Source organism: Acetobacteroides hydrogenigenes (genome assembly GCF_004340205.1).
GTDB lineage: Bacteria > Bacteroidota > Bacteroidia > Bacteroidales > ZOR0009 > Acetobacteroides > Acetobacteroides hydrogenigenes.
Window position 1 is genome coordinate 1 of sequence record NZ_SLWB01000008.1, and the last position, 115,343, is coordinate 115,343.

General features: G+C 45.1%; 98 protein-coding genes and 1 riboswitch. Of the genes, 55 read left to right on the forward strand and 43 right to left on the reverse strand.

The window, feature by feature from the left end:
• Window positions 1–243 precede the first annotated feature (243 nt).
• The 8 genes from CLV25_RS09230 to murB all read left to right on the forward strand — a co-directional run bounded on the left by CLV25_RS09230 (window position 244) and on the right by murB (window position 8,312).
• Window positions 244–1,509 carry a carboxypeptidase-like regulatory domain-containing protein gene (locus tag CLV25_RS09230; RefSeq protein WP_165877049.1) on the forward strand — a complete coding sequence of 422 codons (1,266 nt, stop codon included), beginning with the start codon at window positions 244–246 and terminating at the stop codon, window positions 1,507–1,509.
• Between the two features lie 84 nt (window positions 1,510–1,593).
• On the forward strand, window positions 1,594–2,151 hold the full coding sequence (locus tag CLV25_RS09235; protein WP_165877050.1) for an RNA polymerase sigma-70 factor: 558 nt from the start codon (window positions 1,594–1,596) through the stop codon (window positions 2,149–2,151).
• 20 nt (window positions 2,152–2,171) lie between these two features.
• Window positions 2,172–3,194, forward strand: coding sequence for a FecR family protein (locus CLV25_RS09240; RefSeq protein WP_131839366.1), 1,023 nt, complete (start codon window positions 2,172–2,174; stop codon window positions 3,192–3,194).
• 64 nt (window positions 3,195–3,258) lie between these two features.
• Window positions 3,259–4,770: a carboxypeptidase-like regulatory domain-containing protein gene (locus tag CLV25_RS09245; RefSeq protein WP_165877051.1), complete on the forward strand. Its 1,512-nt coding sequence runs from the start codon at window positions 3,259–3,261 to the stop codon at window positions 4,768–4,770.
• 351 nt (window positions 4,771–5,121) lie between these two features.
• Complete coding sequence (locus CLV25_RS09250; RefSeq protein WP_131839368.1) at window positions 5,122–6,057, forward strand: NYN domain-containing protein; 936 nt, start codon at window positions 5,122–5,124, stop codon at window positions 6,055–6,057.
• A gap of 104 nt (window positions 6,058–6,161) precedes the next feature.
• Entirely contained in the window at window positions 6,162–6,749 is a 588-nt protein-coding gene (locus CLV25_RS09255) for a 3'-5' exonuclease (protein ID WP_131839369.1), read from the forward strand.
• Window positions 6,750–6,753: 4 nt separating this feature from the next.
• Window positions 6,754–7,233, forward strand: a complete 480-nt coding sequence (locus tag CLV25_RS09260) for a hypothetical protein (protein WP_131839370.1) — start codon at window positions 6,754–6,756, stop codon at window positions 7,231–7,233.
• Between the two features lie 74 nt (window positions 7,234–7,307).
• A complete protein-coding gene (murB, locus tag CLV25_RS09265) occupies window positions 7,308–8,312 on the forward strand; it encodes a UDP-N-acetylmuramate dehydrogenase (protein ID WP_131839371.1) in 1,005 nt (334 codons plus the stop codon).
• 54 nt (window positions 8,313–8,366) lie between these two features.
• On the opposite strand, the gene mltG is transcribed toward murB, so the two are convergent.
• Window positions 8,367–9,428: an endolytic transglycosylase MltG gene (gene mltG, locus CLV25_RS09270; RefSeq protein WP_131839372.1), complete on the reverse strand. Its 1,062-nt coding sequence runs from the start codon at window positions 9,426–9,428 to the stop codon at window positions 8,367–8,369.
• A 118-nt stretch (window positions 9,429–9,546) separates the two neighbouring features.
• Between mltG and CLV25_RS09275 the strand changes: the two genes are divergently transcribed.
• On the forward strand, window positions 9,547–10,056 hold the full coding sequence (locus CLV25_RS09275; RefSeq protein ID WP_131839373.1) for a DUF7935 family protein: 510 nt from the start codon (window positions 9,547–9,549) through the stop codon (window positions 10,054–10,056).
• Window positions 10,057–10,161: 105 nt separating this feature from the next.
• Here CLV25_RS09275 and CLV25_RS09280 read toward each other — a convergent pair whose 3' ends face one another.
• Window positions 10,162–10,734, reverse strand: coding sequence for an RNA polymerase sigma factor (locus CLV25_RS09280; protein WP_131839374.1), 573 nt, complete (start codon window positions 10,732–10,734; stop codon window positions 10,162–10,164).
• 342 nt (window positions 10,735–11,076) lie between these two features.
• Window positions 11,077–11,841, reverse strand: coding sequence for a 23S rRNA (guanosine(2251)-2'-O)-methyltransferase RlmB (gene rlmB, locus CLV25_RS09285; protein WP_131839375.1), 765 nt, complete (start codon window positions 11,839–11,841; stop codon window positions 11,077–11,079).
• A 367-nt stretch (window positions 11,842–12,208) separates the two neighbouring features.
• Here rlmB and CLV25_RS09290 point away from each other — a divergent pair, with 367 nt between their 5' ends.
• Both CLV25_RS09290 and CLV25_RS09295 read left to right on the forward strand, forming a co-directional pair.
• Window positions 12,209–12,943 carry a hypothetical protein gene (locus CLV25_RS09290; protein ID WP_131839376.1) on the forward strand — a complete coding sequence of 245 codons (735 nt, stop codon included), beginning with the start codon at window positions 12,209–12,211 and terminating at the stop codon, window positions 12,941–12,943.
• A 123-nt stretch (window positions 12,944–13,066) separates the two neighbouring features.
• Window positions 13,067–13,411 carry a hypothetical protein gene (locus CLV25_RS09295; protein WP_131839377.1) on the forward strand — a complete coding sequence of 115 codons (345 nt, stop codon included), beginning with the start codon at window positions 13,067–13,069 and terminating at the stop codon, window positions 13,409–13,411.
• A 114-nt stretch (window positions 13,412–13,525) separates the two neighbouring features.
• Here the strand turns inward: CLV25_RS09295 and CLV25_RS09300 are convergent, their stop codons facing one another.
• Window positions 13,526–15,196 carry a hypothetical protein gene (locus CLV25_RS09300; protein WP_131839378.1) on the reverse strand — a complete coding sequence of 557 codons (1,671 nt, stop codon included), beginning with the start codon at window positions 15,194–15,196 and terminating at the stop codon, window positions 13,526–13,528.
• Window positions 15,197–15,693: 497 nt separating this feature from the next.
• Between CLV25_RS09300 and CLV25_RS09305 the strand changes: the two genes are divergently transcribed.
• Window positions 15,694–16,227, forward strand: coding sequence for a hypothetical protein (locus tag CLV25_RS09305; RefSeq protein WP_131839379.1), 534 nt, complete (start codon window positions 15,694–15,696; stop codon window positions 16,225–16,227).
• A 95-nt stretch (window positions 16,228–16,322) separates the two neighbouring features.
• On the opposite strand, the gene CLV25_RS09310 is transcribed toward CLV25_RS09305, so the two are convergent.
• A complete protein-coding gene (locus CLV25_RS09310; protein ID WP_131839380.1) occupies window positions 16,323–18,233 on the reverse strand; it encodes an AMP-dependent synthetase/ligase in 1,911 nt (636 codons plus the stop codon).
• 354 nt (window positions 18,234–18,587) lie between these two features.
• Here CLV25_RS09310 and CLV25_RS09315 point away from each other — a divergent pair, with 354 nt between their 5' ends.
• From CLV25_RS09315 to lepB, 7 genes are all read left to right on the forward strand, one after another.
• Window positions 18,588–18,935, forward strand: a complete 348-nt coding sequence (locus CLV25_RS09315) for a hypothetical protein (RefSeq protein WP_131839381.1) — start codon at window positions 18,588–18,590, stop codon at window positions 18,933–18,935.
• A 148-nt stretch (window positions 18,936–19,083) separates the two neighbouring features.
• Window positions 19,084–21,021: a threonine--tRNA ligase gene (gene thrS / locus CLV25_RS09320; protein WP_131839382.1), complete on the forward strand. Its 1,938-nt coding sequence runs from the start codon at window positions 19,084–19,086 to the stop codon at window positions 21,019–21,021.
• A 28-nt stretch (window positions 21,022–21,049) separates the two neighbouring features.
• Window positions 21,050–21,625, forward strand: a complete 576-nt coding sequence (gene infC / locus CLV25_RS09325) for a translation initiation factor IF-3 (protein ID WP_131839383.1) — start codon at window positions 21,050–21,052, stop codon at window positions 21,623–21,625.
• A 30-nt stretch (window positions 21,626–21,655) separates the two neighbouring features.
• Entirely contained in the window at window positions 21,656–21,850 is a 195-nt protein-coding gene (gene rpmI / locus CLV25_RS09330) for a 50S ribosomal protein L35 (protein ID WP_131839384.1), read from the forward strand.
• 88 nt (window positions 21,851–21,938) lie between these two features.
• A complete protein-coding gene (rplT, locus tag CLV25_RS09335) occupies window positions 21,939–22,283 on the forward strand; it encodes a 50S ribosomal protein L20 (RefSeq protein WP_131839385.1) in 345 nt (114 codons plus the stop codon).
• A gap of 179 nt (window positions 22,284–22,462) precedes the next feature.
• Window positions 22,463–23,179 (forward strand): 4-hydroxy-tetrahydrodipicolinate reductase, encoded by a 717-nt coding sequence (gene dapB / locus CLV25_RS09340; protein WP_131839386.1) that lies wholly within the window; start codon window positions 22,463–22,465, stop codon window positions 23,177–23,179.
• A 26-nt stretch (window positions 23,180–23,205) separates the two neighbouring features.
• Complete coding sequence (gene lepB, locus CLV25_RS09345; protein ID WP_131839387.1) at window positions 23,206–24,558, forward strand: signal peptidase I; 1,353 nt, start codon at window positions 23,206–23,208, stop codon at window positions 24,556–24,558.
• Between the two features lie 76 nt (window positions 24,559–24,634).
• Here lepB and CLV25_RS09350 read toward each other — a convergent pair whose 3' ends face one another.
• From CLV25_RS09350 to nusB, 7 genes are all read right to left on the reverse strand, one after another.
• Window positions 24,635–25,060, reverse strand: coding sequence for a DUF5606 family protein (locus tag CLV25_RS09350; RefSeq protein WP_131839388.1), 426 nt, complete (start codon window positions 25,058–25,060; stop codon window positions 24,635–24,637).
• A 43-nt stretch (window positions 25,061–25,103) separates the two neighbouring features.
• Window positions 25,104–25,817, reverse strand: a complete 714-nt coding sequence (locus CLV25_RS09355; protein ID WP_131839389.1) for a TerB family tellurite resistance protein — start codon at window positions 25,815–25,817, stop codon at window positions 25,104–25,106.
• 9 nt (window positions 25,818–25,826) lie between these two features.
• Entirely contained in the window at window positions 25,827–26,408 is a 582-nt protein-coding gene (gene coaE, locus CLV25_RS09360; RefSeq protein WP_131839390.1) for a dephospho-CoA kinase, read from the reverse strand.
• Complete coding sequence (locus tag CLV25_RS09365) at window positions 26,405–27,400, reverse strand: YbbR-like domain-containing protein (RefSeq protein WP_131839391.1); 996 nt, start codon at window positions 27,398–27,400, stop codon at window positions 26,405–26,407. The genes coaE and CLV25_RS09365 overlap by 4 nt, the downstream gene beginning before the upstream one ends.
• 154 nt (window positions 27,401–27,554) lie before the next feature.
• Window positions 27,555–27,872 carry a preprotein translocase subunit YajC gene (gene yajC / locus CLV25_RS09370; protein WP_131839392.1) on the reverse strand — a complete coding sequence of 106 codons (318 nt, stop codon included), beginning with the start codon at window positions 27,870–27,872 and terminating at the stop codon, window positions 27,555–27,557.
• A gap of 13 nt (window positions 27,873–27,885) precedes the next feature.
• Complete coding sequence (locus tag CLV25_RS09375; protein WP_131839393.1) at window positions 27,886–28,305, reverse strand: DUF1573 domain-containing protein; 420 nt, start codon at window positions 28,303–28,305, stop codon at window positions 27,886–27,888.
• 5 nt (window positions 28,306–28,310) lie between these two features.
• Complete coding sequence (gene nusB, locus CLV25_RS09380) at window positions 28,311–29,279, reverse strand: transcription antitermination factor NusB (protein WP_131839394.1); 969 nt, start codon at window positions 29,277–29,279, stop codon at window positions 28,311–28,313.
• Between the two features lie 213 nt (window positions 29,280–29,492).
• Here nusB and CLV25_RS09385 point away from each other — a divergent pair, with 213 nt between their 5' ends.
• Entirely contained in the window at window positions 29,493–29,873 is a 381-nt protein-coding gene (locus CLV25_RS09385) for a DUF3276 family protein (RefSeq protein WP_243649619.1), read from the forward strand.
• Window positions 29,874–30,025: 152 nt separating this feature from the next.
• Here the strand turns inward: CLV25_RS09385 and CLV25_RS09390 are convergent, their stop codons facing one another.
• The 7 genes from CLV25_RS09390 to panB form a co-directional block, all read right to left on the reverse strand.
• Window positions 30,026–31,606, reverse strand: a complete 1,581-nt coding sequence (locus CLV25_RS09390; RefSeq protein WP_131839395.1) for a SusD/RagB family nutrient-binding outer membrane lipoprotein — start codon at window positions 31,604–31,606, stop codon at window positions 30,026–30,028.
• A gap of 16 nt (window positions 31,607–31,622) precedes the next feature.
• Window positions 31,623–34,961 (reverse strand): SusC/RagA family TonB-linked outer membrane protein, encoded by a 3,339-nt coding sequence (locus CLV25_RS09395; RefSeq protein WP_131839396.1) that lies wholly within the window; start codon window positions 34,959–34,961, stop codon window positions 31,623–31,625.
• 211 nt (window positions 34,962–35,172) lie between these two features.
• On the reverse strand, window positions 35,173–36,861 hold the full coding sequence (ftcD, locus tag CLV25_RS09400) for a glutamate formimidoyltransferase (protein WP_131839397.1): 1,689 nt from the start codon (window positions 36,859–36,861) through the stop codon (window positions 35,173–35,175).
• Window positions 36,862–36,881: 20 nt separating this feature from the next.
• Window positions 36,882–37,754 (reverse strand): DUF4197 domain-containing protein, encoded by an 873-nt coding sequence (locus CLV25_RS09405; RefSeq protein ID WP_131839398.1) that lies wholly within the window; start codon window positions 37,752–37,754, stop codon window positions 36,882–36,884.
• Between the two features lie 2 nt (window positions 37,755–37,756).
• Entirely contained in the window at window positions 37,757–38,992 is a 1,236-nt protein-coding gene (gene hutI, locus CLV25_RS09410) for an imidazolonepropionase (protein ID WP_131839399.1), read from the reverse strand.
• 773 nt (window positions 38,993–39,765) lie between these two features.
• Window positions 39,766–40,467, reverse strand: coding sequence for an RluA family pseudouridine synthase (locus CLV25_RS09415; RefSeq protein WP_131839400.1), 702 nt, complete (start codon window positions 40,465–40,467; stop codon window positions 39,766–39,768).
• A gap of 3 nt (window positions 40,468–40,470) precedes the next feature.
• The gene (gene panB / locus CLV25_RS09420; protein WP_131839401.1) at window positions 40,471–41,286 is read right to left on the reverse strand and encodes a 3-methyl-2-oxobutanoate hydroxymethyltransferase; all 816 of its coding nucleotides are present in this window, start codon (window positions 41,284–41,286) and stop codon (window positions 40,471–40,473) included.
• Between the two features lie 280 nt (window positions 41,287–41,566).
• Between panB and CLV25_RS09425 the strand changes: the two genes are divergently transcribed.
• Window positions 41,567–42,028 carry a hypothetical protein gene (locus CLV25_RS09425; protein ID WP_131839402.1) on the forward strand — a complete coding sequence of 154 codons (462 nt, stop codon included), beginning with the start codon at window positions 41,567–41,569 and terminating at the stop codon, window positions 42,026–42,028.
• 70 nt (window positions 42,029–42,098) lie between these two features.
• Here CLV25_RS09425 and CLV25_RS09430 read toward each other — a convergent pair whose 3' ends face one another.
• From CLV25_RS09430 to trxA, 5 genes are all read right to left on the reverse strand, one after another.
• Window positions 42,099–42,737, reverse strand: a complete 639-nt coding sequence (locus CLV25_RS09430; protein ID WP_131839403.1) for a thiamine diphosphokinase — start codon at window positions 42,735–42,737, stop codon at window positions 42,099–42,101.
• Window positions 42,724–43,329 (reverse strand): nicotinamide riboside transporter PnuC, encoded by a 606-nt coding sequence (pnuC, locus tag CLV25_RS09435; protein WP_131839404.1) that lies wholly within the window; start codon window positions 43,327–43,329, stop codon window positions 42,724–42,726. Before pnuC ends, CLV25_RS09430 begins: the two co-directional genes overlap by 14 nt.
• A gap of 96 nt (window positions 43,330–43,425) precedes the next feature.
• Complete coding sequence (locus CLV25_RS09440; RefSeq protein ID WP_131839405.1) at window positions 43,426–45,867, reverse strand: TonB-dependent receptor; 2,442 nt, start codon at window positions 45,865–45,867, stop codon at window positions 43,426–43,428.
• 77 nt (window positions 45,868–45,944) lie between these two features.
• Window positions 45,945–46,040: riboswitch (TPP riboswitch) on the reverse strand.
• A 216-nt stretch (window positions 46,041–46,256) separates the two neighbouring features.
• Window positions 46,257–47,807 (reverse strand): glycosyltransferase family 39 protein, encoded by a 1,551-nt coding sequence (locus CLV25_RS09445; protein WP_131839406.1) that lies wholly within the window; start codon window positions 47,805–47,807, stop codon window positions 46,257–46,259.
• Between the two features lie 121 nt (window positions 47,808–47,928).
• Window positions 47,929–48,282, reverse strand: coding sequence for a thioredoxin (trxA, locus tag CLV25_RS09450; protein WP_131839407.1), 354 nt, complete (start codon window positions 48,280–48,282; stop codon window positions 47,929–47,931).
• Between the two features lie 132 nt (window positions 48,283–48,414).
• Between trxA and CLV25_RS09455 the strand changes: the two genes are divergently transcribed.
• The gene (locus CLV25_RS09455; RefSeq protein ID WP_131839408.1) at window positions 48,415–49,848 is read left to right on the forward strand and encodes a CCA tRNA nucleotidyltransferase; all 1,434 of its coding nucleotides are present in this window, start codon (window positions 48,415–48,417) and stop codon (window positions 49,846–49,848) included.
• Window positions 49,849–49,950: 102 nt separating this feature from the next.
• Here CLV25_RS09455 and CLV25_RS09460 read toward each other — a convergent pair whose 3' ends face one another.
• Entirely contained in the window at window positions 49,951–50,745 is a 795-nt protein-coding gene (locus CLV25_RS09460) for a DUF4382 domain-containing protein (RefSeq protein ID WP_131839409.1), read from the reverse strand.
• 126 nt (window positions 50,746–50,871) lie between these two features.
• Between CLV25_RS09460 and CLV25_RS09465 the strand changes: the two genes are divergently transcribed.
• A complete protein-coding gene (locus tag CLV25_RS09465) occupies window positions 50,872–51,222 on the forward strand; it encodes a hypothetical protein (protein ID WP_131839410.1) in 351 nt (116 codons plus the stop codon).
• Window positions 51,223–51,229: 7 nt separating this feature from the next.
• Here CLV25_RS09465 and CLV25_RS09470 read toward each other — a convergent pair whose 3' ends face one another.
• The 7 genes from CLV25_RS09470 to CLV25_RS09500 all read right to left on the reverse strand — a co-directional run bounded on the left by CLV25_RS09470 (window position 51,230) and on the right by CLV25_RS09500 (window position 58,869).
• Window positions 51,230–52,504, reverse strand: coding sequence for a nucleotide sugar dehydrogenase (locus tag CLV25_RS09470; RefSeq protein WP_131839411.1), 1,275 nt, complete (start codon window positions 52,502–52,504; stop codon window positions 51,230–51,232).
• A 144-nt stretch (window positions 52,505–52,648) separates the two neighbouring features.
• Entirely contained in the window at window positions 52,649–53,014 is a 366-nt protein-coding gene (locus tag CLV25_RS09475) for a four helix bundle protein (protein WP_317129318.1), read from the reverse strand.
• A gap of 91 nt (window positions 53,015–53,105) precedes the next feature.
• Window positions 53,106–54,041 (reverse strand): Gfo/Idh/MocA family oxidoreductase, encoded by a 936-nt coding sequence (locus CLV25_RS09480; RefSeq protein WP_131839412.1) that lies wholly within the window; start codon window positions 54,039–54,041, stop codon window positions 53,106–53,108.
• 68 nt (window positions 54,042–54,109) lie between these two features.
• The gene (locus tag CLV25_RS09485) at window positions 54,110–54,685 is read right to left on the reverse strand and encodes an acyltransferase (RefSeq protein WP_131839413.1); all 576 of its coding nucleotides are present in this window, start codon (window positions 54,683–54,685) and stop codon (window positions 54,110–54,112) included.
• A gap of 65 nt (window positions 54,686–54,750) precedes the next feature.
• Entirely contained in the window at window positions 54,751–55,887 is a 1,137-nt protein-coding gene (locus CLV25_RS09490) for a DegT/DnrJ/EryC1/StrS family aminotransferase (RefSeq protein ID WP_131839498.1), read from the reverse strand.
• A 590-nt stretch (window positions 55,888–56,477) separates the two neighbouring features.
• Window positions 56,478–57,572 carry a methylmalonyl Co-A mutase-associated GTPase MeaB gene (meaB, locus tag CLV25_RS09495; RefSeq protein WP_131839414.1) on the reverse strand — a complete coding sequence of 365 codons (1,095 nt, stop codon included), beginning with the start codon at window positions 57,570–57,572 and terminating at the stop codon, window positions 56,478–56,480.
• A 208-nt stretch (window positions 57,573–57,780) separates the two neighbouring features.
• Window positions 57,781–58,869: a DUF1573 domain-containing protein gene (locus tag CLV25_RS09500; protein ID WP_131839415.1), complete on the reverse strand. Its 1,089-nt coding sequence runs from the start codon at window positions 58,867–58,869 to the stop codon at window positions 57,781–57,783.
• A 183-nt stretch (window positions 58,870–59,052) separates the two neighbouring features.
• Here CLV25_RS09500 and CLV25_RS09505 point away from each other — a divergent pair, with 183 nt between their 5' ends.
• The 8 genes from CLV25_RS09505 to CLV25_RS09540 all read left to right on the forward strand — a co-directional run bounded on the left by CLV25_RS09505 (window position 59,053) and on the right by CLV25_RS09540 (window position 66,425).
• A complete protein-coding gene (locus CLV25_RS09505; protein ID WP_131839416.1) occupies window positions 59,053–60,246 on the forward strand; it encodes a M20 metallopeptidase family protein in 1,194 nt (397 codons plus the stop codon).
• Between the two features lie 200 nt (window positions 60,247–60,446).
• Complete coding sequence (locus CLV25_RS09510) at window positions 60,447–60,614, forward strand: DUF362 domain-containing protein (RefSeq protein WP_131839417.1); 168 nt, start codon at window positions 60,447–60,449, stop codon at window positions 60,612–60,614.
• 229 nt (window positions 60,615–60,843) lie between these two features.
• The gene (locus tag CLV25_RS09515) at window positions 60,844–61,491 is read left to right on the forward strand and encodes a hypothetical protein (RefSeq protein WP_131839418.1); all 648 of its coding nucleotides are present in this window, start codon (window positions 60,844–60,846) and stop codon (window positions 61,489–61,491) included.
• Window positions 61,492–61,495: 4 nt separating this feature from the next.
• Window positions 61,496–61,750, forward strand: coding sequence for a (2Fe-2S) ferredoxin domain-containing protein (locus tag CLV25_RS09520; protein WP_131839419.1), 255 nt, complete (start codon window positions 61,496–61,498; stop codon window positions 61,748–61,750).
• Entirely contained in the window at window positions 61,747–63,480 is a 1,734-nt protein-coding gene (locus CLV25_RS09525) for a [Fe-Fe] hydrogenase large subunit C-terminal domain-containing protein (RefSeq protein ID WP_131839420.1), read from the forward strand. The genes CLV25_RS09520 and CLV25_RS09525 overlap by 4 nt, the downstream gene beginning before the upstream one ends.
• The gene (locus tag CLV25_RS09530; RefSeq protein ID WP_207895618.1) at window positions 63,470–64,657 is read left to right on the forward strand and encodes a SpoIIE family protein phosphatase; all 1,188 of its coding nucleotides are present in this window, start codon (window positions 63,470–63,472) and stop codon (window positions 64,655–64,657) included. The genes CLV25_RS09525 and CLV25_RS09530 overlap by 11 nt, the downstream gene beginning before the upstream one ends.
• A gap of 86 nt (window positions 64,658–64,743) precedes the next feature.
• Window positions 64,744–64,995: an NAD(P)H-dependent oxidoreductase subunit E gene (locus CLV25_RS09535; RefSeq protein ID WP_165877052.1), complete on the forward strand. Its 252-nt coding sequence runs from the start codon at window positions 64,744–64,746 to the stop codon at window positions 64,993–64,995.
• The gene (locus tag CLV25_RS09540) at window positions 64,995–66,425 is read left to right on the forward strand and encodes a monomeric [FeFe] hydrogenase (protein WP_131839423.1); all 1,431 of its coding nucleotides are present in this window, start codon (window positions 64,995–64,997) and stop codon (window positions 66,423–66,425) included. The genes CLV25_RS09535 and CLV25_RS09540 overlap by 1 nt, the downstream gene beginning before the upstream one ends.
• A gap of 154 nt (window positions 66,426–66,579) precedes the next feature.
• On the opposite strand, the gene CLV25_RS09545 is transcribed toward CLV25_RS09540, so the two are convergent.
• A complete protein-coding gene (locus CLV25_RS09545) occupies window positions 66,580–66,786 on the reverse strand; it encodes a hypothetical protein (protein ID WP_131839424.1) in 207 nt (68 codons plus the stop codon).
• Window positions 66,787–66,828: 42 nt separating this feature from the next.
• Complete coding sequence (locus CLV25_RS09550) at window positions 66,829–67,317, reverse strand: DUF4199 domain-containing protein (protein WP_131839425.1); 489 nt, start codon at window positions 67,315–67,317, stop codon at window positions 66,829–66,831.
• A 491-nt stretch (window positions 67,318–67,808) separates the two neighbouring features.
• Here CLV25_RS09550 and CLV25_RS09555 point away from each other — a divergent pair, with 491 nt between their 5' ends.
• The 6 genes from CLV25_RS09555 to CLV25_RS09580 all read left to right on the forward strand — a co-directional run bounded on the left by CLV25_RS09555 (window position 67,809) and on the right by CLV25_RS09580 (window position 75,633).
• Entirely contained in the window at window positions 67,809–68,168 is a 360-nt protein-coding gene (locus tag CLV25_RS09555; RefSeq protein ID WP_131839426.1) for a helix-turn-helix domain-containing protein, read from the forward strand.
• Between the two features lie 293 nt (window positions 68,169–68,461).
• Window positions 68,462–70,219: a serine hydrolase gene (locus CLV25_RS09560; RefSeq protein ID WP_131839427.1), complete on the forward strand. Its 1,758-nt coding sequence runs from the start codon at window positions 68,462–68,464 to the stop codon at window positions 70,217–70,219.
• A 422-nt stretch (window positions 70,220–70,641) separates the two neighbouring features.
• Window positions 70,642–72,048, forward strand: a complete 1,407-nt coding sequence (locus tag CLV25_RS09565; protein ID WP_131839428.1) for an NYN domain-containing protein — start codon at window positions 70,642–70,644, stop codon at window positions 72,046–72,048.
• A gap of 818 nt (window positions 72,049–72,866) precedes the next feature.
• Window positions 72,867–74,150 carry a polyamine aminopropyltransferase gene (gene speE / locus CLV25_RS09570; RefSeq protein ID WP_131839429.1) on the forward strand — a complete coding sequence of 428 codons (1,284 nt, stop codon included), beginning with the start codon at window positions 72,867–72,869 and terminating at the stop codon, window positions 74,148–74,150.
• Window position 74,151: 1 nt separating this feature from the next.
• Window positions 74,152–75,180 carry an agmatinase family protein gene (locus tag CLV25_RS09575; RefSeq protein WP_131839430.1) on the forward strand — a complete coding sequence of 343 codons (1,029 nt, stop codon included), beginning with the start codon at window positions 74,152–74,154 and terminating at the stop codon, window positions 75,178–75,180.
• An 81-nt stretch (window positions 75,181–75,261) separates the two neighbouring features.
• Window positions 75,262–75,633 carry a sulfite exporter TauE/SafE family protein gene (locus tag CLV25_RS09580; RefSeq protein ID WP_165877053.1) on the forward strand — a complete coding sequence of 124 codons (372 nt, stop codon included), beginning with the start codon at window positions 75,262–75,264 and terminating at the stop codon, window positions 75,631–75,633.
• A gap of 120 nt (window positions 75,634–75,753) precedes the next feature.
• On the opposite strand, the gene CLV25_RS09585 is transcribed toward CLV25_RS09580, so the two are convergent.
• Together CLV25_RS09585 and CLV25_RS09590 are read right to left on the reverse strand one after the other, a co-directional pair.
• Window positions 75,754–76,848: a hypothetical protein gene (locus tag CLV25_RS09585; RefSeq protein ID WP_131839432.1), complete on the reverse strand. Its 1,095-nt coding sequence runs from the start codon at window positions 76,846–76,848 to the stop codon at window positions 75,754–75,756.
• A gap of 281 nt (window positions 76,849–77,129) precedes the next feature.
• A complete protein-coding gene (locus CLV25_RS09590; RefSeq protein ID WP_131839433.1) occupies window positions 77,130–77,726 on the reverse strand; it encodes a hypothetical protein in 597 nt (198 codons plus the stop codon).
• 541 nt (window positions 77,727–78,267) lie between these two features.
• Here CLV25_RS09590 and CLV25_RS09595 point away from each other — a divergent pair.
• The gene (locus CLV25_RS09595) at window positions 78,268–79,212 is read left to right on the forward strand and encodes an AraC family transcriptional regulator (protein ID WP_131839434.1); all 945 of its coding nucleotides are present in this window, start codon (window positions 78,268–78,270) and stop codon (window positions 79,210–79,212) included.
• Window positions 79,213–79,849: 637 nt separating this feature from the next.
• Window positions 79,850–80,473 (forward strand): hypothetical protein, encoded by a 624-nt coding sequence (locus CLV25_RS09600; protein WP_131839435.1) that lies wholly within the window; start codon window positions 79,850–79,852, stop codon window positions 80,471–80,473.
• 94 nt (window positions 80,474–80,567) lie between these two features.
• Here the strand turns inward: CLV25_RS09600 and CLV25_RS09605 are convergent, their stop codons facing one another.
• The gene (locus CLV25_RS09605) at window positions 80,568–82,604 is read right to left on the reverse strand and encodes a hypothetical protein (RefSeq protein ID WP_243649621.1); all 2,037 of its coding nucleotides are present in this window, start codon (window positions 82,602–82,604) and stop codon (window positions 80,568–80,570) included.
• 684 nt (window positions 82,605–83,288) lie between these two features.
• Here CLV25_RS09605 and CLV25_RS09610 point away from each other — a divergent pair.
• The 5 genes from CLV25_RS09610 to hemG all read left to right on the forward strand — a co-directional run bounded on the left by CLV25_RS09610 (window position 83,289) and on the right by hemG (window position 90,038).
• Window positions 83,289–83,639 (forward strand): hypothetical protein, encoded by a 351-nt coding sequence (locus CLV25_RS09610; RefSeq protein WP_131839436.1) that lies wholly within the window; start codon window positions 83,289–83,291, stop codon window positions 83,637–83,639.
• A 128-nt stretch (window positions 83,640–83,767) separates the two neighbouring features.
• On the forward strand, window positions 83,768–85,894 hold the full coding sequence (locus CLV25_RS09615; RefSeq protein WP_131839437.1) for a TonB-dependent receptor: 2,127 nt from the start codon (window positions 83,768–83,770) through the stop codon (window positions 85,892–85,894).
• Window positions 85,895–86,079: 185 nt separating this feature from the next.
• Window positions 86,080–87,288: an MFS transporter gene (locus tag CLV25_RS09620; protein ID WP_131839438.1), complete on the forward strand. Its 1,209-nt coding sequence runs from the start codon at window positions 86,080–86,082 to the stop codon at window positions 87,286–87,288.
• A complete protein-coding gene (hemN, locus tag CLV25_RS09625; RefSeq protein WP_131839500.1) occupies window positions 87,281–88,654 on the forward strand; it encodes an oxygen-independent coproporphyrinogen III oxidase in 1,374 nt (457 codons plus the stop codon). Before CLV25_RS09620 ends, hemN begins: the two co-directional genes overlap by 8 nt.
• Before the next feature lies 1 nt (window position 88,655).
• The gene (gene hemG, locus CLV25_RS09630; protein ID WP_131839439.1) at window positions 88,656–90,038 is read left to right on the forward strand and encodes a protoporphyrinogen oxidase; all 1,383 of its coding nucleotides are present in this window, start codon (window positions 88,656–88,658) and stop codon (window positions 90,036–90,038) included.
• A 559-nt stretch (window positions 90,039–90,597) separates the two neighbouring features.
• On the opposite strand, the gene CLV25_RS09635 is transcribed toward hemG, so the two are convergent.
• The 3 genes from CLV25_RS09635 to CLV25_RS09645 are packed head-to-tail and all read right to left on the reverse strand — an operon-like array spanning window position 90,598 to window position 92,982.
• Entirely contained in the window at window positions 90,598–91,785 is a 1,188-nt protein-coding gene (locus tag CLV25_RS09635) for a class I SAM-dependent rRNA methyltransferase (protein ID WP_131839440.1), read from the reverse strand.
• A gap of 1 nt (window position 91,786) precedes the next feature.
• Window positions 91,787–92,377: a 3'-5' exonuclease gene (locus CLV25_RS09640; RefSeq protein ID WP_131839441.1), complete on the reverse strand. Its 591-nt coding sequence runs from the start codon at window positions 92,375–92,377 to the stop codon at window positions 91,787–91,789.
• 2 nt (window positions 92,378–92,379) lie between these two features.
• Window positions 92,380–92,982 carry a DUF5063 domain-containing protein gene (locus CLV25_RS09645; RefSeq protein ID WP_131839442.1) on the reverse strand — a complete coding sequence of 201 codons (603 nt, stop codon included), beginning with the start codon at window positions 92,980–92,982 and terminating at the stop codon, window positions 92,380–92,382.
• 164 nt (window positions 92,983–93,146) lie between these two features.
• Here CLV25_RS09645 and CLV25_RS09650 point away from each other — a divergent pair, with 164 nt between their 5' ends.
• From CLV25_RS09650 to CLV25_RS09665, 4 genes are all read left to right on the forward strand, one after another.
• Window positions 93,147–93,899 carry a sulfite exporter TauE/SafE family protein gene (locus CLV25_RS09650; protein WP_165877054.1) on the forward strand — a complete coding sequence of 251 codons (753 nt, stop codon included), beginning with the start codon at window positions 93,147–93,149 and terminating at the stop codon, window positions 93,897–93,899.
• Window positions 93,900–93,902: 3 nt separating this feature from the next.
• Window positions 93,903–94,889: an endonuclease/exonuclease/phosphatase family protein gene (locus CLV25_RS09655; protein ID WP_131839444.1), complete on the forward strand. Its 987-nt coding sequence runs from the start codon at window positions 93,903–93,905 to the stop codon at window positions 94,887–94,889.
• A 150-nt stretch (window positions 94,890–95,039) separates the two neighbouring features.
• Window positions 95,040–95,807 carry a glycerophosphodiester phosphodiesterase gene (locus CLV25_RS09660; protein WP_207895620.1) on the forward strand — a complete coding sequence of 256 codons (768 nt, stop codon included), beginning with the start codon at window positions 95,040–95,042 and terminating at the stop codon, window positions 95,805–95,807.
• A 410-nt stretch (window positions 95,808–96,217) separates the two neighbouring features.
• On the forward strand, window positions 96,218–98,674 hold the full coding sequence (locus tag CLV25_RS09665) for an outer membrane beta-barrel protein (protein WP_131839445.1): 2,457 nt from the start codon (window positions 96,218–96,220) through the stop codon (window positions 98,672–98,674).
• Between the two features lie 667 nt (window positions 98,675–99,341).
• On the opposite strand, the gene yaaA is transcribed toward CLV25_RS09665, so the two are convergent.
• Both yaaA and tsaD read right to left on the reverse strand, forming a co-directional pair.
• Window positions 99,342–100,106, reverse strand: coding sequence for a peroxide stress protein YaaA (gene yaaA, locus CLV25_RS09670; protein ID WP_131839446.1), 765 nt, complete (start codon window positions 100,104–100,106; stop codon window positions 99,342–99,344).
• Window positions 100,107–100,232: 126 nt separating this feature from the next.
• Window positions 100,233–101,252: a tRNA (adenosine(37)-N6)-threonylcarbamoyltransferase complex transferase subunit TsaD gene (tsaD, locus tag CLV25_RS09675; RefSeq protein ID WP_131839447.1), complete on the reverse strand. Its 1,020-nt coding sequence runs from the start codon at window positions 101,250–101,252 to the stop codon at window positions 100,233–100,235.
• 48 nt (window positions 101,253–101,300) lie between these two features.
• Here tsaD and CLV25_RS09680 point away from each other — a divergent pair, with 48 nt between their 5' ends.
• From CLV25_RS09680 to pgeF, 5 genes are all read left to right on the forward strand, one after another.
• On the forward strand, window positions 101,301–105,866 hold the full coding sequence (locus CLV25_RS09680; protein ID WP_131839448.1) for a translocation/assembly module TamB domain-containing protein: 4,566 nt from the start codon (window positions 101,301–101,303) through the stop codon (window positions 105,864–105,866).
• Between the two features lie 137 nt (window positions 105,867–106,003).
• Entirely contained in the window at window positions 106,004–106,705 is a 702-nt protein-coding gene (locus tag CLV25_RS09685; RefSeq protein WP_131839449.1) for a MotA/TolQ/ExbB proton channel family protein, read from the forward strand.
• A 23-nt stretch (window positions 106,706–106,728) separates the two neighbouring features.
• The gene (locus CLV25_RS09690; RefSeq protein WP_131839450.1) at window positions 106,729–107,130 is read left to right on the forward strand and encodes an ExbD/TolR family protein; all 402 of its coding nucleotides are present in this window, start codon (window positions 106,729–106,731) and stop codon (window positions 107,128–107,130) included.
• 3 nt (window positions 107,131–107,133) lie between these two features.
• Window positions 107,134–107,934: a TonB family protein gene (locus CLV25_RS09695; RefSeq protein ID WP_131839451.1), complete on the forward strand. Its 801-nt coding sequence runs from the start codon at window positions 107,134–107,136 to the stop codon at window positions 107,932–107,934.
• A gap of 38 nt (window positions 107,935–107,972) precedes the next feature.
• Entirely contained in the window at window positions 107,973–108,776 is an 804-nt protein-coding gene (gene pgeF, locus CLV25_RS09700) for a peptidoglycan editing factor PgeF (RefSeq protein ID WP_131839452.1), read from the forward strand.
• A gap of 73 nt (window positions 108,777–108,849) precedes the next feature.
• On the opposite strand, the gene CLV25_RS09705 is transcribed toward pgeF, so the two are convergent.
• Complete coding sequence (locus CLV25_RS09705) at window positions 108,850–109,971, reverse strand: pyridoxal phosphate-dependent aminotransferase (RefSeq protein WP_131839453.1); 1,122 nt, start codon at window positions 109,969–109,971, stop codon at window positions 108,850–108,852.
• A gap of 1,161 nt (window positions 109,972–111,132) precedes the next feature.
• On the opposite strand from CLV25_RS09705, the gene CLV25_RS09710 reads away from it, so the two are divergent.
• On the forward strand, window positions 111,133–112,263 hold the full coding sequence (locus CLV25_RS09710; RefSeq protein ID WP_131839454.1) for a hypothetical protein: 1,131 nt from the start codon (window positions 111,133–111,135) through the stop codon (window positions 112,261–112,263).
• An 823-nt stretch (window positions 112,264–113,086) separates the two neighbouring features.
• On the forward strand, window positions 113,087–114,613 hold the full coding sequence (locus CLV25_RS09715; protein ID WP_131839455.1) for a hypothetical protein: 1,527 nt from the start codon (window positions 113,087–113,089) through the stop codon (window positions 114,611–114,613).
• The last annotated feature ends 730 nt before the right edge of the window (window positions 114,614–115,343 follow it).

Below are 115,343 nucleotides of genomic sequence, written 5' to 3' on the forward strand. Positions count from 1 at the left end.
ATCCTCGTAGCTGAAGCTCGCTGCTTTTTCTTTCTCTTCCATTGTCTGCAAAGTTAACGTTATCATTTTGCAGACACAGTTGCATGAACAGTCTCGAATAGCCCTGAGGAGACGTTGACCCAACGTCTCTTTTTTTTTAAAAGGACAAAAAAAAGTCAACTTTTCTATAGGGGATTCTCCTAGTTGTACATCATAAGAGTGTAAACAACAAACAAAATGTCGAACGCTCTAAATATAGCAGCCATGAGAAACCTAGTAAAAAGAATGCTACAAATTGGCATGACAATCGTGTTAGTAGCTAGTTTCGGAATTGCCTTCGCTCAAAACGGAAACTACACAACCGTGTATGGAATTGTTAAGGATGTAAATACTCGACAAGCCGTTGCATTTGCAAATATTAGCATTCCAAACGGGAATATTGGAACCGTAACCAACTCCGAGGGGGAATTCATAATAAAGATACCCAAATCGCTCAACGCAACGGAGCTCGAAATCTCGCACGTTGGCTACAAGAATAGCAAACTAAAGATTGAAGAAAGCAACGGAAAACCAGGCGTATACTATGTTGAGGCACATACACTGTCGCTGCAAGAAATCATAATCCGTCCAGAATCGCCTGACATGCTCGTTCGAATGGCCATATCGGACGTTGCCCAAAACTACTCGACAGTCCCTGCTATGATGGAAGGATTTTACAGGGAAATAATCAAACAAAAACGAGACTATCTCTCTATTTCGGAAGCCGTAGTAGATATTTACAAGGCATCGTACACCAGCTTCGAGAACGACAGAGTAAGAGTTGAAAAAGGCCGCAAAGGAACCAATATCAAAAAAGCGGACACCCTTTTGGTTAAGCTCCAAGGCGGTCCTACGGTAGCCCTACTCCTTGATGTTGTTAAGAACCCAGAATACCTGTTCTCGCTCGAAGCTCTTCGCGACTATAAGTACGAAATGAAAGGTGTTGTAAACATCAACAACAAGCTAAACTACATCATCAGCTTCAGCCCTGCATTCGAACAGCCATATCCTCTATTCTACGGCAAATTCTATATCAACCAAGAAACGCTAGCGCTCACTATGGCTGAATTCAGCATGGATATCAGCGACAAAGCAAAAGCCGAATCGTTCTTCATCAAGAAGAAACCAATTGGCCTAAAAATGACGCCAACCTCAACCAGCTACTTGGTTTCGTACAAAACAGGCCCCGATGGCAAGTACTACGTAAACTATGTGCGCAACGAGATGAAGTTTAAAGCAGACTGGAAAAAGAGATGGTTTAACAGCTACTATACCGTAATGTCGGAAATGGCTGTCACCAATATCTCTAAGAAAAATGTTGCCAAAATTCCAAACGACGAAACGTTTAAAACATCGATGGTCCTTAACGATCGGTTACAAGACCTACAAGATCAGAACTTCTGGGGAGAAAGCAACATTATAGAACCAGAGCAATCAATAGAAAATGCCATCAAAAAGATTGCAAAGTACATGGAAAAGACTAACAACTAGAAAATTTAAATATAAAGATAATCTCCCTGTATGGGAGATTATCTTTTAACCCGAAAATGTATCTTTATCCATAAAAACAGCAGCATGGGACTTGCCGAAATCTCCATACAACGAAAGATTCAGGAAGGTGACATCAAAGAGTTTGAGCAGCTCTTCAAAAAATACTACGAGCCGCTTTGCCTCTATGCCAATGGAATAGTCAGAGACATGGATGTTGCAGAAGAAATCGTTCAAGATCTGTTTTATAGCTACTGGAAAAATAGAGCTTCGCTATCCATTCAGCTATCGCTAAACGCCTACCTCTACCGATCTATAAAAAACAACTCCCTCTCCTACCTACGGCAGCAATCGGTACGCCAACGGTACGCAGAAAGAAGTAAAAGCGAATTCGTTGAGGTAGAATCGACAACCGTAGAGGACGAAATGGTAGCCAAAGAACTAAACAAAGTTATTACCGATACGCTAAATCAGCTTCCAGAAAGGTGCTCAAAGGTATTTCAGATGAACCGATTTGAAGGTAAAAAGTATCAAGAAATTGCTGAAAAACTCGCCATTTCCATAAAAACGGTAGAAGCAGATATGGGGAAAGCCCTCCATCTTTTCAGAGAAAACCTCAAACGGTTTAACCGAGTAGCCATGTAACAACACTAACTTTTACAGCCATGAAGCTAAGCGAAAACAACATAGAGCATTTAGAATTAATAGCCAAATATTTGGCCAACGAGATGGAAGAAAACGAAAGGGCAAACTTTGAGATTGATATTGCCCTAGAGCCAAATAATGCTCTGCTTATAAATGAAATAAAAAGGGAGTGGAAAATGTTAGATAGCCACAACAGCAATAAAAGAGTTAACACTAACGATGCATGGGATAAGCTAAACACCCGTTTAGAAGAGGAAAACCTAATCCCAAAAGCAAAATCGACCAAGCACAGCATAGTTCCACGAAAAATGTTACAATATGCTGCCGTAGTAGCAGGGATAGCTGTTTTAGGGGTAACAACTTTTTGGGCAACCACAAAGATAAATAAACAACAGATGGTTAGCGTGCTTAACCAACAAGATCAAAGCACTATCGTAAAAACCCTTGCTGATGGATCAATTGTATACATTGCCCAAAACACCAACTTCGAGTATCCCATCAAATTTTCGAAGAAAGAACGCAAAGTTGCTCTAAACGGACAGGCATACTTCGACATTGCAAGAAATCCCGATAAGCCTTTTGTCATTGAAACAGAAAATGCCTACATTCAAGTTCTAGGAACAGCCTTTAACGTAAAATCATACGAATCAAAAACGTTTGAACTGGTTGTTGAACGAGGCAAGGTTAAGGTTTCTCTTAAAAAAAACCCCAGCATTAGCCAAGTTGTGGTAGCAGGCGAAAAAATAGTACTCGGCAAGAACAATCTTGAAAAAAGCGCATGGGACGACGATGGATCACTAGCTTGGAGGTTAGGCAAGATGCAGTTTAAAGATGAAACGCTGCAAAATATTGTCAGAGTAATAAACAGAAACTATCAATCGAATATAGCAATTGCAGACGAGCAAACTGCTAATCGTCGACTTACGGTTACCTTTAACGAAAACTCATTAAGCACTATAACAGAATTAATATGCATTACATTAAACCTAGAGAGCACAAAAAAGGATAACCAAATAATTCTAAGCCCTACAAATGCAAAGTAGCCAACAAACTGCTATACGTTTCACCAATCACACATCAGCACAATTATTTAAAAGATTGTTGCTGATGTGCTCTCTTCTTACAATAGCCCTAATAGAGGCAAACGCACAAAACAGCATACTAGAAAATCGATACTCGTTTGACACCAAAAAAGTATCTCTTTACGATGCGCTAAACATCGTAAGCCAAAAAACAGGATACTTTTTTATATACGACAGCCGTATACTCGAAAACGAGAGAAGGGTTAAGCTTGAGGCAAGAGGCGAAAAACTGGAAAGCATTATAAAGGGGCTTCTTAACAATCCAAAACTTGATTTACGGGTCCTATCCAAGCATATACTCATATATGAAAAGAAGGAAACTACAGCTACCCCAAAAAGCGAACAGAACAGGCACGATAGTACTATAATAATTTCAATAAAAGGAACCGTTTACGACAACCAAACGCGCAAAGCACTTCAGTATGTATCAGTAGCCATAGAAGGCACTTCTAGCGGAACCATTACCAATGGCGAAGGTTTTTTTATTCTAAAGCTACCTCAGAGCAACGAGCAGCTCAATATTCGAATTTCACATATTGGCTACAAACCCTACACTTTGCCAGTAATGCTTGTTCGTGATCAAAAAATTGACATTTACCTTAAACCAGATATAGTTTCGCTACAAGAAGTTGTAATACGCAGAGTTGACCCAACTGAAATTATAACAAGCACAATCAAGAACCTCAAAACTAATTACTCTCCAATCCCTTTCTATCTCACAACATTCTACCGCGAAGGCGTTCTTAAAAACAGCACTTACCTTAGTTACGCCGAAGCCATCCTAAAGATATACAAACCTACTATAAATCAATTTTTAGGAACAGAGCAAGTTAAAGAAATTAAATCGAGAAAAATAATAAACGCCGATCAGACAGACACCCTTTTGATGAAGCTAAAAGGGGGCGTATCGGCCTGTCTTAGCCTAGACATTGCGAAAAACATACCCGACTTTTTAGAACTTTCAGAAGTTGATAAATACCGATACACCCTTTCCGATATAATCTCTTACGAATCGCATAACGCCTACGCCATAGGTTTCGTACAAAAAGAGTCTATAGAAGAGCCCCTATTTACAGGTACTATATACATAGACACAGATAGTCTAGCCATCCTTGGTGCCGATTTTGAGATTAACCCGTCATTCATATCTAAAGCATCCGACTACCTTATCTCTCAAAACAGGAGAACGCATATAGTAAAACCCGAACGCTTTGCATATAGCCTTACATACCGAAAAATTGGGAATCATTACTTTACCAATCATGCGAAGTGCGACATACAGCTCAAGGTCAGAAAGAAAGGACGCTTTTTCAGCAATAACTATACCGCTTTCCTAGAAATGGCAACCTGCGACGTAGATACTAAAAACGTCATCAAGTTCGACAAACAAGAAACCATACGCCCTCAGGTTGTATTCCTTGATATACCTTACAATTACGATCCCGATTTTTGGGGAGACTTTAACTACATTGTGCCAGAAGAAAAAATAAACGAAGCGTTAAAACGGATAAATTCAAAAATTGGGAAGGTTGAATAGCAACCTAGCTGATAATACACCAATCCCTCTAATAGAATTTTCAAACAGCAACTTGCAAAAGCAATTTTCCGCAAGTATTACCTTTACCTCGTAACTAAAAAATCAGCAGATTAACTACGGAGGAACTTTTAAACAATACTTAATTATCAACATATTAAAAATGTGTTAATATTTCTTTTTTTTAATTCAATCAGTCATTTTCGTGAAAAACATAATGTTTTTTTTAAAAAATGGTAGTAATTTTACTTTGGTTTTAGTTCAAATATAAAACTGCCCTAATATGCAACAGTGAAGTGTATCAACACGGCCTGTATCATAAATTTTATAGTAAATTTTAATAACAGTACAATTATGAACAACGGATGTGCCTCTTCTCTAAAAAGAATCGGTGTTTTTTACGACGGTAACTATTTCCTTCAAGTAAGCAACTACTACAATTACGTTCACCCACGCAAAAGACGCCTAAGCATCTCTGGTCTTCACTACTACATCCGCCACTTAGTAGCAAAAGAAGAAAACGTAGACATTAAGCTTTGTAAAATTGCCGATGCCCACTACTTTAGATGTAGGTATAGCGCACAAGATGCAAGCCAGCGCGGAAATCAACTCTACTACGATCGCGTATTTGACGACATTCTAATGTCAGAAGGCGTAATTACGCACTATCTTCCATTCAAAAATAACTTTGGGAAGAAAGAGGAAAGGGGAATTGATGTATGGTTAGCACTTGAAGCTTTTGAACTAGCTATTTACAAGCAATTTGACATCGTAGTATTAATTGCTTCTAATGGCGATTACGTACCACTCGTACGCAAGCTCAACACTCTTGGAACCCGCGTAATGGTGCTTGGTTGGGAGTTTGAATACACCAACGACGAAGGACAAAAAGTAGTAACCAAAACCTCTCAGGACTTACTCGAGGAGGTTAGCTATCCTGTCCCAATGCACACAGAAATCGATGAAAACGAAGAAGATTCTGAGATCGTAGACAATCTTTTTGTTAGCAACGAGAGCACTCCAAAACCAGTAATTGCAACAAACATTACTGCAGCTGCCCCAAAATCAAAGGTTTCTATCGCAAGCGAAGACTACCAAGAAGGAGAAATCCTAAGTTTAAAGAATGGTTATGGGTTTATTAAACATCCAAACAACAACCTATTCTTCCACTACCTAGACCTTCAGGACGTCGACTTTAACGATCTTATGCCTGGGGATCCTGTTGAGTTCACCATTGAACAAAACATACATGGGCAAGATGTTGCCAAGAACGTACGTAAAATAGAGTAAGCAATACCTCCACCAAAAAAGGCCATCCGCTAGATGGTCTTTTTTTTTACTAATAATGTTAATTATTCATTTGAATTAATAAATTTGGGCAATGCATTTTTCTTATGGCTAATCTAGTTTTGGATTTGGAATTAAGCGGTATTGAACCAGGATGGCATGAGATCATCCAATTAGGAGCTGCTCTTTACGACAAAGAATGGAACCTTAAAAGCACCTATATTTCAAACGTATATCCAGAAAACAGAGAAAGTTTTTCGTTGTCGTCCCAAAAGATCCATCAGCTTAGCCTAGAAGAACTGGAGGATGCTCCTATGCTACATGAAGTTCTTGAAGATTTCGAAGAATGGCTTACTAAATATCTTAAGCACAACTCGCTCCGAAGCTTAAACATCTGCGGACAAAGCGTAATGTACGACATCGTTTTTTTAAAAGCTGCTTACCGCCAAGAAAAAAAGGAATGGCCTTTCTCAAATATGCTGATCGATCTTCACAACATTGCCTTCTACCTTTTTGAAGTGCTGGCTAAAAACGGTATAAAAACACCTCGATCACTAAGCCTAAACGCAATAGCCGATTTTTTCGATCTTAAAAGAGAAGGCCTAGAGCACAACGCTCTCGAAGATGCCCTCATAACAGGAGAATGCCTAAGAGAATGTATGAACTACACAAACATCCTAAAACTTAAAGCCTAGTGCTATGACATTTCAAAATGAACTAATCGACAAAACATCAGCTACTCTTTCTAGAATAAACTGGAGCTGTATTGGAGCAATGATTATACTTCTGCTAATTACATCTTTTGCTCAAAAAAACATCCCGATTGCGGTGACCGCAGAAACGGCAGCAAAGCTATACTTGACTGCAATTGTAATTGCTATTATTTTCATCCCTCTATCAAATTGGCTTTTCAACAAGAGAATTAAGCGAATAAGCAGTAACGAACCCACCGAGTTAAGCCTTAGAATTTACAGGGTAGCCTTTTACTCAAGACTTGTACTTGTTTGTTCGGCATTTGTTGTAAACCTATTGCTATACTTCTTTTCGAGCAACACCCATCTTCTCATAATTGGAGCAATATTTATTGTCTACCAAATGATCGCTATTCCGAGCAAGGATAGCTTATTCGAAATTATAGGCATAGAAGCCAACGAAAAAGAAGCAGATCAAACTCTTTAACAGAAGAAGTATGCCCTTATGAATCGTATATCGAATATGCGATTTGTATCTTTGCGCAACCAAACAACAGCCCAATGATCGTATACGAAAACTTCCCATTAAAGGAAATCACCACCTTTGGAATTGACGCGAAAGCAAAAAAGTTAGTCCAAACCGCTACTAATGATGAACTAGTTACCTTTCTAAAATCGAATAAATCGGCACCAATTTTTGTGCTGGGAGGTGGAAGCAACATTATATTCACATCAGACTTTGAAGGAGTAATTCTTCAACCTTCAGATAAGAGCATACAAATAGTTGCCGAAGATGCCAATAGCACAACAATAAAGGTAGGTGCAGGCATGGAATGGGACGATCTAGTTAAGCTAACCGTTGAACAAGGTTGGGGAGGACTAGAAAATTTATCGCTTATACCAGGGCACGTAGGTGCTTGTCCTGTACAGAATATAGGTGCTTATGGTGTTGAAGTTAAAGATGTCATAACAGCAGTAGAGGGCTTTTACCTAGATAATGCTGAGCATTTTTGCTTCAACAACGATTTTTGCCAGTTTGGCTATCGTGATAGCATATTCAAAAAAGATCTAAAGGGGAAAACGGCAATTACCCATGTCACGTTTACCCTTAGCAAAAAGCCTATGCTCAAAACTCACTACGGCAATATAGAGGAAGAGCTAAAGAATTACAGCGAAAGAAATATCCAAACTGTAAGAGATGCCGTTATCTCTATCCGCGAACGTAAGCTCCCATCGCCCAAGTTGATGGGTAACTGTGGAAGCTTTTTCAAAAATCCTACAATCCCCAATGTAGAATTTGAATCTATAAGAGCAAAATATCCAAACGTACCAAACTACCCTGCCAACAACGGGCTTACAAAGATTCCTGCCGCCTGGCTCATTGAAACCTGTGGTTATAAGGGTATAAAAAGAGGGAATGTAGGCATCCACAGCCAGCAAGCACTTGTGCTAGTAAACCTAGGAAATGCCACCGGAAAGGAGGTTATCGAATTAGCCGACGAGATAATCGGAACCGTATCCAAAGAATTTGGAATTACCCTAGAGAAAGAGGTAAACATTCTATAATAGAATCCATATCTTACGAAAAATAAAAAGCCGCTTTAGAGCGGCTTTTTATTTTTACTTCTTTATGTTTCGCTTATTAAGTGCAGCCTGATAAAGCTTAGCATTTTTCTCGTGCTCCTCTTTTGTAACCGCAAAAGCATGCGCCCCCGAAAAATCGGCCTTTGCACAAAAGTAGAGGTAAGGTGTATTTGCTCTGTTCAGCACCGCATCAATGGCCTCTATTGAAGGTAGAGCAATAGGGCCTGGGGGCAATCCCTGATACATGTAGGTGTTATACGGAGAATCGAAGGTTAGATGCTTATTAAGAATACGACGTATTGTAGGATCTCCAATTGCAAACTTTACGGTAGGATCGGCCTGCAGCAGCATTCCCTTCTTGAGGCGATTAAGGTAAACGCCTGCTATCGTATTCATCTCGGGAGTATAGTTTGTTTCCTCGTCGACAATTGAGGCAACAGTTATTACCTGCTCGCGAGTTAAGCCCAACGAATCGGCCTTTTGCTGACGCTGATTCTTGCTCCAAAAGCCATCGTACTCCTTCTTCATTCTCGAAAGAATTTCGCTTGGAGTAACATTCCAGTAGAACTCATAGGTATTGGGGATGAAAAGGCTAATAATAGTTTCGGGAGTCATCCCTATAGACTGAGCAACGGAGTCGCTGTTTAGCATTGTTACAATAGCCAGCGAATCGGGCTCCAGCTGCTTACCTAGTACCGAAGCCAGCTTCTCCTTTGTCCTAATATTGTTGATGTATACTCGAGCAGGATCCTGGCTTCCAGATATCAGCATGTTAAGCATCCTACGGTTGCTCATTCCGCTTATCAGCTTATACCTACCCGGCTTAACCTTTTTATCATATCCCTTTTCTTCGGCATACTTTTGGAACCTTTCTAGGTTCTTTATGTATCCTTTTTCCTTAAGGATTGCAATAACATCATCGTAGCTGCTTCCTGTGGGGATCAGGATATGGGCATGCTTCTCCCCTTTCAGATCGACATTTGGCATAAACATGTTGGTGTATAGCCTTAGTCCAAAAAACATAGCAACGCCAAATAGTGCGACGGCTACGATTACAGCAATTTTCTTAACAGATCTCTTTTGTTTTACAGAACCCATTATCAACTAATTTTTATGCAAAATAAACGTTTTAAGTATAAAGTTGACCTTGCCGCTTAGCTTTTAAGGTTTCAATCTCATATCTTTTAGGTAAATTTGATAAATTTTTTTTCAGACTATGATTGAGATAGTGTTTGCCGTATCAGTACTTTGTATTGCAGCAGTAGCAATTGTGGCGATTACGCTTACGTTGCGCCATCAGAAATCGTTTCAAAATATAGAAAAACAGATTGCGAGCAACAAGGTTACCCTCCCTCTCCGGCTTCAAGCCTACGAAAGGTGCATCGTATTTCTGGAACGAATTAGCCCCGACTCGCTGGTGGTGAGGGTCAACAAAAGTGAGGATACGGTTGCAAGCCTACAAGCCAAGCTGCTTAGCGCAATCCGTTCCGAGTTTGAGCACAACATCTCGCAGCAGCTGTACGTTAGCCCGGAAACTTGGTCGTACGTGGTAAACGCCAAGAACAACATTATTGGCTTAATCAACACGTGCAGCGGCAGGCTTCACCCCGAGATGAGGGCCATTGAGCTATCGAAGCTCATTATCGAAACCTACGCCAACATTGATATCGCGCCAACAGCAACGGCAAAGCAAAAAATAAAGCAAGAGGTAGCCCTACTCTACTAAAGGGAAACTCCGCGACAAGCACCGTAAGCATAACGACTATAAGCAAAAAGGGCCCTTGGGGCCCTTTTTGACTTAACAAACAAACTGCTAAAAACACAAATGAGGTTAGAATCGCTCTAAAACATTTGCTCTCTTCTTTAAATTTATGATGGCGTATCTCATTCGTCCAAGTGCGGTATTTACGCTTACATCGGTAAAATCGGCGATTTCCTTAAAGCTTAAGCCTATATAATACCTCAGTATTACTACCTCGCGCTGCTCCTTTGGAAGCTCATCAACCAACATCCTTAGGCACCTATCCTGCTGCTTCCGAATTATAGCCTTTTCTGGAGAATCGTCGGTAGACATGCCGCGCAGCTTTACCTCTATTGCGCTATTCTCTTCAATGGAAATTGGAAGATCCTTACGGTAGTAGTCTATAACCATGTTACGGGCAATCCGCATTAGCCAAGGGACAAACTTTCCGGAATCGTGGTAAGCCCCTTCTACAAGCGATCGGTAGGCCTTTACGAAAACATCTTGTGCTATATCTTCGGCCACATCCTGCCTCCTAATAAACATACAAATGTAGCCTAGAACTTTTTTTCGATACCGATTATGCAATATTGCAAACGAAGCATCGCTGCCCTTGGCAACTCGCTCTACCAATTCGTTATCTGCAAGCAAAGGAGTTTTCAATGTTTGGATATTTTGATGGTTTTTACTGCGTTGTTCAATTACAGGTGCAAAATATCCATTATGCCGATCTTGCTCACTTAAAATCCTCCACAAAACGGTTAAGGCTTTGTTAATTTTTTAAGCTAACGCCCCTACAAAAACATAGCTATATCAATATATATCAGCATTATACAAAATAAACATTTTGTTAACTCGACGGCAAAACCGCCTTTGGCAAGGCTAAAAAAAGCCCCCAACTTGACCTCAATCGCCCTTGGTTTTACCAAAAAACAAGGGCAAACTCCACCTTTGGCGGAATGCTTGCCCTTTTGTTCTATGATGCTATCCTAAAACGGAATCTGCCTAATCTTCGTACATGGCATCAAAAATACGCTGACGAACGGCCTCGAACATAACCAACGCTGCGGCAACGCCCACGTTAAGAGAGTCGATCTGACCGCTTAGGGGTACCTTCACCATCTCGTCAACAAACTTGAGGTTGTCGGACGATATCCCCTTATCCTCCGATCCCATAATGATAGCCGTAGGTGGGGTCATATCTACCTTATACATCATATCCTTTGCCTTTTCGGACGAGGCAACAATCTTGATGCCGCTATCCCTTAGGTAGAAAATGGCCGATCGTAGGCTGGGAACCTTTACGATAGGTATAAAGTGAAGCGCTCCTGCCGAAGACTTAATGGCATCGGAGTTGATTTGGGCCGATCCCTTGGCCGGAATGATGATGGCATTAGCCCCGGCGCATTCGGCCGAGCGCGCTATGGCGCCAAAGTTTCTGACATCGGTAACCCCATCGAGAACGAGAAATAGCGGAACCTTTTTCTCGTCGGCAAGAGCAGCGGTTACCACCTCTTCGAGCTCGTAGTACTCAACCTGAGCGGCAAATGCAATTACGCCTTGGTGGTTTTGGCTGGTTATTCCGTTAAGCTTTTCGGCAGGAACGTACTGGGCAAATATCCTTTTCCTACGGAGTAGGTCCTTTAGCTCCTGAATCAGCTCGCCCTCAAGACCGTTTTTAATCATTACCTTATCCAGCTGCTTACCAGCATTTATAGCCTCTATCACAGGGCGAATTCCAAATATTGCATTTTGGTTGCTTGCGCTCATAGTTGTCGTATTTGGCGCAAAGATACAAAAACTCCCCATAGTACCCCGATAGGGTCGGCTCTACCACAGCGATTTCGCGGTTAAAAATACTGGCTCAGCATTTGGCCGAGGCTAGGAGCTTATAAAGAAAAGACGCTTCCCTTCTCTGTTCTTTTTTGCCTTTAAAAAAGAGCAGAACAGGTTACGCTTGCCGATGGTATGCCAACAAAAGCGCCCCCTCATGTCGCTCTGCGCTATCAATAAAGTACCCCCTAAGTACAAGAGCTAATTTTTACAGCCAAAAAGCTTTAATTCATCAATAAAATTTTATACATTTCGTTCGTTCTGAGAAAATAAAGTTTAAACAACGCTTAATAATTTTAAAACCATGAGTAGTATTTCAGAAACAGGCCACGCCAAAAACGTGGACAACTTGGGCAACCTCATAGCAGGTATCGCCACCTACGGAGCCAAGTACAATCCCGCCAACCCGCTAATTGTAGCCACAGCGCTTAAAGCAAAGGAGGCTTCGGCCCGTGCCTCCATCGACACCCTCAATACGGCCGCCATTCGGTACGCCAACGCCAGCAACAAGCGCGAAAGCACATTCATGCCGCTCAACTCGTTGGTAACCCGTGCGCTCAACGTTCTACGCTCGTCGGCATCGGCCGACAACACCGATGCCACCGTAGCCTCCATTGCCCGAAAGATAACCAGCACACGGACGGCCGCCAAGAAAGAGGCTACCGCCACAGCTGCAGATGTTAAGGTGGCCACCATATCGACATCGCAGCGCAGCTTCGACAGCCTAGCCGATAACTTCGACCGCTTTGTGGAGGCGCTCGCCAACATCGCCGAGTACAAGCCCAACGAGGAGGAGCTTAAGGTGGAAGCGCTCAAGGCCTTTGCCGCCGAGCTGCGCAGCTGCAACAACGAGTGCAATGCGGCCAGCTTTGCCCTCGACAGCGCCCGCGATGCCCGCAACGCCGAGCTCTACACGCCCAACACCGGACTGGTTGATGTTGCCCTTAGCGCAAAGACCTACGTGAAGGCCCTCTTTGGCGTTAACAGCACCGAGTACAAGCGCATTGCCTCGATAGAGTTCCGCAACAAAAAGCTTTAGCCCCTAAGCATAAGCTCCACCTCCAACCTAGCAAGGCTGAAGCATTCCATACCAACGGAGGTATCCATACAGGCTACCTCCGTTTTTTCCTGCAACGGCTCCGCCATCGGCCGCCATCGAACGATGGACCAACAATTGCAGAACCACCCGCTACAAAGGATCACTACCGATCAGCACAGCATCCTGCTCCCGCTACACAATGGGGCGGCGGTCGTGCACAATCGCTTGGTTGCTCAGCACAATGGCTTGGAGGTTTTACACAATGGCTCGGAGGCTGAGCACAACGGCTCGGAGGTTTTACACAATGGCTTGGAGGCTGAGCACAATCACTTGGTAGTTTTACACAATGGCTTGGAGGCTGAGCACAACGGCTTGGTAGTTCTACACAATGGCTCGGAGGCTGAGCACAACGGCTTGGTTGCCGGCACAAATAGCGGCTACCGCCTACGCGCAACCAGCAGCCCATAGCCCATCCGCTCCCCACCAAGCGCATCCACAAAAAAGCCCCCGGCCGCTGCCCGCGCATGCGTACAGCCAAGGCCGAAGGCTCGCTCTAGAGCGCTGCTCCAGCAGCAGCAATAGCTACTTCCTTATAATAATGATGTCTTCGCCAACAATGTCGGTTCCATCCAGCAGCTTTCCGGTAACGGATAGCTTCACAACGTCTCCTACGGCATTACCGGCCAGCAACGAGGCGATGTCCTGAAGGTTAAACTTGAGCGTTAGATCGGCATAGCCATCGGGGCCAAGCGTGTTGCAGGATGTTGCGCTAAGCTTCTTGCCAACATAAGGCAAGTATGGGGTCGAAACATCTTCGATGCTCCACCTAACGGGAACAGCAACCCCGTTGATCAGGATGGATGCAGGATCGATCTGGGTTACATCAAGCCCAGCCGAGCCGAGAATGGCCGCAGGCATAACCCCGTTGCCCGTTCGGTTGATTGGGTTTGGACATGAGGTTGGGTGAACGTCGAAGCCCACCTCTACGGCATTCTTAACGGTTATCTTAACGTGCTGCTTGCCGTAAACAACGCCATCGCCAACTAGGCAAACGTCAAACTCGTAAACGCCATCGGGAGTTCCGGCAGGTACGGTAATCGCGATGTCGAAGTCGTAGGTTAAAGGATCTTCACCAAGTACGATATCGGTATACGAGGCAGGGGTTACGCTGGTTAACCAGCCGGCATAACCGGGCGTGCAAACCTCTAAGGTCAGCTTATCAATCTTAGACACCTCGCTCTGAATGATACCGGCGATAAACGTTGCGATATCAGATCCACCGGGGATGGTACCATCGCTGTTTATTTGGAATGCATCGCCTCCTGTTTTGGCAGCGTATGCCTTCCACAAGTCGAGGTTACCGCCGCTATGCAGTACAATTAGGGTGATGTTTTGGGCGGCCATCTGGTCGAGCACAGGAAGAATGGCCAAATCGTCGGGAGTACCAGCAACGCCATCTCTACCCGGATCGGGACCGGTAGATCCGCTTCCGCCTAGAATACCAAATACGTTACAATCGTGAGGGATAGCATCGAGCCAGGCAACCACAATTTTCTTTGCCCCGCTTCGCCATCCTATTGATGCATCAGCAGTAGTCTCGTAAAGAACGCGGGTATAATCTTCTGGACCATCGTCGCCATATCCCAAGTTAAGGCCGCTGATAGCACCAGCAACAACCGTATTAGATGAAGTCAAGCTTTGATTAAGCGCGTAGGGGTAGTCGGGACCGCTTCCGTAAGATGCACTGTAGCCGCACCCCGAGAAGTAGCCCTTGTAGTCCATGTGCGAGATAACGCCAAACTTGGAGTCGGCAATTATCATCCGAATTTGGTTCATGATGTTAACGGAGTTAACCTTAACATTTTCGAGTTCGCCCCCCATACTTCCGGTTAAGTCGATGGTAAACATAACATCGCCAATTGGAGGAGCACCGGTTAGATGGGCTGTTTTCTTTTCGGTAACGCTTTGTCCGGTCTTAAGCGTTTTTTCTAGCGATGCAGGCTCAAGCCACGAAGAGCCCGAAGTTGCAGCTTTTAGCCTAGACTGAGGAGGGAATGATAGCAGCTGTACGGTAGCAGCGGGGATCTTGCCAAGCTGATCAGGAGAGGGATTGGAAGGCAGGTTAAGCAAACGAGCCTGGGTTGTCTGGTCAATTGGAGTTTCTTCATCGTACGCCTGGTTACATCCAGTAATCAGGAATAGAGCCATCGCCGTCATGGCTACGGCACCTAGTAGTAAACGGTTCCTTTTCATAGTACTTTAAGATTTGAGCTTGACACATAAAATGAAGTTGAATTACATGGACAATTCGAACCTAACCGAGAGAGGTCGGCGTGTCCACTTCGCCGCTCGCCCGTTTCCATTTAATTCGCAAAGCCAACAGAAACTTTTCCAAACAGTCAAAGAGCTCACTTCATTTACAACAAGGCTCAAGCATCATACCGAAGGCCGTTTTACCCTTAGTGGCACACCCTTTAAGTACGACGATAGCAGCTAAATGTTATTCAAGCAGTACGAAAGAAACCTTACAAGGCACAAAGAAGGCTAAAGCAAGCTTATGCCCCCCACCCCGCTGCTGCTGCCACGCACAAAAGCAACCGCAAAAAGACAGAAACCAAGCATAACGTAAAGCGCTAAAAGTAGCACCATGTGCTATCGCACGAATACGCCAACATCCAAGTTGGGTTAGCCCAAAGGAGGAATTGCAAACCCGCCTCAAAGCGCTACCTTTGCAGCATAATTATGTCTTTATGATGAAACACACCGAACTGGTTGATAAGTACGATGCCCAGGTTGATGCACTAGAGGTGCAATTTCGCGACAGAGGCTTAACCGAAGAGCAAACCGAGCCCTTCTTCTTCCAGCTGCGCACGCAAACCTTCTTCTTTGCCCGCCTCGACGACCTATCAATTGATGCAGCCGTTCAGGACGAGCTGTACGATCACTACAACCAGCGCCAAACCACCATCGAACGATGGATAGAGGACATGACCTACGCGCTCAAGTACGGCTACATACTCGAAGAGGCCGGATTGGAAGCGACAGAGGCCCCTCACGAAATAGCCTACCTAAAGGTAACGATGAACGATGACGACATTGCAGCAATCTACAACAACCTCACAGAAGCATTAGAAATGCTAATGCAAAGCACCGACAACGAAGTGCTTGCTGGTAAGCTCGAGCGCTTTAGGGAGCGAATGCTCTCCACCAACGACACCACCCGTGAGGCCATTATGCCCGTTCTTAAAAGGGTAGAGAAATTGATCGAAAAAGAGGACGAATAACCCATAAAAACAAGAGCCGCGTTTGAAACGCGGCTCTTGTTTTTTTATAGCCAAATAGAGATGAGCTTAAAACGCAGCTCTACGACACTACGATTTTACGATAACGATTTTATGTTATAATCGCCATAGATGTGCTTGCCGTTATTCTTGTACAGATTCTCGATGACATCCTTGTAGGCAGCCTCCACCTTTCCACGAACAATCTTCATGGTGCTATTCATCATTCCATTTTGCTCGGTAAACCCTTCGGGAAGAATGGCAAACGTAGCAGGCAACCAGCGTTCGGGAAACATTCCGGCAAGGTGTCCACCCTTACGGAACTGAGCAATCTCCTTATTTAGCTCCTCAATAGCATGCTTCTTACCCTCTACGGTATCCCACCCCTGATGATGGTGCTGATGAGCATTGGCATAACGCTTCATAGCCTCCTTATTTGGAACAATCAGCGCAATAGTGTAGGCATTTTGAGAGTTGTATAGGATTACCTGATCGATCATCTTACAGTGGGCTACAAGCGCCTCCTCTATTCCTTCAGGACTATACTTTTCGCCATCCGAACCTATCAGCAAGCTCTTAAAACGCCCCATAACGTATAGAAATCCATCCTTATCCATGTAGCCCATATCGCCAGTATGCAGCCACCCGTCAATAACGGTTTCGGCAGTAGCCTTTTCGTTACGCCAGTAGCCATGCATCACATTTCCTCCTTTAATAACAATCTCGCCCTTCTCCCCTACGGGCAAAGCGTTACCGCTATCGTCCATAATCTTTAGTTCCATTGGCCTTACAAGGAAACCTGAAGAGCCCAGCTTATGCTTTTTTGCAGCATTAGAAGATATAATAGGAGTTGCCTCCGATAAGCCGTACCCCTGATACATAGGGATACCAATAGCGTAGTAGAATCGTTGAAGTTCGATATCGAGCAGCGCTCCTCCTCCAATAAAGAAGTCGAGTTCACCGCCAAAAACATCGCGGAGCTTCGTAAAGATAATCCTATCGAAAAGCGACACCAATGGCTTAAGCATGAAGCTTAGCCCTGTACCCTTGTTAAAACCTTCCTTATTGTAGGCGTAGGCAACCTTTAATCCTGCATTAAACAGCATCTCGGTTACTTTTCCCTTTGCCCTTATACCGTTTTCAATATTCTTCTTGAAGTTTTTAGCCAAAGCAGGTACGCTCAGCAGCAAGTTTGGCTTAAACTCCTTAATATTTATAGGGATATTCTTGAGCGTCTCCATTGGCGTACGCCCCACCTGAACCGTTCCTATGCTAGCTCCACAAGCCATAAAGCTGTACATCCCGGCCACATGTGCAAAGCAATGATCAAGAGGAAGAATAAGCAGCGTTTTGTAGCCAACAGGAATATCCATGAGCGAAAGAGCCTGCTCTACGTTAGAAGAGTAGTTACTGTGCGTAAGAACAATACCTTTAGGATCGGCAGTAGTCCCCGATGTATAGGTTATATTGGCAAAGCTCGTTGGTTTAACCGAAGCGATACGTTCGTTGAGCAGCTCGCAATTAGCAGCATCTGACAAGAATTCATCGCCCAACCTTTTAACATCATCCCACAGAATTTCATTTTCGGCAAGATCGTTAATAGTACCAGCAACAATCACCTTCTGTACGTTGGGTAGATTTCCAACAATCTTTCTGATTTTGGGCAGCTGATTTCCAGAAACAACAATAAATCTAGACTCCGAATGCACCAACCGGAACATAAGATCGCTAGCTTCCTCCAGCTTTATCGAAAGAGGAACATCTACAGCTGCGGCATAAAAAATCCCAAGTTCCGATATCATCCAGGCATTGCACCCCTCTGCAAGGATCGCAACCTTATCCTCTTTTTCAACTCCAATAGCAATAAGTCCAGCAGCAAAACTTCTAACCAGTTCCTTAGTTTGCGAGTACGAAGTAGGCTTAAAGGCCCCGTTTGTTTTTTCCCAGAGATATGGAAGGTCAGGATATTTCCGTACGCTTTCTTCAAAAAGATCAATAATTGTCTTCATATGCAGTTACATGCGATGTTAATTGTGCTAATTGCAAGCATTCCATTAATGCGACGCCAAAAGTAATTGGTAAAAATAATTTTAATTTGCATTTTTAGCTATCCTTAGAAATAAAAAGAAGCGTATCAAACCGCATCTTTAAACTACTGATCAACAATGCGACTAAAACCTTTACTATATATAACAGTAGGCTTCCTAGTGCTTGCCATTTGCGGAGCTATCTTAAAATACACACTTTTTCTCCCTATAGGGAGCACCATCTTTAACTTTGGCATGTCCTGCACTCAAGTGCTCGGACTGATACTTATAGTTATTAATGGCACGCTCGTAACCAACAGTAAAATGGTTCGGCAAATGGGGCTCCTTGCCCTGCTTCCTCTAGCGGGCTACTTTATACAATGGTATAGCAACTCGATTGGGACATCGTTGCAGCTGCTAGGCCTTCTACTCATCCTTGCAGTCTATGCCAAAACGTTCCTCTCGAAACCAACAAAAGAGGTACTCGACTACCTAAAATTGATATGGATTTCATCAAAAGTTACTACATCATTTCTCATGGTAACCCTATTTAGCGCAGCTGCCATTGTTGGCCAAATAGCCAACATCCTATTCTACACCATGCTTATCTACTTTATTTGGATTTCTTTATCCGAAAAAACTTCAGAGGATACTCCAAACAACGAGCAAGAGGCAATAAGCTAACACCCGCGCGCACTCCCTTGTGGCAATTTCTTTTAAGGCAAATTATGAAGGTATTGCATGGCAACACCTCAATTAAATGGGCATTCCCCTTTCTACAAGGTAAAAATCAAATATATTTGTAGGTTCAAAGTGTAAATGTTAAAAGAGTATGATAAAAATTACCTTTCCTGACAACACTGTCAAGGAATATCCTGTTGGAAGTACCAGCTTGGATATAGCAAAATCGATCAGCCCACGCTTGGCTCAAGATGTACTAGCGGCAACCGTTAATGGACAAGTTTGGGATCTGACGCGCCCAATAACGACCGACTCTACATTGAAGCTTCACAAGTGGGATGATGCTGAAGGTAAACATGCCTTTTGGCATTCATCGGCACACCTTATGGCCGAAGCACTCGAGGCCATTTACCCAGGCATCAAACTAGCCATTGGACCTAGCATCGAGAACGGCTTCTACTACGATGTTGACCTTGAAGGACATCAAATCATTGAGGCTGAACTAGCGAAGATCGAAGAGAAAATGCTCGAGTTGGCCAGAACCAAATCGCCATTCGTGCGCACCGAAGTTTCGAAAGACGAAGCACTAAAAACATATACCGAAAAGGGCGACCCTTACAAGGTTGAACTTATTCAGGATCTTACCGATGGAACGATCACGTTCTACACTCAAGGTAATTTTACCGACCTTTGCCGTGGACCACACCTTCCCGACACAAGCTCAATTAAGGCCGTAAAGCTTACCAATATTGCAGGAGCCTACTGGCGCGGAAACGAGAAGAACAAGATGCTTACCCGCATCTACGGCATCACCTTCCCTCAAAAGAAGCTGCTTGACGAGTATCTAGTAATGCTCGAAGAGGCTAAGAAGCGCGACCACCGTAAGCTTGGTAAAGAGTTAGAACTATTTACCTTCTCGCAACGCGTGGGCCAAGGGTTACCTCTATGGCTTCCAAAGGGTGCAGAGCTACGCTCTCGTCTTGAGGACTTCCTTAAAAAAATACAGAAAAAGTATGGTTACCAGCAGGTAATCACCCCACATATCGGACAAAAGGATCTTTACGTAACCTCAGGACACTACGCTAAGTATGGCAAGGACTCGTTCCAGCCTATTCACACTCCCGATGAGACTGAAGAATTCCTACTTAAGCCAATGAACTGTCCTCACCACTGTGAAATTTACAAGGCTAAACCACGTTCGTACAAGGATCTTCCTCTACGCTTGGCTGAGTTTGGAACCGTTTACCGCTACGAGCAAAGCGGCGAACTTCATGGATTGACAAGGGTAAGAGGCTTTACCCAAGACGACGCTCACCTTTTCTGCCGTCCCGACCAGCTGAAGGATGAGTTTATGAAGGTTATCGACATCGTACTTTACATCTTCAAAACCCTTGACTTTAAAGATTACACTGCTCAAATTTCGCTTCGCGACAAGGTAAACCGCGAGAAGTATATCGGAACGGAAGAGAACTGGGAAAAGGCAGAACAAGCCATTATTGAAGCAGCCGCAGAAAAAGGGCTTAATACTGTAGTAGAATATGGTGAGGCTGCTTTCTACGGCCCAAAACTCGACTTCATGGTTAAGGATGCTATTGGCCGCAAGTGGCAGCTAGGAACCATTCAGGTAGACTACAACCTTCCTGAGCGTTTCGACCTCGAGTATATTGGAAGCGATGATAAGCGCCACCGCCCAATCATGATTCATCGTGCACCATTTGGTTCGATGGAACGTTTTGTGGCAGTATTACTTGAACATACTAGCGGAAAATTCCCTCTTTGGCTTACCCCAGAGCAGGTGGTAATACTTCCAATCAGCGAAAAGTATAACGAATACGCGGAAAATGTTTTAAATTTGCTGAATAATTCCGATATTCGTGCCGTTTTAGACGACCGTAACGAAAAGATTGGCAAGAAGATTCGCGACAACGAGTTGAAAAGAATCCCATACCTTTTGGTCGTGGGAGAAAAAGAAGCAGAAACCCAAACCGTTGCAGTACGCAAGCAAGGCGAAGGCGACAAGGGTTCTATGACAATCGAACAATTCGCATCGCTTATTAAAGCGGAAGTTGAGAATCAAATTGCCGGTTAATTAAGAACCAATAATAGGAGATTAAACTATTAGCGCACTACAAAGACCAGGAAAAGTCCCCTTCAAGTCACAAGGCAAAGATAAAGAAGAGGGCCACAAGATCAACGAAGCGATTACTGCAAGGCAGGTTCGTCTCGTTGGCGACAACATTGAAAATCCAGGGGTCTTCTCTATAGCCGACGCTCGCAAATTGGCTAACGAGTTAGATCTTGATTTGGTTGAGATTTCGCCTAACGCAGATCCACCGGTGTGTCGCATTATCGACTACCAAAAGTTTTTGTACCAACAAAAGAAAAAACAGAAGGAGATCAAGGCAAAAGCAGCCAAGGTTGTTGTTAAAGAAATCCGATTCGGTCCAAACACCGATGACCACGACTTTAACTTTAAACTTAAGCATGCCGAAAACTTCCTAAAGGAAGGCTCGAAGGTTAAAGCTTTTGTATTCTTCAAAGGACGCTCTATCCTGTTCAAGGAACAGGGTGAAATTTTACTCCTTCGTTTTGCGCAAGAATTGGAAGAGGTTGGCAAAGTTGAGCAAATGCCAAAGCTCGAAGGTAAGCGTATGATTATGTTTATCGCTCCTAAGGTTGCCAAGAAAAAGTAATTAGTTTTAACCCTTAAATAGTTAGTTCTCATGCCAAAGATGAAAACAAACGCTGGTGCTAAGAAGAGATTTCAACTCACCGGCACCGGAAAAATCAAAAGAAAGCACGCTTTCAAACGTCACATCCTTACCAAGAAGGACACTAAGCGTAAGCGCAATCTTACACACATCGGTTTGGTTCACCCAGCTGATATGAACAACATCAAGCTTCTGCTTGTACTTTAATTGTAAGATTTTTTATTAACAAACCGAATGAATTAGCACCTAAAGTGTCGTTGAATCGGCCGCTATCAATTCGTAAACATTTACTACTATGCCAAGATCAGTCAATTCAGTAGCTTCAAGAGCTAGAAGAAAGAAAATCTTAAAGCGTACCAAAGGTCAATTTGGTGCAAGAAAAAATGTTTGGACAGTTGCGAAAAACTCGTGGGAAAAGGGTCAAACCTATGCATACCGCGACCGTAAGGCTAAAAAACGCAGCTTCCGCGCACTTTGGATCGTGAGAATTAACGCAGCAGCTCGTATGCACGGATTCAGCTACTCTGAGTTCATGGGCAAAATTAAGAAGAGCGGTGTTGCTCTAAACCGTAAGGTTTTAGCAGACCTAGCTCTAAATCACCCAACTGCTTTCGATGCTATCGTTGCAACATTGAAGTAGAGTTAAAACTAAGATAGGAGAAGGAGGCTTAATAGCCTCCTTTCTCTTTTTAGGCCTTGTAAATTATCGTAATAATAAAGATGGATTTAGCTATTGTATCCAAAACTAAGCGCCAGTTTAGTATATTTGAGCAATAATAATATTCGCATTGCGTTAACAGTTATATCAACAAAGAAACCATGAGAATCGCTCTTGTCGGATACGGAAAGATGGGCAAGGAAATCGAGAAAATTGCCAAAGAAAGAGGTCATTGTATTTCTATTATCATAGATCAGGACAATTCGGAGGATATGAACTCCACCTCTTTTAAACAGGCCGATGTTGCAATCGAATTTACCAATCCATACTCCGCGCTCAACAATATTAATTGCTGTATCAACTCAGGGGTTCCTGTCGTTTGTGGATCCACAGGGTGGCTAGATCATCTCCCCGAAATATCGGAATACGTAAAAGCCCAAAACGGAGCGCTTTTCTATGCTTCAAACTTTAGCCTAGGCGTGAACATTTTTTTCAAAGTAAACCAACATCTAGCCTCAATAATGTCGAAGTTTAACGACTACTCCGTAGAAGTTGAAGAGTGGCATCACAACCAAAAGTTGGACTCACCTAGCGGAACTGCAATTACAGCCGCCGAAGGTATACTAGAAAGCTACACTAACAAAAACGGCTGGATAAACCAATCGGTAAACGACAGCAACAAGCTAGGCATTATTTCGATCCGAAAAGGAGAAATACCAGGTACGCACACGGTGACCTACGATTCTCCTGTTGATAAAATAGTACTAACCCACGAAGCAAAGAGTCGTGAAGGTTTTGCCCTAGGAGCAGTTCTTGCCGCAGAATTCTTAGCTGGCAAAACTGGTGTATATACTATGAGCGATCTACTTGCCTTATAAGAGAAACAACACAAATCACCCATTATATGAAGAAAATAAAAGAATTTTTCTCGAACAAATGGTTTAAATTTGGATACATCACCACAGCCTATCTCCTTTTTACTATTTGGCTAAAAAACCCTTGGCTCATACTAGGCGTTATTGTTATCTACGATATGTATATTTCTAAAAAGGTTAACTGGACCTTTTGGAAGCCTAGAAATTACAAGCAAAGTGGGAAAAGAAATGCCCTAATAGAATGGATTGATGCTATTGTTTTTGCAGTAATTGCAGCCTCAATAATTCGCATCTTTTTTATCGAGGCATACGTCATTCCATCTCCATCTATGGAAAAAACATTGCTTGTAGGCGATTACCTTTTCGTGAGCAAGACAGCCTATGGGCCTAGAGTCCCAAATACACCCTTGTCTTTTCCATTTGTCCACCACTCGCTCCCATTTTCAAACAACCAGACGAAGTCTTTCTTAACATGGATACAGTGGCCCTACAAACGTCTAGCCGGCTTCGGAGATGTTAAACGAAACGATGTCGTTGTTTTCAACTTTCCAGAAGGAGACACCGTCATTCTTCAGAATCAAGAGAACAGCTACTACAGGATAGTCAGAGAACAAGGTCGTGATTTTGTGTGGAACAACAACGATATAACCGTTCGCCCCATAGACAAAAAAGAAAACTACATAAAAAGATGTGTTGCTATTGGTGGTGACTACCTTCAGGTAAAAAGTGGCCAACTTTTCATAAATGGAAAACCATCTGAACTGTTTAAGGGACAGCAAAGCTCGTTTATAGTTCAAACAAACGGGAGCCCTATAAATCCATCTGTTTTCGAAAATTTAGGCATAGGATCAGAAGACTACCAATACATTCCTGAACAAACGGCCTACTACATTAGAACAACTCTCGAAAACATCAATAAAATTAAAGCAGTAGAAAATATCGTTTTTGTAACAGAGACAATTAATACAGATTACAATCAGTCTCAAATAGACATATTCCCCCACCACAAGTCATTTAAGTGGACAGAAGACAACTTCGGTCCGCTTTGGGTGCCTAAGAAAGGCGCAACCATAAAACTTTCTATTGAAAACATCCCATTGTACCAGCGCGTTATTGCTGTTTACGAGAATAACAAGCTAGAAGTAAAAAGCGATTCAATCATATATATAAACGGAAAGTTAAGTAAAACCTACACCTTCAAAATGAACTACTACTTCATGATGGGGGATAACAGGCACAACTCTGCAGACTCACGTTACTGGGGCTTTGTTCCAGAAGATCATATTGTAGGAAAAGCATCGTTTATATGGTTCTCCGTTGATGGACAGAAAGGAATACTTAGCGGTATCAGATGGAGTCGTCTATTTAGAGGAATTCACTGACATTAAAAGAGAAATAAAAAAAGAAAGGCTGTTAACATTAACAGCCTTTCTTTTTTCTTACAGGACGATATTGTAATTACGCCTTATCATCTGCTGCCTCTTCGGTCTCTTCAGGATCAAACTCTAGCATGTCATTCTTTTGAAGAATATTGTACCAAGAGAAGAGTTTTTTCATATCAGAAGCATAAACACGATCTCGATCATAGTTTGGAAGAACCTCTTCCATTGCCTTTTTAAGCTGATCGTTAGTAGCCTTTTTAGCATCAAGGGTGGGACCGCCACTCATCTTCTCCTTAATATTAAGAAGAACCTGACGAAGTGCAACCTCTTCATCATCTGTATAAATAGCAATTTCGCCCAAAGCGCTCACCTTTGCTGAAGCAGGAATGTTTGCACGTTTCTTATCTTCAAGCGACTCTACGATAATTCCATTTCTACCTTGAGCGACATACTGATAAAGTCCTGGATATCCGGCTATTGCCAAAATCTTCCTTAAATCCATATTGCTTATTGTTTGTTATCTGAACTCGTGCAAATATAAGAAATTATGCCATACCTCTGACTTTCTTTATCTTGTCATACGACTCATTAACCTGCTTTATCCGTTCGGTTGCAGACTTCTGCACATCAGCACCTAAGTGGGCTACCTTATCAGGATGGTACTTTATAGCAGCCGCCCTATAAGCGCGCTTAACCTCCTCGTCTGACACCGTTGGTAAAACTTCAAGCACAGCGTAGGCAGAGTTGATATCTTCGTAGTACATTCCCTTGGTCGAAGCCATATCTACACCAGAAATCCCCATTGCATATGCAATCTGCTCTATTACTACAAGTTCTTTCTCATCCAAAACACCATCGGCCTTCCCTATTCCATAAAGGAAATGCAGAAGCTGTAAGCGCGTATTATAGTCTAGATTATCACCTATTTGACGTCCAACCTCATTTAGCGGTATTTCCTTTTGCAGAATATCCCTTAAGAGCAGCATGGCATCCTTGGTCGCTTCAACACCAAAATTTTTTACAAAAAAATCTTTCACATAATCAAGTTCTGATTTTTTCACTGTTCCATCAGCCTTCATAACTGCACCTACTAGCACAATTAGGGCAACCCTAAATCCCTCCTGTGGATTTTGAGTTCGAGACGGAGATATTACATCTCCCTTTTCAATTAAAGTACCAACGGCATAGCCTATTATTGCGCCAATTGGGCCTCCCAGCCAAAAACCTAAGCCTCCGGCAATCCATCTTCCGTAACGCATATAAACCTCCTAAATATTCATCAACTTATTATTAAGCATAATAATCTGAGGGATAATAGCACAATTCCCGTCGTTACAAATCGTCCAATTCGCAAGATTGGAACGTTCATCATCGCTCATTTGATTATTAACTCTGCTTAGAACATCCATTTTATTAATACCATCTCGAGCAACAACGCGCTGAATACGAATATCCAAAGGTGCATTAACATTTATGGAAAAATCAACCTGCTCGTAAAGGCCACTTTCAAAAAGTATGGCCGACTCGTTAATCACGTAGTGATAGTTTATTTTTTGCTTTTTCCAGTTCTCGAATCGGGAACGAATTGCAGGGTGAACTATCTCATTTAACTTCACAAGTTCATCTGGTTTTTCAAAAACAATAGCAGCAAGTCTTTTTCTATCAATCTTACCATCTGCTATAATGCTATTTCCAAACGTGTTGACAACCTTTTCAACAACATCTGGTTCTTCTAACAACAAACGACCTTCCTTATCCGATTCAAAAACAGGCACGCCTAGCACCTCAAATATTTTAGAAGCGGTTGATTTCCCTGATCCTATACCACCTGTTAGTCCAACGATAATCATTGCTTTTGCCTATATATTTCGATATACTCAGGTTCAATTCTGACATGACTCACAAACGAAGGAAATGAATCTAACTTCACTTTTACATGATTCGAAAATGAAGATCTTTCGTCAAAACGAGTACTAAGCTTAAAAAGAGATGGCTGAATTTTTCCATAATCCCTTAAAGCGACTCTAAATGACACTTCAGCATGAGAAGGGATTAGAAGAATAGAGGTAGAATCTTCATTGTTAATGGTAATAGGAAGTTTTAGCGTACGCTCCGTAAACTTTGCTACATCAACAGTGTAAATTACCTCTCTTTGATCTGTTACAACATTTTTTTCTTCTAACAATGCCACAACACCTCTTGTTGACTCATTTAATGCATCTCCAACAATTGTAGCAGTACGCACATATTTTTTATTTCTAATAACACTCTCAGGACCACTTACAAGCACGCTATCTGGTGTCAATTTTATTCCACCAATCTGCATATACTGCTCTTCAAAAGTAAACTTAGAACTTGCAACTACGGGAACTCTTTTGGTATAAGGTGTAGAAAAATGAAAGAATAGAGTATCTGGAATAATATTCTCTATCTTCATATTAGTAGGCAGTTGTGTTGAAAGGTTTGATTTAAGGGAGTTTGTAAGAATGAAGTAATTTCCTTTGGATCCATAGTAACGATGCAAACGATACGACGAAATATCAACTGTAAAAGGAGAAAACGTTGACCCCAACTTATATCGTAGAATAGTATACCCCTTAGTCTTAACCTGAATCTTAAGAACAGGAGTTCCTTCGTCAACCAGCATCTTATCCGTTTCGTTATATACTACTTTTGCAGGCATTTTAAGATCAATAAGGTAATCCCCCCCAAGCTTATTAAAGTACCAAATAATGCTAGAGAACAAGAGAAAGAAGCAGAAAAGAACGACTTTCCCATTAATACGAATTCTTCGCTTCCATCCAACTATATCAGAAAAACCTTCAAAAAAATGAGTTTTCATCAAAACAAGAATGCTTAATTGGCAAAACGTTACCGTCAAACAACCTTAACACCTGCACTCATCGGCGAATTGTAGATATCATACACCTATAAGCAAAAAGGCTTTCTTTTTCATCGGGAATGAAATTCGAAAGCCTTTTAATTTAAGCTAATAACTAGCGTGTTTGAGCGTCGCTCATATCCTTAAGGATAGCCGATTTATCCATTTTAATGCGAACATCGCCACCTACATCAACAGTAACATACTGTTCAGTAATGTCTACTATTTTTCCGTAAATACCTCCAATTGTAACAATTTTATCACCCTTTTGGAGATTGCTGCGAAACTTAGCGAGCTCCTTTTGCTTTTTTTGCTGAGGGCGAATCATAAAAAAGTACATCACAACAATGATGAGAACCATCATTATAAGCATGCTCAAACCGCCACCTTGAGGCTGAGCCGCTTGTAAAAGAACAGTTGAAAAGTTTGTCATTCCTGGGTTTTATTTATTTAAAATTATCCACAATTCCAGTAAGCGTAACCGTTACATAATCGGGTACTCCATTTGTTTTAAACGTAATCGATTTTTGCTGGGTTCCATTCCATCCCTCAGAATCAAAGGTAACCTCAACAGTTCGTTTCTCTCCAGGTTTCACCGGCGTATTATCATACTTTGGCGTTGCACATCCGCACGATGGCAGTGCTTCGTAAATAACCAAATCGGCACTTCCTGCATTTTCAAAGGTATAAAAAAGCACGACTTTTTCGCCTTGTTTTACCACCCCAAAATCTACCGATTCTTCAGCAAAACGCATAACTGGCTGTTTTTTAACACCAGACATTTGTCGCCCATCTTTGCTTTTATCAGCAGCACCACAACCGCACAAAACAAATAATCCCAAAATAATTGGTAACAAACGCTTCATTCGATCTATTCTTCCGGAATAATACTTAGAGGATCAATTAGCCCTAGACCTTTCTTCTCAATAACCTTCTTCTCTGTAAGGTCTTTCACTATTTTATCAAGAACCCCATTTATAAAAACACTACTATTAGGGGTACTGTAGTACTTTGCGATATCAATATACTCGTTCAAGGTTATATTAACTGGAATGTCTTTAAAATCAATCAATTCAGCAATAGCCTCAACAAGTATTAGAATGTCCATGTAAGCAATTCGATCAACGTCCCAGTTTTTGGTATACTCGTCAACAATTTCGCGATATTGAACATGATTAACAGTAGCCTTTCTAAACAAACGTTTGGCAAATTCAACATCCGACTCATCTTTATACAAAGGAAGCAATCCTTTATACGAAGGCTGATCTTCTCTAAACTTAGCAATAGTTCTCACAATCATACCAAGCACAAACTCCACCTCATCGATCCAATAGATGCTCTGATCTTCAACAATTTGATACAAATCATCAAAATCCTCGATCTCATTGGTGAAAAAGTTGATAGCCAAAGACTGATCCTGCTCAAAAGATCGACCAGCATCATTCATATAGTCAATATAATACTGGCTTGACACTAACCGAGTATACAACTTCTTTACCAGTTCAGGGTAGCACTCCCAAGAAAGCTTATTTTGATAAAGTCGCTTAGCAAGCTGTTCGTTTTTTCGTAAAATATCAACGACTTTATTGTCAACAAACTTTGTATTGGGCTTTTTTTCTTCAGGAGTCGGCCTAAATTTTTGTTTTCCAATTTCAATTCGATTCTGGGCAAAATCTGCTACTTCTACAAAAAGCTGCATCAAAAAGTGGTAAAGATCATAGGTTTTCTCAATACTCAGGAAAAGTTCCTTTTCCGATCCACTAATTGTTTTGTCTCCACCCTTAAAATGACCATAAAGAGCTTTTAAAACCTTAATTCGAAGTAGTCTTCTGCTTACCATAATAATAAAGAACGTTGTATTTGAATTTGGCGTAAAGGTATGGTTTTGATAACGGTTTAACAAACCTCTTTAAAAAAAATAAGGGAACAAGATTCTAAGCAACACAATAGAGGAATAAAGACCAAAAATAACACGAATCTCAGCATTAACCTGTTTTAACATACATTATTTTTGCTAAATTTGTCTTGTGTTGAATTAAAAAATGAGGGAATCATGATGGAGTACGATTTGCAAGAGAAAGAACACCCTATAGGTAAAGCAGAAGAGATTTATTCAGACTCGTTTAGAGCTGGCAAGCGCACCTACTTCTTTGATGTTAAAGCCACGAAGTATTCAGAATACTATATAACAATAACCGAAAGTAAAAGAAAACTCCAAAAAAACGGGAAATCCCTATACGAGAAACACCAAATTTATCTTTTCAAAGAAGATTTTGAAAAATTCACACACGCATTAAATTGTGCATTAAGCCATATCAAGCAAAACCAACCTGAAATAAGTACATTAAGACCATCAACACATAAAGAAGAATACAATGATGGAATTAACGAGTTATTAGTCCCTGTTTTAGACTTTGAAGACTTGGATAAATAAAAAGAATTACACAGGCTGCTTTTACCATTTCTCAAATTAAAATACAAAAGCAATGGCGATTAGATTAATCGCCATTGCTTTTTATCAACAACTAGAGAGGCCGACCTCACGGCCTGCCCCTCTTTAAACAAACTGCTATACGAAACTAAACATTACTGCTTGCCACCTCCGGCCCACCAAACTTTTACGGATAGTGCATCACCACCCATAGATGTTGCCGCAGCTTTCACATTTTCTTTATTTAAAGTATATTCAGAAATAGCGTATGAAAAACGAGCGACAATATCATTACCCGACTCAAAACCAGGAATAGGTTCAAAAGTTATGTCTCCATAGGTTTTTTCACCAGGCTTTACAAGAGATTTAGGATACCCAGTTCTACGATATTCAGCCCATGCTTCATAAGCCTGAGAGTACAAGTGAATATACTTAGACGTAATAAGCATTTCTTTTTTCTTATCGGCTGCTGCTGCATTCCACTTTGCTGTTATTGCCGCTACATATGCATTCTTATCAGTAGCATTAACTTTCCACATATCTAACGAAGCATCTACCCCTTTAAGGAATGACACTGCATCATTATCTTTTACTTCACTAATCATAAAGCAAACGGTTGGATAATCAAGCAATACAGAACCAAATTCAGGCTGCAAATTAACAGGAGATAGCAAAGGTTTCTTCCCATCTGGTTTTAAATTAATAACATTTGCATTTGCAGAAACAAACGCTGCTGTTTCTGTATCATCCATGCCATATGGAACTCCGATGGTATTATTATCCATTGTTGGCCCTCTATAAATAGCCAATCGAGGATCTATAATCCCGTTAAATGGATTTACAAAACCCTTATCGCTATCATCCATTCCTTTAAGTAAGTTTACAAACTGCTTTGTTAGCGTAAAGTCATTTCTATTATCGGTAAAGAAACCAAAATAGATTGGAGCTTCATTTGGAGATCCAGAGCCAATAAAACTAAATACTGCATTGTCATCATTAGATTCAAAAACGCCATCTTCTATTGCGTTTTTAGCTTCTGCTAAATAGGCATTATCAACTTTTGAAGCACGAAGAGCAACACGTAGACGAAGTGAATTAGCAAACTTAATCCACTTATCAATATCACCTCCATAGATAATATCACCTGAAGTCCATCCGTTAGAGCAAGTCTTAAGATCTGCCGCAGCTTGCTTTAATTTAGCAACCATTCCTTTATATATATCAGATTGCTTGTCATACTTTGGTTTTGGATATTTCACAGGATCAAAAGCCTGACTATAAGGAATATCTCCAAATGAATCAGTAAGTAGTTGAAAAATCCATGTTTCCATGATATCGCATGTTGCGATCTGCATTTTATTATCTCCATAAGCAGACATACTACCCTTAGTCGCAGGATCGGTATTCAACTCCTTTATTTTTTCAAAGTTTAACATCCAAATGTATGAATTACGGAAAAATCCATTCATAACATTATCTCTAAACTGATACCGATCCTCTGAAGTATAGTTTATTTGGCACCATTGTTGACATGCAACTGCAGACTGTCGTCCAGTGTACCAAACATCGTAAAAGTTATATGCAAACTGACGAGTAGCATAGGTAAAGATGTATGGAGTTGGCGATGCATCAGACCTATTGGGGTTTGTGTTTATCTCTTCAAAGTTTGTATCGCAACCACCTATGAGAAGCGCACCCAAACTTAAAATCAGACTATATTTTAGTAACTTTTTCATATTCTCTCAATTTTAATTAAAAGTTAAAGTTTACTCCAACACCATACGTTGCAACAGATGGAAGGTAACCACCTTCTACTCCTTGTGCATTTGATCCAGCCATTTGCAGGTATTCTGGATCAAAGTGTTGTTGATCAGCAAACCAAGTTTTCAGATTTCTTCCAAAGAAAGAAACTCTCAAACCTGAGACTGGACCAGTCCACTTCTTTGGGATTGTTACACCAAAACGAACTTCACGAAGTTTCAAATAATCCGTTTTAAATATATTCTGAGTATCAGGACCAGAGTAGTGATCTCGGCTATAACGAGAACCTGCAATTGCTTTTGTGTTTTTTACAGCAACCTGAGAAGTAGTACCATCTGCATTTAGGTAAGTAATTGAACCGTCTAGTGCGTTATACTTTCCATAAACACCATCGAGAACAAGACCTCCTCCTATACTTTTTGCCCCATCTTTCCAAGTCGTCCCCTCTGTTCCATCACTATATTTATATTTAATTGCGTCACGAATATTAAACCCGTTCTCATTTATAGATGCAGACTCTGCCAGAATACCAGAATACATACCCCACATATAAGACGTATAATACATGTGACCTCCCTTCTGCATATCAAGAAGAATATTTGCATCAATTTGAATTCCATTATTAAACTTGTAGTTGAAAGAGTTGGTAACTCCTCCTGTAAAATCAGGATTAACATTTGCCAAAGGCTTAACAGCAGAAGGTAGATATCTTCCAGTTGCACTCAACACTTTTTTACCATCCTTGTCATAAACAAAATCAGTACCATATATTACAGGATAAGCCATTCCTTTGTAAGCCCCAACTTGAACTTTAAAAGGAGCATTACCAAGATTTAGATAGTCAAGTCCCTCTGCTATATCAACAACCTTATTGTCAAGTGTTGAAAGATTTACAGTAACATCCCAAGAGAAATTCTTAGTCTTTAAAGGTGTTCCACTAACCTGAAACTCCCAACCACTATTCTCCATTTTACCTGCGTTAATCCATAAACTAGCCCAACCAGTTGCTCCCGAAACCTGAATAGGAACAATCTGATTTTTTGTATCTTTCGTAAAATAAGAAACATCTACTCCAAATCTGCTCTTAAACAACTTCGCCTCAAAGCCTACTTCCCAAGACTTTGTCTCTTCAGGCTTTAGTTTTGCATTTGCGAGTTGAGTAGGTAAAGAATATCGAGGATCTGAACCAAATGGAGTTTCTGCGGCAAAGTAATTTGACAAATTGTAAGCATCAGTATCGTTTCCAACCTGAGCATATCCACCACGTAACTTTGCATAATCAATAAAACCAAAGGACTTAAAAACTTCCAATTCGCTAAGTACAAGACTTAGGTTTACAGACGGATAAAAATAACTATTGCTTCCACTTGGAAGAGTTGAAGACCAGTCATTTCTAGCTGTTAAATCAAGGTAGACAAAACGATTATAATCTAGCGTTATGTTTCCATACAAACTATTTATCCTTTTATGGTTTTTAGTGTCCCTAGAAGTTGCCTTAGATACAGAATTGGTTAAGTTATAAACTTCAGGTATAACTAAACCACCAACAGTTGTACCACCTGTAATATCATACTTACGATCATTTACAGAGGCTCCCAAAATTGAACTTAAACCTATTTTATCCTCAAGAAAACGCTTATTAATGCTAAAGAATGCTTCGCCATTTACATCATAGTTAGAACGAACATAAAGATCATAAGAAGATAAAGATTGTGAGCCTATTGCTGTACGCTCTTCTTGTTTAAGCGTATAAAAATCAACACCTAGGCGACCTGTTAGTTTTAACCATGGAGTAAAAGTAAGTGTCAAGCCCGTATTTCCGAATAGACGATCTCTACGGTCATTCTGATAGTTCATATACCTCGACCAATATGGGTTATCAGTATACTCTGGACCTGGATTATCCCAAGAACTTCTATTCCAAGAGCGTTGAGTTCCATCAGGATTTCTCCAGTTGCTCAACTCTTTATAATCCACAGAAGTATGAATCCACTGCCACATCTTTTGAACAGGATTTCGATCTCCATAACCTGTTTCTGGACGACCTGTTGCAGTATTTACAACATATGTAGCAGTTGCCCAACCTTCCAAATATTTAGAAAAATTATAACTGCCATTAAAATTAATTGTATTGCGCTTTAATTCACTATTAGGATAAATACCAGCAACGTTCATATTGGTGTATGAAATTCTAGTTGATCCCTTATCTGTAGCACCAGTAAGTTGAACGTTGTTCGTATAAGTCACTCCTGTCCTAAAGAAATATTTGTAGTCATTCTTTGGATAAACCCAAGGCTTTTCTACAAGATAGTTTTTAGTATCCCACTTATCAAAAGCATTCCAGTTAAGAACCTTAACACTTGGATCATATTTTGGCCCCCAACTCTCATCTGTAGAGTATTGAACAACCTTGTACTCTTTCCCCTCTATCTCTTCTGTTAGGAATCCGTTCTTACCCCCTTGTGCATCAGAAAAGGTAGAACCACCACCATACAACTTTTGATAAACTGGAATAATACTTGCTTTATCCCAAGTTATACTCGAATTAACAGCACCCCCCCAGTTTTGAGCGCCAGCTTTTGCCTTTTTAGTAGTAACCATAACGACACCATTAGCAGCTCGTGAACCATAAAGAGCAGTTGCAGAAGCACCCTTTAAAATAGAAATAGACTCTATGTCGTCAGAATTTAGATCTGACCCCATATTACCGTAATCGTAGCCCCCACCACCAGTAGCACCGTACGAAAAGTCTGAGTTATCGAGAGGAATACCATCAACAACAAACAAAGGTTGATTGTTTTGTGTAAGAGATGTCACTCCGCGAACTTGAATCCGTGATCCTCCACCCATTTGACCAGAAGCACCAGTAATCTGCACACCTGAAACACGCCCTGATAGTGAACTCACCACATTCTGGCTTCTTGCTTTAGCAAGTTCGTCCCCTTTTACATCAGAAACAGCATAACCTAATGCTTGCTTCGATCGAGTAATACCTAATGCAGTTACCACAACTTCGTCAATTCGCTTAGTTTCTGCAACTAACACGACATTTATAGACGTTTTACCTTCAAGCAAAACCTCTTGTGTTTTAAAGCCCACGTAACTAAACACAAGAACCTTACCAGAGGTAGGAACACTAAGAGTGTACTTCCCTTCAATATTAGTGGAAGTGCCTACACCTGATAAACCTTTAACGATTATAGTCACACCAGGAATTGGTTGACCATCTTCAGAACTTGTTACTAGACCTGAAACTTTTGTTTGCGCTAGGGCATTGGATATACCAAAGCAAACAAAAGCTGACAGCAGTAGCAGCTTTATTCGTTTCATATATTAGAATATTGGTTATACAGACGCAATATAAACATTTAATTATATTTTTATAACAAATCAAAAAAATATTTTCAGTCCACGACTCACTTTTTTTTACCAGTTACATGATTCTTGTCTTTAAATCAAAAAAATAACTACTACAACAAAAAAAAGAGACATCCTTTATCTGGATGCCTCTATTATATTGGGGGTAGTTGTGAAAAACCGGCTATTTGCTAATAACAGCCATTACCCTATTAAGAATTTCAGATTCTAACTCTAAAGCTTTTCTTAATAAAACGTTAGCTCTATTTTCTAAATCCTTCGCAAATTCGAGATCTTCAATACCTTTTGCGTTTATACAAACATTGAGGTAAGCTCCGTATACCCCCCCACGAGCAGCAATAGCGCCAACACCTGCGTCAGATACTGAATTTGGGTTACCCTTTTCTGCCATTTCGAGCATAACCTCCATCGAATTGTAGCACAACTCCATTGTTTTTAAAGGTACTTCAGCAGCATACTTGGTTGCATCCTGTATAGCCTTCTTACGCGCAGCCTTATCCTCATCTGTCTTTTTAGGAAGAGACAGTGCGTCCATAATGCGATTAAAGGCATTGGTGTCTTCATCAACCATTTTTAACAGCTGATCCATATACGCTTTACCCTTTTCTGCCACATCAGAAAACTCTTTCCATCTGTCGTCCCAACCTGGTTTATGGGCAGATAGGTTTGCAACCATTGTACCAAGGGCAGCACCCAAAGCACCCATATAAGCAGCAATAGATCCTCCACCAGGAGCCGGTGACTCTGACGCAGTTTCGTTGGCAAAGCCGGTAACGGTCATATCAACAAGCTGCTTCTTTTGATCCTTTACCATAAGCTCGATGATTTTCTTTTGCGGATCAAAAGGATAAAGCTCATCGAGCCCCATTGACTTAACGGCAATCTTGATAATTTCTTCGTCTGCGATACCGGCAGAACGCTGCTGCTTAGCAAGGAAGTACTTACCAGCATCCATGATTACGCTTGCTGGCACTAGGCCTACGATTTCGGTTCCTGTCACACGCAAGCCTCGCTCGTCGGCCCTTTTCTTTACCTCTTCGAAAGCAAGGTGAAGCGGAGTTTGGTTGATGTCAGTAATGTTCATCGATACCTGAGCAATTCCATACTCGTCGATAAACCAACCGATGGCCTTGGTACCCTTTAGGGTGCCCGGAGTCCATATTTCCTTACCGTTTTCGTCTAACTTCTTTTTCCCTGTAATAGGATTGCCCTCACGGACTGGGCGCCCTTTTTCGCGAACGTCAAACGCAATGGCATTAGCACGACGTGTAGAGGTTGTATTCAGATTAAAGTTAACGGCGATTAGGAAGTTACGTGCTCCAACTGCAGTTGCTCCTGTTTGAGGAACAAACGTTGCTGGCCCAAAATCAGGCTTCCACTCCGGTTTCGTCATCTTTTCAGGAAGAGCCTCGTACTCGCCGCTGCGACAAAAAGCCAGGTTTTGGCGTTTTGGCTCGAATGCAGCACTTTCGTAGCAGTAAATGGGGTATTGCAGCTCATCGCCCATGCGCTTGGCCAGCTTACGGGCATACTCTACAACTTCTTCCATAGTTATGTTGGCCACAGGAATAAGCGGAAGCACGTCGGTTGCACCAAAACGTGGGTGAGCGCCCTGATGCTTGCTCATATCAATAAGCTCCTTTGCCCTTTTTGCAGCCCTAAATGCGGCTTCGCAAACCTCATCGGGTGTTCCTACAAAGGTTACTACCGTACGGTTGGTGGCCTTCCCAGGGTCAACGTCAAGCAGCTTAACGCCTTCTACAGATTCAATTTCGTCGGTGATCTGCTTAATTATGCCCATATCGTTCCCCTCGGAGAAGTTGGGAACGCACTCAATCAGCTTTAGGTTCATATTCTAATCCTTTAATAGGTTTATTTAGTAGTTCCAAAAATCTTTTTCACCAAATCGGAGCCATACTTAGCAGGCTCTTGACGGATTTTGCCCTCCTCTTTTTCGACCAAGATAAAGAGCCCATCGACAGCCTTGTTGGTTACGTACTGTTCAAGATCAGCATTAACCTGCTCCTTTGCCAAAAATGGCGCCACCTTGTTGTACTTGTCGACAAGCGGCTTCCAGTACTTTGTGATGGCAACCTGCGATAGGGCATCGGCTACTACTGGCTTAAACTGGTTGGCCAGCTCAGCCCCAGCGGTGTTGCGCAGGTAAAGGGTTGCGGCATTCTTATCGCCTGTAACAATCTTTGCCGCATCGGCAAACGACATGTTGACTATTGCAGCCAAGAAAATTGGAGCAGCCTTTTTGGCCGCTTCTTCGGCAGCACGATTAAGCTTTTCCTCGAAAATATCGACCTGGTACTGCAGCCCCAATTTTACGGCATATTCTTTTACAGCAATGGCCTCCTTGGGGAAGGGAATGCGAATATCGAGATTCTTATTGAAGCCGTCGAGCATTGATGCCGACTCGGCAGATTTTGAGGCGGCAATTTTCAGCGCATCCTTAAGTCCATTCGAGTAATCGGAATTCGACAAGGAAAGTATTGACGACAATCCCGTAGCCAGCGTACTTTTGGATGTAGCGGTGGTTGATGTTGACGCCGATGTAGGCGCAGTGGTTCCGGTAGCAGCACCTGCGGGTGCAGCTGTTGATGTGCTGCTTTTGGTGGTTGTTGTAGCCTTCGTGGTTTTTACCACCTTCCGTGTTTTCTTTTTCGATGTTTGTGCATCAACATCTTGTGCCGACACAAGCAGTGCAGCCACAGCAATAATCGTCAGTGCTCTCTTCATGGTTATATCCTTTTACCGTTTAAAAATACCCTATCGACCAGCTTCTGGGTATACGCATAGGGCATATACTCGTACGATGGGATTGGTTTTGTGATAAAGAAGTTGGCAATCTTTCCTCTAGAGATCGATCCATGCGTACCGCTTAGCCCCATTGCGTAGGCCGAGTTGATGGTGGCTGCGTTGATCGCCTCTTCGGGAACCATCCGCATCTTTACACATGCCAAACTTAAGATAAATTTCATATCTCCCGAAGGCGATGAACCAGGATTGTAGTCGGAAGCAAGAGCTACGGGCAGCCCTGCATCTATCATCTTACGGGCAGGTGGATAGTCCATCCCCAAGAAGAAGGCGGCACCCGGTAGTAGTGTAGCCATAGTTGTTGAATCGAGCAGCGAGGCAATCTCCTCCTCACCGGTAAACTCGAGGTGATCAACCGAGAGGGCCGAATGCTTTACGCCCAGCTGTATGCCGCCCGAAAGCGCCAGCTCGTTGGCGTGTATTTTAGGTCGAAGGCCGTACTTTGCGGCAGCCTCGAGCATGCGCTCGGTTTCTTCGACAGTAAAGAAGCCCTTATCGCAGAATACATCGATGTAGTCGGCCAGGTTCTCGGCGGCAACCTGCGGAATCATCTCCTTAACGATCAGATCGACGTACTCCGACTGGCGACCACGGTACTCCATTGGCACCGCATGGGCGCCTAGGAAGGTTGACTTAACCGTAATGGGAGATTCGGAACGTATACGGCGGATTACGCGAAGCATCTTTAGCTCCGATTCGGTTGAGAGGCCGTAGCCGCTCTTCACCTCTACCGCTCCGGTACCCAACGAAACGATTTCGTTGATGCGCTCCATGGCCGATTCAAAAAGCTCATCCTCCGATGCGGCACGAAGGCGCTCGGCAGAGTTCAGGATACCGCCTCCCCGCTTGGCGATCTCCTCGTACGAGAGCCCGCGAATCTTATCGACGTACTCTATCTCGCGGCTTCCGGCGTACACCAGGTGGGTGTGCGAGTCGCAGAACGAAGGGAACACCATGCAGCCCGTGGCATCGACCACCTCGGCATCGGGATGATCGGGACAGCTGCTCATCGGCCCGAAATCGGCAAAAAGGCCATCGTATATATATAGGTATGCATCATCTATAGAGGGAAGCTCCTTCATATCGCTTCCGGCCACCCAAGTTTTGGGCATATCCTCTATCTGAACCAGCTTTTTTATGTTCTTTACTAACAGTTTCATAGCATTTATTATTTACAAAGCTTCAAACAGAAACTTTACCAGGGTAAAATTATAAAAAAACAGAACCTAGCGAGCGTTTATTGGATATTTAAAGAAAAGGCTGCAACGAAGACGATAAACCTTTCGAGCCGTGAGGACGAAAGGAAATCTCCGTATAAAAAACGTGCACCTCCACCCCCATCTGGCAACATCCTATCGGAAAATCGGGCTCCTCCACACCGTTGCAACAATTGCCGAGAGGAAATTTGCATTCGCCTCTTTGGAATGAAAAATGCGTAGAAGAAAATCGCGCTTGGCGCTCCCAAATGAAAAAAGCGTGGAAGAAATTTGCACTTGACGCTCCCGAATGAAAAACTCGTGGAAGAAATTTGCACTTGGCGCTCCCGAATGAAAAAAGCGTGGAAGAAATTTGCACTTGGCGCTCCCGAATGAAAAATGCGTAGAAGAAATTTGCACTTGGCGCTCCCAAATGAAAAACTCGTGGAAGAAATTTGCACTTGGCGCTCCCGAATGAAAAAAGCGTGGAAGAAATTTGCACTTGGCGCTCCCGAATGAAAAAAGCGTAGAAGAAATTTGCACTTGGCGCTCCCAGATGAAAAACTCGTGGAAGAAATTTCCATTTGGCGCTCCCAAATGAAAAACTCGTGGAAGAAATTTGCACTTGGCGCTCCCAGATGAAAAACGCGCAGAGGAAGCGGTATCTCAGCCGCATGCCCCCTCCTCTTCAAAAAGGAAATCCCGGCAACAGGTTGCTCTTGCCGGGACTTATAGGGTTAAACGCCTTTTTCTACTGCTTTTGCGAAGAACTGCCACAGCGCATCGTCGGGGACGGGGGCAACGATGGTGATCTTCTCCTTCTTTACTGGATGGAGGAACTCCACCTTACGGGCATGCAGGCAGATACCGCCATCGGGGTTCGAGCGGGGAAAGCCGTACTTCAGATCGCCCTTGATGGGCGAGCCGATGCTGGAGAGCTGAGCGCGAATCTGGTGGTGACGCCCCGTTAGGAGCTCCACCTCAACCAACGAGTAGTTGTCGCTCTTGCAGATAACCTTGTACCGCAGCTTGGCCTCCTTGGTGGTAGACTTGGGCGCGTCGAAAACGTAGCTCTTGTTCTGCTTCTCGTTGCGCGAGAGGTGGTGCACCAGCATATTCTCATCCTTTTCGGGAGCCTTCTTAACGATAGCCCAGTAGGTTTTATCGACGCCGCCATCGCGGAACAGCGCATTCATACGCTCTAGCGCTTTGCTGGTTTTGGCAAAGATTACCACCCCGGTGGTTGGCCTGTCGATGCGGTGCGTTACGCCAAGAAATACGTTGCCGGGCTTGGCATCGCGCTCCTTAATGTAGGCCTTTACAACCTCGGAGAGCGGCATGTCGCCCGTTTTATCGCCCTGTACGATATCGCCCACCTGCTTGTTGTACACCAGCAGGTGGTTATCCTCGTAAATAATATTTTCGGGTTTAACCGCCATCTGCTAGTACTGCTCGTTTTCGTTAGGAAAATCGCGGCTCTTTACGTCCTTGATGTAGGCCTCGGTGGCCTCCTTCATCTCCTCGAAAAGGTTCAGGTAGCGGCGAAGGAATCGGGGCGAGAACTCGTGGGTGATGCCCATCATATCGTGCGACACCAGCACCTGCCCATCGACGCCGTTACCGGCTCCAATGCCGATGATCGGAATCTTCAGCTCGCTGGCAACCTGGGTGGCAAGAGCCGCAGGAATCTTTTCCAGCACAACCGAGAAGCATCCGGCAACCTCCAACAGGTGGGCATCCTGGATTAGCTTATCGGCCTCTTCCTTCTCCCTGGCACGAACGGTGTAGGTGCCAAACTTATGGATGGACTGAGGGGTAAGGCCAAGGTGCCCCATTACGGGGATTCCGGCCGAAAGGATACGCTGAACCGATTCTATAACCTCGGCGCCACCCTCCATCTTAACGGCATCGGCCTCGCTCTCCTTCATAATGCGAATGGCAGAGGCCAGCGCCTCCTTCGAGTTACCCTGGTAGGTTCCGAAAGGGAGGTCAACCACTACAAGGGCACGCTTTACGGCACGAACAACCGACTGCGCATGGTATATCATTTGATCGAGCGTAATGGGTACGGTGGATTTGTGACCAGCCATTACGTTCGATGCCGAATCTCCAACGAGAAGAACATCGATGCCGGCAGCATCAAGGATTCGGGCCATAGAGTAGTCGTAGGCGGTAAGCATTGCGATCTTCTCTCCCTTTGCCTTCATCTCCATAAGACGATGGGTGGTTACCACCCTTACGTTGCTTTCTACTGACATGGTTTTGGTTTTTAGGTAAACCGAATACATTAGATTTATTCGGCAAATCTACTAAGTTCAATTCAGATTATGGGGTTTTGTGGCTATTAATAACACTTAGCAACATTCGAACGAATGTTTTCGCCAGCTAATAATGCAGCCGTCATAGCAATAGGCACGGCTTGACAAAAAATGAATTGTTAAAATTGCAGCGCCAACATGGGGTCTTCGCATTATTTTCTACATTTACGGGCGTTGGATTATGGGAATGTTTTAGTTTAAATCAACAAACACGTGCAAAATGCTTATTTACAACTTTGACAGCCTAACGGGGCGCGAGGTTCAGGTTCTCCGTGGGTACATTAAAGGTTTGACTAAGCGATATTGGATTTATGCTGGCTCTACTGCACTACTCATTATCGCTCTTTCGTTCGTAGGACTTGGGGTTGGGGGAATCGTAATTGGGTTACCGCTTAACTTTATTGGCTGGGGAGTCCTTTTCACCTACAAGTTTGTAGCAATCCTTAGAGACATTAAGGAACGAATAAAGGTTGTTGGAACAGGGATTATTAAGGAAAAAATTTCGTTTAGAAAGAAGAGAAACCTCGTAATGGAGATTAACGGAACCAAAGTATTCAACAACATGTGCTTCCGACTTCTAAACGAGGAATCGTGGAACCACTTCAATCCAGGCGATCAGGTTTACGTAGAGTACGCTCGCCACTCGAAGCTGATTCTAAACTACAACAAGCACTCGGCTTAGGCTACAACACCAAAAGACATTAAAAAGGGAGCATCAATCGGCTCCCTTTTGTATTTTGATATACTAAGCATCAAACCTTCTGCATGTACGCCTGATACACCAGCACCCTTCCTCCTTCGAAAATTACGGTGAAGCTATCGCCTAACGCCTCGTTAAGCGTCCCCTCCCACCACGAGAGCAGCGGCCGCTCCGTGATATCCCACTTTAGCCCCTTATAGCTTATAGGAGTATTGGGGGTTAGCGAAAACAGCGACACCTGTTGCCCTTTATGGCTGGGAATGGTTGTCGTTTCATATATCGCCATAAAGCGGCCGTAGTCGGTGTACATGAGCACGTCGGCATTTTCGGCATACCGCGAAAGCAGCGAGATATTCCCTAGGGTATGGTCCTCGCGAAGCCCTGTTGCACCTAGGATAACGATCTTCTCAGAATTCATCGACAGTGCAAGTTCAAAGGCCTTGGTCAAATCGTTCGATTCCTGCGATTCTATTCTTACAACCTTATCGCCCAGCCTATCGAGCAGCTCCATATTAAGCGAGTCGAGATCGCCAACGACATAGTCGGGCATTCGAATGCCGCTTCCTATGAGCTTTTGGGCTGCACCATCGCAGCAGATAACCATCCGCGCTCTACGAAGAATCGCCAAAGGTATAGGATGGGCAGGAAATTGACCATCGGCAAGGATTACGGTTACATCAGATTCTATCATATGCTACTTGTTGCTCGGCAAGCCTTTTCCTCCACGAGTAGTAGCCAACAACTGACATCACGGTGTAGAAGAAAAACAGGACCACCGATGGGTAAAGCCCCTTCCAGTAGTAGAGGCATAGCGATACAAAGTTAGCAATTACCCAAATCCACCACATATCGATGATCTTTTTTGCCAGCATCCAGGTAGCTACTATGCCCAACGAGGTGGTAAACGAATCCCAGTAAGGCACGGGAGAGTCGGTATAACGCTTAAGGATTTCGGCGATGCCAAAAAAGAGCAGCGTAGCTATCAGAGATAGCGCAACCGCCAAACGACCGTTAAGCCGAACTATAGGTAAATTGTCCGGCTCGCCCTCGCCCGATCCTCGCCACCACCTGTACCATCCATAAATGCTAATAAGCACATAGTACAGCTGCAAGCCCATATCGGCATAGAACTTTGCAGAGAAAAATATCGCCACATAGAACGCCGACGAGAGCAACCCTACGGGCCATAGCCATACGTTTTCCTTAATCTCGAGGTAAAGAAATAATAGGCCTAAAGTGGCTCCTATCAGCTCTACATAGTTGGCGATTATCCAAGCGAGCATATCATCATATTTTATGTAGAGACGCACTGTAGTGCGTCTTTTTACCAACATAGAGACGCCCTAATAGGGCGTCTCTACAAATATTATTAAACAAATTTAGAACCTCAACGCCAAACGGCACCAGTAGTTACGGGTTGCCTGAGGGAACAGACCATCCTCGATATACTCTGAGTTGTCCTGAAACTCGGCCCTGTAAATCCAAGCATTGGCGATATACTTCTCGTTGAAGAGGTTGTTTACGCCTACCTGCAAGATAATATTCTTAAGTCCAACGATCGAAAAATCGTATCCTGCACGTAAACTGTTTACAAGGTAAGCGTTCAACTTTCTTTTCTCGCTCTGCGAGTTGTCGTAGTACTGCTCGCCTACGTACTTGGTGGTTAAATCAACCCGAAAGCCCTTTAGCGGCTCGAAGGTAAACATGCTCGATCCAATTACATTTGGAGAGAACGAGATGCTGGTTGTTCCTAGGTTGTACTCATTCATCTTTACGAAATTCCAATCGTTTTGGTTGTCGTACAGCTCCACCGAGTAGGTAAAGTTCTTAATCTTGTTCTGGCTCAGCGTTAGGTTTCCCTCCCACTTTAGGTTATCAAGAATCTTAACTGCAGCCATAAGTTCCACACCCGTACGGTAGCTCTTTGGAGCATTCTCGCGAATTGGGTAGCCTACATTGTTAAGCTTTCCGGTAAGCACAAGCTGATCCTTATACTGCATGTAGTAGAGGTTTGCTCCGAGGCTTAGCCCACTACCTGCATACTTATAGCCCAGCTCATAGTCGATCAAACGCTCGGGGGTTAAACCCTTATCCGACTTAATACCATCGGTATAGTCGCTGCGGGTAGGCTCGCGATGGGCAACCGACACCGATGCAAAAAGGCTATTCTGATCGTTGAGGGTGTAGTATGCACCAAACTTAGGATTCCAGAAGTCGAAGCGGTGATTCTGCGAAATATTGGTCATGTCATCGTCTAAGCCCTTCATTCTATAGTTCACGTAGCGGTACTGAACATCGCCAAAGAAGCTGAGCTGGCTTGTAGCCTGCCAGGTTGCCTTCAGGTAGGTGTTGGCATCATCCTTAGTAGACTTGCTACGGTACCACTCGTAGTCGGCAGGAATACCATGGTTGAACTCCGCCCACTTAATCTTCCCAAAGTGATCGTTGGTAAAGCGGCTTACCGAGCCACCAAGCGTAAAGCATAGCGATTCTACCGGAGCATATACAAACGAGTAGGTCGATCCGACGTTGTCGTTGTCCAGCCACTTCTGCACGATGAAGTCGCTCTTCTTGCGGAGCACGTTATCTACCGTAATGGTTGGCAAACCGTACTTCGAGAACTTGGCATCATCCTTATAGTTGTCGTAGTACCCCTCGCCGTGGGTAAAGAAGAAGCCAAGGTTGAGCGTCATCTTTTCGGTTAGCTTGTTGGTATAGTTTACCAAATAGTGCGTCTGCTTGTAGTTATCGGTTTGGTTATCGTATATGCGGCGAACGCCCTTGCTATCGTAGTAGATACCCTCGGGGTTGTAGGTACGGTTGGTGTCGATAACGCTGCTGGGCACGCCAGTCCAGCTGATACCGGTATGCTCCTCACCATAAATCACGCTTGCCTTCAGGGTACTTCTATCGCCATAGTAGGTACCCGAAACCTGTGCCGACTTGTGATCGGAGGTAGCCCTATCCATGTAGCCATCGCTCTTGGCGCGCGAGATGCGCGCATCGAAGCTGAAACGGTTGTTGATGATGCCTGTTCCAAGCAGGGCATTGCTTCGCCACGAGCTATACGATCCCAAATAGTTGTTAAGCTCAGCATAAGGCTCGCTGCTTAGCGCCCCGGTTTGGAAGTTAACCGTTGCACCAAAGGCTCCCGATCCATTGGTAGATGTTCCCACGCCGCGCTGTATCTGCACGCTGCTGGCCGACGAGGTAATGTCGGGCATGTTTACGAAGAAGACCTGCTGCGACTCGGGGTCGTTAATAGGGAAACCATCTACGGTGATGTTGATGCGCGAAGCATCGGTACCGCGGATGCTGAAGGCGGTGTTGCCAATGCCGATACCGCTCTCGGTGGTGGCCACGAACGATGGCGTTAGCTCGAAGATCTGCGCCACATCGCCCCCAGTGTTCTGCTTCTTGATTTCGTATGCCTTAAGATCGGTAAAGGCCATTGGGGTACGCTTCGATGCGCGGATGGCCGATACCACCACCTCGCTGCCCAGCACGCTTTGGGCTTCGAGCGTAATGTTTAGCGTTACGTTATCCTTAACATCAACCTTTACCTCCTTGGTCTTATAGCCGATATAGCTTGCCCTTAAGGTGTACGCCCCGTCGCGGATACCCGTTAACCTGTAAAAACCCTTTTCGTTGGTGGTAGTTCCCCTACCCGACCCAACAAGGGTGATGGTTGAACCTACAAGCGGAGCCCCATCGACTCCCTGAACGGTTCCAGAAATAGTTTTTCCTCCTCCGCCGTTAGCCCACGAGAATAGGGCGCTAACCACAAAGAGCACTACTAAAAACACGCTTAGCTTGCGCATGACTGAATCTTTTAATAATTAAACATTGGGCGCTAGTGAGACGCCAATACCAAAAATTAAAAGGGGGAAATGTTTTAACAAGAAATCGCTTTACTCCCTACGCCAGCACTACCTGGATCAGGTTAAAGGGTATAATCTCAGCCCGTACTATTAGGGCACCCCCGTTAGACGTGGCAAAGATAAAGCAAAAAAAATGGGAAATTGGGGCTTTTTTGAAAAATTCTTCGTCATCCAACGCGGAGGCGCTAAGGTACAGAGCCCACTGAATTCTCTTTTTCCTATAAATGATGATAGTTTAACCTATCAACGACGATAGTCAACCTATCGGGAATAGCAGTAGGGGCGCAGCATTTTGCGCCCCTACCTAACCTATTATTCGAATAGCTGATCTAAAATATATCAAACGTCTTGATACGCCTATCCGCCATTGCGTAAAACGCCTGCGTAAACTGGGCATTGGCGCCAGTCAGCAGGTAGATGCCGGTTCCCTTCTCGCGCGCAAACCTACTATCAACCTCTCCAACACACTTCACCTCCCGAAACATCGCGGCCACCTCCGCACTTGGCTGATTCCCCACCAAAACAATGTTTTTTATGGTATCAAGGCGTGGCAGCCAGAAGATGTAGTCGGCATTAAAGGCGTAGGCCTCTGCCATCGCACCCCTATTGTAGTAGTTTAGCGCACCAGTTTGCCCGTAGTTGTCGCAAAAGACAAGGGTATTCCGCCTCTCCCCTTCGGGAATCATCCGGTAGGCCTTTAGCGACTTATCGGCCATCTCGCGCCAACCAACCATATCGGCAAAATCTTGGGGCAGCTCATGGTTCTTGCCATCCTCCCAGCGGAGCATGCCCATCTTTTCGAAGGCTGTCGGATTTTGGGATATCGCCAATGGTGTTGATATAGGATAGATAAGTTCAGCGGTCAAAATAAAAACAGCAAGATTGCAGCCAGCCAGCAATGGGATAACAATCCGATTCCATTTTAGCGATAGGATACGCTCCAGATAAACGCTGCCGAAAGCCAGCAGCACCGGATACAATCCAACGGCGTAGTACCCTTTTGCTTTTAGGATGGCATAGAGCGAGAGAATCACAACAATGCTAATCCCAACAAACCGATACGGCTTAAATGGCTTAAAGCAGGCAAACGCAACCAACCCAGCAACCGCCAAAGCCAACGAGCCAGACAGGTACATCAGCTGCTCCTTTAAAAAACTCAAGGACGAGTTATTGTCGAGTTGGGTAGATTTCAGCGCCTTCATATGCTCGACGGCGGGGAAATGATGGGCAACCTGCCAAAGAATGTTGGGCAGCAAAAGAACCACCAGGAGCCCAATAGCCTTCCATACCGAAGCGCCTACCAACAACCTTCGCTGTTCGGTTAGCAGAATGGCAACAGCTAGCCCAAAAAGCAGGAATACGAGGGTGTACTTATTGTAAATCCCCAGTGCAATAACGGCTGATAGGCCGTAAATCCACTTCGACTTATCGGTTTTAACGTACTTAATAAGAAAATAGAAGGCCATTGTCCATGCCAAAATATCGAAAGCATTAGGCTGGAACAGGATATTCAGCCGTACCAAAACCGAGAAGAGTATGGCGCATCCCGCAAGAATCCGCGACAATAGGCTTCCGCCTATCGCCTCAACAATAAGCCAGGTAAAGACGATGGTTAGCGCACCAAAGAGCGATGGAACGAAGCGCACCCAAAACAGGCCTCCGCCAAACAAGTAAATAATGGAAGAAAACAACGACGTAAGCGGGGGAACGCAGATAAACCCAAAATCGAGGTGCTTGGCTTGATCGAGGTACAAGAACTCATCGCGATGTAGCTCGTAAACCTGATTAACCAGCGTAAATTGCAGAACAAACTTTATCGAAACCAGCAGCAGCAATATCCAGTATTGACTAGTAAAGTTCTTGATCTTTGATGAAATCATTTTAGTACATATTTTTTGCGCTATGACGATCTAATAGTGCAATAAGTTACAGCCTATAAAAATAAAAAGAAGGGATAAACTGTAGTCTATTCCTTCTTTATAAAATGCAATACAAGACCTATCACACCCCTAGGACCTCTTTAAAGGCATCAATAAAGGCATGCTTGGGTAGCGCTCCTGCTGCCATTTGAGGTTCTCCATCGGCAGGAATAAAGAGAAGGCTCGGCACGCTACGAATACCGAAAGCCGCTGAGAGCTCCATTTCGGCATCAGTATCCACCTTATAGAAGTCGATCTTGCCCTGATAATCCTTCGATAGTTCTTCGAGCACGGGTGCAACCGCCTTGCATGGACCGCACCAGGTAGCGTAAAAGTCGATAATGGCAGGCTTTGTGCCCTTGTATTTCCAGTTCTTTTCGGTTGCGTAGTCAAAAATCTTTTCCTTGAAAGATTGCGTTGTTAAAACTTCTACCATAATAAACGTTTTAGAATAGTACCTTTGCAGCCCCGATGGGGCTTTTCTCCATCAAACATATACGCCATTGTTTTGTTCGATACTAGCTGTAATTGGCGTATTTTTGCAACGACAAATAGGATTATCAGACTAATGCGCAAATATTTCAAACACCCCATTTTTAAGCTTATTGCAGAAGTAGTAGAAGAGCTACAGGTGGAAGCCTATGTAATTGGCGGCTTTGTACGCGATCGGCTACTGCACCGCGAGTCGAAGGATATCGATATTGTGGTGGTAGGTAGCGGCATCGAGCTGGCCGAACGGGTAGCCCTACGCCTAGGCCATCGGGCAAAGGTGAGCGTCTTCAAGAACTTTGGGACGGCCATGGTAAAGTATAAAAATCTAGAACTCGAGTTTGTTGGGGCCCGCAAGGAAAGCTACCGCAGCGATTCGCGCAAGCCTATTGTCGAAAACGGTACACTTGAGGATGATCAAAAGCGCCGCGACTTTACCATCAACGCCCTAGCGATGGGACTTAACCAACATAACTACGGTGAGCTGGTAGATCCGTTCAACGGCGTAGAGGACCTAGAGAACTACATCATCCGCACACCACTTGATCCCGACACCACTTTCTCGGACGATCCGCTGCGCATGATCCGCGCCATCCGCTTTGCCACGCAGCTGGGCTTTACCATCGAGCCTGAAACACTCGAATCGATTGCACGGAACCGCGAACGCATCGCCATTGTATCGAAGGAGCGCATCAATGACGAGCTGAATAAGATCTTGCTCTCCCCCATTCCATCCATAGGCTTTCTGCTGTTCGACGAAACGGGACTGCTGGAGTTCATCTTCCCGCAGCTGCACAAGCTGAAGGGGGTGGAACAGGTTGGCAACCGGGCCCACAAGGACAACTTCTACCATACGCTAAAGGTGCTCGACAACATCGCCCGCAACACCGACAACCTTTGGCTGCGCTGGGCGGCGCTCCTGCACGATATTGCCAAGCCTGCCACCAAGGCGTACAACCCGCAGCAGGGTTGGACCTTCCACGGACACGAGTTTCTTGGAGCAAAAATGGTCCCCAACATCTTTAAGGCAATGAAGATGCCACTCAACGAGAAGATGAAGTACGTGCAGAAGTTGGTGCTGCTGCACCTCCGCCCCATCGTCCTCTCGCAGGAGATTGTTACCGATTCGGCCGTACGCCGCCTCCTATTCGATGCCGGCGACGATATCGACGATTTGATGACCCTCTGCGAGGCCGACATCACCTCAGCCAACGACAAGATCGTGGAAAAGCACCTGAAAAACTTTCAGATGGTTCGCCAGAAGCTGAAGGAGATCGAGGAGAAGGATGCAGTCCGCAACTTCCAACCGCCGGTTACAGGCGAGATGATAATGGAGACCTTCGGGCTGACCCCCTGCAAGGCCGTTGGCGACCTAAAGACCATCCTCAAGGACGCCATTCTCGACGGCATAATCCACAATAGCTACGAGGAGGCCTACGCCCTGATGCTCGAAAAGGGCAAGGAGATGGGGCTGACACCTGTGAGTGAACAGGGAGTAGGGAATAGGGAGTAGCGTGCGTGCAGTTTGTCTTGATACGTAATACGCATATCGTGATACTAAAAGAGGGAGCAACCCAAAAGTTGCTCCCTCTCTTTTTCGCAAATCCTTGATGGGTTACTGGAAAGCAACCACGCCAAGATCAAAGATATTTCCAATTGTTACGTTAGCATTCAAATCCTTTGGCTGAAACTTGTAGGTTGGAGCAACCCTTACGGTATACCCACCCTCGGCAACGCCACCAATTAGGAAGCTACCTGCCTTTGCAATTGTGGTGGCAACTGTATCGTTCTTTTGGGTAACCGAGTTCAGCTTAAGCAGGTATACGGTTGTCGAAAGCGTATCAGGAGTAACTTTTCCGGCAATTGCACCACTTGCAGCAGTACGGTAGGCTCTTAGAACTGGCTTCAACGAGTACTTGCCGTTTCCATGTTCCACTATCGACTTTGCTGCATCAAAATCAACTGTCAATACGTAGGCAAGACCAGCCTCCAGCTCGGCATGAAGGTTTAGCTTAAGACCAGACTCTGCTCCACTTGGCACCTTTAGGCTAATGGTTTCTCCATTCTTAAGTACGATGCTATTATTATGACCTAGCTTTAGCCTAATCTGGCTAATCTTTCCGGCAGCAATTTCCTCGCCTGCAAGAATGGTATCAACCCCATTACGGAAATTCAACAGGTTGTAAACGCCTGTTCTTTTCAAAGGAAGCGACTTCCAACCGCCATCGGTTCCATTCACATTATACTCTACTCCCTGAATATCTACCAATACCTTTGCATAGTCGGCTGGCGCATCGGTTAAGCGCACCTCAAAGCGGCTGGTTGTTGTTACGTCCTTATCGGTGCATGATGCTAAACCTCCAAATCCAACAAGCCCTGCTATCAAACCAAAAATTATATTCTTTCTCATACGCTATCCTTTTTGTGATTTAAAAACACATATAGTACAACAAAGAGCTGCATTACCCTACCCTTGCCTTCAAAAATCTCGGGAACGAGCTTTCATGTTTGCGAGAAGGTTCCCGACCCCTCGGGAATGAACTTTCACATCTGCGAGAAGGTTCCCGGAACCTCGGGAATGAACTTTCACATCTGCGAGAAGGTTCCCGACCCCTCAGGAATGAGCTTTCACGTCTGCGAGGAGGTTCACGGAGCCTCGGGAATGAGCTTTCACGGTTGCGAGAGGGTTCACGGGGCCTCGGGAACGAGCTTTCACATCTGCGAGAAGGTTCCCGACCCCTCAGGAATGAGTTTTCACGTCTGCGAGGAGGTTCACGGAGCCTCGGGAATGAGCTTTCACGGTTGCGAGAAGGTTCACGGGGTGTCCTTCAATATGCATCAACTAAAAAACCAACGCTTTAGGGCGCTGGCTTTCAGTATCGGGTAGTCTCTAGCTACAAGCTCCAGTAGGTAAAGGTCTCCCTCATCTCGCGGAAGATGCCCTTTACGTCAACAAAGACGCAGCCCTCGTTGGCTATTGAGCGGAAGTAGTCGCGGTGCGATACGGCCACGATGATGGCGTCGTACCTATCGGTGATCTTACTATCGGCAAGGTGGAAGCCGTACTCGTGGTGCACCTCGTCCGACGAGGCGTAGGGGTCAACCACATCAATCTGATGGATGCCGTACGACTTGAGCTCGTTGTAGATGTCCACCACCTTCGAGTTGCGGATGTCGGCCACATCCTCCTTAAAGGTAACGCCCATGATCAGGATCTTGGCCTTCTTCACCTCCTTGTCGGCGGCAATCACCTTCTTCACCACCTGCTTGGCGATGTACCCGCCCATCGAGTCGTTGATGAAGCGGCCCGAGTTGATGATCTGCGCGTGGTAGCCCAGCGCCTTGGCCTTGTACGATAGGTAGTAGGGGTCTACGCCGATGCAGTGACCGCCCACTAGCCCAGGGAAGAACTTCAGGAAGTTCCACTTCGTACCGGCCGCCTCCAGCACCTCGTAGGTGTTGATGCCCATACGGCTAAAGATGATGGAAAGCTCGTTCATGAAGGCGATGTTGATGTCGCGCTGGGTATTCTCGATGATCTTGGCGGCCTCGGCCACCTTGATGCACGATGCACGGTGTACGCCCGGCTTGATGACGATCTCGTAGGTCTTGGCAATCTCCTCGGCCGATTCGGCATCGCCACCCGAGGTAATCTTTACCACGCTGGTAAGCGTATGCACCTTGTCGCCGGGGTTGATGCGCTCGGGCGAGAAGCCCACCTTAAAGTCTTGGTTAAACTTTAGGCCCGACAGCTTTTCGAGCAGCGGGATGCAGTCCTCCTCGGTGCAGCCAGGGTATACGGTCGACTCGTACACCACGTAGTCGCCCTTCTTCAGCACCTGCCCAATGGTGCGAGTTGCGCCCAAGAGCGGCTTCAGGTCAGGGAGATTATGGTCGTCGATGGGAGTTGGCACAGCCACAATATAGAAGTTGACCTTTCTTAGCTCCTCGATATCCGAGGTGAAAAGAATATCAACACCCTCAAAGGCCTCGTGCTCGAGCTCCTTGCTAGGGTCAATGCCCTGGCGCATCAGCTCCACACGTGCCTCGTTGATGTCGAAACCAACCACCTTAAGCTTGCGGGCAAACTCTAGCGCAATAGGCAACCCCACGTAACCCAATCCGATTACGCCTAGCGTTGCCTTCTTATTTATTAGTTCTTCGTACATATTTTAGTGAGTAGGGAGAAGGGAGTAGGGAGTAGTGGGCTTTCGCACGCACTTACAACCAGCATCCGAGCTCCTATTTGTATTCTTTAGGGAGAAGGGAGTAGAGAGTAGTGGGCTTTCGCACAACCAATCTCCATCCAAACTCTATGTTAGCTTACTATGTAACGATTTAATGAGCGAAACAAGCATCTTCTTTACCTGAAGAAGATGGTCTTCAATATCCGGTTCTGCTTTCGCATAACCCAACCTCTTGGCAATTTCGAGCTGCGTATCTATTTCAGAAACGGAGCCCATTGCAACATATAGGAACTGAATGTACTCCTTTGTGTTCTTTCGAGTAGCACCTTCGGCAATGTTCGAAGGAATAGAGACCGCAGCGCGTCTGATTTGAGATGTTAAGCCGAACTGCTCCGTTTTGGGGAAGTTCTCCGTCATCCGATACAGCTCCACGACCAGTTCGACAGCCATCTGCCAAACCTTCAAGTCGCGATGAGTGGTTATGATATCCATTTATAAACAAGATTGAGTTTAAACATCAAGCTACAAATCATCAACAGACCCTCACACTATTCCCTACTCCCTTCTCACTACTCCCTATTCGCTATTTCACAAAAGGATGGTAGTCGCCTACCTTACCAATGGGTTTTGAGTTACGAATGTCGTACACCGTTTGGATAGATTGACGGGCACACTCCAACCCGAAGCCCTTACCCTCTAGGATATGGCGGTAGCTGGCGGTATGCAAATCGGTAAAACCATCGCTAAACTCAATCTCGCGCCCCTCTACGGTAATCGAACGGAAGGTACGTGCCCCACGCTCGCGAACATCCTGTGGTATGTCGTTATAGTCGATGCTTAGGAACCAGCGTACGCGGGCGTTCTTCAGCTGCAAGAAACCGGCAGCCTTGTTAGCCTCCAACACGTGAACGGTATTCTGCTGCACCTCGCCAAAAATCCAGGTAAGCATATCGTAGAAGTGTACGCCAATATTGGTAGCAATGCCACCCGACTTATTCACATCGCCCTTCCACGAGGTGTAGTACCAGTTGCCGCGGCTGGTGATGTAGGTAAGGTCGATATCGTAAATTTTGTCCTTCGGCCCATTCTCAATCTCCTCCTTTAGCGCAATAATGGTAGGATGAAGGCGCAGCTGAAGGATGTTGTTAATCTTATGTCCTGTCTCCTTTTCGATAACGCCAAGCGCATCGATATTCCAAGGATTAAGCACAAGCGGTTTCTCGCAAATGGCATCGGCCCCCTGGCGAAGCGCAAAGCGGATATGCGAATCGTGAAGGTAGTTGGGCGTACAGATACTTACGTAGTCAATCTTCTGTCCTTGGCGCTTAAGCTTATCAAAATGGCGGTCGAAGCGCTCGAACTCCACAAAAAAGTCGGCATTGGGAAAGTAACTATCCATGATGCCAACGCTATCAAACTTATCCAGCGCAGCCAAAAGATTGTTGCCAGTCTCCTTAATTGCTCTTAGGTGGCGAACCGCAATAAAACCGGCAGCACCTATCAATCCGAAATTTTTCATCCTTGAAATATTTTTTGCTCTACTAGTATCACGTATTTCGACACAAGTATCACGAATTCTTCACTTCCTTATGCAATCTTTCTTACTTCACCATTCTCTAGCAGGTAACGCTCTCCGCTTTCTGAGCAAACGGCTATTCCCTCGCTATTAAACTTCAGTTGATGACCGTACTCGCTCATCCAACCCATCTGACGGGCAGGATTGCCTACCACCAAGGCGTAAGGCTTCACGGTTTTTGTTACCACAGCACCAGCACCAATAAAGGCGTATGCACCAATATCGTGACCACAAACGATTGTGGCATTAGCACCAATGGTTGCCCCCTTACCTACAACCGTCTTGCGGTATTCGCTCTTGCGGTTAACGGCGCTTCGTGGATTGGTTACGTTGGTAAACACCATCGATGGCCCCAGAAAAACATCATCCTCGCAAATTACGCCGGTATATATCGAGACATTATTCTGAACCTTGCAACCATTCCCTAACACAACATCGGGCGAAATCACAACATTCTGACCGATGTTGCATCCTTCACCAATAGTACATCCGCTCATGATGTGCGAGAAGTGCCATATTTTAGTTCCGGCGCCTATTTGGCAACCTTCATCAACAACTGCCGTTTCGTGGGCAAAGTAGTTTGCCATTTATGTTAGATTTTAGACGTTAGTAACAAGTAGTAATATTTTAACGAAGAGATAGCCCCTATTCACTACCTGTTGGCCAAAAACTCAACTACCGAGTTGGAGATATAGCCCAGTTGCTCCTCGGTTAACTCGGTATGCATAGGCAGCGAAAGCACCCTGTTACAAAGCATTTCTGTAACCGGAAAGTCTACATCGTTTCCTCGAGCATCGCCCAGCGCCTCCTGACGGTGGAGCGGAATCGGATAGTATATCATCGAAGGAATTCCCTTTTGCTGAAGGTAGTTCATCAACGCAGATCGGTCTACATCCTCGTCGAGAACCACGGTATACTGATGGAATATGTGAGAAGAATTATCGGCTCTAAACGGGATCATTAAGCCCGGAACACCTTCGAATGCAGAATCGTAGTACTCGGCTGCCGATTGACGTGCCCTATTATAGTTATCTAGATACTTTAGCTTAACGTCCAACACAGCTGCCTGAAGCGTGTCTAAGCGCGAGTTAACGCCAATCATCTCGTGATGGTATCTTACACGCATCCCGTGGTTGGCAACCATTCGTATCTTGTCGGCAATGGCATCATCATTGGTAAAAAGCGCTCCTCCATCACCATAGCAGCCTAAGTTTTTTGAAGGAAAGAAGGATGTTGTCCCAATGTGCCCCATCGTTCCTGCATGCTTTACCGTACCATCTGCAAAGGTATAGGTGGCACCCGTTGCCTGGGCGGAATCTTCAATAACAAAAAGGTGATGCTTTTGCGCAAGAAGCAGAATAGGCTCCATATCGGCACATTGCCCAAAAAGGTGAACTGGAATTATTGCCTTTGTACGGCGCGTAATTGCCTTTTCCAACTTTTCGATGTCAATGGTATAGGTGTCCGGATCAACATCCACCAATACCGGCTTTAGGCCAAGCAGCGCAATAACCTCAACGGTGGCAATAAAGGTAAAATCGGCAGTAATAACCTCGTCGCCGGGCTTAAGGCCAAGCGCCATAAGCGCAATCTGAAGCGCATCGGTACCATTACCGCATCCAATAACATGATTGACGCCTAAATAACGCGAAAGATGATCCTCGAACAGCTTTACCTGCGGTCCCTTTATAAATGCCGCCGTACCGACCACCTCCTGCATCCTACCATCAATTTCGTCTTTTATACGATTATACTGACCTTTAAGGTCAACCATGCTAATACCTGTCATCATTATTCTCCTATTTATACACAAGCCTACAAATGTACTATTTCTAGCAGAACGAGGAAAAACTACAGCCTTTAAAGAAGCCTAACGGCTGCTTTTTGCATTATTTAAGCACCATCAAGCAAGGCATCCCATTTTCCTAAAGAACGGCGCAGCAGGTTGCCTCGCCCCTACCGACATACTAAGCGTGCCACCCGACTTCGTCATTTCGATTCCACTATTCAAAACACTCTACCGAATTTTGATGATTTTATTCCGATATATGAATAATTCCAATGTTGTTTGACACTCAAATCCGCTGTGCAAAAAACTACAACGTAGGCTGATAATTATTCTCGCTGTATGAAAAACCACATCGTTGATTCGTACTTTTATTCCATTTTATAGAAAACCACGCTGTAGAATAACACTTATTTATCGTTTTACGAAAAACTACAGCGTCGTTTGGCACTTTTGTACGATAAATAGAAAACTTCCCCGCCGTTGGACATTTTATTTCCGCCACGCATCCCTTTGGGACTAAACGAGGAAAGGACGCGAATAAGCTTGCTTAGCTCATCGCGTCCTTTCCTGATATCCTATGGTACGAAGCGCTAGTGCTTCTCCGAATTGTAGTAAATCGACAGCAGCTTGCTTGCTGCAGCAAACGAGCTGATCTTATCGTCAAGCACCTGCTGCTCCAGCAGTTCGAGGTTGGCCTTCACCTCTCTGCTGTTGTAGAAGTTGCGCATCAATCGGCTGTTGATAGCCTCGATCATCCAGTAGCGGGCCTGATCCTTACGTCGGTTGTGGAAGTATCCGTTCTCCTGGGTTAGGGCCACGTAGCTCTCTATGTTCTCCCAGATATTCATAATGCCAGCGTTATCCAACGAGGAGCAGGTCTCCACCTTGGGGCTCCAGCCAGACTCGGTGGCGGGGAAAAGCATCAGCGCACTTTGGTATTCTATCTTTGCCGACTTTGCCTTAGTAGCGTTTACGCCATCAGCCTTGGTAATGGCTATAAGATCTGCCATCTCCATGATACCACGCTTGATACCCTGCAACTCGTCGCCAGCACCGGCAAGCATCAGCAGCAGGAAGAAATCGACCATCGAATGAACGGCGGTTTCCGACTGTCCCACACCAACTGTTTCGATGAATATCACATCAAAACCAGCGGCTTCGCAAAGTATAATGGTTTCGCGGGTCTTACGGGCAACGCCACCCAGCGAGCCCGACGATGGGCTAGGGCGAATAAACGCTTTTGGATCGGCGCAAAGCGTTTCCATGCGGGTTTTATCGCCAAGGATGCTGCCCTTCGAGCGCTCGGAGCTGGGGTCGATGGCAAGAACAGCCAGTTGATGCCCTAAAGCCGTAATCTGACCTCCAATTGCCTCAATAAACGTGCTCTTTCCTACTCCAGGAACGCCGGTAATGCCCAGCCTTACCGACTTACCGCTATACGGCAAGCACTTCTCTATAATTTGTTGAGCAAGTTCGCTATGTTCGGGCAACGAGCTCTCAAGTAGGGTTATTGCTTGGCTAAGTATAGTTCTATTCCCCGCCAATATTCCCTCAACATAGTCGTCGAGAGTTAAAGGCTTACGCTTTTTCCTTTTGATTTGAGCCAAGGCATTTGGGTTAACAATAGGAGGTTGTTCCACCCCGCTGTTAACGCTTAATGCGCTTTTGCTTTCGTTATCTTCCATAAATGTTATCTTTGGGATACTTCATGTTTGCACGCAAAATTATAACAATATAAATTAGAAACCAGAATAAAACATTCTTATAAATTCGCCACAAACAACCTCTCGTAAAAGCTCCGTACTTAATCGTCACAACATCTGACTTTAGCACAAAAAAGGCCCGTCAAGCTAGCTGACGGGCCACTTATAAGATTGCGTTTGATTCTACATTCTACTTCGACTTAACATTTCCAGTCAAGCGAAGAATGATCGAAGGATTTTTCGGATCGTTAGTCACCACTGTTATCGTTTTCCCTTGACGGTTGCTATAACCTGAAGTACCAAAGCTTACCTTAATGCTCCCCGATTCTCCAGGTTTGATTACAGTTCCGCTAGGCGTACCTGTAGTACAGCCGCAGCTAGTACCAATCTTACGAATAATCAAATCCTTCTTCCCTAGATTACTAAAGGTATACTCGTACACAACCGTTTTTCCTTCAGAGACCTCACCAAAATCGTAGGTTGTTCTATCAAACTTAACTGTCGGCATAGCGGCCATTTCGGCAGGCGTCATTTTAGAGTAGTCCTCCTCAATAGTAGCACTAACCGTAAATCGGCAGTCATCGTAAGCCTTATCATCTACGAGAACAGACATATTGTCAACAACAAAGCCCCAGTCATTCTTTTTCTTAGCATCATAGGTAACCATGATGGCTCCTTTCTCGTTGGGCTTCAAAGTCGATGGTTTTACCTCAACCTTTAGATGCGCAGGAATACCCGAAAGCCTTACGCTTATAGGATTGGAACTTGTATTAACGACTCCTACCTTATTAGTAACAACAGCATCAGGATCTATGCGCGTAAAAGCAAGATGCGAGGTTTGCATGCGCAACTCTCCAATTTTACGCGGGTATAAATCGGAAACATCCTTAACCTTTTCCTTTACGAAACCACCAAGGGTTAGAACAACCAGCGGCTTCGTTGCATTCGACGATACCGTAATGCTTTTATCTATAGGCCCTGGACGATTTATAGGGTCAAAAGTAACCTTTATCACCCCTTTTTTCCCAGGAAGAATGGGGGCCTTAGGCCACTCCGGCGTGGTGCAGCCACACGAAGAAACCACATTGGTAAGAATTAAAGGGACTCTCCCAGTATTCGTAAAGGTAAAAGAATGCGATACAGGGCCTCCCTTTTCCTCTATTTGTCCAAAATCATGTGTGGTTTTTGGGAAGTTAATAACAGGCTTTACCGCCTGTCCCAAGGCTACGCCTACTAATACAGGAAGCAATCCCAATAACGATAAGATCTTTTTTTTCATCCTTTGCTATTTTAGTCTCTAACAATTAACTGTCGTTTATGGCAAACGTTCTACTGCAAAAATCTATTGTACAGTATTTGTTTAATGATTGACTTTTTGTCTTACAAAAATTATTCCCCAACTTTAAAAGTTGGTAGATTTGCTTCAAATTTAGCAGCAAAATAAAACTTTCAAAGGCTTACAATGATAAATCTTGACCAAATAAAGCAGCAGATAGCAGAAAACTACAGTTGGGGAACCACAGTATTTAGGCACCTGCACCAACATCCTGAGCTTTCGTTCGAAGAATACGAGACCTCTAAATACATTTCCAACAAGCTACAAGAAATCGGCATTACCGACATAACGAGCATCGCGGATACTGGCATACTGGCTACTATTAAAGGTGCTAAAAGGGGAAAATCAATCGGTCTCAGAGCAGACATCGACGCTCTTCCCATTGAAGAAGAAACAAACCTACCCTACACATCAGCCAACAGAGGCATAATGCATGCCTGTGGTCACGACATGCACTCGGCAGCCCTTCTTTGCGCAGCAAAAGTACTTTGGAAAAATCGACAGAGTATAAAAGGAACCATCTATTTACTATTCCAACCCGGCGAAGAAATGTTCCCAGGTGGCGCCAAAAAAGTGCTTGAATCAGGAATACTCGACGACAAAGATATCGAGGCATTCGTGGCTCTTCACGTATCCCCCGAAATAGAAACAGGCAAAATAGGTATTCGCCCTGGAATGTACATGGCCTCTGGCGATGAAATACACATAGAGGTAAAAGGGAAAGGAGGCCATGCTGCCCTTCCGCATACGCTGGACGATACCGTTCTGGCTGCTTCGAGCATTGTTGTCAGCCTACAGCAGGTAGCCAGCAGAATTGGAGATGCTCGCATCCCAACCGTATTATCCATTGGCAAGTTTACCGCCAATGGAGCTACTAACATCATCCCTTCGTCAGTAAAGTTAGAAGGCACGTTTCGAACTATGAACGAAGAGTGGAGAGCAATAGCGCATGAGCGTATCAAAGAAATTGCAGAGAGTACCGCAAAAGCCCACCACACAGAAGCGGTCGTTGATATAAAAAAGGGTTACCCGTGCCTAACCAACAATCCTCAAATAACAGATAAAGCAAGAACAGCATTTATCGAAAACTTCGGCTCTGGAAATGTCATTGATTTAGACATACGAATGACAACGGAAGATTTTGGATTCATCAGCAATCGTTACCCTTCTGTTTTCTTCCGACTGGGCGTGGGTGGCATCGAAGGTTCTTCGGGAATGCTTCACAACGGAAGATTTATTGCTAATGAGAACGCTCTAAAAACTGGAACCTTTGCACTTACAATCCTAGTCAAGACCTTGCTAGAGCAACAAGGAACCTAACACAAGAGTTCCATAAAGAGAAATAGCAAAAGACAGAACAATGCTTATAACGAACTCTAGCAAAAGGTAGAAGGCTCTAGCATCACCAAAAAAACAACACATCGCCATTTTTTTGCCGAATAAACTTTCTCTTTATAATAATTCGGCTTAAATTTGTCGAAAGCAAACCTTTTACAAGTTTAACCAAATACTAATAAGTAATGGCTTACAAAATTAGTGACGATTGCACCGCTTGCGGTACATGTATTGACGAATGCCCAGTTGAGGCAATTTCTGCTGGCGATATTTACAAAATCGATCCAGAAGTATGCACCGATTGTGGAACTTGCGCCGATGTTTGCCCAGTAGAAGCAATTCATCCTGCTTAGTCAAACCACTTCAAGAGAATAAAATAGGCTTCGGCCTATTTTTTTTATCAAGCATTGTCCTATTTTAAATCAATGATTTATTTTATTACACTTTTATTTAACCAAACCGTCCTATAAAACAACAATTAGATGTTACTGTTATAACAATATCAAAGACAAACATATCGTTAAATACTGTATTACTGATTATTATATTTTATGGCACACATATTGCCATCCACGTAAGCAGATGAATGAAAAAGGATACATACTAACCGAAGAGTTCAGGAAACGAGCATTGCGCTACCTTACCTATTTGAAGTTTCAAAAGGTAAAAGGTCGTAATATTTTCGATATTAACGAAATATCTTCAGAATTAGGATACAACAAAGCATCAGTATCTAACGACCTTCATCTGTTGGGCATCTACCATTTAAACAATTCAATTCCAATAGGCATTGGCATTGATGCCTTTGAGTCATTTTTGGTTGTCAATCGCCTAAGCGAGGCATTTTTGATATGTAACAGTAAACAAGCAAAGAAGATAATCCATGCTAAGGAATTAGCCCAGCAAGGTATAAAAGTAGTTGCAGCGTTCGATCCTTCTCCCAATCTTGAGCCTTACGAGATTGATGCCATAAAGGTTCTAAGTGCCGATAGGATAGACAGCCTTTCTGACCGAATGCATATTCAGTTTATGATTATTGCTACGGAGAAAGAACAGGCACAGCACGCAGCAAATATTGCAGCAAATGCTGGCGCAAAAGCCATAATAAACATGTCAGGAGTTGAGCTTGTCTTTCCTGATGGTATTGCCGGCATCAATACAAATGGGATCGAAAAGCTAGAGGAAGACATCGCTAAAATACAAGCCTTAATGGCATCAAATACGCGTTGAGGATATGCAGAAAAAAGTTGAAGTTTTAATTTGCCTTGGCAGCTCTTGCTTTTCCAGAGGAAACAGAGAAATGCTAGAAGCCATAAAAAAGCACCTCAAAGAAAACGATCTTGAAGAGAAGGTAAACTTTAAGGGGAAACTCTGCTCAAACATATGCAGTAGCGGACCTACAATTACCATAGATGGAGTTGTATACAAAGAAGTGCGCTTCAACACTGCAATAACACATATCGAAAACGCCCTTAAACAGCAGCAATGAACTTAGCGAATCCCATATACACCGAGATAAACAACTGCCAGGATTGCTACAAGTGCATCCGTCACTGTCCTGTTAAGGGGATAAACGTAGGCCAAGGTAGCGCATCGATTGATGGGGAACGCTGTATATTTTGCGGCAACTGCGTTACCATTTGCCCTGCAAACGCAAAGAAAATTCGCAACGACATCAAGGTCGCTCGCAATGTCATAAACAACTCTAGCGTAGTGGTAGCCTCTATCGCTCCATCTTACACTACCGAGTTTCCAAACGTTTCCATCTCTAAAATAACGCGTGCGCTTAAAATGCTCGGATTTAGCGCAGTTTCGGAAACGGCACTTGGAGCAGAGGTAGTATCGAAAGAGACGGCCCATTACATATCGGAGCACGATAAGGGTATTTTTATCTCATCGGCATGTCCTTCGGTAGTTGAGCTAATTTGCAAGTACTACCCATCTATCAGCGACTCGATAGTGCCAATACATTCGCCGATGGTTACGCACGGTTTGATGATTAAGGAATGGTTTGGCAAGGATGCAAAAACCATCTTCTTTGGACCATGTATCTCAAAAAAACGCGAAGCCGACAACTTCAAAAATATTATTGACGTAGCACTTACATTCAACGATCTGCGAGAGTGGATGAACGATGAAGGCATAGACTTTGACCTAATTCCTGAAAACGAGGATACGTTTGAGCCATACACCTCGAATATGGGTTCTATTTACCCTCTTGATGGAGGAATGGTGGCTGGAGTATCGGCGGATTTGGAGAAGAACAGCACCATATATATGAACTTCTCGGGAACCGACGCTATACGGCAAACGCTTAACAGCATCGACAACTGGGACTCGAGCCAAAAGCTATTTTTAGAACTGCTTTCGTGTACCGGAGGCTGCATTCATGGTCCAGGGACAGTAACTAAAAATTCAACTGCAGTAAAACGATATAAGATACAATCGGAACTTTTCCGAAAAAACAAAAGTGACGCCAAAGCTGCTGCCTACGCTCCAAGTATAAGCATTAGTCGTAGTTTCAGTAACATTTATCCAGTCCAAAAAAGGCAGCATGCTGAGGCCGATCTTTTCGGATCGTTGAGCGCTATCGGAAAGCTATCTGAAAAAGATGAAATAAACTGCGGAGGCTGCGGATACGACAGCTGTCGAGACTTTGCCGCAGCGCTAATCGACGGACAAGCAGAGCGCAACATGTGCGTATCGTACATGCGCAAGGTTGCCAACGATAAAGCAACAGTACTACTTCAGAAGATGCCCTCGGGAGTCTTGCTCGTAGACGAGGACATGAAGGTTATAGAATCGAACAAGAGCTTTGCCAAGATGATGGGGCCCGAGATCGAGATGATCAACGAAACAAACCCAGGACTTGCCGGGGCTAACGTTGCAAAGCTAGTTTCGTTTCATAAGCTTTTCTCGTCGGTGCTTAGCACGGGCAAAGACATCATGGAGCGCGATGTAAGGTTCAACGATAAGCTTTTTAAGGTATCAATATTTACCGTACTTAAGCATAAGATTGTTTGCGCCATAATGCGCGATCTCATTGTTCCTGAAGTTCGCAACGATGAGATTGTAAAGAGAACACAAAAGGTTATCCAAGAAAACCTGGAAACCGTACAAAAAATAGCCTACCTACTTGGTGAGAATGCATCACGTACCGAAACTATGCTCAACACCATTCTGGAGGCATACCAAATTGACGAAAGCAGTGAAAGATAACCCATTTTTCATAGAAGTTGACATGTGGCAGCAAAACTGCAAGGGCCGACCAGTATGCGGCGATGTCTTCCTCTCGAAAAAGATAAAGGAGGAGAATCGCCTAGTTATGGTGCTCTCCGACGGTTTGGGTAGCGGCATCAAAGCCAACGTACTGGCATCTCTTACTGCATCAATGGCGGTAAACTATACGCTTTTGAAAGAGCCTATCGACCGAATAGCCCATACCGTAATGAAAACGCTGCCGGTTGATAGCGAACGAAAAATTAGCTATGCCACCTTCACCATTGTAGATATTGAGTCGGACGGAGAAACAAACGTGGTGGAGTACGACAACCCATCGTTCGTACTTATCCGCAACGGCAAGGTAATTACGCCCGAAAAGGAAAGCATTACGCTTGAGGAGAGCAGCATCCGCAAAAAGGTAATGTACCGCTCACACTTCATAGCTCAAAAGGAAGACCGCATGATACTCTTCTCCGATGGGGTTACCCAATCGGGAATGGGCACGCTGCAGATGCCTTTTGGCTGGGGCGACGAGGCGGTACAGAAGTACATCATAAAGGAGCTAAAGAGCAAGCCCAACAAATCGGCCACGGCTCTTGCAAAAAAAATTGTACAACAATCGCAAAAGAACGACATCTACCTTTCTAAAGACGACACTACATGTGCCGTAGTTTACTTTAGAGAGCCACGCCGACTCCTTATCTGCACTGGGCCTCCTTTCCACGAGCAGAAGGACAAGCACCTAGCCTCCATCGTAAAATCGTTCCCCGGCAAGAAGATCATCTGCGGAGGAACCACCGCCCAAATTCTTTCGCGCGAGTTTGGTAAGGAGATCGAGGTTGGCTTCGATGTCGGAAAATCGGGGCTCCCCCCTACCTCGTCAATGGAGGGTGTAGACCTGATTACAGAAGGAATCCTTACCATTGGGAAAGTGGCGCAGCTGCTCGACGAGCACACAACAGGAGAAGTAGAGGGCGATGGTCCAGCTATTGAGATAGTAAAGATGCTGCTACAAAACGACATCATCGACTTTGTGGTAGGTACAAAAATCAACATAGCCCACCAAGACCCCAACCTTCCGGTAGAGCTCGAGATTCGGAGAAATGTAGTAAAACGAATCGTAAGGCTACTCGAAGAAAAGTTTTTGAAAGAGGTAAGGCTACAGTTTATTTAGACGGAAGTTACAGACGCTAGAGAAGTTCCCCAATGGGTACTCTTCCAGTTAAAACACATAAAAAAACGAAGCTAACAACTAACCTTATGACAACTGTAAAAATATGTTCCGGCACGCTCTGCTACGTAATGGGCGGATCGGAGCTTTGGACACTACCAGAGGCTCTTCCTGCAGAGCTAAAAGACAGAGTTACCGTTAAAGGATCGCCATGCTTGGGATACTGCAACAACGAAAAGCCGGTTAAGGCACCATACGTAGAGGTAAACGGGAAGGTGATCCGAGAAGCATCGGTATCAAAAATAATAGAGGTAATAAAGGACGAAATAGGAGGAAAGTAATGGCTGTAACCAACAACGCAATGCTAATTCGCCGCGAGCTAATGACCAGGCTCGCGAAAATGCTCAACGAAGGTACTATCGAGAAGGAAATTGATCGAATTCCTATCGAAATGCGACCACGGCATAGCGAAACATCGCGCTGCTGCATTCACAAAGATCGTGCAGTTATCAAGTATAAGCTAATGGCGCTGCTCGGGTTTAACATCGAAGACGAAGAGGACGAGCTTACTCCGCTCTCGGAATACGCCCGAATGGCCCTTGAACGTGAGAAACTTACCGACACCATGCTTACGGTAGTTGACGAGGCGTGCAGCTCGTGCGTAAAGGCAAACTACGTGGTTACGAACATGTGCCGTGGCTGCGTTGCCCGACCATGTACGATGAACTGTAACAAGGACGCCATCGTGTTTGTCAACGGACAGGCGGTTATCGAATCGAGCAAGTGCGTAAACTGCGGACTATGCCAAAAGGTATGCCCATTCCACGCCATCATATACCAGCCCGTTCCCTGCGAGGAATCGTGCCCCGTTGGAGCCACCTCGAAGGACGAGCACGGCATAGAGCATATCAACAAGGAGAAGTGCATCAACTGCGGGAAATGCGTGGTGGCGTGCCCATTTGGAGCGGTGATGGAAAAGACCCACTTTGCCGAGCTGTACCAGGGATTCAAGTCGGACAAGAAGGTGGTGGCGATGGTAGCACCCGCAATTGCCGGGCAGTTTAAGGTGCCGATGGAAAAGATTGTAGGCGCCCTAAAGGAGATCGGGTTTGACGATGTGGTAGAGGTTGCCCTTGGCGCCGACATCACCACCCAAAACGAATCGGCCGAGTTTTTGGAGCGCATGGACGAAGGGGCTCCTTTCATGACCACCTCATGCTGCCCATCTTACGTCAACCTGGTAGACAAGCACATTCCGGAACTCAAGCCATTCGTCTCGCACACCAAATCGCCCATGTACTACACCGCCGAGGTAGCCCGCCAAAAGTATCCTAACGGCGTTCTAGTTATGGTTGCCCCATGTACGGGCAAGCGCCACGAGGCCTTCTACGACCCCAACGTAGACCTAGTGCTGAGCTTCGAAGAGTTTGGCGCACTAATGGTGGCTCATGGCGTAGAGATCACCAGCACAGAGCCCGAAAGCATCAACATGGAGATTACCAACGTAGCCCGCGGATTCGGCTATTCGGGTGGCGTTACCAACGCCGTAAAGGCCTACGCTCCTACCGCCAACATCGAGCCGCTGGTGGTTAACGGAATTGATAAGGCGCAGATTCGCGCCCTTAAACAGCTCCCAAAATCGTGCTCCGGCAACTTTGTCGAGGTGATGAGCTGCGAAGGTGGCTGCGTAGGCGGCTGCAACGTTATAGCCAACCCCAAGATTGCCCTTCGACAGATTGATGAGCTGATGAAGCGAAGCAAAGTAAAATAAACTCCTTGGTAAGATTCTTACTGGTTTACTTATAGGAGAGATTAGGTTGTGATTTAGGTTTGGCCGTGGGGTGGTGCCCACGGCCTTTTTTTATCTTGGCCTTAACAAACCAGGCGGGTTCTCGGATACCTTTCGTGAAGATTGACTACAACCACTAATTCTTTGCCTTCCTCCCATTTTCGAGATATACACCTATTGCTACCCCAAAGGCAACTCCAGCGCCTACGCCTACCGAAAGCCAAAGGGCAATATCGCCCGAAACCTCGCCAACAACAACGCCCAGCGCTGCTCCTATGGCGAATCCAAGGGCAACGCCTACGCCCATTGAGTACGTCTTCTCGTTCGTATTACGCTCTACCATACTTAAAAATTATTTAAGACCTGTTGCTGACTGCATGCTGCACTAGTACCTTTTCCTGCTTCGGACAAAGATGGCAACAACTGCCGAAGTGGCAACTCCCATAGCCAGCGACCACACTACGCTTTGGATGGCAAAGTTGCTGTAGCTAAAGTACGCCTGAGCCTCCTCTACGGTTTTGAAGTAACCCGTTTTTAAAGAGTACTCTATAACGTTTGGAAAGTACTCGGGCGTAATCACGTACGAAATCACCCACTGCGAAAGCGGGCTTAAAACGGTAACAATAACGGTAACGATTACCCCCGATACGAATCCCTGCATATAGGTCATTTCTCCGCCATAGAAGCGTCTCTTCTTATCCCGAAGGGCAAGTACGTAAACCAGAATAGCGGGTAGCATAAACAGCATTGTAAGGTACTGCTGCTTGTCGATATGGGTGCTATGTAGCCCTGTAAGCTTTTCTAGAAGCATCCAAGCCAGCATGGTGACAATAAAGATTGCCGCCCACTTTACTTCAACGATCCTGCTCTTCATAGTCTTAGATATTGAAAGTTAATAATGATTCCCAGTATGCTGGAGCCCGATCTGAACTACCCGTTGCGTGCTGTTTCTACAAAACAGGCACATTCTCATAAAGTTCACGGCTGGGGTGGGCCTCGTTTGTCAAAGACTCGGGCTCCAATAGTCTTAAGCTTTGAACAAAGCTCTAATCGTGACACGGCAATGTCTGCTCATGGATTCAAAAGTTCCAATGCTGGCACGCCATTCTCCTACGTTGAAAGGGTAAATTCTAACAGTGGTATGGTAGATTCAAAACCTAGCATGATATACTCCAGATATAGAAAGCTAAGCTCTTCTAATAGCATCATAAGTTCGTAGTGTGGCACGGTAAACTCCAAGTCTGATCCCAAAAGTTCCAAGAGTGGTAATAAAAACTCTAATCGTGGCAGCAAAAACTCCTTTCGAAGAACAGAATATATATTTTTTCGCTACCTTAAGGGCTTACTAACCAACACCAACAACCAATGCTACAGCTAAGCTTACAGCGCATCCTATTGCAAAAAGGAGTAAAGGAGCCTGCCGTGTACTTGCAGAAAAGGGGCTACGGGAAGAAAAAGGCAAACTGGTTAGCCTTCGGAAAAAATCGCACGATTAGCCTAGACGAACTGGAGCAGTTCTGCGTAGAATTCGGCTGCACGCCTAATGAGCTGCTCACCTGGACACCTTTGCGCAACGAAGAGGACACCCCAGACCATCCGCTACGTCCACTTCGCCACACAGACGAAGTCCTTCCTGTAATTGAGCTAATGAAGGATATCTCCAACGAGGGGATCGCACAGCTAGAGCGCTACATAAAGGAACGCAAGAGCGTCCAGCAAAAGTAGCAGCAGGCAACGGGCTTCACGAGAATTTTTCCAACGGTCGCCAAGTTAAGGCCATTCATCCCGTTGGGAGCATACCCTCCCATTTTTCGCGCAAAATTGGCGGGGACAGTACTCTTTTTGTACCAAAAGAGCATTCATTTGATAAATTTGTGCCACCCTAAACGGAGCAAGGGCAAACGCCCCCGCAGCAAAGAGCCCTTGGGTTCCCCCACATTTAGGAAACCAGCAGCAGGCAGCCGCCAGCAACAGCCGCCAGCAGAATGCACCCGACCAACCGTTAAAACACAGGATATATGAAACTTTTACTAGTAGCAGCCGCCTCGTTGCTAATTGCGCTACAGGCCGCCTCGCAACCGCTGCAACGGGTAATGCCCGAGCAGGTGGGCATGGATTCGCAAAAGCTGCGCTACGCCGACGAGGCCATCAACAGGGCCATCGACAGCAAGCAAATCCCAGGAGCCGTTTTGGCCGTTGTTCGGCAAGGGAAGATGGCCTACCTAAAGGCCTACGGCAGCAAGCAGGTGTACCCAACCGTGGAACCCATGACGGTTAACACGGTATTCGACATGGCATCGTGCACCAAGCCCGTCTCCACTGCAATATCAGCCATGATACTCGTAGAGCAGGGCAAGATTCGGCTGCTCGACAAGGTTAGCCTTTACATTCCATCGTTCACCGACAACATTCGGATTATCGACCTTCTTACGCATACTTCGGGTCTACCTGCCTATGCGCCAATATCCGAGATTAAGGCTAAGCACGCCGCTCCAAGCCCCAGTACCCTAATAGAGTACATTGCCACCTGCAAGCGCGACACCACCCCCGAAACTTCGTTTAAGTACAGCTGCTTAAACTTCATTACCTTGCAGAAGATTGTAGAGGAAGTTAGCGGTAAAAGCCTAAGAGACTTCGCCAAGGAAAATATTTTTGATTTACTGGGGATGCGCCATACCGACTACAACCCAACAGGGGAGATGCTGGAGCTATGTGCTCCTACCGAGAAGCAAAAGGACGGAACGGTTCTTAAGGGGATCGTCCACGACCCGCTGGCACGAGAGATGAATGGGGGAATATCAGGCAATGCTGGATTATTCTCCTGCGCCGAAGACCTAGCCATGCTATCGGCAGCACTTCTTGGTAACGGAGAGTATAACGGCAAGCGAATTCTCAGCCCTATGGGCGTTCAGGCGCTAACCCATGTGCCGCAGAGCATGAGTTCATTTGGTCGATCGCTGGGCTGGGATGTGTCATCGGCATTCGCCTCCAACAAGGGCGACCTGTTCGGGCCAAACGCCTACGGGCATACTGGCTACACCGGCACCTCAATCGTAGTAGACCCCGACAGCCAAACGGCGGTTATCCTCTTAACCAACCGCGTTCATCCTCAGGATAAGGGAGAAGTAACCCGTCTACGCTCGCTTGTTGCCAACGCGGTTGCCGCCTCGATATATCCCCCTGCTCGCAAGTATACCGATCACTACTACAAGCGGATGCTCGAGTTCGAAAAGGAGCCTCCTGTAACCGATAACGAAATTGTAATGTTAGGCGACAGCATGACTGAAAATGGTGGCGATTGGGCATCGTTGCTAAACGCCAAGCATGTGCGCAACCGCGGTATTATTGGCGACGAAGCCATGGGCGTGTACGATCGCCTGTACCAGATTCTACCCGGTAAGCCTAAAAAAATATACCTGATGCTTGGAGTAAACGACGTATCGCACAACCTTTCGGCCGACAGCGTGGTTGCGCTGCTCACCAAGGTTATCGACCGGATTCAAACCGAATCACCCAAGACTAAGCTGTACCTACAAAGCTTACTGCCCATCAACGAATCAGTTGGGCGCTATAAGTCACTAATAGGCAAAACCGATTTAATTCCGCGGATTAACCAAAAGTTGGAAGCCGTAGCTGCTCAACGTAAGATCCCATTCCTCAACCTATTCCCTTATTTTACAGAGAATGGCACCAATACGCTGCGCAAGGAGCTAACAAACGACGGCCTACACCTTACCAGAGAAGGATACGAGATTTGGAGTAAACAATTGAAGTAGGGGATAGCTGCGAAGGTTTAAGTCACCGCCCCTGTAGAGATCAACTAAAAGAACTATAAAGCGAGAGGTAAGAGAAATCGTCTACCTCTCGCTTTTATTTTATGTGCAGGCTTCCATCAAACCGAATTATTCTAGAAGCCCATGTGGACTTCAAAACGAATGGTCAGGGATATGCAAAGCAACCCTACAATGGTTGAATTGTAGAATAAAAGAACATCATAACATGTTTTGCCTCTCTCACATTCAAAACAGAGCACAGAAATGAGCCATCTGATTTTTTTTCGTCAAACGTACCTACTATTATATAACTTTTTTTAACTTTATAATCGCGACAGATAGCCGCAACACCCGAATAGGAGCATACCAACGCCCTATTAGGCCAAGCTAACAGCCCTAAATTATTAACCTAAAAATGCCTAACAATGAATGCAACAACAGACGTAAATGCGCCCTACAACACCGCCATCTTCTACGATGTCGAAAACCTGATTAAGGGTTACGGGTTCAGCAAGAAGATAGTCCAAGGGCTATCGCTCCACGACATCCTAAAAAAGATTGGTGAAACGGGCAAAACAGGAAGGATTGCCAGCCATAAGGCCTATGCCAACTGGCTGAACCCAACTCTTGCGTTCCTGCATGCCGAGCTTATAGATCTCGACATTGAGCCTATTACGGTGACAAGCCCCAAGGGTGGTGTCATAAAGAACGTTGCAGATATCCGCCTTGCCATAGATGTGGTAGATACGCTGCACAACCATCCCGAGATAACAACCTACGTCATTATTTCGGGTGATGGAGCCTATGCCAGCCTAGCCCGCAAGCTGCACGAGTACAGTAAGGTGGTTGTAGGATGTGCCTACAAGCAGTCCACCAACAAGATGTTTGCCTCGGCCTGCGACCATTTTATTTGGATTGAAGATCCCGAAGTGGACAACGACAAGGTAGAGGTACGCGTTTCTGATACGCGTAGCCAGCACCTCATTGAGAAACTGAACGGCAAGGAAGCGAACGAAAGCAACCTTATCTGGATTCGTATAAACGAGCTCCTGGCCGCCTTCGTTGCCTCGAAGGAGTATAAGCGATCGCTGGAGAACGGCATTAACCCCTCGGTTATTCGCGAGTTTATTGGGGCTGCCATCCCCAACTTTAATCCTACAATGCTCGGGTTCGACCGCTTTATAGACTTCCTTGCTCACGCCATCGACAATACCGACCTAGCCATCTACCTATTCCCACCTTCCGATATTAGGATTGGCCTAAAGAGCGCCAAACCGCTTAACTCTGTAACGCTAAGCAAGGGTAACATAAAGCGCTTTGGGCACGACGATTGTGGCGAGATACGCGACCAGCGAATACGGCGGTTAACCCGTGACGTGAAGTCGATATCATCTAACGCCAGCACCAAGGAAATAGTGGAAAAATTAAAGGAAGTTATAGAGTGGATAGCTGCCGATTCCGAGTTCAGGGCCAGCCTAACCGAAGGCGTCAATCCTGCAACCTTCGACTGTGCTATCCGCGAGATTATTGTTGGCTTTACCAATAGCCGACTAGGTTTCTCTAGGCTCTCCGACCTGCTCAGCTGGCTTACCTGGGATACCGAGCTTTGTATCGTACAGAACCAGGAGAACAAATCAATTTGGAAGGTGCTCCTTCGATCGAATATCCCGGCAGGCTACGCAACGTACGAAAGTAAAATGATTCCACAAGGCGACATCGAAGAAGAAAAGGCAAAAGCAACGCCGCTAACCCCTTGGGAACTGAATACTCCACCCAAAGAGAAAACAAGTATTATTTGGCAGCTATCGAACCTATTCAGGACGAAGCACTAGCCTAAGGTATAAACACAAACGACCCCGATTCACATCGGGGTCGTTTGTGTCTAACCAATCACCTAAATCTATGAAAAAAACTGTCTAATCATGAGTGTAAAACCTTTGGTTCTCTACCAACGTTTTACGATACAAACATACTGCATAAAAAGTGCGATAGGAGTTAAGGTCTTGTTAGACCTCGTTAATGCTTCGTTAATTGTTAAACCTAAACCATCTTCGCTTTTAACGGCCGTTAAAAGCAGCGTTCTAAGCAGCGTACTTACGACTAAACGTTAGACATCGGAACTTTATAAAATAAGAAGCCCCGATGTCTCATCGGGGCTTCTTATGTCTAACCAATAACCTAAAGTCTATGAAAAGGCTGTTTCTACTATTATTCAAACTCTATGGTTTTCTGCGAAAGCATCGCGTGTCCTTCTCGGGTGGCGTTCTGCTTGCTTTACAGTACAAACATACTGCTAGAAATGAGCTGTTGGGGTTAAGGATATGTTAGAGCTGGTTAACATGATGTTAAATGTAGGTGGAGGGAATTTGTGGTATAATCCCATATTTTTGATTTCTAGGTATATTGATATCAAACATCTTGTTAAAACGCTTTTCCTCTCACTAAGTAAGGCTATCTTGAAAAAGAATCGGTGAGCAAGAAAGGCTACCTAAAAGCATTTGTTTAGCCCTATTCAGCTGCACCAAGTGTAGCATTAACAATAACTTCATTTAACGACTTTCGTTTTGCAGTCCCTTATAATCCGTTGGAAAAAACTCTCAATTGGAATATCTTTGCTGAATTATTGAATGTTATAAAATAAACCCACGGAATGTCAGCATTAGGAAGGCACATTTTGGTTGAGTTTATGGGATGTAATCCCGAAATCCTCAACGACGTGTTTGTTATCGAGCAAGGAATGGTGAAAGCCGCTACCAAAGCAGGGGCAACGGTTATTAACTCCACCTTTCACCACTTTTCCCCTTACGGAGTATCGGGAGTAGTGGTTATTCAGGAAAGCCACTTAGCCATTCACACATGGCCCGAATACGGTTACGCCGCTGTCGATTTGTTTACCTGTGGCGATTCGGTAGATCCTTGGATCTCCTTCGACTATCTAAAGAAGGTGTTCGAATCGTCCAACTACTCGGCCCTAGAAATGAAGCGAGGCTCGCTAAACCTACTTCAACGCATGCATTTCGACATGAACAACATCCGCGAAGAGGCCAAGAAGCACATCAACCCCGAGACCTTTAACCGTAACGTATGGTTTACCGACAAGGACGAAAACCAAGCGCTATCGCTACGTTACACCGGTGAGGTGCTTTACGATAAAACTTCAGAGTTCCAGCGCACGCGGATTATCGATACCTATGCATACGGAACAACGCTCACCATCGATAACATGGTAATGTGTACTGAGAAAGACGAAAGCCACTACCACGAAATGATAAGCCACCCCGCCATTCTTTCGCATGGTCATATCAAGAAGGTGTTAGTGATTGGAGGAGGCGATGGAGGAACCATTCGCGAAGTGCTGAGGCACTCTTCGGTAGAAAAAGTTACCATGGTGGAAATCGACGAGAATGTTATCGAGGCGTCCAAAATGTACCTACCATCGGTATCGCGCAGCTTTAACCACCCAAAGCTTAAACTTATTGTTGGCGACGGTATTAAGTTTGTAGAAGAAGCAAAGCCCGAAAGCTACGACCTTATTATTGTAGACGGCTCTGATCCTGTTGGCCCAGCCGAAGGCCTTTTCTCGAAGAAGTTTTACGAAAGCTGCTTCAACGCGCTAACGCCCAATGGTATTTTGGTTACCCAAGCAGAATCGCCACTATTCAACGATCGAGCCTTTGTAGAGTTAAACGGATGCCTAAAAGAAGTATTCGGAAACGAAAAAGTAAAAACGCTTCTATTCCATATCCCAACCTATCCATCGGGAACTTGGAGTTTCCAACTAGGTGTTAAGGGCGATATTGATGTTACCAATGTAAAGGACGAGTGCGCCGAAACATTTGGGAACAACCACCTGCTAAACTACTACAACGCAAACGTACACCGAGGTGCTTTTGCCCTGCCCAACTTTGTAAAACGAATGCTAAACGAGCTATAATATGGAGTTTAACCCTAACGGAGTTGGACAGCCCAACGGCAACTACTTTGCCCTTCCTTACTCGCCCGAAGAGGCAAATGTTGTACTACTTTCGGTGCCCTGGGATGTTACCACATCGTATGCACCCGGCACGGCAGATGGTCCACAAGCTATCCTAAATGCTTCACCACAGCTAGATTTACACGATCCATTCGTGAAGGATGCCTGGAAGGTTGGCATCGGAACCTTACCTATTGATGAGGGCTGGCGCGACAAATCGGCCGAATTACGAGAGCTTGCTGAAGATGTCATCGAACGCTTAGAAAATGGAGAGCCTGAGGATTCACCGGCCATCGTCAAGCATCTTAAAACCATAAACAGCGCTTCAGAGTCGCTTAACGACTACGTTTACGCCGAAGCAAAAAATTGGACTGAGAAAGGAAAGATTGTAGGTGTAGTTGGCGGCGAGCATAGCGTTCCATTTGGGCTAATAAAGGCGCTATCGGAAAAGCACGAGAGTCTGGGAATTCTGCACATCGATGCGCACTGCGACCTACGCGTTGCCTATGAAGGATTCAACTACTCGCATGCATCCATCATGTACAACGTGCTCGACAAGATTCCCGCTGTGGATCGTTTAGTGCAGGTTGCGGTTCGCGATTTTAGCGAAGAGGAAATCTCTTTAGCTATGAGCCATCCGAAGATCGTTCCATTTACTGACTTCGAACTCTGCGAAGAAAAATTTCAAGGAATGAGCTGGCACGACCAATGCGAACAGATTATCGAGCAGCTGCCTAAAAAGGTGTACATCAGCTTCGACATCGATGGGCTTACTCCCGATTGCTGTCCAAACACCGGCACCCCAGTTCCTGGAGGGCTTACCTTCCAAGAGGCCATCTACCTGCTAAAGTTAATTGCTGAGAGTGGGCGTAAGATCGTAGGATTCGATCTTGTGGAGGTTGCTCCTGACGATAAGGGAGAATGGGATGCTAACGTAGGCGCCCGTATGCTTTATAAGCTATGCAACCTAGCATATAAATCGAACCAATAATACGCGACGAAGGCTGCTATAAAGCAGCCTTCGTCTTTTTAAAAATACAACAGGGAAATGCCTGCTACAAACAACAAGCAGATGTCTATACTTCTAATTTTGGGATTGATACTTCTAGGAATAGCCGCAGGCTACTTTAGCGGACTTGTCGGGATTGGAGGTGGTATTATTATTGTTCCTGCACTTGTTTTACTGTTTGGCTTTACACAATATGCAGCACAGGGTACCACACTGGCACTTCTTGTACCTCCGATTGGAATTCTCGCGGTATGGAAATACTATCAAAGTGGGTACGTAAACGTCAAAACAGCAGCAATAATTTGTGTCGGATTTGTCATAGGGAGCTATCTGGGTAGTAATACAGCCGTTAGTATTCCTCAAGAAACATTACGAAAAATATTTGCCATTCTTCTTGTTGCCCTAGGCATAAGGATGTTTATTGGGCATAGTTAGAATTCAGAACGCAGCCTATCTGTACATAAAGTTCAGCACAAAATATCTAACAAAAATGGAGTCACAATTTCTCATGACTCCATCATTCCAAATAAAACTAACACACAAAACTTAGCATTCCTAAACAGGATTTGTTAAACTTGGACCATAAGCAACGGCATGTACAATAAACCATACTCCGTCTCCATTAGTATCTGCAACATCTACTGTTAAGGTGTAAGTACTTACAAGAGGATCGAAGCAAATAGTATTACCATATTGTCCAGGAGCCAATGTTGTAGGTTTATAATCGCCTGCATATACATGAGCCTCTTCAATGGCATATCCAGAATTTAAGGTGTAGGTAACTATAGCCTGCAAACCGTTATAGGTAATAGTAACACTACCAACTTTGATTCCTTTGGATGTGTAGTTCAATCCAGCACCAACCCACAAATCATATGTTGTAGTTCCTGCTGTAGTAAGATTTATAGCCCAACCCCAACGGTTTTTAGTTAAGTTGAGGCTTGGAAGTTTTTCGGGATTAGATTTCTTATCTGTAGTGAATACCCATCCTCCCTTAGCAAATGCTGTTCCTAACTTATTTGTTGAAGGAGGAGGTGGTGGTGTTTCACAGCAAGCAGGAGTGTATATTCCGTAGAACCACCATGCTGACCCTGGCCCTGGTACATCACCTCCAAATGCGGTTTCTCCACCAGAAGGATTTCCACTTCCATCGCAAACCAAAACGTCAGCATGAACGACAACATAAATAGGCTGTACCCCACATTTTGTAGCATCATAGAATGGGATAAGGTTTAGAGGTACTGTAAATGTATGGGTGTTTCCACTTGTTACAGTTGCCTTATATGGGAATCCGCCTGCACTTGGACGGGTAATTCCACCTCCATCTAGATTCTCCAAGTTTGTTCCTAGCCACATCTTAATATTTTCAGATACGGCTTGGAATCCACACGTACTAGTGACTGTTACGTAAAGGTTTGTTGCATCGTTTGCAATCACAACATTACCTGCATTAATAGTCTTACCGGCCCAAAGCGTCACTGTATCAGAACCACAGAAAGTAGTTGGAACTCCTGGTGCAAAGACTACACCTCCACTAACTTCCATTACGCCAGAATCAGCCGTTAAGAGCGGATCCTGCATCTCCTCGCTACACGAAGTTGTGGCAAATAGAGCAAGCGCTACTGCCAAAACTTGTACAATCTTTCTCATGGCGCTCATGTTTTTGGTTAGTATTACATCCAATATTCATCTACCATAAGTTACGGTTGGCCATTCCTCTTGTCAAGCAAGAAGAGTTAATTCTGCAAGCCATTATTACACTTTAAATAGTTAGAAAAAGCTCCTACAGCTAAAAGAAAAGAACAATCCAACCTTGTAGAGCATGGATACAAAAATTCCTTATGCAATATGCCTAAGGATATAAATAGGGTCTGCCTAAAAGTAAAAAAGCGCAGACATTGCCTGCGCTTAAATCTAAAAAAACGAATAGGCTAAAGCAGCTTGAAAAGTTCTATATTACCACTTTCATCAACTTTAATGATCATGCGCTTCTTCCCATTTTGTAATTCTACAAAATAGTTGTCTCGATCTAACTCTCGACCATAGAATTGTATGCCTTCGCTAGCATCGCTGCCACGGTAGTCTATAAAGTACACTGAATTTATAGTGTAGTCTTTATACTTTGATTTGAGATGTTTTTGCCCTTTAGATGGAAGATCTGCAAACGTTTTATCCATGCTGGTTGCTATTAAATTCGATTGGTTGTAATACGCAACCATTTTCTGTCCGTTCTTAACAAATTCCACAATGTCGTAATGCGTAGTTTTTGACCAAACTGGAGATAGATTCTTTCCAAAATCGACTTCAAATTGTCGTTTTGAAAATTCACTTACTTGATTTTTTTTGGCAGCTCTTAAATCCTTCTTATTTTCTTTCAACTCCTTTCTCGTTTCTTTCACTTCTTTCCTTGTCTCTTTTACCTCTTTTTTTGTCTCTTTAACTGCCTTTTTTTCATTTTCCTGAGCATTTACCATAAATGGAATAGATGCCAAAAGGAATGTTGCGGCTAAAACCGCTACTTTTTTCATAACTGCGTGTTTTAGGGGTTAACACAACTAATTTAGGACAAATGCAAGTAAAAAAGTACAGTAGTTGGTTAATTGAAACAATTAAGAATTTGACGAAAAAAAACCAAATGGCAAGGTTTATTGATCAAAATTGAATAGTTAACTTAATAAGTATAAGAAAACATCCACAACACAAAAACAAGAAAAAGAGAATTCTACTAGGATCACAAAGCTAACAACATTCAAAATTATTCGACCAATACAGCTCTTTAACATTATCTTTCGGCTATTTATCTCAATATATCACCAAAATTTTATTGTAAGAAGGAAGAACTAATAGCTTAAAGAGTATCAATTCTAAAATGCGAACCGAAGAACTAATCAAAAAATGACTAAGTCGAGATCCCTTTATATTTAGAAAACAAGCTGCCATCGTTAGTTTAAAACCTTTTGCTGATATTGAGTACAAAAAAAAACATACAATCTGTTTGTCACTGCAGATCGTTTGAATAAGTGACATGTCTAATGTATGCGTATCTTTGAAGGGTAATCTGCTTATGTAATGAATAGATATCAGAAAGAGTACATATACCGAATAAATCGTGTAATAGACTTCATTGAAGCAAACATAGACAAAGAGCTGACGTTAGAAAAACTCTCGGAAGTTGCTAACTTTTCGCCGTTTCACTTTCACCGTATTTTCTCGGCATTTACTAGGGAAACGCTTAACGGTTTTATAAAGCGTAAGCGTATAGAGCGGGCTGCGAGCATACTCCTTAGCGAACCAGAAAGACCTATTGCCGAGATCGCCTACTACTGTGGTTACAGCAGTCCATCAGTATTTTGCCGAAACTTCAAAGATCGGTTTAAGGTTAGCGCCCAAGAATTTCGTAGCGGTTGGAATCAAAATAGCAAGAACGGTCAATTGGATAGCAAGAATGATAAGCTCGATGAATCGTCGATGGCGTACGTTTGTGACATCGAAACACAAACAATTTGGAGGAACGATATGAAAAACGTTATCGAGATTAAGGAAATGCCAGCAATGAACGTCATCTACTGCAGGCATAAGGGAGAATTCAACCAGATTGGCACCGCCTATGAAAAGCTGTTTAAATGGGCAGGTCCAAGAGGGTTACTTAACCATCCCGAATGTAAAGGAATTACCTACTACCACGACGACCCCAAGGTAACTGCACAGGAGAACATTCGCCAGAGCGCCTGCATCACCATATTTGAGGATGTTAAAACCGGAGGTGAAATTGGCAAGATGCAAATTCCAGGAGGGCGGTATGCTGTTGGACACTTCGAAGTCAACGAGCAAGAGTTTCAGGAGGCATGGGATACGATGTGCCGTTGGGTAGCGCAAAGCGGCTACCAGCCAGCGGATGCCAGCCCCTACGAGCTGTACCACAACAACCACGAGGAGCATCCTGAAAAGAAATTTATTGTGGATATATGCATTCCGGTGAAGGTTTTGTTGAATCGAAGTAAAAAAGAGCAATGAGCCTTGCTGAATTAGTAATAAAGTACCTCTTCACTATTCTAAACAGCATCATTGATCTGGCACTTGAATTACCGAGACATCTATTTATAAGAAGATAGATGTAATAGTAACCCCTAATAGAAATTATCCTATTAGGGGTTTTATGAAACTAGCAAGTTCTAGACATGCTTTCGATAAGTAAAGGTAGTCTATTCCCATTTTTATTCTTTTCGTTAGGAAGATTATCGATAGCAATTAAGTAGTCTCTATGGCAGGAAATTTCTAGGTAAGCCACTGCCCAAATCGACGAAGTATAATCGGATAAAATAGTTCAAATCTACTTGTGAAACCATGACCGTTAATTTATATCTTAAATAACAATATCGTTTGGTTAAGGAAGAACCTTTCTTCGGAATGTCATCCCGTGCTTATCCCGGAACCGAGCGTAGCAAGTTCAGCGTAACTAATCTAAGAAGTCGCCCATAGGGCATTATATAAGAATCTATTGGATTTCTATTTAGAGTCGGGACAAGCCCGGCATTACAGTGCTGAATGAACGTTATGTTTAAGCAAATGACATTGTGTTAAACAATGCTGTATTGGCATAATATTTGTTGTATTATTAAGTGTTCCTATGTTGAATTTAAATTAACAAAACATGAAAACGCTAAAAGCAATCACACTTTCATTGGTACTGCTAGTGCTAATAACAGCCTGCAGCAAGGACGAAGAAATTAAAAATCCAGAATTTAAACTTGCAACTCCTGATGTTATTGATGAGATAGACTATCAGGTATATTCCGCTGCTATTTCACAAGTATATCAAAACTTGACGTATATAGTAGTTTTTCAACCCACATCATCCATCAAATCCATTACACCTTCAGACACAAAATACAAAGACATTCTTATAGGTGAATTTCCTAATATCGATCAAAACATTTTCTCCGATTTCGTTGCAAAAAACGATAAAATTTACAACTTAGATTTGAAATTTAATGTTGTTCCAAAGCCATTCAAACTCTTTTCATCAGAAGAAAGCGTTTATTATTTCAAAACACTAAGCTTAGATAACGGGTGGAAGGAATTTCACAATCGATACGGACAATCAAATGGGATAATTGATCTTTCCAGAATTGGATTTAACAGCGCAAAAGATCAGGCAATTCTTGAAACAGGATACTATACGGCCTCTAATGCAGCAGAAGGTGCAATTGTTTACCTTGTAAAAGAAAATAATATTTGGAAAGTCAAAAAGGTTGTTTTAACCTGGGTGTCATAGAGCACACTAGTACTTACATTTAGGCTAAAATAAAAGAAGAGGGTGTCAATGAAACGTTGAACACCCTCTTCTTTTATTTAAAATACAGAGAATTCTACTTTACATTATCCACAGCCTTGCTGGCGGCATTTAGGAGTGCGGCGGTGGAGATTTCGCTGCCAACGGCCCCCTTCATCCAAAGTTGAGGCACAATGCGGCCTTGGGTGAACATGCGGTTAACCTCGCTGGCAAAGTTCTTACCCTCTACCTGCTCTTCTACTTGGAACTGGATTAGCTGTCCAATAGGATAAGCGCTTAGGTAAAGCGGTATCTCAATCATGTGGCTATAGATGGCTAGCACTGGTTCGTCTTTGCTGCCAAATACATCGGCGTAGTACTGGTTCCATACGGTTTTGGCAATGGCGATGGTCGCATCCTTAAGCTCGGCAGCAGTAGCCGTAGGGTGGGCGTACATCCACTTCCAAACCTCCATATCGACAATTGAAACTCCCATAATCTCGTAGGCCGACCAGGCGTTGTCCAAAATGTTTAGATCGCGCTTGCGAGGGTTGTTCTCGGGGATACCCAACAGCTCGAGGTCGCGCTTCTGGAAAAGGAAGGCCAGCGCCTCGGTAAACGAGGTGTTGGGCACACCGTTTAGCATATAGCTATCCACCAACTCCATGGTGATGGTTTGCTCTACATTGTGGCCAAACTCGTGTACGGCGATGTTGTAGCCCTTGTAGTCCATTCCGGCCTTGCCAACACGTGTGCGAAGAAGGCTGTAGTCACCCTTCATGCCCGTTCCGGCAGCATGTCCGGCGCCGCGCGATCCTTCAACCTTTATGCGCGACTGTAGGAACTGCTGCTGCTCGGGCGTAAAGCCCAGCTCGCCAAGGATGCGAGGCATATCGGCCTTGAAGGCATCGGCAGTTGGATACTTGGCGCGGGTTTTGGCGCTTAGCTCATCCTCGTTGATGCTGCTGCGCGACTTAAACCCATCGTACCAGATATCGAATGGCTGCAGCTTGCGGCCAAGGCGGCTCGCGATGAGCTTGCCCACCTTGCGAATCTCTGGAGATGCGAGGTACTCGCGGAAGAGCTTCTCGACATCGGCCTGAGGGATCTCCATACCGTACTCGAAGTTGCTCTGCAGGAAGGTTGGCTTGCCGGGGTAGTACTGGTCGAACTCCTTTGTTACGTTGAAGTTGTTTAGTAGCACCTGGTAGCGGGTGTTGGGCTCGCTGGCAGCGGTAACGGGCTTGCCGTTGTCGGTAACCACGTTGGTAACGGGGTTCCACTGGTACTTGCCCGAGTTGATCACATCCTTAGGGATGGACTGGTCGATGATGCGCTTCATAACGGCGTACACCAGCTGCTGCTTCTGCAGGCCGGTTTGCTTGTTGGCGTAGTTCGACTTCAGCTCGTCGCGAAGGCCCCAGTGGGTGATCAGCTTCATGTCGGCGGGGAAGAGCGACTGCCCCTTATCGGTAAGCAGGTTGCCCATGTAGATGTTGTAGTCGGAGATGTACTTCTCGGCATCCACCGAAATCTTGGTAGCGCGCTGCTTTAGCTCGGCAGGGATGCGCGAGGTGAACATGTCGCCCATGCGGGCGTAGGCCCACTGCTTGCGGCTCCACTTTGGCCCCATCTGGGTTTTCTCGGCCAGCGAGTAGGTGGGAAAGTTGAGCGACACCATAAAGGCCATCTTGTTGGCGTAAAGGTCGTCGGCCAGGTGGGCAAATGGGTTAAACGAGCCCACAATTTCGTCGATAGGCTCCACAGGCCCCCAGTCGAGGTCGAGCGGCTTCTTCAGGTCCATCGTCATGCGGAGGTTGTAGCCGTTCATGATCTCGAAGGCGCGCGACAGCTTGTTGAAGAGCGCATCGAGCTTTGCGGCATCGGCCTCGTAGCCATCGGTTACAAACTGCTCGAAGTTGGCCACCGAACCATCGCTGGCTCGCCAAAGCATGGCGGTTTGCTCAACGCCTCGCTTAATGCGGAACGATTCGTCTTGCCCGTACTTCGCCTCAAGCGTCGTGATCATCTTTTGTACCGACGAGGTGGGTATCGGTGTTGCATCCAGCTGCTGAGCGTTAGCGCCTAGCGCACCCATCAGCATCGAAAGAGAATACATCAGCAACTTTTTCATCTGAATAAAATTGTTTTTAACGGTTAGATGCAACCCGCATCAGTAGGTTTTATTCATGCATGCTTGCAGCTGCTAGCCATGCGGGTTTCATTGATTGTTGAAAATTCTAGTCTGACGTAAAAGTAAAAAAATAAGTTAACAAGAGCTGATGTTCATCCCTTAATGTTACCGGGGTTTTCAGCTTGCACGAGTGCGAGAACGTTTCACCAGCCAAGGTTTTCAGCTTTCACGTCTGCGAGAACGTTTCACCAGCCAAGGTTTTCAGCTTTCATCAGTGCGAGAACGTTTCACCAGCCAAGGTTTTCAGCTTTCACGTCTGCGAGAGCGTTTCACCAGCCAAGGTTTTCAGCTTTCACGAGTGCGAGAGCGTTTCACCAGCCAAGGTTTTCAGCTTTCATCAGTGCGAGAGCGTTTCTCCAGCCAAGGTTTTCAGCTTTCACGAGTGCGAGAGCATTTCCGCTCCCTCGGTAACGAGCTTTCACGTCTGCGAGAAGGTTCATGGGACCTCGGGAACGAGCTTTCACGATTGCGAGAGCATTCCCGACCTCTCGGGAATCAGCTTTCATATCTGCGAGAAGGTTCCCGAGGTCTTGGACATCGGGATGCATAGGGCTTTTCCTAGACAAAAACTCCTTGCGCGTCCCCCATAAAATGCTTTACTTTATAGCCGCATAAAACAGAACCATGTTTCAGTTTGGCTTATTCTCTACGCATTTACCCTACATCATTACGATAGCAGCCTACCTGCTTTCGTACGGGTTTTATACGCTTAGTAAGCCCAAGGAGTGCGCGTCCGAATCCGATGTGGCTGTCGCTCCTTCTTCTAGTACAGCAAGGTTCGATAATGCCGTCAAGCAGGGTTCCTACAATGCCTCGCGCCATTTTCAGGTGCAGCAGGCTGCTCTTCCAGAACAAAAGGAGTCGCCTTCTTTTACCAATGAGGCTCAAACCCGAATAAGCACGCCCGCCACTTTACTCGTAACCCAATTCTATAAGGTTTACGAGTTGTTTTCTCGTCCTCCTACACGCGGTTAGTACACCATTGGATTATGCTCCCTTGTACAAGGCGAGTTACGGCCGCTATGGTCGGCACATTCGTGCACTAACACCGTATAGAAAACCTGCAAACGGTGCAAAACCACCGATGCAGAAAACGAGAAATCATGATAAAAAAGCAAACCGCAACACTATTCATACTACTTTTTGCTGGGCTATCGGGGGTAGCACAGCGCCATATGGTGCCTAACGACACCACTAAAATATCCAACTACGAGCTGGGAGAAGTGCAGGTAAGCGCCTCGCGCAACAACGCTAAGCTAAAGGAGATTCCAGCATCGATTTCGGTAATATCGTCGAAAGCGTTAGACGAAACAGGAATAAAAACCCTTAGCGGCCTTACGGCTACAATCCCCAACCTTTTTATGGGCGATTACGGCTCTAAGCTCACCTCGCCCATCTACATTCGAGGAATAGGCTCCAAAATCAACGCGCCATCCGTTGGGCTGTACGTCGACCGCGTGCCCTTCTTCGAAAAATGCTCTTTTGCCTTCGACTTCTTCGATATCGAGCAGGTTGAGGTGCTGCGTGGCCCACAGGGTACGCTCTACGGGCGCAACACGATTGGGGGAATCATCAACGTGATCACCAAATCGCCGATGACCTACCAGGGAACCTCTCTTAACCTATCGGCCGGAACCTACGGGGACTACACCATTAGCGGAGGCCACTACGGTAAGGTGGGCGACAGGTTTGGCTACTCGTTGGCGCTTAACTACCAGCATAACGACGGATTCCATACCAACAGCTTCAACAATACGCTGGTGGATAACCTCAGTTCATTGGGGGGACGCAACCGGCTAATCTGGAATATCAGCAAGAAGCTCTCGGTAGAGAACATTGCCTCCTTCGAGCGTAGCCGTCAAGGGGGATACCCCTACGCGCTGCTCGACCCTGCAACAGGCAAGGCCAATCCGATAAAGTACAACGAATACAGCTACTACAACCGCGACCTATTCTCCGATGCGGTGGTGGTAAAGTACGATGCGTCCAGCTACGAGGTGCTATCAACCACCGCCTACCAATACCTGCACGATCATCAGGCCATAGACCAAGACTTTTCGGAAACGTCGCTCTACTTCATCAACTACTTTCAGAAGCAGAACATGATTTCGCAGGAGGCGATCATCCGCTCGAAAGGCCCAAAGCGCATTCATTGGCTCTTTGGAGCCTACGGGTTCGCACAGTTCTTCGACAGCAACGTGGAGGCTACCTACTACACCCGGAATATGAAGGATCAAAAGGCCTACCTTCACGATATCATGGGCTATGCGCTGTTCCATCAGCTAACTGTCAACGATTTTTTTGTAAAGAATTTGAGCCTCACGGCGGGGATTCGCCTCGATGCTGAAAAGGACGTGCTCGACTTTAAGTACGACATTGTAGCAAACGGCATCAAAACAACCAAGGAGGACGTAACCTACCCAGCTGATAAGACTTTAGAGATTATCCCCAAAGTTGCGCTTAGCTACCATCTTGGGAAAAGCAACATATATGCAGCCGTATCAAAAGGGTATAAGACCGGAGGATTTAACACCTCCTTCGAGCGTCCAGAGGACCACTCTTTCGACCCAGAGCATAGTATTAACTATGAAGTTGGCATAAAAAGTCCGTTGTTCGGAAGCCTATTCTATGGCGATTTGGCCCTATTCTACATCGACTGGCGAAATCAGCAGATATCCCAACCCGTAATTCCAAGCGGGAAGGGGCTTATGCTTAAGAATGCTGGAGAGTCGAGCAGTAAGGGTTTCGAAGTATCGCTACGCATGCTTCCAGTTGCCGGGTTCGATGCGTCTATCAGCTACGGTTATACCGATGCCTCCTTCACCAAGTACATACAGGTTAAAGGGCAAGACACCACAGACTTTGCCGGCAACTATATTCCCTATGTCCCCAAGCACTCACTTGGCATCCAAGTAGGAAAGACGATAAACCTTACGGGTTGCCCTGTCTTTGATAAGATCAGGCTAGGGGTAACATATCGAGGAGCAGGTCCCATCTACTGGACCGACCTCAACAACCACCACCAGCCCTACTACGGCATCCTTGATGGTCGAATTTCGTTCATCAGAAAACACCTTCAAGTTGACCTATGGGGACGTAACCTAACCGATACAGAGTATGAGTCCTACTATTTCGAGATGCAGAATCCGAAAGATCCCAAAATAAAGAACAGCTTCATTCAGACAGGTCGACCAATGCAGCTGGGGGTAAGCCTGTCGGTAAACATTTAGACAGGGAGTAGGGAGAAGTGAGTAGGGAATAGCTTTTAAGACCTACGTTAGGCGAAGGCTCGTACCTTCGTCAATCCTATCATTGCAGGCTAAAGCCTGCAGCATAGATTCGAGTACGTTTGATAGAGACGCGATTAATCGCGTCTCTACATTATAACAATAGGTAAAAAAACAGTAACGAATAGATGAACCCAAAAAGTTGGCAAAAATTTCCGGTGCTCTTTAGCCTCTACATCGCGCAGTCGATTCCAATGAGCTTCTTCTCAACGGTCGTGCCCGTAATTATGCGGCAGGAGAGCTACTCGCTGCAGTCGATTGGTCTTTTGCAGCTGGTGAAGCTACCCTGGATAGTTAAGTTCCTCTGGGCCCCCTTTATCGACAACCACACCCGCTCGCTGAAGGATCTTCGCCGTTGGGTGATCGTATCGGAGCTGTTTTATGCGGCTATAATAATAGGTATAGGCTACTTCAACCTGCAAACCGACTTTAAGCTAATCGTTATGCTGATGGTGGTGGCCTTTATCGCCTCGGCCACACAGGATATTGCCGTAGACATCTACGCCATTCTTATGCTAAAACCATCGGAACGATCGCTTGGCAACAGTATGCAATCGGGAGGCTCATTTGCCGGAAGCATTTTGGGTACGGGCGTTCTGCTGATTGCCTACCACTACTTCGGATGGAACTACCTGCTGATTCTTTTGGCAGCCTTTGTAGCCTTCGCCATTGCCCCCATGCTGCTTTACCGCAAACCGCTGGCATCGCACGAAGCCATCACCAAGCGGGTAACGCTAGCCGACATCTACCGCTTCTTTGCCGAAAAGGGAAAGCACAAGTGGGTGCTCGTACTGATTTTCTACTACTCGGGAATCATAGGGATACTAACCATGCTAAAGCCCTACTTGGTTGATTTAGGCTACAACGTTAAGCAGATCGGCTTTATGTCGGGGATATTCGGAACATCGGTTGCTGCTATTAGTGCACTCTGTGCAGGTATGGTGGTTAAGTGGATTGGTCGCAAAACATCTATGTATATATTCCTGCTGGTTAGCTTTGCCGCTGCGATATTATTTTGGTTCATCTCGCAGGGTACGCCAACCGTTGTAAGCCTATATGCGGCAGTTGGACTACTGTGGTGCGGATACGGCCTTTCGACGGTTATCATCTACACAATATCTATGGATAAGGTACGTAAAGGGTGCGAGGGAACCGACTTTACCCTGCAAATTGTGGTAACACACCTCAGCAGCCTTATCTTTGCAGTGGTTAGCGGCAAATTGACCGACAAAATTGGCTATACCAACCTCTTCGGCATCGAGGCGCTGCTTAGCCTGTTTACCCTTATTGTTATCACATACGCTTTTCGTCAATACAAGGAAAATGAAAATATCTAGCCAACTCCTGCAAAAGTACAACGTACCCGTTCCAAGGTACACCAGCTACCCACCTGCCAACCACTTCAGCAGCGAGTTTGGCGAATCAAATTATATCCAGATGCTCGACGAGTCGAACAGCGGCACGCCACAGCATTTGGCCTTCTACTTCCACATTCCTTTTTGCAAGAAGATCTGCTTCTACTGTGGTTGCAACGCTTACACCATGGGGCGCCCCGAGCAAACCGAAGTGTACCTTCGGGCAATCAAAAAGGAGTTCGCTTTGGTAGCAAAGCATATTGATCCTGCCCGCAAGGTGTCGCAAATCCACTTTGGTGGTGGCACTCCAAACTCCATCGAGGCTTCTATGCTTAAGGAGCTGGTGGATATGGTTGCCGGCAGCTTCAGCTTTATCGACAAGCCCGAGATTGCCATAGAGTGCAACCCTGCGTACCTCACCCACGCGTACGTTGATGCGCTCAAGCAGGCAGGCTTCAACCGCTTTAGCCTCGGCATTCAGGATTTCAACGACGATGTGCTCCGCACCGTTAACCGCGACTCTTCGCGCATACCCGTCGACGAGCTGGTAGCCTACATCAAAAAGGACAGAAGCGACATTGGCGTTAACCTCGACTTTATTTACGGGCTGCCGGGACAAACGGTGGAGAGTTTCCTCGAATCGGTAGAGAAAGCCGCAGCCATTCTCCCCGATAGGCTTGTCACCTTCTCGTACGCCCATGTGCCCTGGATGAAGAAGCACCAGATGATACTCGAGAAGCGCGGGCTGCCATCATCCGAAGTAAAAATGGAGATGTTCCTTAGTGCCTACGAGCTGCTAAAGCAAAAGGGCTACCAGCCCGTTGGCCTCGACCACTTCGTACTACCCACCGACGAGCTATTCGCATCGCTCGAAAGTAAGGAGCTCCATCGAAACTTCCAAGGATACTGCACCCGCCGCACCACCGGACAGGTGTACGCCTTTGGGGTAACAGCCATCAGCCAACTCGAAAAGGGGTATGCCCAGAACGTAAAGGATATCGCAGAGTATATCGCCACCATCGAAAACCACCATCTCCCCATAGAAAAGGGCTACACCCTTACCGCGGGCGAAATGGTTACCCGCGAAGCCATCACCGAGCTAATGTGCAACAAGCGGGTTAGCTGGAGCGATGTCGCCAACAAGCTGGGGGTGCCCGCTGAAGAGGTTAGGGCGCAGATAGCCGTTAACGAAAATACCCTAGCAGGCTTTGCCGCCGATGAGCTTATTGCCTACACCTCCGACGAGATTACGGTTACCGAGCTGGGGGCGATCTTTATCCGTAACATTGCCGCATCGCTCGATAGCGCCTACCAGCAGCAGGCAAACAGCTACACCAAAACCGTATAGCATGCAGAAAAATATTACCTCCGACGTAACCGTTATTGGCGCCGGACTTACCGGGCTTACCGCCGCCTTCTACCTAAAGAAGGCAGGCAAAAGCGTAACCGTAGTAGAGCGCAGCCACCGCGTGGGCGGCGTTATCCGCACCTTTAGCCACGATGGGTTTACCTACGAGGCTGGTCCCAATACGGGCGTTCTATCGTCGCCCGAGTTGGTGCAGCTGTTCGACGATCTCGGCAACAGCTGCGCGCTCGAAACCGCGAACCCCAACGCCAAGCGCCGCCTGATATGGAAGAATGGCACATGGAATGCCCTTCCTTCGGGTCTTGGCTCAGCCATCGGCACGCCGCTATTCTCGTTTGGCGACAAGCTGCGTATTCTTGGGGAGCCATTCCGCAAGCCGGGAAATAACCCCTACGAAACCCTCGACCAGCTGGTGCTCCGCCGCATGGGGCGCAGCTTTCTCGAGTACGCCATCGACCCGTTCATCTCCGGCATCTACGCGGGCGACCCTTCGCTGCTGGTGCCTAAGTTTGCGCTGCCCAAGCTCTACAACCTAGAGCAGAACTACGGCAGCTTTATCCGCGGAGCAATGAAGAAGGGCAAAGAGCCTAAGAGTGCTCTTGAGAAACGGGCTACAAAGGATGTCTTCTCGGTAAGCGGGGGGCTGCAAAGCCTCGTTGATGCACTTGCCGCCGCAATCGGAAGCGAGAACATCATCCTGAATGCCGAGAACACCCAGATTACCCCGCACGAAGACCGCTACCAAATATCGGCAACCGCTACCAATGGCGATGCCATTTGCATCGAATCATCGAAGGTGGTATCAACGGCTGGCGCCTACGAGCTTCCCTCTCTATTTCCTTTCCTAGGTGCCGACGAGCTTGCGCCCATCACCAACCTCCGATATGCCAAGGTGGCGCAGGTGGTAGCCGGATTTAGGGAGTGGAACGGCATTCCGCTTAACGGATTTGGGGGATTGATTCCCTCGAAGGAGAGGCGTAAGGTGCTGGGCATCCTCTTCCCCTCCTCTATCTTCCCCAACCGTGCACCCGAAGGCGGAGCGCTGCTCTCGATTTTTGCTGGAGGCATCAAGAACGAGGCGGTGTACAACCTAAGCGACGAAGAACTGAAGCAGGTTGCCATGCGGGAGATCTCCGAAACCTTGAGCACCAACTCCAAGCCCAACATGCTGGAGGTGTTCCGCTACCCCCATGCCATAGCGCAGTACGAGCGATCGTCGGAGGAACGATTTGCCGCCATCGAAAAGATAGAGACCGCCTGCCCAGGGCTTATCCTTGCCGGCAGCATCCGCGACGGCATTGGCATGGCTGATAGGGTTAAGCAGGGAGTGAACATAGCCAAAGAAATTGAAACCAGTAGACTTTAGATGTTAGATATTAGACGCTAGATTCCCGATGCCCCCCGGTTACAGGTTTTTGGGCGTCGGTTACATAGTTTTACCGCCCAGTAACAAGGTTTTGGGTGCCGGTTACATAGTTTTACCGCCCGGTTACAAGGTTTTGGGCGCCGGTTACAGGTTTTACCCCTCCGGTTACAGTAACCGACCACAAAAATGTTGTAACCGACGGGGCAGTAGCTCCCGGGACGGGTATTTCATAGCTACAGGGCACCTAAACTAAGGTACCGACGGCAAGAACTTAGCTACCGGGTAGTCAATCTTAGCTACTGGCATCTAAAACTTAGCTACCGAAGGGTAGAAATGAAGAAAGGGGCAAGCCGAAGCGTGCCCCTGTATGGTTGGCTGTAAATCTAGCAAACGTTTTATCCTCCCCCTGCCCCCTCCGAAGGGGGACAGCCTCCGAATAGGGGTTAGCTGGGTATTCTTTAACTTCTTTAATCCCACGAAAGCGGGATGTCGCTACGCTCCACTTCCGAATAACTTCGGTATAGCTTCCGTTTACCTTCCGAATAGCTTCTACCGAATATTACTCCACGTACAGCACCAGTCCCTTCAGGTACTCGCCCTCGGGATGGTAGATGTTGATGGGGTGATCGGCCGGCTGGGTAAGCTGGTGCAGGATGCGCACGTTGCGCCCGCTGATGGCGGCTGCGGTAAACACCGAGTTGCGGAAATGCTCCTTGGTAACCACCTGCGAGCAGCTAAAGGTAAAGAGGATTCCCCCCGGTTTAATCTTGTGGAAGGCAAGCGCATTGAGCCTACGGTATCCCAAGAGCGCCTTGTTGAGCACCTTGTTGTGCTTAGCAAACGCTGGAGGATCGAGGATGATGAGGTCGTACTTACCGTCGATGGTGCGGAGGTGCTCAAAGGCATCCTCGGCGTAGGAGGTGTGGTTGTGGTTGATCCCAAAGTTTATCTCCACGTTGCGATCCACCATATCCATCGCCTTCTTAGAGCTGTCTACAGAGTCAACGCTGTTAGCGCCACCTGCTAAGGCGTATAAAGAGAATCCTCCGGTGTAGCAGAACATGTTGAGCACGTCACGACCCTTGGAGTACTTGCCCACCAGCTCGCGGTTATCGCGCTGATCGAGGAAAAAGCCGGTCTTCTGCCCCTCCTCCCAGCTAACGTTGAACTTGATGCCGTTCTCGAGCACAGGCGTATCGATAGCTGATCCGAAGATGTACTCATCCTTGGCGTTTAGCCCAGCCTTAAAGGGGAGCGTTCCCTCGCTCTTATCGTAAATTGCCTTGATGCGGTTGCCGTAAACCTGCTTGATGCCCTCGGCGATGTAGTCACGCGAAAGGTACATGCCCACCGAGTGCGACTGCACCACGGCAGTATCGCCGTATATGTCAACAATAACACCAGGAAGGTTATCACCCTCACCGTGAATCAGGCGGTAGCAGTTGGTGGTGGCGCTATTGGTCAATCCTAGGGCTGCGCGAGCCTCGAATGCGCGACGAATCCTAGCATTCCAAAACTCCTGGTTGATATCAACCGGATCGAACGAAAGGATACGAACGGCGATAGAGCCAATCTGGTAATGTCCCAGCGCGATGAACTCGTTGCTGGCAGTGTACACCTCAACCACGTCGCCCTCCTTAGGGTTACCGATGATATGACGTATGGCACCTGAGAAAATCCAAGGGTGGAAGCGCAAAAGAGATTCCTCCTTTTTGGGCTTCAAAAAAACCTGTGCGGTTACTTCCATCTTATAAAGATATACCTTTAATGTCTTCTATGAGTTTGAGGTAGATTTCGCGGCTCACCCAAGCATCGGTGGCGGCGTACAGCTGCTGGGCATGGGTTAGCACGGGGCTTTCCCAGTTAGAGAGCTGCTGCGATTTAGAGATTCTAAAGTTTAGGACGATGGCCGACATCTTCTTAAGGCTCTTTGCCTCGATGCCGTAGGCGTCCATCATTTTTTGGATATCAACAAACCCATTTGGGATAAAGGGCGTAAGCTTTTGCAGCGCCGTAATATCGTCGCGGATGGCGGCGCCAACCTTTTTAATGTCGGTTCGCTGAAGGATGCTGGCCACCTCTACGGGTAGTCCAATCATATTTAGCCTAAAAAGAAAGCATTGCTTACCATCACTGAGCTGAAGCAGCGCAACCCTATTACGTTGCCCCTTCTTAAAGTTGGGACGGGTTTCGGTATCGCAGCCCAGCAGCTTGGCATTGGCCAAGTAGGCTACCGCATCAGCAACCTTATCGGGGCTGTCAACAACATGTATTGTCCCCTCAAACGCTCGGATGGGGAGCTCGTTTAGCTCCTCTTTGCTTATGGATGCTGAATACATACTTACTCAATATTTCGATGGCTATCCTGGAATCGATTGAAGAAGCTGCCCCGTTGCTCAGAAACATCCTCCTCTTCTTCCATTTCAGAGCTAAAGTAGACAACCCGATGAATGGCTTTAAGGGCAATTACCGACTTATACCCCCAATACTCGGCAAAGCTATTCTTTAGCTCGTAAAGGGCATCGTTGATGCTCTCCTCATTGCCAAAGCGGTAAAGTTCTAAGAAATCCTTCAGATCTTGGTAGATGTCGGCAAGCATTTCGCTAATGGAGAGCTGCTCGCCACCTTCAGTGTCAAAAAGTTTTTCGGTATACACCTCATAGAAATCGTCCTTGTCACCAAGAAGCTCGGCAATACCATTTCGAATGTAAGTCCAGTCGGTTTCCGATACAAATTTCTCCACCTCCTCGTCGAAAAGCTGATCAACCTCGGGTAGTAGGCAACCCTTTAGGTAGATAAGCGGAAGCAGCTTCTGCGCGTGATTAAGAAATTCGTACTGGTCGAACTCGCCTGCTCGTTCCAAAAATGCCGTGTACTCCTTGGCGAGGGTAACAACCTCAACCACGTTCTTGGAGTATATCAAAGCATTCTGTTGTTCGCTCATTTACGTCAATTTTAATACGCAAAGATAGTAAATGCGATAATTCCTGCTACTCTTTGCGAAAGCGGGAACGGTTCTTCTAGCTATATTTGTGGGTTCTCGAAGAAGTTAGATGGATAAAAAGAAGTTAGACGAAGTTAGATGAATATCTAAAATCAAGATACATTGTGGATATTATAAATTACCTATTGGTAGCCCTTGTTGGCGTTCTGTGCGGTTTTATCAATATACTAGCGGGTAGCGGCTCGCTGATATCGCTCCCTATTCTGATGGGGTTTGGCTTATCGCCACATGTAGCCAATGCCACCAACCGAATAGGGATTCTTCTCCAAAATCTTGTTGGCTCGGCCAGCTTTGCCAAGCAAAAAGTGCTTCCGGTTAGGGAGGGGCTTGTTCTTGCCATCCCTGCCAGCATCGGTTCTATTGTTGGAGCCTACATGGCGGTGGATGCCCACGAGGATGTTATCCGCTGGATGATTCTTTCCCTCTATGCGGTGATGTTCTTCCTGGTGTTTTATGGGCCTAACAAGTGGCTACGCCCTAAGAGCGATCAACCGCTGAGATTACGCCCTCGCGACATCATCATCTTTACTGCCATTGGCTTTTACGGTGGATTTATTCAGGCAGGCTTAGGCTACTTTCTCCTTGCAGGACTTGTGCTCAGCATTGGCAACGACCTCATTACAGCCAACGCCCTAAAGGTTTTTTTAGCCTTTGTGCTTACCATTTTTGCCCTTGCCATATTCTTCTACAACGGACAGGTAAACCTCCCCTACGGCATCAGCCTAGGTATTGGCAACATGATTGGCGGCTGGCTTGGGGCAAAGTATGCGATTAAATGGGGAGCTAAGGTTATCCGCTATTTCCTTTTGGGAATGCTTATCTTTTCGGTCGTTTATATGATAATCTTCCAGATGTAGCGTATGGCACGACGATGCATAATACTGCTGATGGTAATCTTTTGCTGCGCCACCTCAAACGCGCAGAAGGACTCCATCCGCATCGCCTTCTACAACTGCGAGAACTACTTCGACTCGTTCCGCGACTCTTCCATCAACGATGCCGAGTATACACCCGATGGTGCACGCCGCTGGACCTATTCGCGATTCCTTGCCAAGCGGAACAGCATCTTTAAGGTGTTTGCCTCGATGAGCAACCCCAATCCTCCTGAGGTTATTGGACTTTGCGAGGTAGAAAATCGCTTTGTGCTCAACCAACTCTGCTATGAAACACCTCTCTCAAAGTTCGAGTATGCTGTGGTACACCAAAATTCGTCGGATGTCCGCGGAATAGACGTTGCGCTCATCTACCAGAAGAATCGGCTAAGGCTTCTCAACTACCGATGCTTTAATCCGAATGTTTTAGATACAAGCCTGCGCACCCGCAGCATACTATACTCCCAATTTAAGTGGGGCGAGTTCGATACGCTGCACGTTTTCGTCAACCACTTCCCCAGCAAACTGGGAGGCGAGCGCTCCAACAGATCGCGCATGCTGGTAGCCCGCCTGCTAAAGTCGAAAGTTGATTCGATTCTTTCGAAGAACCAATCGGCGAGCATCGTCATCACCGGAGACTTTAACGACTTACCCCAAAGCGATGCGCTGAATGTTCTTAACGATAGCCTACTCGTAAACCTTGCAGCCCCGCTAGCAAAAGAAGGTCGCGGTTCCATAAAGTTCGATGGTACATGGGAACTCATTGATCAATTTATCGTCTCTAGAGGTTTAATAAATGGAGATACTCCCGTAATGATAAAAGGATGCCAAACCATCTACTCCGCTCCCTTTATGCTAGAGGACGACCTCGACAATGGAGGCCAAAAACCACGCCGAACCTTCAAAGGTTACCGCTACAACGGAGGATATTCAGACCATTTGCCGGTATTTATCGAATTATTGCGAACACTTTAGCAGAATTGCAGTAGCACAACAACCTCTTAACAATAAAATAACAAACCACCCCAATACTACAGGCTCTAAAATGCTAGATTTACGCCTGCCGTTCAGATGACAAGTTGGCTTTACTCTTGCATCGAAAATAACATTTATCGAACCCCATCTATGAAAGACATCTTTATCTCTTTAATCATGGCTACTATTGCAACATCGGGCTTTTCGCAAGCCGAATACATCGCTCACCGTGGAGCATCGCACCTCGCCCCCGAGAATACGGTAGCAGCTGCTAAGCTGGCCTGGGAGCAAAACGCTGATGCCGTAGAGCTAGACATCTACCTTACCAAGGACAACCGCATAATGGTAATGCACGACAAAAACACCAAACGAACCACCGGAAAGAATATGGCAATCTCAGAGTCCCATTCGGATAGCCTCCGAATGCTTGACGCAGGATCATTTAAGGATATAAAGTATAAAGACGAAAAAATTCCTTTCCTCGAAGAAATGATTGAAACCGTTCCTGCTGGGAAGAAGCTGGTTATCGAACTTAAATGTGGCATCGAGGTGCTGCCCTTCCTTAAAAAGGTAGTCGAGCAAAGTGGCAAGCAGCAGCAATGCCTCTTTATAGCCTTCGACTGGAAAACCATTGTTGATACAAAAAAACAGTTCCCTCATAATGCCTGCTACTGGCTAAGCAGCAAAAAAGAGGGGCTTTCAGAAAAGATGAGAGAGGCAAAAGCCGTAGGCCTCGATGGGCTAGACCTCGGCTACAGGGCTATCGACGAGCAGGTAATGCAGCAAGCAAAAGAGCTAGGGCTGGAGATCTTGGCTTGGACCGTTGACGCCCCCTCCGAGGCCAAGCGCCTAATAGAACTTGGAGTAAAAGGCATTACCACCAACCGCCCTGGTTGGCTAAAAGAAAATATCCATTAGCATTTGTCCTTACAACAATAGCAAGCCACTCGCGAGAAATCCTCATTCACTACAAGACATCCGGGCTCATGGTAATTGAGGATTTCTCGCTCTTTTCGCTCTTCTAAGACAACTTTATTGCCTTCACTTCTCCCAAAAGATTACAAATAGGCTGCAACTATATTTGCCTCTCAAGCACCAAAACTGCTCATGCAACCTAAACTTTTCGCCTAACAAAAAGCAGCAGCAAACAGCCTGTACCGTCCTCTTTACCAAGCAAACGACTTCCCTCTAGAAGCACTCATACTTTAGGTGTGTAAATGCCTTTTGTGCAGAATGCAGCCACATTCGACTGCTGAAATGTTAATCAACGGTTGTAACTAAATAGAGGTTTCCGCGTCATACCCCCAAAACAGAAACAACAACGCAAAATGAAACCTATCTATTTTGTTAAAGCTATTCTACTGGTGATTTTGATTGCCGCTGCAGAGACATTATCCGCAGACGTGAACAAAGGAAATATAACAGGAAAGGTTATAGATAAACAGAACAACCAGCCCATTCCATTTGTAGCTGTTACGCTGGGCCAGCTACCCGACTCCTCCATTAAGAAGTCGGTTTTAACCGACGAAAAAGGCTCCTACACATTCGACAAGGTAGCCGATGGCAGCTACGTTATCACGGCCCACATGGTAGGCTACAGCCGTAAGCACTCGAAGCCGATTGCCTGCAAGCAGAACTCCGTAAAAGTAGAAGTCCTAGCACTCGAGAACAACGCCGTTCTAAAAGAAGTAACCGTAAACGGAAGGCGCCCAGAAATAGAGCAAAAAGCCGACCGCACCGTGCTAAACATCGAAAATAGCGCTACGGCATCGGGCGAAAACGCCTACGAGGTGCTCCGTAAAGCCCCAGGAATAAATATTGACAAGGACGACAACATCTCGCTAAAGGGTAAAGAAGGCGTAATGGTTACCATAAACGATAAGCCAACCTACCTATCGGGACAAGAATTGGCCAACTACCTCAAGACTCTTCATGGAACCGAAATAGAAAAGGTGGAGCTTATTTCTTCGCCGCCTGCCCGCTACGAAGCAGCAGGAAATACCGGCATCATCAACATAAAGATGAAGAGAAGCAACAAAATTGGGGTTAACGGAACGGCCAATGCCGGACTAACCATGACCAACAAGATGGGCGGAAATGCCGGTGTATCCCTAAACATGCGTAAGGGAAAGATCAGCACCTTCGGATCGTTTAATGGAAGGAAAGGCTACTACAAGAGCACTCTATTCCTAGATAGAAAAACAAATACCGACATAGCTCAGCTTATACAGAATGGCAAAGGTGATGGCGATTACGACATTTACAACTTCCGTGCAGGGGTCGACTACGAGCTGAACAAGCGCCACACGTTTGGGGTGATGGCAAGAGGCTCTAAGTACTGCGAAGATGGCAGCCTAAACACGCGTACCGATTTATACCTCCGAGATGGCAGCCTTAACAAGTACCTAAGCAGCACTTCTACCGAAGATAACAACAATAACAACTACACGCTTAACGCAAACTACAAAATGAATATCGATACGGTTGGGCGCTCGCTGAATGTTGATATCGACTACGTGGAGTACCGAAATAGGTCGAACCAGCTCAACGATACCTACTATTTTAAGCCAACCGGCGAGACGTTCTCTCCTTCCCTCCTCCTAAAAAATCAAACCCCATCCGACATCTACATCAAGTCGTTTAGGGTCGACTACACCCATCCTTTTGCAAAGGGCGTGCTGCTTGAGTCGGGGGTTAAGGGTAGCACCGTAAACAGCGACAACGACCTGAGGTACGACAAGTACAACCACACCGCTAGCGCCTGGGAGGTAGACAACGAGCGCTCGAACCACTTTAAGTTCGACGAAAGCATCCTAGCAGGGTACGCCTCGCTATCGTACGAAAAGAACAGCTGGAGCGTAAAGGGGGGCCTGCGCGCCGAGCAAACCTGGAGCAAGGGAAACTCAGTAAGCATAAACAAGGTTACCAAGCGCGACTATCTGGATGTCTTCCCCACCCTTTTCATCCAAAGAACCATCAACGAAAGCAACTCCGTAAACATTAGCTACAACAGGCGCATCGACCGTCCAAACTACGACAAGCTAAACCCGTTCGTATTCCGAATTGACGAGTACACCTACAAGGAAGGAAACCCTTACCTAAAGCCTCAGTACACCGACAACATCGAGCTAACCCACGCCTGGAGGAACAAGGTGTTTACCAGCCTAGGGTACTCCCACACCAAGGACGTGCAAAACGAGGTGCTCGAAGAGGTCACCGACCCCAACAATCCTCAGGCAATAAAGGCCACCAAGCTTTACGAGCGCAACCTCGACGAGCTGAACAGCTTTACCCTTAACGTTAGCGCCAACCTGAACCCGGTGTCGTGGTTCAGAACCAACAACAACATTACGGCGATGTACAACGACTACAAGCGCGACAGCAAGGGATCGGGAAACAGCAAGCTGATGTACATGATCTACTCCAGCAACAGCTTCATCCTTCCCAAACAGTACATCTTCGAGGTGATGGGAACCTACAACAGCGCGATGGCCTACGGCCTTATCGACATAAAGCCCCGATATGCGGTAAACATCGGCCTGCAAAAGAAGTTCCTAGACAACAAGCTAACCGCAAAGTTCTCCTTCGACGATGTTTTCAAAACCGTCAACAGCAAGGCCGTTGCCAAGTACGACGGCATGGACCTCTACACCAAGAGCACCTGGGCAAGCCAACGAATTAGCCTGTCGCTTACCTACCGTTTCGGAAGCAAGGATGTAAAGGCGGCCCGCCAGCGCAGCACCAGCTCGGAAGAGGAGCTAAACAGAACCGGAAAAGGAAAGTAGAAGCCGATTACTTATTTCGCTCGCATATAAGCAGTACAAGCAGTTTGAACCAAGGGTGTCTCAGCAATGGGACACCCTTACTTTTTGCCATGCGGCAGGGAGGATAGCCCTATATGCCGATCGGCTAACCGTAAAAGGATGCTTCCTTGGGATAAAAAGGCCTCAACAGCCGCCAACAGCCCCCCTCTATGCGTTAACGGTTTACGACAAGAACCTCCATCACCCCTGCATAGCACTTCCCCTAAAAGGCATAAGCATTCACGGCGCCGGGAATCCACCAACACCATCACAAAAGATATTCACGCCGCCGGGAAACAGCTACACCATTCTACATACAAGCACCCGGCACCGGATATACACTCTCCAACAACGAAAGCCACACTCCCGGCGCCGAGCATGCATTAACACTACCGCAAATCCTAATTCACGGCGCCGTGTACTCACTAATACCATTATAAATACTAATTCACGGCGCCGTGAATGCATTACTCCATACAGGAAAACAACTTCACGGCGCCGTGAATAACCTGCGCAACCAAAAGCAGCATATGAAAATCTCTAGGACTGCCTTACCCGAATAGGGAAAGCGTAGGCCGAGGGTAAGCATCAACGAAAAAGAATCGGGCAGCGCGAGCCATACGGCCGATCATGGCTTCCAAAGCTGCAGCTACCGCACAAACACCCATCGGTCGCCCTCCGAAAGGTCGGGGCTAAAGGCGTATCGGCCGTAGTCGAAGGTTTTGAGATCCTCTACATCGCCAATTGCCTGCTCGGCCATGAAGCGCACCATCATTCCACGGGCGCGCTTGGCCATCAGCGCCACAACGCGGGGCTTGTCGCCCTTATACTCCATAAAGACGGGGGTAACAATACGGGCGTTGAGCGATGCTGGGATAATCGACTTGAAGTACTCCTCCGAGGCAAGGTTCACGAGCGTTGCATCGGCCTCGGCAGCCAGCTCGTCGTTGAGCGAATCGGTGATCTGCAAGCCCCAAAACTGGTAGAGGTTCTTGGCACCATCGACGGAGAGCTTGCTGCCCATCTCCAATCGGTAGGGCTGGATAATATCTAAAGGACGAAGCACACCGTACAGGCCCGAAAGGATGCGGAGGTGCTGGCCGAGGTAGCCCACCTGTGCGTCGTTAAGCGAACGGACGTCGAGACCATCGTACACATCGCCATCGAAAGCGTACACCGCCTGACGGGCGTTGTCGAGCGTAAACGGCTGATGCCACTGCTGGAAGCGCTCGAAGTTGAGCTCGGCTAGCTTGCTGCTGATGGACATCAGCGAGCCGATTTCGGCAGGATGAAGCTGGCGCAGCGCCTCAACCAACCGTTCCGAACGATCGAGGAAGCGAGGCATGGTAAAATCTGCTACCGGAACAGGCTTCCGGTAGTCGAGCGATTTTGCTGGAGAGATGATGATTTTCATGGCACGATTAGATGCAAGATGTTAGATTTTAGACTTTAGACACAAGACGCAAGATTGAAGACCTTTTACAAAGATCGGCCCTATTCCCTATTCCCTACTCACTACTCACTACTCACTACTCACTATCTACATTTTGATTCGCGTAACCGGGGCCACATCCAGCGAGGTGCGCTCGCCGTTTAGGTACTTAAAGTATCCGGTGATGCCAATCATGGCGGCGTTATCGGTGGTGTAGCCAAACTCCGGGATAAACACCTTCCACTTGCGCTTCTTCCCCTCTTCTACAAGCGTGCTGCGCAAGCCCGAGTTGGCCGAAACGCCACCGGCAACAGCAATCTCCCTGATGCCGGTTAGCTTGGTAGCCTTTACGAACTTATCCATGAGCACCGCGATAATGGTGTGCTGAATGGAGGCGCAAAGATCGGCCTTGTTCTCCTCTATGAAGTTGGGATTCTCGGCAACCCTATCCCTTAAGAAGTATAGGAACGATGTTTTTAGCCCGCTAAAGCTGTAGTTGAGCTCCGGGATCTGCGGCTTGGCAAACTTAAAGGCTTTAGGATTGCCCTCGGCAGCTAGCTTATCGATGAAAGGACCACCAGGATAAGGTAGCCCCATTACCTTAGCGCACTTGTCGAAGGCCTCGCCGGCAGCATCGTCGAGCGTTTGTCCAATGATTTCCATCTCCAATGGTCCGCGTACGACCACAATCTGCGAGTGGCCACCCGACACCAGCAGGCAAAGGAAGGGAAACTGGGGATGGTTCGGCTCCTCACCCGGCTTTTGAATAAAGTGAGCAAGGATGTGCCCTTGAAGGTGGTTAACCTCAACCAGCGGAACGTTTAGCGATATCGATAGCCCCTTTGCAAACGACGTACCCACCAGCAGCGATCCCAGCAGCCCAGGACCATTGGTAAAGGCAATGGCATCAACCTCGCCGACCCCAACGTTGGCCACCTCCAGCGCCCGATGCACAACCGGAATAATATTTTGCTGATGCGCACGCGAGGCCAGCTCCGGAATAACCCCACCGTACTTTTGGTGGACATCCTGGTTGGCGATTATGTTGGAGAGCAGCACCTGATCGCGAATTACCGCAGCCGAAGTGTCGTCGCACGAAGATTCTATTGCCAAAATTGTAATTGCCATAGCTTAAAGCTGTGTAAAAAAATTTATTTGTGCTAGTTTTGTGTCTGTATGACAAAAAAGGCACTTCTAAAAAAAGTTTTTAAGATACTCTCCATAACGGTACTGATATTAATATCGATACCGCTATTTCTTTTTTTAGCCTTAAAGAGCCCAAAAGTACAAACTTTCGTCGTACATGAGATAACCAACATCCTTTCCGAGAAGTTTAACGCCAAAATTAGCATCGAGTCCGTTGATTATGCGTTCTTCAACAAGCTAAAGCTCAACAAAGTTTACGTGGAAGATCAGCATGGCGATACGCTGCTGTATTCGGGGAAGATTTATACATCGCTTCGCGGGTACAACCTCAAGAAAAGATTTATATCGATTGGCACGGCCGAGCTCAACACCGGTAAATTCTACCTTCGGCAGGATTCAACCGGAGTGCTCAACCTCAAGTTCATAATCGACGCCCTCTCCAGCAAGGACACCACCAAAAAGAAGAAGGAATACAGCTTTAAAGTTCGAAACTTTAAGCTGGTAGACTTCGCCTTTAAGTACCGAAAATGGAAGCCAAGGGTAAAGCCCTACGGCATGAACTATACCGATCTCGACATCCGCTACATCAACCTCGACCTGCGGAATATCCGTATTGTAGGATCCAAGATACTCGCCAAGATGGAAAATCTTAGCGCCTACGAGAAGTGCGGATTCCTGCTAAAGCGCCTTAACGCCGATGTCGACTTTTCACCTAAAGAGATTAAGCTGTCCAATACAACAATCAACACCCAAAGCAGCAGGGTAAAGGCTTCATACATCATATTCCGGTTTAACGGATTTAGCGACTGGAAGGACTACGTACATAAGGTAAAAATGGACGCGCTGTTCAACAACGCCTTTGTTGACTTTAAAACAATATCCTACTTTGCCCCTACCCTTCGTAAGTGGAACTTTAAAGGATATCTCGACGGAAGAGTTAGAGGTCCAGTTTGCAACCTCCGTAGCGACTACCTAGAGTTTAAAACCGGCGATAGCACGAAGCTAACGCTAAACTTCTCGATTGTAGGTTTACCCAAAGCCGAGGAAACGGTTTGGAGAGGCAACGTGCACGAGCTAACCTCTAACGGCAGGGAACTCGGACAGACCATAAAAACCTTTGTTGGCGCGCACGGCGAATCCGTAGCCGGCATCATGGCTAAGATGGGCAAGCTAAAGTTGAACGCCTACTTTAGCGGTAAATTTGCAGCGTTCACCTCTTCGTCTGAAATAGCGTCATCAATCGGCAACGTTGTTGCCTCGCTCGACACCAAAGCCAGCAATGGTCATACCAACGCCTATGCCTTAAACATCAGCACCAACAACCTCAATCTAGGCCATATTATCGATTCGAAAGAGGTTGGCAACGTTACAGGAGCACTCAAATCTGTAGGTGCAACAGAAGGAAGGCTGGTAAAGAGTTCGACAACAGAAGCCAACTTTAGCAGTTTCTACATTCACGGTTACGACTACAAGGACATTGCCCTGACTCTAAACCGTGAAGGAAAACTCTACGATTACCTCGTTCGAGTAAATAGCCGCGATGCCGACTTCACCTGCGCTGGAAGCTACAACTTTGGCACCACACCAAGCAGAACAATAGCCTCAATTAAGGCAAATCACATAAACCTCCATGAGATAAACCTTGTAAAGAGCGACACCATAACCTCAATCAAAGGTCTTTTTAATGTTGATTTTACAGGAACAAACCTCGACAACATAAACGGATCGGCAACCCTACACAATGCCACCTTTAGTACCCGTAACAAGAATATTCTTGTAGGGATGGCCAATGTTCATCTCCGAAACGAAGCGACAGGAAAAGAGCTGCAAGTAGAATCCGACCTTGTTGATGGAGAAATCAAAGGAAATTCATCTATCAAAGATTTAGGGAAGGCTATCGGGCACTTTACTTGGCTATACTTTTCGAATATAGCCAAGCCGGAGGCTCATAAACCAACGCTTGCTCAAAAAGCACGAACAACTGAAGTAAAAACACCAGCCCCCACAGCAAAAGAGGCTCAGATTTACTACGTAAACATTAAGGTAAAAAAGGTAAACGACATCCTTAACCTCTTTATCCCAAAGTTGAAAGTAGAAAAATCGTCTACGCTATTAGCCACAATAAACACAAGCAACAACACCTTCGATGTAAAACTAATATCACCGCAGCTACAGCTGGGAACCAACCAGTTTAACAAGGTTAACCTACAAGCCGTAGGGTCGCCTTCTAATATGCGCACAACCCTAACTTGCGGAAAATATCAGCAACAAGGCTTTGCCTTAAACAACATCACCCTCGAAGCTATGGGGGCTGCCAACAAGATCAACACAACTATCAACTTCAACAACAACACCAAGGATGCTCGCAACGAAGGCGAAGTGAAGTTTATAACTATGTTCGACAGAAATGCCCATTCATCAAAGCCTCACATCAAGGTCGATTTCATAAAATCGCTTCTAACCATTAACGACACACCTTGGAAAATTGGACAAGCCACGGTTAGCATCGATAGCACAACGATTCAGATAGAAGACTTCAAGGTTACCCACAACCAGCAGAAAATTGCAGTTGCCGGTAAAATCTCGAAGGATAAAGAAGAGCAACTCCACTTTATCGTTAACAACTTCGACGTTCAAAACTTCAAGTCTTTTTTTCAAAAATCGGGATACGATATTCGAGGAGCATTAAATGGTATTGCGACCTTAAAGAATATATACGATAGCCCGATGCTCTTCAGCAACATCAAGTTTGACGAGGCCTATATTAATGGTAGATCGGTAGGAAGCCCTGAACTAGTAAGTTCGTGGGACGAGGTAAGCCGTAAAGTAAGCTTGCTTTCGACCAATACCATCAACGACAAAGAAGTGTATAGGCTCTCGGGGACGATATCCCCCGAAACAAAAGATCTGAACCTAGATCTCAGAATAAATCAGCTACGCCCCTTCTTGCTCGAACCCTTTACCAAAGGAATCGTATCTAATATGAAGGGCAACATTAGCGCAGACCTAGCTATCACGGGCAAAACCAGCAGCCCTATAGTAAATGGAATGGCATATCTTAACGACATACAAGCCAAAATCGACTTTTTAAATACAACATATAGTATAACAGCCCCTATCGCCATCTCGCCAACAGAATTTAGTATTAAGAATGATACGCTAAACGATGGCTTGGGCAATATTGCGGTTGTTAATGCATCTGTAACGCACAAAAACCTCAAGAATTTCAAGTTTAACATCAACATTCAACCGCAAAAACTACTCGCGCTAAATACCACCGCAAAACAAAACAAGGTATTCTACGGAACGGCCTACGCCTCTGGATTGGTACAAATACTTGGAGATTTGCGAAACCTTGAAATGCGAATCAACGCCCTTACTGAAAAGAATTCAAGAGTATTTATTCCTCTTAGCAACAGAACTCAGATTCAAGACCAGAGCTTTATTACCTTCATTAAGCCAAAAGAAAAAGATGTTGACAACGAGAGCTCATCAGAAAACCTCAATCCAAAGCAAACAATAAAACAAAGATCTAACCTTAAGATCTACCTTGATCTACAAGTTACACCCGATGCCGAAGCACAAATACTGCTCGATCCAAACTCTGGCAATGTCCTAAAAGCGCAGGGTAACTCAAACCTAAGCATGGAGGTCAACCCTTCTTCCAACATTTTTCAAATTAGGGGTAACTACGTTATTCAAAAAGGGAACTTTCGTTTTTCGTTGCTAAATCTTGCTTCAAAAGACTTCTCAATAGACCAGGGGAGCTCAATTTCTTGGTCGGGAAGCCCATCAAACGCTACAATTAACGTTACTGCACGCCACAAGGTTAGAACCACTCTTGGCCCAATACTTGCAGGTCTCGACCAACTTGAGCAAAACAGAGTCCAGCGCCATAACGTCGATTGCAAGATTATGCTTGATGGCATGCTTTTGAACCCAAACATAAAATTAGGTGTAGAACTTCCCGAAGCAGATGCATCAACCCAAACCCTACTACAAGCCGCCCTCAATACCGAAAGTCAAATGCAGAAGCAGTTTGTTAGCTTGCTCATGTTCGGACAATTTTTCCCCGAACAAACAAACACCAGCAACGATAATCCAATAGGTTCATACGCCAGCAAAGGGATGGCTGCAGATCTTCTGTTTAACCAACTAGCAAACCTAGTGTCCCAAATATCCAACTCCGTTAACTTCGGAATAAAATACACACCTGCAACCGCAACAACGGAACAGGAGTATGAGATATCAACATCGCTTAAGTTCAACGAATGGGTTACTGTTAATGGGACTGTTGACGTTGCCAATAACTCAAAATCAACCGGCAGAGGTGTTGCTGGAGACTATGACGTTGAAGTAAGGCTCGACAAAAAGGATAAGGTAAAGTTTAAAATGTTTTCGCACGAAAAGCAAGACAAACTACTCAACAACATTCAAAGCAGACAAGGTGTTGGGGTTTTCTTCCAAAACCAGTTTAACTCGTTCGGAGACCTCTTTAAAAAGAAAAAAAAGAATGCCAAAACACCTCAAGCATCAGACACTCTTCTCCACGACAAGGTAAAAAAAGACTCATCGGAAACACAAAAAAAGAGATAATAGCTCAGATTGCAATTCTATTCGATAGTTTTGCAACCTGAATACGGAGAATATGAAGAACACTCTCCTATGTTAATTCTTTGTCGACTATAAACATTTTACTATTTTCGACAAAACTAAAGCCCAAAATAAAAGTTATGATTTTAAACACTTTACTTCAAAGTAGCGTTGCTGCAGATACAGTAACTCAGGTTGCAACACAAGCGGCTCAAACAGGTGGCCTATCATTTTGGTCGTTAATGGTTAAGGGCGGTCCTATTATGATACCTCTTGGCCTACTATCAGTACTAGCTGTTTACATCTTTGTAGAGCGCTATATGGCCATAAGAAAAGCGAGCAAGTACGATACCAACTTTATGAATCGTATTCGCGAGTACATCCACGAAGGGAAAATTGAAACAGCACTCAACCTTTGCCGCCAGAACGACACTCCAATTGCTCGTATGATTGAAAAGGGAATCGAGCGCATTGGCCGTCCTCTGAACGACGTAAACACAGCCATAGAGAATGTAGGAAACCTAGAGATTGCTAAACTTGAAAAGAATCTACCACTATTGGCAACCGTTTCGGGAGGTGCCCCAATGATAGGCTTCTTGGGCACAGTTGTTGGTATGATTGACGCCTTCTACAAGATGTCTGCAGCAGGCAATAACCTAAACATCGGACTTCTTTCTGGTGGTATTTATACGGCAATGGTTACCACTGTAGGTGGACTTATTGTAGGTATCATGGCCTACTTCTGCTATAACATTCTCGTTGCCCGCATCGAAAAGTTGGTGTTTAATATGGAAGCTAATTCTATGGTTTTCATGGATCTGCTAAATGAACCTGCGAAGTAGTAAACTATTAAAACCAGTAGAAAATGGCAATTAAACGAGGGTCGAAGGTCGATACTAGCTTTAGCATGTCATCCATGTCCGACATGGTGTTTTTGCTGCTAATCTTCTTTCTTGTAACCTCCACATTAGTAAGTCCCAATGCGCTAAAGCTTCTGCTTCCCAAAAGCAACAGCCAAGTGCAGGGAAAACCTATAACGAGCATCTCGATAGACGACATTAACGGAGCGTATTACTACTACATAGAGGCCCAGCCTGTTGCCTTCGAAAACATCGAAAGCACGTTACAACAGAAGCTGATGAATGAAGAAGAAAAGACCATTGCTCTCCATGTAGATGGTAGCATCCCAATGGATGAAGTAGTAAAGGTGATGAACATTGCAAAGAATAACAACTACAAGCTTATTCTTGCAACAAGTCCAGAGTAAAATATGGTTAACTCCAACTCATCGAAGATTGCAGGATTGTTTGCTACAGCTATTTTTCATGCTGCAGTTTTGCTTTTGCTGCTCCTATTTGGGCTTAAGCCTCAGCTGCCTATACCTCCAGAAGAGGCTATCCTAATAAACTTTGGAGATAGCGATGTAGGAAGCGGCTTTGTAGAGCCTTCGGCAACCAATCAAGTTGCACAAGTTGCTCCTAGCCAACAATCCGCAGATCAGGAAAATCCTATTACGCAAGATTTTGAAGAAGCACCAACGCTTCCAACAAAAACATCCATCAAAAAGAAAGTTCCTGCGAATAAGCCAACAGTTCAAACACGAACAGAAGCAGCACCCGTTGCACCCGTCGAAAAGCCTCGCGAAGTAAACAAGCGTGCTCTTTTCCCAGGAAAAAGCAACTCAGGTCTTCCCTCACAAGGAGAAGGAGATGGAAAAGGGATCGGCAATCAAGGAGATCCAAATGGCTCTCCAGATAGCAAAAGCCGTATAGGAGGTAGTACGGGAAGTTCCAATGGGCACTCCTTCAGCCTTAGCGGAAGACGCATAGTTGGAGGGTTTCCTAACCCTGCTTATAACGTTCAGGCCTCGGGGAAAGTTGTCGTTTCTATAACCGTAGATCAAAACGGGAATGTAACTAAGGCAACTTATTCTCCCAAAGGATCTACCACCTCCGATTCTAGGCTTATACAAGCAGCGATCTCAGCTGCCCTTCGAGCCCGATTCAACGTAGACAAAAATGCGCCCTCCATTCAAACCGGGAATATTACTTACATCTTTAATTTACAATAAAAAGAGCGAGATTTTCTCGCTCTTTTACTTTTGCCTTTATGATAGAGCTAACCCAAGCACCACTAACGCTTACTTTCGAACTTTTTGCCAACCGAAATGATGTTTTAGCATTTGTGACAACCCGTGTAGGAGGAGAAAGTTCCGATCACCTTGCATCCTGCAACATAGGAATCTCCGAATTTGAACCTGCATCGACTACAATAAGTAACCGACAGAGAATTTGCACGGCTCTAAACATCGACTTCGAGAAAATGACGTTTCAGAGCCAGGCACATAGCGACTCTATAACCGTAGTAGATAGCAATAATGCAGGTGCTGGAAACCGTATAAAAACTCAATCTATTTCAAACTCCGATGCCCTAATAACGCAAACAAAGGGAATTACGCTCTTTGCGCAAGCCGCCGATTGCGTCCCCATTATTCTATATGATACTAAGAATAAAGTAGCAGCAGCCATTCATGCTGGATGGAGGGGAACTATTAAAAGAATCGCTCAAAAGACAGCACAAAAGATGATTGCTGAATTTGAATGTAATCCCCAAAACATAATTGCAGGAATAGGCCCATCAATAGGACGATGCTGCTACGAAGTAGGTTCCGAAGTTGTAGATGCTGTATCATCCAGCTTTCCCAACTCAGCAAACTTACTTATCTCGCATAATAGTAAGTACCATTTTGACTTGTGGGAGGCGAACAAGGAGCAGCTAGAAGAAACAGGCATACCTATCCAAAATATCGAAGTTGCCAAGATATGCACAAAATGCAACAACACCCTCTTTTTCTCATCAAGACACGACAACGGACGTACAGGTAGATTTGGAATAGGAATCACGATAATATAAACGGACATAGATTTAAATGAAAATTCCCAGAAAGCATAACTTCCTAGGAATTCCATTTATAGATTCAAAATTTCTACTTTGAAGCGACAAGACTTTCAAGCGGCTCAAAGAATCTCTTCAGCTTTTCATGAGGGACCGAAACGCATATACGAGCATACTTATCTGCATTCTCTAACTCCTTGGCAAAGAAACGCAAAGAAACGCTAGCAATACGGTTCTTCATCAGCTCATCGTAACTCATATTTAGTATGGTAAATATACCAACTGGGGTTGATTCCTGATAAAACTCTTCGGCAAGAAAGCCCTTTTCACGTAGATATGCTATATTCTTAGTTATTCCCTCTACAGTTTTTTGCTTAAACTCGGCAACAGCTTTTTTCCCTTCTCCGGTAGTCAAAAGTCGAAGCACGAGCTGCTGAGCAAAACCGTTAATACCGTTAGTGGCAAAAAGCAAGCGTAAGAGTATCTCCTTATTGAATACCGGATTGTTGCAGTGAATAAATCCTAAACGAATACCACTAAGGCCCACCGATTTGCTAAAACTTTCTGTAATTACCACATTTTCTAGAGGTAAAAGACGCTCGTAGAAGCTATCATCAGCATCCTTAAAAATACGTCGATATGGGCAATCGCAAAAAACAACAACATCGTTATCGTTTAAAAACTTAATAAGTTCAAAGAGCTTCTCATCATCGTATTTATCCCCAACAGGATTGCTCGGATCGCAAATAAGCACAGCGTTACCACGAAGCTCATCTATCATCCCCTTAAGAGACGATAAAGAGTGGTATAGCCCAGGTTGTTTCCCGCGCATCTGCATAATCATGAAGTAGGATTCCCAAATTATTTCAGGAACGAATACTTTATCAACCTTTACAGTTTGGAAGGCCATATCAATTGCAGCCATCCCTCCTCCTGTAATAGAAATCTGATTAGGATTGGCCTTACCTCCAAAGTATTCCTTATTAATTGCATCTTTAAGTGCAGGAAAGCCTGTAGTTGGAGGATAGATCTGAATTTCAGGCGAATTGAAATCAATCGATTTGACTACTTCGCTTAAATCAATGTTTACAACTGCATTAATTCCCCTATTTAGGGCTAAGTATTCCTGCCCTGTCTCCTGAGTTAAGCGACGGACCAAATCGCCGATTTCAACAATAGCACATTGCTCGGTGCCACTTACAATTACTTCCATTTTCTGTAAATATTTAAACAAGTGTTCGTTCTCGGATGCAATATAGAAAAATAAGAATTCGATTCATCACCCCCCTACTTTAGAGGGGGCTGCTAATAAATAATAGCAATCATACCCTATAAGCATTACCATATTCAACGATACTAAAAATAACAGCTATAGATTAAAACGCATCCCACGAATTTGCTTTAATTCGAAAACAACGCAAAATCAACAAAAACAACCAGTTTAGTTTTATTTAACCATTTTAAAAGAAACTAATTTTGCACAGAATTCATAAATCCATCAGTAACGCTTCTTCCATTTTTATGTCCAAAATATTTTGCTTGTTTTTATAAAAAAGCGATTTATGATTCGACTACTATCAAAAAATTAACATCACAACCAACCTACTTACTAAAAAGATCGTCCCCTTTCAAAAGAAAACCTCTTTTTAATACCCCACCCAAGCCATAAAATACCAGGTAGGTATAACAAAAAAACCGTTTAGGTGCTGTTTTTTGTAAAATAGACATTCATTTTATTGCCCAAATCCACATAAATAACGTTGATTTATCGTCAAATTTATTTTAAATAACTAATAATACTTTAACCAACATAAAACAAATCAAATATAATTTACAAAAATCAAGAATTAATAAAATATAAATTACAGCATTAACATATTAATAACAAAATACAAACTTTAATTATGCTAACATTAACCAACCATTAATATATCTCATACTATTTAAATTTAAAGAGGCAACAATTGTAATTAAAAATACAAATTAAAATCACCTTTACTAGTAATTTATACAAAACATAGTTCATCCATAATTCATTTACAAAAATTACACAACAGCATCTTTAAAAGCAGAACGCATCAATCCAAAATCACAAAGCATCAACTTTATAGTCGTACTACTACAAAAAGAATTTAAGAAAAGCATTCGCACAAATTAATTAGAATTAAAAGATATGACATTTTTTAATTTAAAACTTATGTGTTTTACCAATACATACCGCAAAAACCATATTTTATACAAAACACAAAGCTCATTTTTCAATTAACAAAATGACAACAATTAATATGGAAATACCTAATTGAATACAATTTCATTTCGGAGATAACTTTGCGCTTGTCAGTAAATTTTATTGTCAAACCAAAACATTTGTATCATGAAAAAGGTCAGTATTATTATTGTGCTTGCAATGCTTGCAATTGGAGTCAGCGCACAGGAATTTCATCATCCACAACCAACCGTAACGGGCAATAGTGCTGTTCTAAATCAAGAAGGTTGGAGGCAATGGGGATTTATCTACCAGTTTGGGGATGGCAACAAAGCAACCATCAACCAAGGCCTTGTAGCAACACCTACAGGTGAAGCTGTAATGAATCATCAAGAGGGCAGTTTTGGCAACACCGCTTTTATTACGCAGATTGGATTTAACAACGAAGGCACCATCAACCAAACGGGACATGGCAACCTAGCCACCCTTTGGCAGCTTAACTGGGGCTGGTACCATGGCAGCCCATATGCTGATATTGTAAACAGCCATCATGGCCCAAAACCAGGTGCTAAAGGCATTATCAACCAAACTGGCAGCCACAACATCACATCGGTTCTTCAGCTAAGCGGTAGCAACCTAACAATTAATCAAGGTGGCGAGCACAACTACATTGGTGGAGCAAGCTACGCAAACTTCTGCGGAAGCTTGCAGCACTACAGCTACCAGCAAAGCTGCTGCCCTAACTTCATGTTCCAACCTCTAATTGTAGGCGAAGGCGAAACCCTAGAGCTTACCCAAACCGGCCAAGGCGAATACTTCTTTGGCATTGGGGTACTTAAAGGTGACCGAACAATTGTTCAAGGAAACAACGGCGGATGGCCTTACAGCAAACATGGACATCACCACTCGAATCTTGACTACAACGCCATTTGGCTGGCACAAGACGGCGGTAACGCCATCCTAACCCAAAATGGCAGGTACAACAAGATTTGGTTAGACATGGACGTACTAAAGGGCACCGACGGACCAACCGTATCTATAACCCAAAACGGCTACAAGAACTACGTTGCTAAGTTCAGTGGCCCATGCGACAACTGCGCTACGGGTCCAGCCGAGTTTAACGGCGATATGATGACCGTAGTCCAAAATGGCGACCACAACAGGCTAAGCGTTGAGAGCGATGGCTACAAGAACATGATTAACGTTACCCAAAACGGATCGTACAACTTTGGCATGATCGTTCAAAAGGGCATTACCTATCAGCACCAGTTTACCAGCTACTGTGGCGGATGCCAATAAGCGCCATCTACCTATAATCCTAACAATACCAATGATGCTAGGATAATGCATTATGCTAACTTCATGCTGACGAGCCCCGGATGAACCGCAACATCCGGGGTATTTTTTTGTCGTTTAGGAACAGAAATACCAGCAACAAAAAAGGCAAGACCTACCCATTTAGCCACAAGAGCACTTCCTTATTTTGTTACAGAACATAACATAATTATAGCTTATTAAAAGCACTTATTAGTAGTTTAAAACATCGATTTGCAATACGCTTACGACACCTAATAAATTACAATTCACACTAAGCAACATCTCAATTATAAATGTTACCATTAACAAACCAACAAACCTGTATAAATTCGCGTATTTTGCTTGAATTTAGCTTGAATTTAAACATCCTACAAGTAGTTATTAAAGATACTACACAAATATACATTTGAAATACCAATAAAGCCACCGAATCCACCAACCTACTTAAACAAATAAAATCACGCTTAAAATTATATAAAGCACAACATAAAAAAACACAAATTCGCACCGCAATCCCACTCGTTGAGGGGATAACCTACTAAAGCGCACATCTGAATATTTGTCCAAAATCAAATTCTTTAACCTACATTTTTTATTTTAAGCCATCAATTATCAAATGACAGTATATTTCACCCAATTGTTATACAACAAACGCTATTTAATCAAAATACAAAGTCAATTTCAAAATGTAATTTAATTTTTAATTAAAGAGTATGGAAACACCTAATTGCGCCTAATTTTAATTCGGAAATACCTTTGCTCTTGTCAGTAATATAATTTATTGTCGAACCAAAAATTTAAGATCATGAAAAGAGCAGGTTTATTGCTAGGATTATTTCTAATTGGTGCTGTAGCATTTGCGCAAAACAACACGGCAATACTTAATCAAAACGCAAACAACCACTACGGTCAGGGCTACATTTTCCAAATCGGGATGCAGAACCATGGAACCGTAAACCAGCTAGGCAGCTGGTATGTATATGGTAAGCTCAACCAATTTGGATGGGGCAACATGGGTACAATCACACAGGCTTTATCCGTAGGAAGCGATGCAACCATCGATCAGATGGGATGGAAAAACAACGCTACAATCACCCAAGCCGCCGATGGATGGGGCTGGTGGTGGTTCATGCCATCTGATGCGCACATTTCTCAATTGGGCATAGCCAACGTGGCCACCATCAACCAAACAATGTCGAATGGCGATGAGGCTATGATTATGCAGCACGGCATGAAAAACACTGCTGCTATCACCCAAACCAAAGACTGGTATGATAATGCTCAAATCACCCAATACGGGAAGTACAACATGGCCACCGTTAACCAAACTAATGGCATGCTAAGTACAGCAATAATCAACCAGGTTCCTTACAGCAAGAACAACGTTGCTACCATTAACCAGCATGGCAACTATGGTGTACTAGGCGAAATAGTTCAATACGGCAAGTACAATGCTGGCACTATTAACCAACACCATTCGTGGTTTAGCACGGCATATGTATTCCAGACCAACCACAAAAACGTTGCTACCATCACCCAAACTATGGCTGATTTATCTAACGCAAGCATCACCCAAACAGGTGGACACAACGCCGGCGAAATCAACCAAACCAACACGTTTGCTAGCAGCGCTGACATCAACCAGCCTGGCTACTTCAACCATGCTACCATCAACCAAACCAACACGGCGTTTTCTAGCGCTACCATCACTCAGCCCGGATGGTTCAACACGGCTATTATAAGTCAAAACAGCAACCACGTACACGCCGACATCCTACAAGGAGGCATGTTCAACCATGCAGATATCTTCCAAGATGGCAAGTACCTATGGGCTAGCATAGATCAGTATGGGATGTTCAATGCGGCAATCATCAAGCAGTATGGAAAGAACCACATAGCCTACATACTACAGGGTGGAGCGTTCAACAAAGCATTCATCACCCAAACTGGTGGCAAGTGGATGGCTAACAAGGCCGACATCTTCCAATACGGATTCTTTAACATGGCCACCATCAACCAAGACGGATGGGGCAACCAAGCTTCGATTACCCAACCCGGATGGTCGTGGTTTGCAGCCGGTATTATTACCCAAGCAGGGCATAAGAACAGGGCTAACGTAATCCAGTACTCCTTTAGCAATGTAAACATCAACCAAGAGGGAAGCCACAACGTGGTTGATCCAGCTACCGTATGGTATAGGAATACGCTAAAAGTTGATCAGGTTGGCAGGTACAACAGGCTAACCGTTGATGGAAGATCGTACAACAGCACCATGATCGTTACCCAACATGGCGTTGGCAACTACGGCTTCATTATGCAACGCGACTTCTAACCATCCTCACTTAGCTGTTCGTAAACAGCTACTACTACAATAATTTCAAGCTGACAACCCCGGATGTACGCGTACTTCATCCGGGGTTTTTCGTATGCCTATACGCCAGCCGTACGCCCCGCAAAGCGCGCAAGAAGCGCAAAGGAGGTTCTGCAGAAGGCCTTCTCTAGCAGTATAGGTAGAGGTAGGGCTGCGGAGCTTGCCGGAAGCTTTAGCTCGATGGAGCTAATCCAAATTCTGGTCAGAAGGCCTCTACTTTTAAAGACCATTCCTTTTTAGAGCTTACTTGGATTCCAGCTTAGATCACACAACAAGCACGGGATTGCTGCACTTATTCATAGCCCTCGCTTAGCCAGAGGGCTATTTGCTTGGCGTCTTCGCCCCTCGCCCCTTTGCAGCAGCATTAGGGCTTGTATACGGCAGCTACCAACAAAAGACCTAGCCAGCAGCGCTTCACGTTGTCCGCAAGAAGCGTTATCGGCACAGGCTACAACCCGCAAACGTTTTTCGTCAAAAACGCCCTCAAATAATTTACGCGGAAGCATTTCTCGCCGAAAACAGCATCATGTAGCTTACGCGAGCATGTTTTTCGTCAAAAATCACCTCAAATAATTTACGCGGGAGCATTTTTGGCCGAAAACAGCCTCAAATAATTTACGCGAGCACATTTTTCACGAAAAACTACCTCAAATAATTTACGCGGGAGCATTCTTCGTCAAAAACGGCCTCA

Coding starts and splice junctions, on each gene's coding strand:
- CLV25_RS09230 (WP_165877049.1), top strand. CDS start 244: ATGAGAAACCTAGTAAAAAGAATGCTACAAATTGGCATGACAATCGTG.
- CLV25_RS09235 (WP_165877050.1), top strand. CDS start 1,594: ATGGGACTTGCCGAAATCTCCATACAACGAAAGATTCAGGAAGGTGAC.
- CLV25_RS09240 (WP_131839366.1), top strand. CDS start 2,172: ATGAAGCTAAGCGAAAACAACATAGAGCATTTAGAATTAATAGCCAAA.
- CLV25_RS09245 (WP_165877051.1), top strand. CDS start 3,259: ATGTGCTCTCTTCTTACAATAGCCCTAATAGAGGCAAACGCACAAAAC.
- CLV25_RS09250 (WP_131839368.1), top strand. CDS start 5,122: ATGAACAACGGATGTGCCTCTTCTCTAAAAAGAATCGGTGTTTTTTAC.
- CLV25_RS09255 (WP_131839369.1), top strand. CDS start 6,162: ATGGCTAATCTAGTTTTGGATTTGGAATTAAGCGGTATTGAACCAGGA.
- CLV25_RS09260 (WP_131839370.1), top strand. CDS start 6,754: ATGACATTTCAAAATGAACTAATCGACAAAACATCAGCTACTCTTTCT.
- murB (WP_131839371.1), top strand. CDS start 7,308: ATGATCGTATACGAAAACTTCCCATTAAAGGAAATCACCACCTTTGGA.
- mltG (WP_131839372.1), bottom strand. CDS start 9,428: ATGGGTTCTGTAAAACAAAAGAGATCTGTTAAGAAAATTGCTGTAATC.
- CLV25_RS09275 (WP_131839373.1), top strand. CDS start 9,547: ATGATTGAGATAGTGTTTGCCGTATCAGTACTTTGTATTGCAGCAGTA.
- rlmB (WP_131839375.1), bottom strand. CDS start 11,841: ATGAGCGCAAGCAACCAAAATGCAATATTTGGAATTCGCCCTGTGATA.
- CLV25_RS09290 (WP_131839376.1), top strand. CDS start 12,209: ATGAGTAGTATTTCAGAAACAGGCCACGCCAAAAACGTGGACAACTTG.
- CLV25_RS09295 (WP_131839377.1), top strand. CDS start 13,067: ATGGACCAACAATTGCAGAACCACCCGCTACAAAGGATCACTACCGAT.
- CLV25_RS09300 (WP_131839378.1), bottom strand. CDS start 15,196: ATGAAAAGGAACCGTTTACTACTAGGTGCCGTAGCCATGACGGCGATG.
- CLV25_RS09305 (WP_131839379.1), top strand. CDS start 15,694: ATGATGAAACACACCGAACTGGTTGATAAGTACGATGCCCAGGTTGAT.
- CLV25_RS09310 (WP_131839380.1), bottom strand. CDS start 18,233: ATGAAGACAATTATTGATCTTTTTGAAGAAAGCGTACGGAAATATCCT.
- CLV25_RS09315 (WP_131839381.1), top strand. CDS start 18,588: ATGGGGCTCCTTGCCCTGCTTCCTCTAGCGGGCTACTTTATACAATGG.
- thrS (WP_131839382.1), top strand. CDS start 19,084: ATGATAAAAATTACCTTTCCTGACAACACTGTCAAGGAATATCCTGTT.
- rpmI (WP_131839384.1), top strand. CDS start 21,656: ATGCCAAAGATGAAAACAAACGCTGGTGCTAAGAAGAGATTTCAACTC.
- rplT (WP_131839385.1), top strand. CDS start 21,939: ATGCCAAGATCAGTCAATTCAGTAGCTTCAAGAGCTAGAAGAAAGAAA.
- dapB (WP_131839386.1), top strand. CDS start 22,463: ATGAGAATCGCTCTTGTCGGATACGGAAAGATGGGCAAGGAAATCGAG.
- lepB (WP_131839387.1), top strand. CDS start 23,206: ATGAAGAAAATAAAAGAATTTTTCTCGAACAAATGGTTTAAATTTGGA.
- CLV25_RS09350 (WP_131839388.1), bottom strand. CDS start 25,060: ATGGATTTAAGGAAGATTTTGGCAATAGCCGGATATCCAGGACTTTAT.
- CLV25_RS09355 (WP_131839389.1), bottom strand. CDS start 25,817: ATGCGTTACGGAAGATGGATTGCCGGAGGCTTAGGTTTTTGGCTGGGA.
- coaE (WP_131839390.1), bottom strand. CDS start 26,408: ATGATTATCGTTGGACTAACAGGTGGTATAGGATCAGGGAAATCAACC.
- CLV25_RS09365 (WP_131839391.1), bottom strand. CDS start 27,400: ATGAAAACTCATTTTTTTGAAGGTTTTTCTGATATAGTTGGATGGAAG.
- yajC (WP_131839392.1), bottom strand. CDS start 27,872: ATGACAAACTTTTCAACTGTTCTTTTACAAGCGGCTCAGCCTCAAGGT.
- CLV25_RS09375 (WP_131839393.1), bottom strand. CDS start 28,305: ATGAAGCGTTTGTTACCAATTATTTTGGGATTATTTGTTTTGTGCGGT.
- nusB (WP_131839394.1), bottom strand. CDS start 29,279: ATGGTAAGCAGAAGACTACTTCGAATTAAGGTTTTAAAAGCTCTTTAT.
- CLV25_RS09385 (WP_243649619.1), top strand. CDS start 29,493: ATGATGGAGTACGATTTGCAAGAGAAAGAACACCCTATAGGTAAAGCA.
- CLV25_RS09390 (WP_131839395.1), bottom strand. CDS start 31,606: ATGAAAAAGTTACTAAAATATAGTCTGATTTTAAGTTTGGGTGCGCTT.
- CLV25_RS09395 (WP_131839396.1), bottom strand. CDS start 34,961: ATGAAACGAATAAAGCTGCTACTGCTGTCAGCTTTTGTTTGCTTTGGT.
- ftcD (WP_131839397.1), bottom strand. CDS start 36,861: ATGAACCTAAAGCTGATTGAGTGCGTTCCCAACTTCTCCGAGGGGAAC.
- CLV25_RS09405 (WP_131839398.1), bottom strand. CDS start 37,754: ATGAAGAGAGCACTGACGATTATTGCTGTGGCTGCACTGCTTGTGTCG.
- hutI (WP_131839399.1), bottom strand. CDS start 38,992: ATGAAACTGTTAGTAAAGAACATAAAAAAGCTGGTTCAGATAGAGGAT.
- CLV25_RS09415 (WP_131839400.1), bottom strand. CDS start 40,467: ATGGCGGTTAAACCCGAAAATATTATTTACGAGGATAACCACCTGCTG.
- panB (WP_131839401.1), bottom strand. CDS start 41,286: ATGTCAGTAGAAAGCAACGTAAGGGTGGTAACCACCCATCGTCTTATG.
- CLV25_RS09425 (WP_131839402.1), top strand. CDS start 41,567: ATGCTTATTTACAACTTTGACAGCCTAACGGGGCGCGAGGTTCAGGTT.
- CLV25_RS09430 (WP_131839403.1), bottom strand. CDS start 42,737: ATGATAGAATCTGATGTAACCGTAATCCTTGCCGATGGTCAATTTCCT.
- pnuC (WP_131839404.1), bottom strand. CDS start 43,329: ATGCTCGCTTGGATAATCGCCAACTATGTAGAGCTGATAGGAGCCACT.
- CLV25_RS09440 (WP_131839405.1), bottom strand. CDS start 45,867: ATGCGCAAGCTAAGCGTGTTTTTAGTAGTGCTCTTTGTGGTTAGCGCC.
- CLV25_RS09445 (WP_131839406.1), bottom strand. CDS start 47,807: ATGATTTCATCAAAGATCAAGAACTTTACTAGTCAATACTGGATATTG.
- trxA (WP_131839407.1), bottom strand. CDS start 48,282: ATGGTAGAAGTTTTAACAACGCAATCTTTCAAGGAAAAGATTTTTGAC.
- CLV25_RS09455 (WP_131839408.1), top strand. CDS start 48,415: ATGCGCAAATATTTCAAACACCCCATTTTTAAGCTTATTGCAGAAGTA.
- CLV25_RS09460 (WP_131839409.1), bottom strand. CDS start 50,745: ATGAGAAAGAATATAATTTTTGGTTTGATAGCAGGGCTTGTTGGATTT.
- CLV25_RS09465 (WP_131839410.1), top strand. CDS start 50,872: ATGAACTTTCACATCTGCGAGAAGGTTCCCGGAACCTCGGGAATGAAC.
- CLV25_RS09470 (WP_131839411.1), bottom strand. CDS start 52,504: ATGTACGAAGAACTAATAAATAAGAAGGCAACGCTAGGCGTAATCGGA.
- CLV25_RS09475 (WP_317129318.1), bottom strand. CDS start 53,014: ATGGATATCATAACCACTCATCGCGACTTGAAGGTTTGGCAGATGGCT.
- CLV25_RS09480 (WP_131839412.1), bottom strand. CDS start 54,041: ATGAAAAATTTCGGATTGATAGGTGCTGCCGGTTTTATTGCGGTTCGC.
- CLV25_RS09485 (WP_131839413.1), bottom strand. CDS start 54,685: ATGGCAAACTACTTTGCCCACGAAACGGCAGTTGTTGATGAAGGTTGC.
- CLV25_RS09490 (WP_131839498.1), bottom strand. CDS start 55,887: ATGACAGGTATTAGCATGGTTGACCTTAAAGGTCAGTATAATCGTATA.
- meaB (WP_131839414.1), bottom strand. CDS start 57,572: ATGGAAGATAACGAAAGCAAAAGCGCATTAAGCGTTAACAGCGGGGTG.
- CLV25_RS09500 (WP_131839415.1), bottom strand. CDS start 58,869: ATGAAAAAAAAGATCTTATCGTTATTGGGATTGCTTCCTGTATTAGTA.
- CLV25_RS09505 (WP_131839416.1), top strand. CDS start 59,053: ATGATAAATCTTGACCAAATAAAGCAGCAGATAGCAGAAAACTACAGT.
- CLV25_RS09510 (WP_131839417.1), top strand. CDS start 60,447: ATGGCTTACAAAATTAGTGACGATTGCACCGCTTGCGGTACATGTATT.
- CLV25_RS09515 (WP_131839418.1), top strand. CDS start 60,844: ATGAATGAAAAAGGATACATACTAACCGAAGAGTTCAGGAAACGAGCA.
- CLV25_RS09520 (WP_131839419.1), top strand. CDS start 61,496: ATGCAGAAAAAAGTTGAAGTTTTAATTTGCCTTGGCAGCTCTTGCTTT.
- CLV25_RS09525 (WP_131839420.1), top strand. CDS start 61,747: ATGAACTTAGCGAATCCCATATACACCGAGATAAACAACTGCCAGGAT.
- CLV25_RS09535 (WP_165877052.1), top strand. CDS start 64,744: ATGACAACTGTAAAAATATGTTCCGGCACGCTCTGCTACGTAATGGGC.
- CLV25_RS09540 (WP_131839423.1), top strand. CDS start 64,995: ATGGCTGTAACCAACAACGCAATGCTAATTCGCCGCGAGCTAATGACC.
- CLV25_RS09545 (WP_131839424.1), bottom strand. CDS start 66,786: ATGGTAGAGCGTAATACGAACGAGAAGACGTACTCAATGGGCGTAGGC.
- CLV25_RS09550 (WP_131839425.1), bottom strand. CDS start 67,317: ATGAAGAGCAGGATCGTTGAAGTAAAGTGGGCGGCAATCTTTATTGTC.
- CLV25_RS09555 (WP_131839426.1), top strand. CDS start 67,809: ATGCTACAGCTAAGCTTACAGCGCATCCTATTGCAAAAAGGAGTAAAG.
- CLV25_RS09560 (WP_131839427.1), top strand. CDS start 68,462: ATGAAACTTTTACTAGTAGCAGCCGCCTCGTTGCTAATTGCGCTACAG.
- CLV25_RS09565 (WP_131839428.1), top strand. CDS start 70,642: ATGAATGCAACAACAGACGTAAATGCGCCCTACAACACCGCCATCTTC.
- speE (WP_131839429.1), top strand. CDS start 72,867: ATGTCAGCATTAGGAAGGCACATTTTGGTTGAGTTTATGGGATGTAAT.
- CLV25_RS09575 (WP_131839430.1), top strand. CDS start 74,152: ATGGAGTTTAACCCTAACGGAGTTGGACAGCCCAACGGCAACTACTTT.
- CLV25_RS09580 (WP_165877053.1), top strand. CDS start 75,262: ATGTCTATACTTCTAATTTTGGGATTGATACTTCTAGGAATAGCCGCA.
- CLV25_RS09585 (WP_131839432.1), bottom strand. CDS start 76,848: ATGAGAAAGATTGTACAAGTTTTGGCAGTAGCGCTTGCTCTATTTGCC.
- CLV25_RS09590 (WP_131839433.1), bottom strand. CDS start 77,726: ATGAAAAAAGTAGCGGTTTTAGCCGCAACATTCCTTTTGGCATCTATT.
- CLV25_RS09595 (WP_131839434.1), top strand. CDS start 78,268: ATGAATAGATATCAGAAAGAGTACATATACCGAATAAATCGTGTAATA.
- CLV25_RS09600 (WP_131839435.1), top strand. CDS start 79,850: ATGAAAACGCTAAAAGCAATCACACTTTCATTGGTACTGCTAGTGCTA.
- CLV25_RS09605 (WP_243649621.1), bottom strand. CDS start 82,604: ATGAAAAAGTTGCTGATGTATTCTCTTTCGATGCTGATGGGTGCGCTA.
- CLV25_RS09610 (WP_131839436.1), top strand. CDS start 83,289: ATGTTTCAGTTTGGCTTATTCTCTACGCATTTACCCTACATCATTACG.
- CLV25_RS09615 (WP_131839437.1), top strand. CDS start 83,768: ATGATAAAAAAGCAAACCGCAACACTATTCATACTACTTTTTGCTGGG.
- CLV25_RS09620 (WP_131839438.1), top strand. CDS start 86,080: ATGAACCCAAAAAGTTGGCAAAAATTTCCGGTGCTCTTTAGCCTCTAC.
- hemG (WP_131839439.1), top strand. CDS start 88,656: ATGCAGAAAAATATTACCTCCGACGTAACCGTTATTGGCGCCGGACTT.
- CLV25_RS09635 (WP_131839440.1), bottom strand. CDS start 91,785: ATGGAAGTAACCGCACAGGTTTTTTTGAAGCCCAAAAAGGAGGAATCT.
- CLV25_RS09640 (WP_131839441.1), bottom strand. CDS start 92,377: ATGTATTCAGCATCCATAAGCAAAGAGGAGCTAAACGAGCTCCCCATC.
- CLV25_RS09645 (WP_131839442.1), bottom strand. CDS start 92,982: ATGAGCGAACAACAGAATGCTTTGATATACTCCAAGAACGTGGTTGAG.
- CLV25_RS09655 (WP_131839444.1), top strand. CDS start 93,903: ATGGCACGACGATGCATAATACTGCTGATGGTAATCTTTTGCTGCGCC.
- CLV25_RS09660 (WP_207895620.1), top strand. CDS start 95,040: ATGAAAGACATCTTTATCTCTTTAATCATGGCTACTATTGCAACATCG.
- CLV25_RS09665 (WP_131839445.1), top strand. CDS start 96,218: ATGAAACCTATCTATTTTGTTAAAGCTATTCTACTGGTGATTTTGATT.
- yaaA (WP_131839446.1), bottom strand. CDS start 100,106: ATGAAAATCATCATCTCTCCAGCAAAATCGCTCGACTACCGGAAGCCT.
- tsaD (WP_131839447.1), bottom strand. CDS start 101,252: ATGGCAATTACAATTTTGGCAATAGAATCTTCGTGCGACGACACTTCG.
- CLV25_RS09680 (WP_131839448.1), top strand. CDS start 101,301: ATGACAAAAAAGGCACTTCTAAAAAAAGTTTTTAAGATACTCTCCATA.
- CLV25_RS09685 (WP_131839449.1), top strand. CDS start 106,004: ATGATTTTAAACACTTTACTTCAAAGTAGCGTTGCTGCAGATACAGTA.
- CLV25_RS09690 (WP_131839450.1), top strand. CDS start 106,729: ATGGCAATTAAACGAGGGTCGAAGGTCGATACTAGCTTTAGCATGTCA.
- CLV25_RS09695 (WP_131839451.1), top strand. CDS start 107,134: ATGGTTAACTCCAACTCATCGAAGATTGCAGGATTGTTTGCTACAGCT.
- pgeF (WP_131839452.1), top strand. CDS start 107,973: ATGATAGAGCTAACCCAAGCACCACTAACGCTTACTTTCGAACTTTTT.
- CLV25_RS09705 (WP_131839453.1), bottom strand. CDS start 109,971: ATGGAAGTAATTGTAAGTGGCACCGAGCAATGTGCTATTGTTGAAATC.
- CLV25_RS09710 (WP_131839454.1), top strand. CDS start 111,133: ATGAAAAAGGTCAGTATTATTATTGTGCTTGCAATGCTTGCAATTGGA.
- CLV25_RS09715 (WP_131839455.1), top strand. CDS start 113,087: ATGAAAAGAGCAGGTTTATTGCTAGGATTATTTCTAATTGGTGCTGTA.